The organism is Paraburkholderia hiiakae, assembly GCF_904848665.1.
Lineage (GTDB): Bacteria > Pseudomonadota > Gammaproteobacteria > Burkholderiales > Burkholderiaceae > Paraburkholderia > Paraburkholderia hiiakae.
The window spans coordinates 288,358-390,140 of sequence record NZ_CAJHCQ010000006.1 but is presented as its reverse complement, the minus strand read 5'-3'; the positions used below and the strand labels follow the sequence as shown (position 1 = coordinate 390,140).

The window sequence follows — 101,783 nt, the reverse complement described above, 5'->3', positions numbered from 1 at the left end:
CTTACCGCTGCCAAGGACGTCAACGTCGGCAGCGTCAACGGGAAGGTCAACCTCGCGGCGGCCAAGGAAATCATCCTCGAATGCGGCGGCGCGTTTGTGCATATCAAGGACGGCAGCATCACGCTTGGCGGTCCGGGTGATCTGTTCCTTAAAACTATTACCGTACAGAAGAAAGGCAAAGAGTCAAAACATACACTTTTGCCGGCACTCCCAGGATCTCCCAATCGGTTCGATGATCGTTTCAGACTGCTTGACGCAGTAACCGGGACGCCGCTTCAAAACATAGAATATGCGATTGTGCGTGCTGACGGCACTGTAGAACATCGCGTCACGGATAACGACGGACATACACATTTGCTAAGCCAAACTGCACAATCTGAAAACATCAGGATATACATATAGCCCGGTCTCACTTGGCATCCGGGCGAATTTCCTTTCCTTTATTTTCATGGAACTTGCGGATCTCTCATGAGCGAAGAAACGTTTCCGATTGACTGTGGCTACAACGTGGACGATTGGCTAATCAGCCCAACGGGGCGCAACCTCAACCTCCTCTGCAAGAAGAACACCACCTTATACACCGACGAAAGTGTAAAGGATATTCCTGCTCCCGAAAAATACGTAATGCTAAAAATTACACCGGACAAGAGCGGCTACACGCTTCAAAAGGTATACGGCCATCCAAACGACTCCACTACACTCCGCAAATCTGTAGATCCCCAACCCGCGGTTGTTGTCCCAACATTCCATGCGAAACTAATTTTATTTGATTCAACCAAGGGGGAATCTGGCTCTACGCAATATGATATCAACGTCACCCGTGACGCGTGGTACTACCTTGGTGTTGACCCGACAGGTGCTACCTGGTGCCGAAATATAGCTTTCGAGCCGGCGAATTCAGCCAAGAACAAATATTTGACGGAACAAATCCACTTCCCTCCTGGTGCAGACAACATTGTTCATGGTTTTTTCCTGATGCAGGATGAGTCACAGCGTGGCAAGGACCAGCGAAATCTGGACGCGAAGAATGTCAGTCTTGCTAACCCGTATGGTCAACGAATATCCTCCAGAAAAAGCGAATCCATTGCCTCCAATATTATGTTCCACATTGGAGGATTCTACGTAGCGAGGGCAAAGCTTGATCACGCAAAGTGGCTCGGTGGATCTGAAGGATGCTTTACTTTCATCCCCAAAAGAAGCGTTCACCCCACAGCTGAGGATGCATCAAAGGTCACATTAGAGACGGCTTTTTTTTCAAACAAGACGTGGGTCAATATGACAGCAATGATAGAAAAATTTCGAGATAGCGATCCACAAAGACGTTTCATTGTTCAAATCGAGCCAAGATCCGAGTATTCTCGGGATTCGATAAAAAATATTATAATATTATCCGGAGCCTTGGACAGACAGATTAAGCAATATATTTCTGGATTTCACTCCAATCCATTTGCATTCTGATCATCCCAGCATACACTAATCCATATGACCGAGAAACGCCAATGTCACTTTTCAGGACTGCAAACAGCGGCCTTATTTTTAATTCTAGTTCTGATAGCTGTTCTCTGCTATTTGTTCTACCCGACCGTCCGATGTGTATACGAGTGGGGGGAATTCTCTGATGCCTGCGCGGAAGAATTCATGCTGACGCTACTGATGCCGTTCGCGGCATTTATTGTAGTGTGGGGCACACTATTCACAATCGTGGCGCTTATTTTAAGAAAGACGAAATAACCCTCTACCTCGAGCATGCACGGACTTCGTATTTAAATGTTTTTTATTCTCACAACAGGCTCGGCAATATGAATGAAGATAACCAGACTCATGCGCGGCGCCCCAAAAAAACTCTGTTCTCAATGTACTACTACAGAAACGGCGACAAATTCCATTCGACCTACCAGGGGTATTTCAATGATCACCGAAAAAAGTCGTAATATATTATTTTGCGTAGGCGTTGCAAGCGTAACATTCGCACTTCTTATCGAATGGGAAGATTCGACTTATTCCGAACCACCGTTTATTGTAATTGGGCGCAAGGACGTCCTTAGTAAAACTCACGTCAATGTGTTCATGTCTCGATATGAATCCAACTCATCAATGAGAACAATTTATCTAAACGGGGATTCCTATCCATCGAACAACCAGAACGTTGATCGATTTGAATTTTATATCAACTACGACAATAAATTATTTAGTCGCTATGGATATGACAATGTGCCGAGAATGGTGAATGACGCAAGCATCGCACGCAACACCTTGCTAATTTGCAAAATTGGTTCTGATGTATTTTTTTCAAATCGATTCACGAAATGCGAAGAACCGAAAGATGAGAACCAGCTCCGCCCGCTCGATGAGCAACTTAATGCCGACCTGATTGACGAGAAAGAAAGTGGAAAAATAAAAACAAAATCCGATGAGCAGTCTTTTATTTACAAAATGAAGTCGGCATTTTTTGAAGTAACAAAATCCACAGACCAATCATTGGGCCTCTATTCAATTCGAAAATTGACGATAAAATACAAAAAAATCAACGCACCCTTACACTATGGCGAAAAATGGTTTCAAGAATTCCTCAATCAAAAGAAACGTAATTTTAATTTTTCGCGGCCATATTTATTACGATCTCACTCTATTTATTCCATCCGATCCTAGAATGTATACACGATTTCGGTGGCTACGCAAATGATTGCAGCGACACGCTTGGACTAACCCTCTTAATTCCCTACCCGATTTTCGTATTTATTTGGTTAGTTTCGTTAATTGTCTCGGCTCTAGTAGTGAAGGCTCGCCAAGAAAGCGGCCCTCCCCGTCTCGAATGAGGTTGGCGTGACGACCAACGGACCTATCGGCTATCGCTGCCTACCACCCTTCTTCTGTTTGCCGCATAAGCGAGATTGCACGATGGGCCTTGGTCACGTCCGCACGAACAAGAGATACCGCCAGCGCAGGGGCAACGCTGGCAGACCGGCAACACCACAAGGCAAAGCCAAACGCCCCGAACAACCACAAGCCCAAAAATCCAAAACACCCGCCTTACATCTCGATGCGCTTGATATCGCCCACGATAAAGATATACGAGGCCGCACCGACCAGCGCGATGACGCCGATGAACACCAGCGCCCAGACGAACGAGCCCGTTACGCTGACGATCAGCCCCACGACCAACGGCGTGATGATGCCCGCGAGATTGGCGGCAAGGTTGAAAATACCGCCAGTGAGCCCAAGCATGCCAGCCGGCGCGATATCCGAAACAAGCGTCCAGCCAAGCGCGGCCATCCCTTGCGCGAAGAACGCCACCGAGAGGATCGCGATCACGGCCACGTTGCTCTCCACGAAGTTCGCGAGAATGATGGTCGACGCGAGCAGCAGACCGGCGATGATCGGGAACTTGCGCGCCACGTTAGCCGAGATGCCGCGGCGCAGCATCCAGTCCGAGAACGTGCCGCCGAACATCACGCCAATGGACGCGGCAATGAACGGCATGATCGCGAAAAAGCCGATCTTGAGCCAGCCCATGTGGCGTTCGGTGGCGAGATAGGTCGGGAACCACGTGAGGAAGAACACGAGCGTGGAGTTGCCCGCGAACTGCCCGAGGCAGATGCCCGCGAGCTGACGGCGGCGCAACAGTTGGCCGGCCATGCGCCAGTCGAAGCCCTGCTTCTTCGGCTCCGCGGCAGCTTGCGCGTCGGCCTTGCGCTCGTGGCGAGCCAGACCGCCGCCCGCCTCGATGTAATCGAGCTCGGCGCGATTGGCCGCGGGATGCTCATGCGGCTCGCGATACAGGAACCACCACACGAGGCCGAACACAATGCCCACGGCGCCCACCACGTAGAAGAGCGAGCGCCAGCCATAGGCACCCATCAGCGCGAAGAGGAAGGGGCTAAAGAACGCGAGGCCGACGTACTCGCCCACCGTATAGGTGCCCGTGGCGAATGCGCGCTCGCTTTGCGGGAACCACGTCGCGACCACGCGGCTATTGGTTGGGAAGCACGGCGACTCCGCAGCGCCAAGGCCGAGGCGGCACGCGAACAGCGCGCCCACGCCGCTGATGAACCCCTGCGCGAGCGTGCACATCGACCAGAGCGTCATGGAGAGCCAGTAGGTGAACTTGCTGCCGAAGCGGTCGAGGAACAGGCCGCCCGGAATCTGAGCGACGACATAGCTCCAGGAGAACGCTGAGAACACGAGGCCCATGAGCGCCGCGCTGATGCCCAACTCCTTGGTGAGCTGCGGCGCTGCAATGCCGAGCACGGTGCGATCGAGGTAATTGATCATCGTGCCGACGGCCAGCAGGCCCAAGATGCGATAGCGCGCCTTCGAGCGGCGCATCGCGCCCTCGACGGGCGTCGCGGCGGAAAGGGCCGGCGCGTCGCCGCGCCCCGTGGATACGGGTGGTGCCATGTCTCTCTCCAAGTGTCGGGCGGAGTTGGCGCTTTAGCGCTTACTCCGGCCCCATGCAAAGCTCGTTTGTTATTCGCCGGCGTTGGCCGCCAACATTGATTGCAGATGCGCATACATGCGTTCCGCGTCGGGCTCGACACCCGTGAACAGCCGGAACGCATCCACTGCCTGGTACACCGCCATGCCGCCGCCGCTGAGCGTGCGGCAGCCGCGCGCCTCAGCCGCTTCGAGCAGCGCCGTGCGGATCGGGAAATAGACGATGTCAGCCACCCACAGCCGCTCGTGCAGATATTCCGCAGGCAACGGCATGCCCGGCAGCTTCGCCATACCGGTGGGCGTGGCGTGGATGAGGCCCGTAGCGTGCTGAAGCACGTCGCGCAAGTCGCCGCCCGCGCTCACCCGAGCCGCCGGGAAGCGCGCCTGCAACTCGCTGGCAAGCGACGCGGCGCGCGATGCATCCACGTCGAACAGCGTGAGCGCCTGGGCGCCCATCTGCAGCGCAGCATGTGCGACCGCCGCGCCCGCGCCTCCCGCGCCCAGTTGCACCACCGCATCGAGCGAGACGTCGGGCAGGCCGCGCTGGAACGCACGAGCAAACCCCGACCAGTCGGTGTTGTGGCCGATGCGCTTGCCGTCGCGGAACAACACCGTGTTCACGGCGCCGAGCGCGCGCGCGTCGTCGGAGAGTTCGTCGAGCAGTTCGATCACAGCTTGCTTGCACGGATACGTGATGTTCAGACCGTCGAAACCCATGCGCTCGGCGGCGAGCAACAACTCGGGTAGCGCGGCGGGCGTGAGCTTCAGCGCTTCGAGGTCGATGCGCCGGTACACATAGTTAAAGCCGAGTTCGCGGCCTTCCTGCTCCTGCATCGCGGGCGTGAGCGAGCCGCCGATGCCCGAGCCGATCAGTCCGCAGAGAAACGATTGGGCGGTTGCGCGCGCGCCCAGCGCGTTCATGCTGGCGTGGTTCTGGGCGCTCATTTCGCCTCCTTTTTAGCGAGCAGCGTGGCCATGCGCTCCAGCGCGAGCACATACCCTTGCGTGCCGCAGCCGACGATGATGGCTTCCGCAATCGGCGAAACGAAGGAATGGTGCCGGAACGCCTCGCGCTTGTGCACGTTCGAAATATGGACCTCGATCACGGGCTTCGCGATCGCGGAAAGCGCATCGGCAATGGCAACCGACGTATGCGTATAGGCGGCCGGATTGATGACGATGCCGTCCACGCGCGTACGCGCTTCATGAAGCCAGTCGATCAGCTGATGCTCGGCGTTCGACTGGCGAAAATCGATCTCGAGCCCAAGACGCCCCGCCGCCTCGCGGCACAGGTTGGCAACGTCATCTAACGTTTCAGCGCCGTAGATCGCGGGCTCCCGCGTTCCCAGCAGATTCAGGTTCGGCCCGTTCAGGACCAGCACCGAAGGCATTCCCATTGCACACACTCCAGAACAGCTTGACGACCGGTACGGCGCATACTGAGGAACCGACGCATGCTTCACCGCATGGTCGCAAGTGTGCCGCGAACCGGTCCAGCGGTCACCTGGGGTTTGCCAGAATTTGTACTAACTAGTTAGTTTGGCGTATCCTTCGGACACTCCAGCGGCAAGTGTGCCTGCGGTGCGCCAGTTAGTTAAGCGCCCGCCCCACGCTGCCGCGCCGGACCCTTGTTCAACACCGAAGTTGCAGTCAGCCCGCTCCCATGCCCATGTCCAAGCCGCTCCACACCCCCTCTCGCGCGCTGCGCCGCTCGATCGCCACGGTGTCGATCAGCGGCACGCTTGCCGAAAAGCTCGCCGCCATCCGTGCCGCGGGCTTCGATGCCGTCGAAATCTTCGAGAACGATCTGCTCTACTTCGAAGGTTCCCCCGCCGACGTGCGGCGCATGGCTGGCGATCTCGGCCTCGATATCGTGCTTTACCAGCCGTTCCGCGATTTCGAGGGCGTCGCGCCCGAACGCCTCGCGCGCAACATCGAACGTGTGAAACGCAAGTTCGACGTGATGCATCAACTGGGCACGGATCGTTTGCTGGTGTGCAGCAATGTCTCGCCCGAAACGATCTGCGACGACGGCCTCGCCGCCGAGCAGCTCGGCGCGCTTGCGCGAGCAGCGGTCGAAGCGGGCGTGACGATCTGTTATGAAGCGCTCGCCTGGGGACGCCACGTGCGCACCTATGGCCACGCGTGGCGGCTCGTCAACACGGTGAATCACGCGAACCTCACGCTCGCGCTGGACAGCTTCCACACGCTCTCTCTCGACGACGCGCCCGACGGTATCGCCGCGATTCCGGGCGAACGCATCGGCTTCGTGCAGATCGCCGACGCGCCGAGAATGCAGATGGACGTGCTCGAATGGAGCCGGCACTATCGTTGCTTCCCGGGCCAGGGCGACTTCGCGCTCGCGGATTTCACGGCGCAGGTGGTGAAAAGCGGCTACACGGGCCCGCTCTCGCTCGAAATCTTCAATGACGGCTTTCGTGGCGCGCCGCCCGCCGCTACGGCCGCCGACGGTCATCGCTCGCTGCTGCTGCTCGAATCACTCACGCGCGAGACCCTGCAAGCGGAGCATGTCGACGCGAGCGCGCTCTACCATCCGAGCGCCGCACCCGCGAACGCGCAGTGGCAGTTCCTCGAATTCGCCGTGGACGACACGGCGCGCGCGCACGTGGCGAACCGGCTCGAAAAGCTGCATTTCCGCCGCGCGGGCCAGCATCGTTCGAAGGATGTGACGCTCTATCAGCACGGCTCGGCTGCCATCGTCCTGAACGCCGAGCCCGACTCGTTCGCCGACGCGTTTTTCCAGCGCCACGGGCTCTCCCTGTGCGCCTCGGCGTTTCGCGTGGACGATGCGCGCCTTGCGCTCGAACGCGCCGCGGGCTTCGGCTACCAGCCGTTCTCGGGCCGCGTGGGTCCGAACGAGCGCGTGGTGCCAGCCGTCCAGGGGCCGGACGGCAGTCTTAACTATTTCGTTAACGAGGAGGCTGGCCAGCCCACGCTCTTCGAAGCCGATTTCGCGCTCACGGATATCGATGGTCCCGTCGAAGTGGGACCCATCTTGGGCATCGATCACGTGAGCCTTTCGCTGCCGGCCGGCTCGTTCGACTCGTGGGTACTGTTCCTGAAGTCGGCGTTCGGGCTCGACGCCACGCCCGCCGTACTGGTGCCCGATCCGTACGGGCTAGTGCGCAGCCGCGCGCTCATGAGCCGCGACCGCGGGTTGCGCGTCGTGCTCAACGCCTCGGTGGACCAGCATACCGCCGCGGCGGAAACCGTCCGTGCCTATCACGGTACGGGCCTGAACCATGTGGCGTTCAACACCGGCGACATCTTCCGCGCAGTGACCGAATTCGAGGCGGCCGGCGTGCCGCTCCTGCGCGTGCCCGCGAACTACTACGACGATCTCGACGCGCGCCACGCACTCGCCCCCGAGTTTCTCGACGCCCTGCGCGACCACAACCTGCTCTACGACCGCGACGAAAACGGCGGCGAGTTCCTGCACGCCTACACGGAAACGCTCGACCAGCGCTTCTTCCTGGAGATCGTGGAGCGGCGCGGCGGCTACGACGGCTACGGCGCGCCCAACGCAGCCGTGCGCCTCGCGGCGCAGGCACGTCAGCGCGCGCTCGCCGCCAAGGGGGCGAGCGAACCGCAAGATTGATGCACACGCAGTCAATGTAGTCACTTTAGTCACTTCCCGCCGCAGTACGTACGCCGCATCGACCTGAAAATCATGTGGCGTAGCAAAGACAAAACAATAAGCAGTCCAAATTTAAACGGAGACGCAACGATGAAGAAAGCAGGCCTTGGTCTTGGAACGTTTATCGCAACTGGCGCAGCCCTCGTGGCTAGTCCCGCGTTCGCGCAAAGCAGCGTTACGCTCTACGGCGCCGTCGACGACGCCATCACCTACGTGAACAACCAGAACGGTCACTCGAACGTCTATCTGCGCCAGGGCAACCTGTATGCGTCGAAGTTCGGCTTGCAGGGCAAGGAAGATCTCGGTGGCGGCACGTTCGCGATCTTCGATCTGCAAAACGGCTTCGACCTCAACAGCGGCGCGCTTTCGTCGAGCGGACTGATCTTCAATCGTCAGGCTTACGTGGGTCTGCAGAACCAGAACCTGGGCACGTTCACGGCTGGGCGCCAGTACACGCCGTATTACCTGTTCGTCGGCCCGCTCACAGGCAGCTCCTGGCTCACCGGCGCGACCGGTGCGCACCCCGGTGACATCGACGGTCTCGACACGACCGTACGCATCAACAATTCGGCCACCTACACCTCGCCGATCTTTTACGGCGTGCAGGCAAGCGCCATGTACGCACTCGGCGGGATTGCGGGCAGCACCGGCAAGGGTCAGACGTGGAGCGCCGCGCTGCGCTATTCCGCTGGCCCGGTGAGCCTCGCCGCGGCCATCCTGCGCATGGACAACGCACAGCTGACGAGCGGCTTCGACAGCTCGTCCACCGGCAGCTTCGGCAAGTCCTCGCTGAACACGGGCTATGTCTCGGCGAGCGCGGTCCAGCACATCGCGGCCGCCGGCAACTACACGATCGGCAATCTGATCGTCGGCGCCTCGTATTCGAACGTCCAGTACATCGCGGGCGGCAAGTCGATCTTCCACGACACGGCCATCTTCAACACCTGGGCGGCGCTCGCGGTGTACCGCTTCACGCCGGCCTTCGACGTGGGCGGCGGCTTCGCCTACACGCTGGCTTCGCAGGCCAATGGCATCACGAGCGGGGCGCGGTATCAGCAGTACTCGCTCAAGGAGTCGTACCACCTCTCGAAACGCACAACGCTTTACGCCCTGCAGGCCTACCAGCACGCGGGCGGCCAGACGCTCGGCGCGAACGGCGGGGGTGACATCGTCAACGCGAGCCCGGCCGTGGGCGACTCGCAGAACGTCACGCCCTCGTCCACGCGCTCGCAGTTCGTCGGCATGGCGGGTATCGCGCTGTTGTTCTGATGGGCTACCGACCGGGGGCCGTCTGGACGGCTCCTGGATCCGCATGAAGCCCCTCGACGCAGCGGCACGGCGCTGAGTACACTCGCGGGTATTGCCTAAACGAATCCGCGCGAATTTCGCGAACTCACCGTGCCGCCCCTCGTTCCCGCCATCAGCCCACGCCTGCGCAGCAAGCTGCGCACGCTCGCCAAAACCCAGCTCAAGGCTGTTCAGCGCACCTACGATACGCTGCTCTCGCTCGAAGGCTATAGCGCACTCTCGGCGGCGGCGCGCAAGGACATCTTCTCGTCGATCGCGTTTTCCGCGGACCTATGGTTCCAGTGCCTGCTCGACGGCACGCAGCCCACCTCCGAAGTCATGGACCAGACTGCGGCGTTCGCACGCCGCCGCGTGCACCAGAACGTGCCGCTGCGCTCGCTGCTGCGCGCGTTTCGTCTCGGCGCGCGCGAACTTTGGCGCACCTGCACGGAGCTTGCCGAGGCGGACCCGGCGCTCGCGCACGAGCTGCTGTTCGATGTTTCGCCTTATCTACTCGATTACTTCGATGCGATGGCCGAGCATATCGCCGAGGCTTATCTCGACGAGCAGCACCAGCAAGCGCGCTGGCGCGGCTCGCTGCTGCAGCAGCTCTACGACCTCGTGTTCCATGCCCCGGACGACACCGCGCGCTTTCGCGAGACCGTCGAGGCGCTCGGCCTCGACGCCACGCTGCCGCGTATCGCGCTCGCCGTCGATCTGGACTTGCGCGACCACGCGCCTTCGGTGCGCGAGGATGCACTCGATCGTTTTGCGCTCAGCGCCGCGCGTCATTTCGAAGTGAAACCCGATGCGCTCGTGCGAGTGTGGCACCGCGAGCGGCTGGTGTTCTGGCTGCCGTGCGTGCGCGGCGATTCGATGACGCGCAACGATCAGCGCGCGGCCGAGCATGCGGCCGCACTAGTGCGTGCCGAGCCGCGCGTGCGCAGCATCGGCATCGGTCTGATGAACGAAGGGGCGCGTGGCTGGGCGGCTTCCGTGGAAGAGTCGCTCAAGGCCGTGGACTTCGCGCCTCGCGGCAGCCGCGCGGACGACGACGAAAACGACAATGAACATGGCGATGAATCTGGCAACGAGTTTGGCAACTTCGTGCGCGTGCACCGCTTTTCGTCGATCGCCATCGAGGAAAGCGTGCGCAGCAGCGCCAATGTCCTGCGCTATCTCGTCTCGCTCGCCGAGCAACTGGCGACGGAAGCGGACCTGCTCGCCACGCTCGCAGCGTGGTTCGCCAGCGGGCAGCGGCGGCGTCAGACGGCTGAAACGTTAGGTGTGCATCCGAATACGCTCGACTACCGGCTCGAGCGTATTGAAACGCTGTTGGGCGCGAAGCTCGACGACGCCCAATGGATCGCAAGGCTCGATATTGCGCTCAAGCTGCGCTCAGCGACGCAGAGTTCGGAGCGCGATGGAAAAAAGAAGGAGAAGAAGGGCCGACTGGGGGTGAAGAAAGCGAAGCGCGCGGCACACTGAATGACGCCGCGCACTCCTCTCGCGTTTTACCCCGCGTCGCGCAGTTCCCGCCGCAAGATCTTCCCGACCGTCGACTTCGGCAGCGCCTCCACAAAGCTCACCACGCGCGGCACCTTGTACGCCGCGAGTTGCGCGCGGCAATGCGCGATCACCGCTTCCTCGCTCAGCGCCGCCTCGCGCGCGGGAACCACGAACACACGCACGGCCTCACCGCTTCGTTCGTCGGCCACGCCCACGCACGCGCATTCGGCCACACCCGGCAGCGCGGTCACGACCGCCTCGATTTCATTCGGATACACGTTGAAGCCCGAAACGAGGATCATGTCCTTCGAGCGATCGACGATGCGCAGGAAGCCGCGCGCGTCGAACACGCCCACGTCGCCGGTGCGAAAGTAGCCATCGTCCGTAAATGCGGCGCGCGTGGCCTCGGGCTGGTTCCAGTAGCCCTGCATCACCTGGGGGCCCTTCGCGCAGATCTCGCCCGGCTCGCCCGGCGCTGCCTCGACGCCGTCGTTCATCAGCTTGACGTCGGTGGAGGGCACCGGCAGCCCCGTCGTGCCCGTGAAGCGGTCGACGCTCCCCGGATTGAACGACAGCACGGGGCTCGTCTCCGAAAGCCCATAGCCTTCGCGGATGAACCCGCCGGTAATCGCCTGCCAGCGCTCGGACACCGTGGGAATGATCGCCGCGCCGCCACCGCCCGCGAGCCGCAGCCGCGAAAAATCGACCTCGCCGATCTGCGGATGCGCAACGAGCCCCGCATAGAGCGTATTCACGCCCATGAAGCTCGTGGGGCGCGCGGCCTTGAACACGTCGATCAGGCCGCCTAGATCGCGCGCGTTCGCGATGAGCCAGTTCTCGGCGCCAATCGAGAAGTAGACGATGAGATTCACCGTCAGCGCGAAGATGTGATAGAGCGGCAGCGCGGTCACGACGACTTCCTCGCCTGGGTTCATGAAACCCGGCATGAAAGTCTTGAATTGCTCGACATTGGCGACGAGGTTGCGATGCGTGAGCAGCGCGCCCTTGGAAAGCCCGGTTGTGCCGCCCGTGTATTGCAGGAAGAGCGCGTCGTCGCCGCACAACGTGGGGGCTTCGAACGGCAACGTCGCACCTTGCTCGAGCGCCGCGGCAAACGAGCCGGGCTGCGGATCGCGCTCGCTGCCCGCGCTTGTGCAATCGCTTGCGGCAACGCTCAACACGGTTTGCACCGCCGTATTCGCCTTGATCGCATCGAAAGTGGGCAGCGCGCCGTCGAACACCACGAGCGTTTGCGCGCCGGAATCCACAAGCTGATGCTGAAGCTCACGCGGCGTATAGAGCGGATTCACGTTCACCTGCACCGCCCCGGCTCGCACGATGCCGATCAGCGCAATGGGAAACGCAAGCAGGTTCGGCAACATCACGGCGACGCGGTCGCCCTTCTTCACGCCCGAGTGCTGCAAATACGCCGCGAAATTGCGCGACAGACGATCGACGTCGGCGTAGCTGAGCATGGTGTTGCCCGCGCGCAATGCCGGCCGGTGCGCATGTTCGCGCATCGCTTCGTCGAACATATGCGCGAGCGACGGATGCAGATCGGGATTGATGGTAGTGGGGATCTCGCCGTAGCTGGCGAGCCAGGGGGCTCTCGACACGTTCGTCTCCTAGAAGTCGGTCGCGGCTTGTTTGCAAGGTGCCGCGTTTCATGACCATGCTACGGACTTGCCCGCGCCCGGAGAACTGGGAAAGCGGATAACGTGATTGTGAATAGTCACAAAAGCGGTCACAAAAGCGGTCACAAAACCGCACCGGCGCTCAAGCGGGTGCGACGTCACTTCCGTGTCTGATTTTTGTCAACTGTGCGACACTGCACCGTCGTCCGAATCGCCATTCTGGCGTGCCGAAGCGGCATTGCGCCACGCACGTTTGCTAACCCGCATACGCTGCGCCGAGGCGCTTCCCAAAGCGGATTGACCAGAGCATCCATGCCGGACATACCCTTGTCCCCCTCCCGCGCGCCGAGCGCACGCCGCCGCGGCATTGGCATCGCCTTATTTCTCGCCATCATTGCGGCCGGGGCGATTTACGTAATCGATCATCTCGTCGTTGATCTGCGCGCCGTGCGCGAGAGTTCGGCGCTGCCCTTCATCCTGCTCGGGCTCGCGCTGATTATCGCGCTCGGCTTCGAGTTCGTGAACGGCTTTCACGACACCGCCAACGCCGTCGCCACCGTCATCTATACGAACTCACTCGACCCGCATCTCGCCGTGGTCTGGTCGGGTGCGTGGAATTTTATCGGCGTGCTCGTTTCGAGCGGCGCGGTCGCGTTCGGCATCCTGCAACTGCTGCCGGTCGAACTCATCCTTCAGGTGGGCAGCGGTGCGGGCTTCGCCATGGTGTTTGCACTCCTGATCGCCGCCATCGTCTGGAATCTCGGCACGTGGTATTTCGGGCTGCCGTCATCCAGTTCGCATGCGCTCGTGGGCTCGATCATCGGCGTGGGCATCATGAACCAGTTCATCAGCGGGCCGTCCGGCACGAGCGGCGTGGACTGGGACCAGGCGCTGGGCGTAGGCAAGGCGCTGCTGTTCTCGCCCGTGGTCGGCTTCGTCATGGCCGCGCTGCTGCTCCTCGTGCTCAAGCTGCTCGTGCGCGTGCCCGCGCTCTATGCCGAGCCCAAGCCCAACCAGGCGCCGCCGCTCTGGATCCGCACGCTGCTCATCCTCACCTGCACCGGCGTTTCGTTCGCCCACGGCTCGAACGACGGCCAGAAAGGCATGGGCCTCATCATGCTGATTCTGATCGGCGTCGTGCCTACCGCCTATGCACTCAACAAGGCCGTCACACCCGAGCAATCCACGGCATTCGTGGTCGTGGCGCGCGAGGCGTCCGCAACGCTGGCCCGATACGCGACCGGCGCGCCGCCTGAAAATGCCCGCGCCGAAGTCGAGGCATTCGTGCGCACACGCAAGCTCACGCCCGCCACGCTGCCCGCGCTGCGCAAGCTTACCGACACCATCGGCGACCAGGTGGCCCTTTCCGGTTCGATGGCAACGGTGCCCGACGCGATCGTCGACAACGTGCGCAACAACATGTATGTCGCGAGCGAGGCGATCCGGCTGATGCAGAAGGCGAAGTCGCCACCGATGTCACCCGCGGACGCCAAGGTGCTCGACACCTTCCGCCAACAGATGGACTACTCGACCAAGTTCATTCCAACCTGGGTGAAAGTCGCTGTGGCCGTGGCGCTCGGTCTCGGTACGATGGTGGGGTGGAAGCGCATTGTCGTGACAGTGGGCGAAAAGATCGGCAAGCAGCATCTCACCTACGGTCAGGGCGCCTCGGCCGAGGCCGTGGCCATGATCACCATCGGCATGGCCGATGTCTACGGATTGCCGGTGTCGACCACACACGTGCTCGCCTCGGGCGTGGCCGGCACGATGGCCGCGAACGGCTCGGGCCTGCAGTGGGGGACTGTGCGCAATCTCGTGCTTGCGTGGTTGCTCACGTTGCCTGCTTCGATCGCACTTGCTGCCACCCTTTACTGGATATTCCGGCAGGTGTTCTGAGCACGTGGAGGTTCGTCCATTTCGGCTACCTGTTTAGGAAACCTCTTTATCTGCTTCACGCAGCATGTCGCGCAAACGGAACTTCTGCACCTTGCCTGCAGGCGTGGTCGGCATGGCGTCGAGCAGCAATAGCCGTTCGGGCAAATACTGCACGGCAACCCTGTGCGACTTGAGGAATCCGACGAGCGAGGGCAGATCGACAGCTACGCCAGGCTTGGCCACCACCACGGCGCAGGCGCGCTCGCCTAGTCGCTCGTCCGCATACGCGACGATCGCCACTTGGGCAATCGCGGGGTGACGGTAGAGCAGCGACTCGATCTCGACCACGGGAATGTTCTCGCCGCCGCGAATGATTACGTCCTTGCTACGTCCGCTGATGCGGATGTAACCGCGCTCGTCGACGATCGCGAGGTCGCCGGTGTCGAACCAGCCTTGCGCGTCCGTGGCGTTGAGGTGGGCGCGCTTGAGATATCCGCCGAAACCCGAGCATGCGCGCACGAACAGCCGACCCGCTACGTTCGGCGGCAGCGCGAGGTCGTTCTCGTCCACTACCTTCACTTCCACGCCCGGAAGCGGCACACCATCGGTCGTCGAAGCGCGTTCGTCATCGTCATCCAGACGGGTGAGCGTCACCGCACCCAGCTCCGTCATGCCCCACGCGGAAACGATCTTCGCCCCCAGCGCCATCCGTGCGCGCTCGACCAGTGCGCCGTGAATTGGCGCGCCCGCACACAAAAACGTGCGCAGCGTCGGCACGCGCGTTCCCGCGGCGATGGCCCCGTTTGCAATATCTCCGAGGAAGGCCGTGGAAGCCATCGTGAACGTCGCGCGCTCCTGCGCGATCAGCGCGAGCGCTGCCTCGGGCTGCCATACGTCCTGCAACACAGCGCTCGCCCGCAATGCGATCGGCATCATAAGGCCATACATGAAGCCGGTTTGATGCGCCATGGGCGAAGCCATCAGCACGACGTCGTCGCGACCGAGACGCATGGCCTGCGCATAAGGAAGGATGTTCGAAAACAGTGTGTTCGCCGTGTGCATCACACCTTTGGGCTCGCCCGTCGTGCCGGAGGTGTAAAGCAGTTGCGTCACGTCGTCGGGGCCTGGGCGATTGCGCGTGAGGATCGCTTCCGCGTCGCTCGAGTCTTCCCAACGCGGGCCGCTCAGGAGCGCTTCGAAGCTGTGCTGCGCTGGCTTTCCTTGCTCCGTTGCGCCCACAACCACCACGTGCTGCAAGGCGGGCAGTTCAGGGTGCAGCGCGCGCAGCATGGCCTCGTAATCGAAGCCTCGATAGCGCTGCGGCACGATCATCACCCGACTCGCGCCATGGTTGAGCATGAACGACAACTCGCGCTCGCGAAAGATCGGCATGAGCGGATTGAACACCGCGCCGATGCGCGAGCACGCGAGATAGAGCAGCGTGAACTGCCAGCAATTGGGCAGTTGCATCGAGACCACGTCGCCCTTCGTGACTCCAAGCCGCGCCAGACCCACGGCAATGCGATCCGCCATGCGCGCCATCTGCGCGTAAGTGAAGCGCGTGCTCTCTCCCGCTTCGATTCGTACGGCAGTGAGCGCGACTTTGTCTGGACATTCGGCCACACAGGCGTCCAGTTCGTCGTTGATGGTGCGCCCGGGCCACCAGCGCCGTGCCGCCTCGCGCGCGCGGCGCGGCCCGATCAGTACTGCGTCGAACTCCATGTGCTGCCTCCCGTGGCGTTGAAGGGAACGTCGCAGGTGGCGCGTATCATGCCGGCACCGCGTCGCGGCCAGCGTTCGAGCGCGCGATGATGGTCTTCATGATCTGGGCCGTGCCGTCACCGATCTGGAAGCCCAGCACGTCGCGCAGGCGCTGTTCGAGCGGCCCGCGGTCGTAGCCACCGTGCCCGAACGAAAGCAGACATTGATGCACCACGTCGTAGGCGAGTTTGGGCCCCCACCACTTGCACATGGCGGCCTCGGCCGTATGGGGCAACCCGCGGTCCTTGAGCCACAGCGTTTGCAGGCACAACAGGCGTGCAGCCTCGACCTGGGTCGCGTATTCGGCAAGTGGATGCGAAACACCCTGGAACGCAGCAAGCGGCTTGCCGAAGGCTTCGCGCTGCGCTACGTACTCCCAGGTTTCCTCGAGGCTCACGTTCGCCACGGCGAGCACCTGCAGGCCAATGAGCGCGCGCGAAAAGTCGAAGCCCTGCATGACCTGAACGAAGCCCTTGCCCTCTTCGCCCAGCAGGTGATCCACTGGCACGCGCACGTTCTCGAAGAAGATCGAACCGCGTCCAATCGCGCGCTGCCCGTGGCAATCGAAGCGATTGCGCGTGACGCCCGGCAGATCCATCGGCACGAGAATGGCCGAAACGCCGCGCGCGCCGTCTTCCACGCTGCCGCTGCGCGCGAACACGACTGCGGCGTCGGCCTGGTCGGCGGCGGAAATCGAGGTTTTCTCGCCGTTGAGGACGTAATGGTCGCCCACGCGCTCCATTTTCAGGCGCAAGTTCGCGGCGTCCGAGCCGCCGCGCGGTTCCGTGAGCGCAATGGCGAGCAGCGCGCGGCCCTGCGTGAGCCGCTCGAGCCACGCTCGCGCAATCGCGGGCGCAGCGTGCTTCGCCAGAATCTGCCCGTTGAGCGAGGCAAGCAGGTTGATGTACGAGAGGCTCAGGTCGGCTCGCGCAATCTCTTCATGGATCACACCCGCGGCGAGGCAGCCCAGGCCCTGGCCGCCATATTGCTCAGGCAATTCCGGCGCGATGAAGCCCATCTCGCCCATTTCGCGCATGAGGTTGCGATCGAGCACGCGCGTGGTGTCGCGTTCGATGAAGCCAGGCGCCACACGTCCCTGCGCGAAGCGCCGCGCGTGTTCGCCGAGCGCGGCGAGGTCTTCGTCGAAATACGGATTCATGGTGTCTCCTTGAAGCATTTTTCTACTGATTCGCAATCCTTATCGTCGTGGAGACGCCTTTATTTGGCGTACTTGCGGAACTCGGGCTTGCGCTTTTCCTGGAACGCGCGCACGCCCTCGCGCGATTCTTCCGTGTCGTAGTAGAGCTTGAGTGCGTACATCCCCATGCCCGCGATGCCGGCCTGGTGCGCGGTGTCCATATTGAACGAGCGCTTGGCGATCGCAATGGCTGTGGGGCTCTTTTCCATGATCTCGTCGCACCACTTCTGCACTTCCACGTCGAGCTGATCGTGCGGCACGACCGCATTCACGAGGCCCATGGCCAGCGCTTCGGCGGCGGGATAGCGGCGGCACAGATACCAGATCTCGCGCGCCTTTTTCTCGCCCACCACGCGCGCGAGGAACGCCGTGCCGTAACCCGGATCGACCGAGCCGACCTTCGGGCCCGCCTGCGCGAACACCGCCTTCTCCGAAGCAATGGTGAAATCGCAGATCGTGCACAGCACGTTGCCGCCGCCCACCGCATAGCCCTGCACGCGGGCGATCACGGGTTTGGGCACGTCGCGAATCGCGGTGTGCAGTTCCTCCATCGGCAGGCCTATCGTGCCGCGTCCGTCGTACTGTCCCGCGTGCGCGGACTGATCGCCGCCCGTGCAGAACGCTTTGTCACCCGCACCAGCAAGGACGATCACGCCGATGTCGCGGTCATAGCCCGCCTTGTTGATCGCGTGAATCAGTTCGTCGCAGGTGCGACCGCGAAACGCGTTCATCTTGTCGGGCCGGTTGATGGTGATCCATGCCGCGCCGTTGCGCACCTCGTAGAGAATGTCTTCGTAGTTCATGATCGATGCCGTTCCTTTTTCGTAGTCGGGAGGGAAAGCGTTTGCCGGCATTAGCCCGCCATGGTCAGACCGCCCGATACGCTCAGCACCTGTCCCGTGATGTAGTTCGCGTCGTCGCTCGCGAAGAACACGATCGCGCCCGGCAAATCGTCGGGCTGGCCGATACGGCCAAGCGGAATGGCGCGCTGGAACGCTTCGAGCAGCTTGTCCGGGTTGCCCGCGCCGTCCTTGTATTCTGCGAAGAGCGCGGTGTCGGTCGGGCCCGGGCACACCACGTTTACGGTGATGCCGTGGCGCGCATGCTCACGCGCAATCGTCTTCGAAAACGCCACGAGACCGCCCTTGCACGCCGCATAGACCGCTTCGCCCGACGAACCCACACGCGCGGCGTCCGAGGCGATGTTGATGATGCGTCCGCGCTTGCGCTCGGCCATGCCAGGCAGCACCGCATGATGCATGTGCAGCGCGCCCGTGAGATTGATGGCGATGAGCTTCTCCCACTGCACCGGTTCGGTTTTCGTAAAAGGACGGAAAACGTCCCAGCCCGCGTTGTTCACGAGCACATCTACGGGGCCGAGCTGCGCTTGCACTTGCTGCAGCGCCGCTTCCACGTCTGCGCGGTTCGTGATGTCGCAACGCAGCGCCAGCGCCTGGCCGCCCTTTTCATGAATATCCTCAGCCACCTTCAGCGCCGCTTCGAGCGTCAGATCCAGCACCGCCACGCGCGCGCCCTCGGCTGCGAAGCGCCGGCAGGTCGCCCCGCCGATGCCGCCTGCGCCGCCCGTCACCACGACCGTCTTACCTTCGAGTTTTCGCACCGCGATCCTCCATTCCGTTGAGCAGTACCCTATACGCCTTCGACGCCAGACCCGCCTCTGATCTCCGCATCGAATTATGTCAATATGTTGACGTATACTAGGTAACACCCAGATCGAAGACAAGCGTATATACACCAGGAGAAACCCTTGCAAAAAACATCGAAAATTCGGGATTCGAGCCGCTTCGATCTTGCCAATCGACTGTTCTTCCGGCTCTATCAATGCGCAAACATGTTGCACAAAACCGGTACGCGCGCAGTGGAAGCCGAGGGATTGACCACGCAGCAATGGGCGGTTCTCGGCGCGCTCTCGCGCCCGGAAGCTCAACCAGGCATGAGCGTGGGCGATCTCGCGCGGTATCTGATGGTGAGCCGCCAGAATCTCTCGGGCCTGATCAGCCGGATGGAACGCGACGGCCACGTGACTGCCCAGGCGGATGCGCGCGATCGTCGCTCGCGTCTGGTTTGCATGACCAAGCCGGGCCGCAAGCTATGGGTTGCGCAAGCCACGCCGAAAATCGAGGCGTACTACGAAGCAGTGCTAGACAATTTTTCTTCCGACGACATGACGCACACGCTGCACTATCTGCTGAAGCTGCTCGATAACATGAAGCGTGTGGACGAACGAGAGCGCGTGGCAGATGACGATGCGTGAGCATCGCTCCGCTACAATCGGACGATACGCACAAGGAGAAAACCGCATGAAAATGGACGCATTTCGCTTCGGAACCACCGACTGGTCCGGCGTCGAGCCCACGCAACACAAAGGGGAAACGGGTATGGCCACCTGGCGCACGCGTTTTTTCGGCGACGAAGCCAACCCGATCCGCGTGCGCATGGTCGAGTACTCGCCCGGCTACCTCGCGGATCACTGGTGCAAGAAGGGGCACATTCTGTTCTGCCTCGAAGGCGAACTCGAAACAACGCTCGACGACGGGCGCAAGTTCGTCCTCACCCCCGGCATGAGCTATCAGGTGGGTGACAACGCCGAGGCGCACCAGTCGTACACGCGCACGGGCGCAAAGCTTTTCGTCGTCGATTGAAAGCGGCCGGCGCCGCCGCTTCAGCGCGGCGCGCCGAGATCGGCGTCGAGCCGCTTGCGCAGGTCGCGCACCACGCGTGCCGCAGGCACGAGCCACCACAGGGGAGCCGCCACGGAGAAGTCATACGCGAGCGCCGTCTGCGCCGCGCCAGTCGTGTGCGCCCGGCACCGGAACGCCACCACCTGGCGTCGCGTGCCGGTTTGCGAGCCAGGTGAGAAACGCATGACCGCACGCAGCGCGAATTGCGTATCGTCAGGCGCAACCTCGTACGATTCGACGCTCCACTCGGCACCGTAGTGCGCCTCGTGACGCAACGCCGCGCTCACGCGCCGACGCGTTTCGTCGCCGGGCAAGGCCACGGGGTGCTCGCGCCCGGCACGCCCGGCACGGTATAGCGTGCGCTGCGACCAGCCCCAGCCGAACGTGAGTACCACTCCGCCCGCCACGAGCGCCCACCGCAGGATGTGGGTGAGCCAGCGGCCAACCTCGAAGCGCGCGATGGGCGCGAGCAGCAAGCCCGCGATCCAATGCGCGATAACGTAAATCACAATGCACGCGAACACGCTCGCCGAGAGCGTCAGCAGCCAGCCCCGCGAAGGGTCGTCGAACTTCGCAAACAGAAAATCGCGCACGCCTGAACGCGCGTGCACGTCAACGGCTTGAGTCTCGGGGGCGTCCTGCCGCTCGCCTGGCGGCGCCGCATCCACTTCGTCGCGCAACCCCGTGAGTTCGCCGTGCAGCGAGTCGCGTTCGGTCCGCATGCGCTGGATCTCGTCGAGGGTGCGCGTGCGTTCGGCGCGCAGCCCGTCCAGTTCAGCGCGCACGCGTTCGCGCTGAACCAGCAGCGCCTGCATCTGCGCGTGCAACTCCTCGGCCTGCGCGACGCTCAGCGCGGAACGGCTCACCGGCGGCGCATGATGCACGGACCAGTACGCGTCGAGCAACTCACGCGCCTCCTTGACGCGCTTGAACTGGTCGTCGGCCCAGCGCATCGAGGCGGCCGTGGGGTGCCGCCATTTGTCGGGATGCAGGATCTGCGCGAGATGGCGATAGTGATGCTTGATGTCCGCCTCGCTCGCCCCCGGCTCCAGATCGAGCCGGTAGTAGAGGCGGTCGTAATCCACGGGTCGGTGATCGCGGCCTGGCATGACCTGTATGTATTCCTCAGTGGATGGATTGGCAGGCGGGGCAACGCCTGCTTGTTCAAGTTAGCGCAATGCGCCCAGTCCGGCAAGGAAAGCGCCGCTGCCCGCGCCCGCACAGTTTCAGTGCGGCCGGGCCGCCAGCAGGCGGCTCAACGTCGCGAACGCGGTGGCAGGCAGTTCGTACAGCTTGCGCACGACCACGGCGTTCGGATAGAACGCCTCGACCGCGTCGTCCAGTATGCCGATGCCGACTAACTCGATGCCCTGCTCCGCCACCGCCTGCACGCGCGCGCGCAGGTCGGTGCGCAACACGGCCGGGTCGCCGTCGCTTGTCGAAGGATAGCCGTCCGATAGCACGAAAAGCAGCCGCCGGCGCGCCTTGCGTTGCGCGAGCCGCCCCGCCGCCCAGGCAAGCGCTTCGCCGTCGGGGTTCTCGTTGCCGCACTCGATAGCCGCGAGCCCGCTCAGGTCGCGTGAGTCGAAACGCTTGAACACGCGCAGATCCAGCCGCTCAACGAAGCGGTTATAGGCCCGCAGATCGGCGCTGGCCGCGCGCTTGCGCTCATAGAGCGTGCGCATTTCCGGCGCTTCGATCGAGCTGTAGCCGAGCACTTCCGAATCGAAAGCGAGCTGTGTCAGTGCATCGGCGAGTGCCGCCGCGCACAGGCGCGCCAGATCGATCTTGCGGCCCGCCATCGAGCCGCTCAGGTCGAGCAGCAGCGTGACCACCGTGTCGCGACCACTCGCATGACGCGCCACGCGAAACGGCGTGCGGTAGCCGCGCGAGGCGGCCAGACGCGCGAGCGCGGCGCGATCGATCTCGCCGCGCTCCTGCTCGCGCTTCCAGTGCGTGAGTTCGTCGGCCTTGAGCACACGCTCGAGGTGGGCCTTGAGCGCGCCGGTTTCCGCGCGCGCCAATGCGCGCAGCTTGCGCCAGGCGGTGGCGTCGCCGCGGCCCGTGAGGTCGGTGACGACGTCGAATGCCGTGGTCAGCGGGATCGACAAGCGGGGCCGCATTTGCGCGGGGCTGCGGTTGTCGGCGGCGGCGTGCGGTGCATCCGCTTCGGAAAGCGCTGTGCCGGCGGCGGAATCGGACTGCGTGCTCGTGCGTGCCGAAGCGCCTCCGTCACGCTCGCGGGCGTCTTCTGATTGCGCGGTGCCCCCCGGCGGTTCGACCTCGTCTTGCGCGCCGAATTCGTCCAGCGCCTGGGCGAGCCGGGTTGCTTCGTCGTCGAGGCCTTCGACCGGGCCCGCTGTCTGCATCATATTGTTCGCGCCGCGCGATGCGAGCGAGCGCACGGCCGCCACGATCTCCGTGGCCGCGCGCAGGCTGGCGCGCGTCGACAGGCTCGCGCGCGCCGCGCCAAGTGGGACGTCGATCGCGCGTAGCGCGGCGGCAAGCGCCGCTGCATCACGCTCCAGCACGCCAGGCGCTTCGTCCCAGAGCGTGCGCTCGATCGCCCACGCAAGGCGCTCGCGCCACGCCAGTTTCGGCCAGCGTCGCGCGATGTCCTCGCTGCGCTGCGCACGCAAGCTTTGCGCGTAGCGTCGCGCGCCAGGGAACGTCCGCGCGAGCTGCGCGAGCACGCGACGATCTTCGATCGCCTGCGCAATGCGCCCTGTCACGCCGGCTTGCGGCGTGTCAAGACGCGGCGTTTCGCTGTAGCGACGCCGCGCAGCCAGCAAGTCGAGCGCGCCGAGCAGTGCGGCTTCATTCGCGCCATCGCTCGCGAGGCGCGCGGGCAGCACGAAGCGTTCGCCCTCCACGCGCGGCTCGCCAGCGCCGAACGTCACGCTCACGCGCGCGTCGCCGGTCAGAACGCGCGCGAGGCGCCCGAGGGCACCCTCGGGATCGGCGCTCGCCGTCAAACCTTCTGTTGCGTCATGCAAGCTGGACACAGGCGCCTCCGCACTCACGCGTCGAAGATCACGTGATGACGGATGATGCTGCGGATGAGCGCCGCCTCGTCCGCGCTTACCTTCGCATAGATCGCCGGCCCCGCCGCGCGCTCGACATCGCCCGTGCGTAGCATGAGTTCGGCCCAGTCGATCAAGCGCCGCGTCGAAAACGCGCTCGCGAGGTCCTCGCGGGCGAACGCCGCGCGGCAGTCGGCGGCGATGGCGGCGAGTGTCTGCGCGAGCGGCCGCGTTAGCACGGGCAGCGTGCGCAGCAATACTTCGGTTTCCTCTTCAAGTGAGAGATAGTCGAACAGGTACACGCGCCAGCGATCGAGGAACGCCTCGTTGAGCAGGTTCGCCCCCTGGTACAGATGGCGGTACGCGCTCATCGCGCCCGCGGCGTTCGCGGTGGCGAAGAGGCGGAACGACGGATGCGGCTCGACGATTTCGTTGCCGCGCTCCTTGAGCAGCAGGCGGCCGTTCGGTTCCAGCACGGCGGTGAGCACGGCAAGAATGGACGGCTCGGCAAAGTCGAGTTCGTCGATGATGAGCCAGTAGCCCTCTCGCATCGCCACGGGCAGGATGCCGTCCACCCAGATCGTCTCGCCGCCCTTCACGGTCCAGAAACCCACGAAGTCGCCAATCGTGGTCTGGCCGTTCATGTTCGCGCGCAGCACGCCATAGTCCGCGCGCGCGGCCACCTGCTCGATGAAGCTCGTCTTGCCCGAGCCCGTATGGCCGATCAGCATGACGCGGCGATTTTCTACGATGTCCTGAACGATATCGTCGCCGCGCCCGGTGAAAAGATAGGCCGCGTTCACGCGCGGCACCAGTGCGTTCGGCTTGCCGCGCGGCAGTTCAACGCTGCCGATGCGTACGGTGGGCGTGCTGGATTGCGGTTCGGCTTGGGCCGCTCCGGCCTCGCGCGCCGCTCGGACGGCTTGCTGCAAGGCTGCTGAAAACGTGCCGCCCGCTTGTGCGGCTCGCGCTTCATCGGCGCGCTGCGCTTCGGAAACGAAACCCTCGCGACGCCACTTGAGCAGCTTCGCTTCGAGATTGTCGAGATCGATTTCGGTGTCGATGTCGACTTTGTCGTCCTCGCCCTGCCCGTGCTCGATGCGGTACATATGCGCGCGTCCGGAAGGCGAGACTCGCCACCATTCGCTCGCCCGGCCGGCGCCGCGGGTGTAGATGCCCAGCGGGTCTTCGTCTTGCAGTGCGGGATAGGAGGCGTTCATGGGCGGGAAATACAGGGCGCTGGCGCGCGGTCCGGTCAATCGTCTCATATTACCGGTGCCTGGTCGAAGTGCGGCAATGCGCAAAAGCGTGACAATGAGCATCACGCGAGGATCACGCGAGGACCACGCCCGCACCACGGCCGTGCTTCCAGCACACGTCCAGCCATGCTAGCGTGACGATCGCCGTACGAGGCGCGCACGCCTCACCTGTCACCCGGAGACCCCCATGCCCCAAGCCGCGCCCCCCGAACTCGACGACGAGCCCGGGCGCGGCCGAACGCTTGCCCGCCGCTACCCGCGCGGCCTCCAGATCGAGCCGCACACGCATACCTGGGCGCAGGTGCTCTACGCCGTTTCGGGCGTGATGTGGGTCGAGGTGGAACGCGAAGCACTCGTCGTGCCGCCGCAGCGCGCCGTGTGGCTGCCGCCCGGCACGCAGCACGCCATTCACATGCTGAGCGCCGTCGAGATGCGCAATCTCTACCTGCACGAGCGCGATAGCCGGCACCTGAGCGAGCGGTGCGAAGTGTTCGAGATCAACGGCCTGCTGCGCGAACTCATCACGAGCCTCGCGGAACGCGCGCGCGAAGACGACGACGCCTGGCTCGACGCGGCCTATCGCCTCGCGTCGATCGAACTCGCCCACGCGCCGCGCTCCACGCTGCGCATTCCGCTGCCCGATGCATCCGACCGCCGCCTCGCCACGCTGTGCCGCGCGGTGATCGACAACCCGTCGGCCGATATCGGCTTCGAGCAGCACGCGGCATGGGTGGGCGCGAGCGTGCGCACGCTCTCGCGGCTCTTCACGCGCGAGCTTGGCATGGGGTTTGCGGAATGGCGCCGCCAGGTGCAGCTCGCACTCGCAGTCTCGCGCCTCGCGGAAGGCGAGCCCGTGAGTGCCGTGGCGCGCATGTTGGGCTATCTGCCCAGCAGTTTCAGCGACATGTTCCGCCGCGAACTGGGCGTGCCGCCCAGCGAGTTCCGGCCCACCGGCACACTTGGCGGCGTAGCTGGCTTCGCAGAGGAAAGCGCGGCAAAGTGACGCGCGCGCGGACTCATGCTGCAGATCAATGCGGCGGCAGATCGCCCACTAGCGGAAACATGTCGGGCGTATAGCCCATATTGAAGTAACCGGCCCGTGCATAGGTGGCGATTCGTTCGAGCTGCTCGGTTTCGCGCGACGTGTCGCGCAGTTCGGGCTCGTCGCCGTGAGGCACAGGCGCGCTGTTCGCACGGCCGCGCCGCGCAAACCACGTCGGCATCGATAACTTCGACATTGCGGACTCCTTGCAAGGCGTTGACCCCTTCCAATCTAGACAGTCATTGGCGCGCACGCAAACAAGCATTTCTACGATGCATTGCACACCGCGACCGGCGCTCTCAGATCACCCGATACGCCCGTTGTAAACCCCCGAAAACCTTACAAACAACTAACGTTTCGAAATTGGCGCACGAGTTGGTTAGACTGCGAGTCTTGGCCTTCGCTGTATGGCGAGGTCCGGCTTCGACGGCATAACAATGATGAGAATGCGTATGCAGCAACTCGACAGTCACCGGCAGCAATTCGCGGCGGACAACCCGTTTAGCGCGCCGACATGGTTTTTCCGCACCGCCTCTAGCGGTGGTCCGACCTCCTGGAGGCAGGCATGAGCGACGTCCCGCAGACGCAACCCGCGCCCCAGCCACCCCCGCCGCCGCCCTCGCCACCCCCGCAGGCGCCGAAGCGCCGCCGGCTCGGCCCGCTCATTCTCGCCATTGTCGTGGTCTTGCTGATCGTGCTCGTGATCGTGCACATCATGCGCAACAAGAAGACGGAGCATGGCCCGGCGCCGCAGGTCGTGACCGTGGCCGCCGCCACGCTCGGGCCCATGCCGGTGACGCTCAATGCGCTCGGCACTGTGACGCCTATTGCCACTGTCACGGTTCTACCGCAAATCAGCGGCTACCTCACCGAGGTGGGCTACAAGGAAGGCCAGGATGTCGTGAAGGGGCAGTTCCTCGCGCAGATCGACCCGCGCCAGTATGAGATCAGCAAGGAGCAGGCGCAGGCGCAACTCGCGAAGGACGAGGCCCTGCTCGCCCAGTCGCGCGCCGACCTCGTGCGCTTTACCCAGTTGCACGAACAGCGGTCTATCGCCGAACAGACCTTCACCGACCAGAAGTTCCTCGTCATGCAGAACGAGGCCGCCGTGAAGGCCGATATCGCCAACGTCAGGCTCTTCGAACTCGATCTCATCTACTGCCGCATCACCGCGCCGGTTTCGGGCCGCGTGGGCCTGCGGCTCGTCGACCCGGGCAACTACGTGACCTCGTCGAGTTCCACGGGCATTGCCGTCATCACGACGATGAAGCCCACCACCGTCCAGTTCGCGATCCCGCAGACCTCGCTCGGCAGCGTGCTCGAGCGTGTCAACGCCGGCGCGAAGCTGCCGATCACCGTCTTCAGCAGCGACAACACACGCCAGATCGCCACCGGCACGCTCTTCGCGCTCAGCAACCAGATGGCCACGGCCACCGGCACGGTCACGCTGCGCGCGAGCGTGCCCAACGACGACGAGGCGCTCTTTCCCAACGAGTTCGTCAACGTGAGGCTGCTCGTCGACACGCTGCAGAACGCCGTGCTCGTGCCCACGCCAGCCGTGCAGACCGGCGCGCCCGGCGACTACGTGTACCTCGTCAACGCCGACAACACCGTGTCGGTCCACAAGGTCACGCTCGGGCCGAGCGACGGCCGCTATACCGTGATCTCCGCAGGCCTGCAGCAGGGGCAGCGTGTCGTGACCGACGGCCTCGACCGCCTCAACGACGGCGCGAAGATCCAGCCCGCGGGGCCGAGGCCCGCCACGCACGCCGGCGCCGCGAGTGGTGCGAGCGGCGCGAGCGCCCCGCATCACGGCAGCGCACCCCGGGCGTCGAGCGCCCCCGGCGCCACGGCGCCGAACGCTTCCGACGCGAGCGCGGCAGCCTCGCAAGCTGGTTAAGCCCCGGACCCAGCGCCGATGAATATTTCGCGTCTCTTCATCCTGCGGCCGGTCGCGACTTCGCTTCTGATGATCGCGATGGTGCTGATCGGCCTCGTCGCGATGAAGTTCCTGCCGGTTTCCTCGCTGCCCGCGGTGGACTACCCCACCATCCAGGTGCAGACCTTCTATCCGGGCGCGAGCCCGAATGTGATGGCGACCACCGTCACGGCGCCGCTCGAAGTGCAGCTGGGTGAAATCCCCGGCCTGCAGCAGATGATCTCGTACAGCTCCGAGGGAGCCTCGGTCATCACGCTGCAGTTCGACCTCTCGCTGAGTCTGGATGTTGCAGAGCAGAACGTGCAGCAGGCCATCAATGCGGCGAACAGCTTCCTGCCGAGCGGTCTGCCCGCGCCGCCGACCTACGCCAAGGTGAACCCGGCCGACCAGCCCATCCTCACGCTCGCGATTACGTCGAAGTCGATGTCGCTCACGCAGTTGCAGGATGCGGCCAACAACCGGCTCGCCACCAAGATTTCCGAAGTGCCGGGCGTGGGCCTCGTCACCACCGCCGGCGGCAACGTGCCCGCCGTGCGCGTGGAGGCCGACCCGCAAAAGCTCGCCGCCTACGGCCTGAATCTCGACGACCTGCGCACGCTGCTCGCCAACGTCAACGTGAGCAACCCGAAGGGCAACTTCGACGGCCCCGAGCTCAACTACACGATCAATTCGAACGACCAGATATCGGACCCGAAGGACTACGAAGACACGGTCATCGCCTATCAGAACGGCTCGCCCGTGTTCATGCGCGACGTGGCGCGCGTGTCCACGGCCGCGCAGGACGTGGAGCGCGGCGCCTGGTACAACAAGGCGCCTGCCATCGTGCTGAACGTGCAGCGTCAGCCGGGTGCGAACGTGATCGCCACCGTCAACCAGATCATGCGGGAGTTGCCGCAGCTCGAAGCGTCGCTCCCCGCGGGCATGCAGGTCACGGTGGTGTCGAACAGCGTGGGCGTGATCCGTGCTTCGGTGAGCGATGCGGCCTTCGAACTCGTGCTCGCCGTGGCGCTCGTGGTCGCCGTGATCTTCGTGTTCCTGCGCAACTTGCCCGCCACCATCATTCCGAGCATCTCGGTGCCGGTCTCGCTGATCGGCACGCTCGCGATCATGTACGAGCTCGGCTACTCGATCGACAACCTCTCGCTCATGGCGCTTATCATCGCCACAGGCTTCGTGGTGGACGACTCGATCGTGATGATCGAGAACATCGTGCGCTACCTGGAGGAAGGCGACAAACCCTTGCAGGCGGCGCTAAAAGGCGCAGGGCAGATCGGCTTCACGATTCTTTCGCTGACCATTTCGCTCATTGCCGTGCTGATTCCGCTGCTCTTCATGGGCGGCGTGATCGGGCGTCTCTTCAGCGAATTCGCCGTGACGCTCGCGGTGACCATCGTGCTTTCCGCCGTCGTCTCGCTCACCGTCGTGCCGATGATGTGCGCGCGCATCCTGCGCGCTCAGGCCGAGCGGCACCCTAGCCGCTTCGAGCGCATCAGCGAGGGGCTCTTCAACAAGACGCTCAACGCGTATGAGCGCGGGCTGCGCTGGGTGCTCGATCACCAGGCGTTCACGCTCATCGTTTTCGTGGTGACCGTCGTGCTCACCGGCCTGCTTTATGTGGTCATTCCCAAGGGCCTGTTTCCCGTGCAGGACGTGGGCGTGCTCCAGGGCATCAGCGTGGCCGACAACTCCATCTCCTACCAGGCGATGGTGCAGCGCCAGTCGGCGCTCGCGGAGCAAATTCTCAAGGACCCCGATGTGGTTTCGCTCACCTCGTACGTGGGCATCGACGGCATTAACAGCACGCTCAACAACGGGCGCTTCCTCATCAACCTGAAACCGCACGACGACCGCTCCGAAACCGCCGACGAAATCGGGCGGCGCATTCAGCAGTCGGTGGCGAAGGTGCCGGGCGTGCGCCTTTATGTGCAGCCCGAGCAGGACCTCACGCTCGACACGACGGTCTCGCGCAACCAGTACAACTTCGTGCTGCGCGGGCCGAGCCAGGAGGCGTTCCTGCAGTACGTGCCCGATCTCGTTGCGCGCATGAAACAGATCCCGTCGATCCGCGACGTCACGAGCGATCTCAACACGGATGGCCTTTCCGTGAACGTCGAAGTGAACCGCCAGCTCGCGGCGCGCTACGGCATCACGGCGGCGACCATCGACAACGCGCTCTACGACGCGCTGGGCCAGCGCATTGTTTCGACCATCTTCCAGCAGTCGGACCAGTACCGCGTGATTCTGGTGGCGAAGCCCGAAGCGCTGCCCACGGTCGAATCGCTCGGCGACCTGTACCTGCCGAGCCAGACGAGCAGCGAGGGCCAGGTGCCGCTCAAGGGCATTGCGAAGATCAGCATCACGCGCTCGCCGCTCATGATCAGCCACCTCGCGCAGTTCCCGTCGGTGACGATCTCGTTCAACCTCGCCGATGGCGCCTCGCTCTCCTCAGCCGTGCGCGACGTACGCAAGGCCGAGGCCGCCGTGAAGCTGCCACCCTCGATCACCTCGTCGTTCCAGGGCGCGGCGCAGGCGTTCGAAGATTCGCTTTCCAGCGAGGTGTATCTGCTGATCGCGGCGCTCGTGGCCGTGTATATCGTGCTGGGCGTGCTCTACGAGAGCTATGTGCACCCGGTCACGATTCTTTCGACGCTGCCCTCGGCCGGCATTGGCGCGCTGCTCGCGCTGATGATCGCGGGCAAGGATCTGGACGTGATCGGCATTATCGGCATCGTGCTCTTGATCGGCATCGTCAAGAAGAACGCCATCATGATGGTGGACTTCGCGCTCGAAGCCGAACGCGTGCATGGCAAGCCGCCGCGCGAGGCCATTTTCGAAGCGTCGCTGCTGCGCTTCAGGCCCATTCTCATGACCACGCTGGCGGCCATGCTCGGCGCGCTGCCCATGCTGCTCGGCAGCGGCACGGGCTCGGAGCTGCGCCGCCCGCTGGGTCTTGCGATCATCGGCGGCCTCACGCTTTCACAGATGCTCACGCTCTTCACGACGCCCGTGATCTATCTGCTCTTCGACCGGCTCGCCGAACGCTTCGGGCGCAAGCGCAAGCCGGAAAGCCACACGGACGGTGACGCAGAAGGCGGTTCCGGCAGCGGCGCGCCACCCGCGCCCGAGGGCACGCCGTGAACCTCTCGGCGCTCTTCATCCGGCGGCCGGTCGCGACGTCACTTCTCGCGATCGCGATCCTCATTTCGGGGACGCTCGCCTTTTTCCGGCTGCCGGTCGCGCCGCTGCCCAACATCGCCTACCCGGTGATCGTGGTGCAGGCCAACATGGCGGGCGCGAGCCCGGACATCATGGCGTCGACCGTAGCCGAGCCGCTGGAGCGGCGCCTCGGCACCATCGCCGACGTGAGCCAGCTCACGTCGATCAGCAACACGGGCTCGGCGCTCATCGTGGTCGTGTTCGGCCTGAACCGCGACATCAATGGCGCGGCGCGCGACGTAGAGGCCGCCATCCAGGCCGCGCGCGCCGACCTGCCCACTACGCTGCGCAGCAACCCGACCTACCGCCAGTACAACCCTGCGAGCGCGCCGATCATGGTGCTCGCGCTCACCTCGGAAACGCTCACCAAGGCGCAGCTCTACGATTCCGCCGATTCGGTCATCCAGCAGCAGCTCTCGCAGGTGGACGGCGTGGGTCAGATCACGCTGGGCGGCGGCGCGCTGCCCTCGGTGCGCGTGGAGCTGGAACCGGGCAAGCTCAACAGCTACGGCATCGGGCTCGAAGACGTGCGCGCGTCCATTGGCGCGGCCAACGCCGACAGCGCGAAAGGCCACATCGATCAGGGCAACCAGCGCTACACGGTGATCTCGAACGACCAGATCAGCAACGCCGCGCCGTTCCGCGACGTCGTGATCGCGTATCGCAACGGCTCGCCCGTGTTCCTGCGCGACGTGGCCTCGGTCATCGATTCGAACGAAAACATCCGCAACGCAGGCCTCTACAACGGCAAGTCGTCCGTGCTCGTGATCGTCTACCCGATGCCGGGCAGTAACGTCGTGAAGACGGTGCAGCAGATCCGCGCGCGCCTGCCCGCCATCGAAGCCGCGCTGCCCGCCACGATCAAGGTGGACGTGGCAATCGACCGCTCCGAGTCCGTGCGCGCCTCCGTGGCCGACACCGAGCGCACACTCTTCATTGCCGTGCTGCTCGTGATCGGCGTGGTGTTCGTGTTCCTGCTCTCGCCGCGCGCCACGCTCATTCCCGCCGTGGCGCTGCCGCTTTCCATCGTGGGCACGTTCGGGCCCATGTACCTGCTCGGCTACAGCATCGACAATCTCTCGCTCATGGCGCTCACCATCGGCACCGGCTTCGTGGTGGACGACGCCGTGGTGGTGCTGGAGAACATCGTGCGCCACATCGAGGCCGGCATGGAGCCCAAGGATGCGGCGCTCAAAGGCGCGGGCGAAGTCGGCTTCACGGTGCTCTCCATGAGCCTCTCGCTCATCGCCGTGTTCCTGCCCATTCTGCTGATGCCCGGCATCGTGGGCCTGCTCTTTCACGAGTTCGCGATGACGCTCTCCATCGCGATCCTCATCTCGCTCGTGATCTCGCTTACCGTCACGCCCACCATGTGCGCCTACGTGCTCAAGCGCGAAGCGCTGCACCGCAAGCCCTCGCGCGCGGCCGTGTGGATCAACGCACAGTTCGAGCGCTTCAAGCAGTTCTATTCGCGTACGCTCGACGTCGCGCTCAATCACGCGCGGCTCACGATCTTCATCTTGTTCGCGCTGCTGGTCGGCAACGTGTTTCTTGCGCGGCTGCTTTCCGGCACGTTCTTCCCCGAGCAGGACACCGGCATTCTGATCGGGCAGATCATTGCGGACCAGAGCATTTCGTTCACGGCGATGGAGAAGAAGCTCGCGCAACTGCAGGCCATCGTGAAGGCCGACCCTGCCGTGCAGTCGGTGGCGGGCTTCACGGGCGGGCGGGCACTCAATACGGCCACCGTGTTCGTCGAGCTGAAGCCGCTTTCCGAGCGGCGCCTGACGGCCACCGAGGTCGTGAACCGCCTGCGCCCCAAGCTCAATGCCGTTTCGGGCGCACGGTTGTTCATGCAGGCGCAGCAGGATCTGCAGATCGGCGGACGGCAGTCGGCGGCCGAGTATCAATACACGCTCACGAGCGACGACGCCGACGCCCTCTTCACCTGGGTGCCGCGTCTCGTGGACGAGCTGAACAAGCACCGCGGCCAGATGTCGGACGTGAATTCGGACTTGCAGCAAAACGGTCTGGAGGCCTACATGACGGTGCAGCGCTCGACCGCCAAGCGCTATGGGTTCGATCCGAACCAGGTGGACAACGTGCTCTACGACGCCTTCGGCCAGCGCACCGTCTCGACCATCTACAACGCGATCAACCAATACTTCGTCGTGATGGAAGTCGCGCCGCAGTATTGGCAGTTTCCGCAGTCGTTCCAGGATATCTGGCTGAGCACCGCGGCGGGCAACGCGAGCGGCGCGGCGCAAACGCAGATGCCGTCGAGCGTCATCTCGGGCGTCACGCCTTTCACGGCTGTGACCACGACCACCGCAACGGGCACCGCAACCAACGAGCGCAACGCCAACGCGGTGGCCAACCAGCAAAACAACGCGATTGCCAACAGCAAGGGCGGCAGCTCGAGCGGCAGCGCGGACAGTACGGCCGCCGAAACCATGGTGCCGCTCATGGCGCTCATGGACTGGAAAACGCGCCATACGGCCACGCAGGTCAATCACCAGGGCACGGAAGTGGCGGGCACGATTTCGTTCAACTTGCCCAAGGGCGGCTCGCTTTCCGAGGCCGGCGATATCATCGCGCAAGCCGAGCGCGACATCGGCATGCCCGCCTCCATTCACGGCGCGTTCGCGGGCGCGGCTCAGGCCTACGCGCAGTCCATGGGCGTCGTCCCGCTGCTCATTCTCGCCGCGCTGGCCGTCGTCTATATCGTGCTCGGCGTACTGTACGAAAACACCATCCACCCGCTCACGATCCTCTCCACGCTGCCCTCGGCCGGCATTGGCGCGATCCTCGCCATGCTGATCTTCGGCACGCCGTTCTCGGTGATCGCGATGATCGGCATCATCCTGCTCATTGGTATCGTGAAGAAGAACGGCATCATGATGGTCGACGTCGCCATCCAGCTGCAGCGCAACGAAGGCATGGAAGCGCGCCGCGCGATTCACGAAGCCGCCGTGGTGCGGCTGCGCCCGATCATGATGACGACCTTCGCCGCCGTGCTCGGCGCGCTGCCGCTCGCCATCGGCATCGGCCAGGGCGCTTCGCTGCGCCAGCCGCTCGGCGTGACGGTCATGGGCGGCCTGCTCCTGAGCCAGGTCTTTACCCTCTACACCACGCCAGTGATTTACCTGTTCCTCGACCGCCTGCGCGCACGCCTCGCGCGCTGGGCCGCGCGCCTGCCGTGGAATCGTCAGGCCGATGAGAGCGCATCATGATGAAGACTCGCCTTAACCCATCGCTCATGCGAATGCTGATCTCCGCCGCCGGACGCGCGGCCACGCGCACGCTGCCGCTCGCGCCCCTCACCGCCGCGCTGCTGCTCTCGGGCTGCATGGTCGGGCCGGATTACCACCGGCCCCAGGTCGCCGTGCCCGCCACCTGGAAGGAGCTGCCCGGCTGGACCCAGGCCGATCCCGAAGCGGCCCAAGGCCCCAAAGGCGAATGGTGGACCGCCTTCCAGGACCCGCTGCTCGATGAACTGGAACCGCTCGTCGAGGTGTCGAACCAGACCGTGCGGCAGAGCTACGCCAACTACCAGGAAGCGCTCGCCGAAGTGCGCGTGGCGCGTGCGAGCCTCTTTCCGACCATCGGCATTACCGGCTCCCTTGCGCGCGAGCGCTCCTCCACGGGCACGCTCAGCAGCGTGAGCAGCATCACGTCCACGCCGAGCGGCGCGCGCATCGTCAACGGCGGCACGCTCGAAGGCAACGCGAGCTGGGACATCGACCTCTGGGGCCAGGTGCGTCGCCAGATCGAGGAACAGTCGGCCACGGCGCAGGCGAGTGAGGCCACGTTGGCCAACGCTACGTTATCCGAACAAATCGCGTTGGCGAACGCCGTGATCGATCTACGTATCACCGACGCCGATATCGACCTGCTCACGCATACCGTGCAGGCGTACACGGACTTCCTGCGCGTGGTAGCCAACCAGGACCAGGCGGGTACCGTCCCGCCGTCCGATCTGGTGTCCGCGCGCACGCAGCTCGAATCGGCCCGCGCGAGCCTGATCGCGCTGGGCGTGGCGCGTGCGCAAAACGAGCACGCCATTGCGGTGCTCGTGGGCCGCAACCCCGAAGAGGTCGATATCCCGCACAGCACGCAGCTTCCCGCGCTGCCCGCCATTCCCGCCGGCGTGCCCTCCACGCTGCTGCAGCGGCGGCCCGACATTGCGACCGCCGAACGCCAGATGGCGTCGGCCAACGCGGCGATCGGCGTGGCGGTGGCCGCGTACTATCCGTCGATCTCGCTCACCGCGCTCGATGGCTTCACGCAGTCGCCGCTTTCGGGTCTGCTGCACATGAGCAACTACGTGTGGTCGCTCGGCGCGAGCGCGACACAGACGATCTTCGACGGCGGCCAGCGCAGCGGCCAGGTGGCGGCCGCGCGCGCGGGCTATGACGCGGCGGTGGCGAACTACCGCGGCACGGTGCTGACGGCGTTTCAGGGTGTGGAGAACGATCTCTCCGGGCTGCGCATCCTCGCGCAGCAGGCCGAAGTGCTCGACGCCGCCGTACGCGACGCGACGCGCGGCGCGCAGATCGCGCAAAACGAATACGAGGCGGGAACGGTGGACTACACGACGGTCGCCACGGCGCTGGCCACGCAGGTGACCAATCAGCAGAGCGCGCTGAACGTGCAGCAGCAGCGGCTGCTCGATGCGGCTTCGCTGATCGGCGACCTGGGCGGCGGCTGGTCCGGGCAGCTGCACGATGCGCAGCATCCCACACGCGCGGTGACGCCGGCTTCCGGCGCTGCGGTTCCGGCGGCGAGTGTGAGCCGTCCGGCGAACGTGGAGGCGAGCCGGGCGCAGGGCGCGGCTCAAAGTCCTTGATCGAGAGAGCCCGCGCTACGCGCGCGGTTGCGTTTCCGAAGCGGTCGTCACGGGCATGGCGGAGGCCGGTAGCCCGAACACGGCATCGAAGATCAAGTTGTAGACGTAGTTGTAGACGAGAAAGAACACCGACAGCCCGATATCCATCACGAACGCCTCGATCAACGGGACTTGCAGCGTGAGCGCGATCATCGGCACGAGAAACACCACGAGGCCGCCCTCGAAGCCGACCGCATGCGCCAGGCGGCGCGCGACGCTGCGGCCGCGTTTCGTCTGGCGCGCTTCCCAGCGCTCGAACAGCAGGTTGTAGACGAAGTTCCAGCCCACCGCGATCAGCGAGGAAAACACCGCCGCGGCGCCCGCGCGGTTCATGCCGCTGCCCGAGAGCGAGGCGAAGCTCGAGCCGGTAATCAGGATCGCGATGCCTTCGAACAACGTGAGGTACACAACCCGGCGTTTGATACCCTGCATGGACGAATGCTCCTGATGCGGCTCCCGCGTGGCTTCGGGCGGTGTCAATCGCCGCGCTTTCTGCGAGCGCGGCGAAACCCTTCGCGAATCAACCCAGATCGGTAAATACCGAAGCCGCAGACAAGCGCGACTTCGGCAGCTTCGCGTTGAAGTCATCGGCACCACGGTAGCCAAGGCCAATCACCACGAGCGCGGTGAGGCCCTGCTCGCGCAGGCCCAGTTCCTCGTCGAGCGCACGGGCGTCGAAGCCTTCCATCGGGCAGGCGTCGATTTCGAGCGTCGATGCGCCGATCAGCAGCGTGCCGAGCGCGAGATACGCCTGCTTCTCCATCCACGCGGGCAGGTCATCGCGCTCGCGATGCAGGTTGACGTAGAACGAGCGCGTCTTTTCCTGACCCGCTTTCGCTTCGGCATTGGCGAAGCGGCCGTCCGCTTCTTCCTGCGCGAGCACGTCGGCGAGGTGGGCTTCGTCCATGTCGGTGCGCACGCACAGCACCACCACGTGCGAGGCGCGCGTGACCTTCGGTTCGTTGTATGCGAAACCTTCCATGCCCCGGGCGATACGCGCGCGTGCAGCGTCGCTTTGCGCCAGCACGAAATGCCACGGCTGCGAGTTCACCGACGAAGGGCTGAAGCGGATCAGCTCCTTGAGTTCATCGATGACAGCGGCGGGAATCTTGCGGGCGGGATCGAACGCCTTGGTGGCGTGGCGTGCTTTCGCGAAGCGGGTGAGGTTCAAGCGGTTTTCTCCTTCGTGTGCGCTCGGCCGGGGCAGTCGCCGGCCAGGCCGACATCGTACCAGCATCGTACGCTGGCCGCGGGAGCGTTCTGCGCGTCGGGCGCACCTGCGCTATGCTTGAAGGTTCAAATTGCCGTGACGGCCCGCCAGCCACGCGCCGCGGCCACGCACACGCAGCTCTCGATTCCGGTCGAGCACGGCAGTCCCGTGCTGGGCACGTGGCAGGGCATCTATGTGTTCGAACATCGGCGCGCGGCGCACACGCGCGATATCGTGCTGCATCTGATCGGCGAATGAGCGCCTCAGGTGCACACACACAAATCCCGTACGCAAGCGCTATGCTTGCGTCTTTCGTTCAACCGACTCACCGAGGGTTGCCCCAAATGAAACAGTCCGCCGGTTCCATGATTTCCTTTACCCGCCCTGACGGCCAGTCGCTCCAGGGTTATCTCGCCAGGCCGGAAAAGACCGAAGGCGCGCCCGCCATCGTCGTGATCCAGGAGTGGTGGGGTTTGAACGACCAGATCCGCGGCGTGGCCGACCGGCTCGCGCAGGCGGGCTACCTCGCGCTCGTGCCCGACCTGTATCGCGGCAAGAGCACGGTCGAACAGGAAGAGGCCCACCATCTGATGACGGGTCTCGACTTCGCCGACGCGGCCTCGCAGGACGTGTTCGGCGCGGTCAATTATCTGAAGACGCTCACGGACCGCGTGGGCGTGACGGGCTACTGCATGGGCGGCGCGCTCACGCTGCTCGCGGCAACCATGATCCCGGGCCTTTCGGGCGCCGTGGTGTGGTACGGCTTCCCGCCGCTCGACTACATCGATGCGAGCAAGATCACCGCACCCGTCCTCGGCCACTTCGCGACCCAGGACCAGGCGTTCAACATCGAAACCGTGGCGGAGCTCGAAACGAAGCTCAAGAACGCCAACGTCGATGTCGAATTCCATCGCTATCTTGCCCATCACGCGTTCGCGAACGAGACCGCCGTGGGCCCGACCCGCATCGCCATCACGCAGTACGACCCGGTCTGGGCACAGCTCGCGTGGGACCGCTCGCTGACGTTCTGGGGCCGCACGCTGTGGCCGCAACGCGCGGCGCGCTGAAGCGCTGACAGCGTCCCGCGCCGGCGCGCGGATGTGTCGTAGAATCGGCGTCGCCCCGCCTCACGCGGGCGACGCCGATTTGCATTGCAGCGCCTTCGTCCCTCTCACGCGCCTCGCGGAGACTTTATGACGCCGCTCATCCTCCAGCGCCCTGCGCTTCTGTTCATCGTGCTGATCGTGGTACTGCCGCTTGCCGCCGGGCTGGGCACGAGCGTACTGCACCGACACTTCCCGCTCGCCGAGGAGGCGCGCGAGAACTACAGGATCGTGCAGGGCGCGACGCTCACGCTGCTCGCGCTCTTGATCGGGTTCGCGCTCTCGATGGCCGTGAGCCGCTACGACCAGCGCAAGAACCTGGAGGAAGATGAAGCCAATGCGATCGGCACGGAATACCTGCGCGCCGATCTGCTTGGCGCCGAGACGGCTGCCCAGACCAAGGCACTGCTCGCGCGCTACCTTCAGGCGCGCATCCAGTTCTATGTTGTGCACGACGCTGCCAGACTCGATCAGCTCAACCGCAACACCAGCGAGCTCCAGACGCAGCTCTGGGCGAACGTGCGCGACGCCGCGAAGGCGCAGCCAAATCCGGTGATGGCGCTCGTGGTCGGCGGCATGAACGACGTCATCAACGCCCAGGGCTACACGCAGGCCGCGTGGATCAATCGCATTCCCGTCGCCGCGTGGTCGCTGATGATCGTCATCGCCATCTTCAGCAACCTGATGCAGGGCTACGGCGCGCACGGCGAGGTCGGCAGGCGCGTACTGCTGCTTGTCCTGCCCATTACGGTCACGCTGTCACTCACGCTCATCGCCGATATCGACAGCCCGCGCGGCGGCCTCATTCGCGTCGCGCCGCTCAATCTGATGAGTCTCGCGCAATCCATCCCTGCGAATCCTTGAGCGCCACTTCGCGGCGCCGCATGATCGCGTCCAAGCCCGTACAGCCATGAAAGTCATCCGCTCCAGAACCTTCACTGCCAGCCGCCCCTGGGGCGCGCTCGACATCGCCAACATGAGCGGCACCACCGTGCGCCTGCACTGGACCGACCAGCCGTACAAATGGCACGTCAACGATGGCGAGGAAGTGTTCGCCGTGCTCGACGGCGTGGTCGACATGCATTACCGCGAAGACGGTGTGGAAGAGGTCGCGGTGCTCGAAGCCGGCGACGTGTTCTTCGCGGGCGTGGGCTGCGAGCATGTCGCGCATCCGCGGGCGAGGCGCGCATTCTCGTGGTCGAGCGTGAAGGCAGCGTGTAAGCCGCGTCTTGCGGCGAAAAGACGGCGCGCGCCATTTCCACTAAACTTGGCGGCCTGAATCCACTCCCGCCTCTCAATCAGGCCGTGGCGGGCCTTGCTCGGCTCGCGCCCTGGCGCTGAACGACTCTCTGGACTGCAAGGACATCGCATGAACGACCTTTCCGCATTTCCCATCACCCGCAAGTGGCCGGCGCTTCATCCCGAGCGCATCCAGCTGTACTCGCTGCCCACGCCCAACGGCGTCAAGGTCTCGATCATGCTGGAGGAAAGCGGCCTGCCCTACGAGCCGCATCTGGTGCGCTTCGACTCGAACGACCAGATGTCGCCGGAATTCCTCTCGCTGAACCCCAACAACAAGATTCCCGCGATCCTCGATCCGAACGGTCCAAGCGGCGAGCCGCTCGCGCTCTTCGAGTCGGGCGCGATCCTCATCTATCTCGCCGACAAGTGCGGCCGCTTCCTCGCCCGCGAAGGCGCGGCGCGCTACGAAACGATCCAGTGGGTCATGTTCCAGATGGGCGGCATTGGCCCGATGTTCGGCCAGGTGGGCTTCTTCCACAAATTCGCGGGCAAGGAGTACGAGGACAAGCGTCCGCGCGACCGCTACGTCGCCGAATCGCGGCGTCTGCTCGCCGTGCTCGACCAGCGCCTTGAGGGGCGCAAGTGGATCATGGGCGACGAGTACACCATTGCCGACATCGCCACGTTTGGTTGGGTGCGCAACCTTGTTGGCTTCTACGAGGCCGGCGACCTTGTGGGTTACGCCGATTTCAGGAACGTCGCACGCGTGCTCGAGGCGTACCTCGCGCGGCCGGCGGTCGAGCGCGGGCTCAACATTCCGCCGCGCGGCTGAGGCCAGGGCGTCGTCATTGCGGCGCTGCTCTCACGCGCGCCGCGACCGAATCGGCCACTTCGGCCGCCGCCCGGTCCACGTTCTTGCGGTCATCGGCGCGCGCCAGCACGAATTTGGCCGCGGCCACATAGGGATTGAGTGCGATAGCCGCGCCGGCGCCCGGCTTCGCGTGGCTCGACTCGCTGTCGATCACCTGATAAAGCGGCTGCGGCGCCTGGGTGGCGAGGTCGTCCACGGCCACCGCCAGCTCGATCTGGCTTGCGCCCGAACCGAAGCCCACCACCGCGCGCCGCAAGCTGTTGCCTTCGTCCACGCTCAAGAATACGCCGCGCACCAGCCAGCCCTGTGCGGGCAGCGGCGCGCCACTGTGCAGGCGGCGTGCGTCGAGGCCTTTCGCGCGCAGGTCATTCACCAGCGCATCGGCCATTTTCGTGACGACTTGATCGGCCTGCTGCTGCGGGTCGCGGTGGCGCAACAGCGGCCTTGGCAGCAGGCCGCCCATGTGCTCGCGCGCATTCTCCACAGGATTCGAATCCTGTTTGACGTTGCCCGCGTCGAGTTCGAAATCCGTCACGTAGACGAGCGGCGCGCCAGGCGCAGGTCCTGGCGCCGCGGGCGCGCCCAGTACTTGCCCCGAGGCAAGCGGCGCGAACGCGCACAGCCAGAGCGTCGCGACCAGGTTCCAGTGCCATTGCATCTTCATCGCATGCTCCCGTATGTTCGCCATCAACCGTCGATCAACCTTCGATCAACCCGAGCCGCGCAAGGTCACGCGCGAGCGAATCGGCTTCGACGAAGTGACACGCCTGCAAACCCGCGTCGAGCGCGCCCGTCACATTTGCTTCGCTGTCGTCGATGAAAAGCGTTTCCTGTGGCTGGGCGCCGAGCTCTGCCACGCAGCCAAGATAGGTCTGCGCAGCCGGCTTGACCGCGCCGAATGTCGCCGACGAATAGATCTGCGAACCGAAAAGCCGCGCAACGGGCGGATTCAGATAATCGAGGTGATGCGTGACGAGCGAGCAATTGTTGGTGAGCACAGCAATGCGGCACCGCACGGCCACGCGCTGCGCCAAAGCGAGCGCCGCCTCGTTCGGCGTGATCGAGGCGCGCCGCGAAGCGAGCCACACGTCGCGGCCCACTTCGCAGCCGAGCATGACGCCGAGCGCGCGCAGATAAGCATCCGGGTCGATCTCACCCGCGTCGGCGCGCGCCTCGAGGCCCGAGCCCCAGATTGCGTGGCGCACGGTTGCAGGCGGCGCGCCAGTGGAGGCCGCGAGGCTCGCCACACGCGCCTCGCGATCGTAGTGGGACAGCACGCCTTCCATGTCGAACAGGACTACGCCGATCGCCGTCATCTGCCGCTCCCGCCACGAAATGTCCAACTGCGGTCCCACCCAGTCCGCTGCCGATCATACCGCCGGCCCGCGGTAAGCGGCACACAAGCAGGCACGGCAGGCACAAGCACGGCGCGCGATGATCGCGCCCCGAAACCCTCATTGGATTTTGGGTAAACTGGGACGCATGGACACCTGCCGTTACTGCGGAAAATTGCGCGACGAATGGGATTGCCACGGGCCAGCGTGCCGTCAGGCGATCGCGCAGGCGCTGCGCCGCCAGCGCAAGGGGCTGCCGTTGGTGGCGAACGTGATCCGCAATGAAATTCCTGCCGACGCCACCACCGGCCAGATCATCACCGTGCTTTCGCGCCAGCGGCAGCGCGCGCGGCGCGGCAACGAGGAACGGCGCGAGCGCAAAGCGCTCGATATCCCCGAAGGCGAGTAAGGTAGCCGCTCACGCTCGCTAGCGCCCGCCCTCGTCCTCGTCCTCGTTCGCAGGTGCGGAAATGCCGATGCGCGCGAACGTTTCCTCCAGATGATTCACGCACACGCGCACTTTCGCAGACTGCGCGAGCCGCGCCGGGTACACGGCCCAGACATTGGCCGGCTGCGTGACGCCGGGCAGCACGCGCTGCAGGCGCCCGCTTTCCAGCAAGGGCGCCACGTCCCACATCGAGCGCAGCACGACGCCGCGCCCCGCCAGCGCCCACTGCACAGCCACCTCGCCGTGATTGGTGGAGAGCGGTCCAGCCACCTTGACTGAAACCGGTTCGCCATGCGCGTCCAAGCGCCATACGCCAAACGGATGATCACGCTCCTTGATCGCGAGACACGCATGCTCCGCGAGATCGGCGACCTCCTGGGGCGCGCCGCGCCGCGCGAGATACGCGGGCGCCGCGCATAGCACGCGATAGTTCGTGGCGAGACGCCGCGCGATCAGATGGCCGGCGATCTCGTCGCCGATACGCACGTCGAGGTCGAAGCCCTCGCCTGCCACGTCGACGAGCCGGTCGAACAGTTCGAGCCGCACGCTCAGTTGGGCATACCGCTCGGAAAGGCTCGCGAGCGCAGGCGCGACGAAATTGCGGCCAAAGCCGAAGCTGCTCGACACGCGCAGCGTGCCGCGCGGAATGCGCCGCGTGGTGGAGACGTCATCCACGAGCCGCTCGACGTCGTCGAGGATCTTGCCGGCCGACGCATAGACGCGCTCGCCCGCCTCGGTCATCGCGACACGCCGCGTCGAGCGGTGCAACAGGCGCGTGCCGAGACGCGCCTCGAGCACGCCCACGCGCTTGCTCACATAGGCCGGCGACGCCGCAAGCGCTTCTGCCGCCGCGCTGAAACTCGCCTTGCGCGCGACCATGCAGAACACGCGCAAGTCATCGAGCTCGGGCGACGCTACGGCTTTCGGTGCTTTCGGTGCGTCGGGCATGTGCGTCACAGCGCGGCGGCTACCGCTTCGCCCAGCGCGGTCGTGTTCGCCGTGCCGCCCATGTCGGGCGTGCGCGGGCCTTCCACCAGCACCTTCTCGATGGCCTGCATGATCGCGTCGTGCGCGGCCTTGTATTGCGCGTCGCCGTTGCCGAGGAAGTCGAGCATCATGGCGCCCGACCAGATCATCGCGATGGGGTTGGCGATCTGCTTGCCGAAGATGTCGGGCGCGGAACCGTGCACCGGCTCGAACAGCGACGGGAACTTGCGCTCGGGGTTCAGGTTCGCCGACGCCGCCAGACCGATCGTACCCGTGCAGGCGGGGCCGAGGTCCGAAAGAATATCGCCGAAGAGGTTCGATGCGACGACCACGTCGAAGCGATCGGGCTGCAGCACGAAGCGCGCGCACAGAATATCGATGTGCTGCTTGTCCCACTTCACTTCCGGGTACGTCTGCGCCATGGCCGCCACGCGCTCGTCCCAATACGGCATGCTGATCGAAATGCCGTTCGATTTCGTCGCGGCCGTGAGCTTTTTGCGGCCTCGATTGTTCGCCAGTTCGAACGCGTACTTGAGAATGCGGTCCACGCCCTGACGCGTGAACACCGACTCCTGCAGCACGAATTCGCGCTCGGTGCCTTCGAACATCTTGCCGCCCACCGAGCTGTACTCGCCCTCGGTGTTTTCGCGCACCACGTAAAAGTCGATGTCGCCAGGCTTGCGATTGGCGAGCGGGCACGGCACGCCGGGCAACAGACGCACCGGGCGCAGGTTCACGTACTGGTCGAATTCGCGGCGGAACTTCAGCAGCGAGCCCCACAGCGAAATGTGATCGGGCACCTTGTCCGGCCAACCCACCGCGCCGAAATAGATCGCGTCGAACCCCTTGAGCGTGGCGAACCAGTCGTCGGGCATCATCTTGCCGTGCTCGAGGTAGTAGTCGCAGCTTGCCCAGTCGAAATGCGTGAATTCGAGCTTCAGGCCGAACTTCGCGGCCGCCGCCTCGACGACGCGTACGCCCTCGGGCATCACTTCCTGGCCGATACCGTCACCGGCAATAGCGGCGATTCTGAATGTCTTGCTCATGTCGCGTTCTCCGTTTCTGTCTGTCCTGACGGGCCAGCATGCCTGAAAACCCGCCAGCGACCAGCCCCGCAGGCGTGGACAGATTCAACACAAAACGTGAATAATCGCACGAGTGCGCGCCACGGTCCATGCACGAGCAAGTATTGAACGCCCGGCGATTTCCTGCCAATGCCCGATCTCGCCTAAACTCTCGGTTGGCTCCACCGCGCCTTTCGCTGGACCGGCGCATATCCTGATCGATCGACTTATGTTCTCGCTTTCCGACACCCTTCCTTCCGACAAACCCGCCCTCTACGCATCGCTCGCCGCACAGGCGCGCTCGCTGATCGAAGACGAAACCGACGTCATCGCGAACGCGGCGAACTTCGCTTCACTCGTGTTTCATTCGCTCGAAGGTCTGAACTGGGCGGGCTTCTATTCGTTCGACGGCACCGAGCTCGTGGTCGGTCCGTTCCAGGGCAAACCGGCGTGCGTGCGCATTCCCATCGGCAAGGGCGTATGCGGCACGGCAGCGGCTACGCGGCAAACGCAGGTGGTCCCCGACGTGCACGCGTTTGCGGGGCATATTGCGTGCGATTCGGCTTCGCAGTCGGAAATCGTCGTGCCCCTCGTCACGCCGGACGGCGAGCTGATCGGCGTATGGGACGTGGACAGCCCGCATCTCGCGCGCTTCGACGAAGAGGACGCGAAAGGCATGGAATTGCTGTGCCGCACGTTCATCGAGTACGGTATGAAGCGCCGTTAAGCGCGGCTAAAAACCACGCTCAAGCGCGTTGCCCGATGTCTGCGGCAGCGCCCCGTCGCTGGACCAGTGCACCATTGCCAGCAGGGCGAGCACACCGAGAAAAGTCCAGGAGCCGCCCAGCCAGTGTCCCGTCAAAAGGAACGATACGCTCAGGATAGTCAGCCCGAGCGCGCGCTCGTTCGGCGCCTTTCGGGCCAGCAACGTGAACAGCGTCGCGACATAGACCACGGGCAGCAGACCGAAGTGATGCTCCCACGCAATCGGCGAGGCGAGCGTAAACGTCAGCCCTGCGCGCAGGAAATCCTGGAGGCTCGAGGCCTCGCTGCGTCGCGGCCTCACGAGCGCAGCCGCGATCAGGATGATCGACGTGGCAAGGGTGCCCAGGTAGACGGCCGGTTGATACGGCGGGAACCCGTGAGCATCGAACACGGCCACGTTGCCGTGCGCGAACATCCGGTTGAGCAGACCATTGAAAGACTGGTTGGCGATATACGACTCACCGGTGCGTGAAAGCTCGTGCAACACCCTCAGATAGTCGAGGTGGTTCTGCCAGCCGAAGGTGGCAACTGCCAGGAGGTTGCCCGCCACCGCGACGACACCCCATGCGAGCACGAAGCGCCACTCACGCCGCCAAGCGCCCCATACGAGGAACAGCGCGAGTTGCGGTTTGATCAGGCAAGCGAGGCCAATCAGCACGCCCGCCGCGCCTTTGCGCCCCGAGAGCCACGCAAGCGCGGCCACCGAAAATAGTGCATTGATCCAGACTTGGATCTGGCCCAGTTCAAACGCCTTGCCTACCGGGTAGTACAACAAGGTCGCGAGCGCCACCATGATCCCGAGATGGACCCGGAACGGGGCATAGCAATCCTCGCGAGCGGCGAGCTTCGTGGCGATCAGTGCATTGACAACGCAATTGAACGCAATCACCCACCCGTTGATGTCGTTCAGCATGAGGTTGTTCAGCTTCACACCCATGCGCGCGAGCCAGTCGAACAGCAGCAGGCTGCTCGGCGGGTATTGAAACTTGATGTGGTCGACGAAGAAAAGTTGTTCGTAGAGCCGACCGCCGGGATGCTGCGCAAACCAGTTCAACGCCGCCAGCATGGCGTTCCACGAATCGCCGTATTCACCGCCACGCACAAAATGGCTCAACCACCGAAACGCGTGGCCAAGCGCACCGGGGGTCTGCAAATCGTGCCAACGCCCGTTGCCGAGCCGGATGATCTCATCGAAGACTGGCGAGACGACTAGCACGAAGAAACAGAGGTAAATGATCTGGCGGCGCACGCGCGCATGATTGCCGGAGACTCCGTACTGCGGTCGCAGACGCGTATTCGAAATGATGTCCATGGCGGCTTTAGCGGTCGGATAACCAGCCAACAATAGACTTTCCAGACGATTACAAATGTGCGACACCTAACTTGCCGGTAAGGGTCGCCGTTGCCTCGCTCCCTACGTCCGCGCGCGCGGTCCCGCCAGCGCGGCGAGCGCCTCCTCCACACGCTGCAGGACCTCGCCCCACGCACCGTTCTCGCTCTGACGGAAAAGCCGCGCCGTTGGATACCATGGCGAATCGACCCGGTCCCCGAGCCAGCGCCAGCACGCCGCGTAGCGCGACAGCACCCACACCGGCTTGCCGAGCGCACCGGCCAGGTGCGCCATCGACGTGTCCACGGTAATCACGAGATCGAGATTCGCGACGATCGCCGCGGTATCGGCGAAATCGCGCACATCGTCCATTGGGTCGAACGGGCGCAAGCCGGCGGGAATGACGGCGAGCTGCGGCCGCGTCGTCGCACCGAGTTGCAGGCTCACGAAGGTCACGCCCGGCGTGCGCAGCAGCGGGATGAACGCGCTGGCGTCGAGCGAGCGGCGCTGGTCGATGGCGTTTGCACTCGCCGTGTCCTCGCCCGCATTGCCGGCCCACACGAGGCCAACCTTCAGGGCGCCCGCGGGCAGCCGGCTGCGCCAGGCCTCGGCGTGCGACGCGTCCGCGTGCAGATACGGCACGCGCGCCGGAATCGACGCGACCGTGGTGCCAAAGCGCAGCGGCAGGCTCATGCTCAGGCACCAGAAGTCGTGGCGCTCGATGCGACCCTGGCCGTTCAGCGAAATCACGCAGTCGGCCCCCGCGAGCGTTTCGAACAACCGCGCGAGCGCCGGCGCGCAGGCGATGCTCACCTGCGCCGCGCCCAGCGCCTTGAGCATCGGCACGTAGCGACAGAATTGCAGGCAGTCGCCGAGGCCCTGTTCGGGCCACACGAGAATCGACTTGCCTGCAAGCGCTTCGCCTTGCCACTGCGGATACGGCACGGGCGGGCGCGCGACGCCGCCCTCGCCTAGCGACGGTTCGTGGCGCGCTTCGTACAGCGGCCACGCCGCCTCGTACGCGCCCAGACGCAGCAGCGGCAACGCCAGGTTCACGCGCGCCGCCGCGTAGTCGGGACGCAGCGCGAGCGCGCGCTGATACGGCTCGATCGACGCCTCGACCCGACCGAGTTGCCAAAGCGCGTTGCCAAGGTTGTTGTGGACTTCGGCATGGCGGTCGTCGAGCGCCAGGGCGCGGCGGCATGCCGCCTCCGAGTCAGGCAGGCGGTTCATCTCCTTGTACAGCAGGCCCAGGTTGTTCCATGCCGCGACGTGATCCGGATGCCGCGCGAGCACCGTAAGATACGCGGCTTCGGCTTGCTTCAGACGGCCTAGACGCCGCATCAGCAAGCCCTGATTGAGCAGCGCTGCGGCGTGATGCGGGTCGATCTCCAGCGCGCGTGAAAGCTCGGCTTCGGCTTCGTCAGCGCGGGCGTCATTCATCAGCGCGAGGGCGAGGTTGGCGCGCGCGGGCACGTCGTCGGGGCGGATCGACAGCACGCGCCGGTACGCGTGGACGGCGGCCGCGAAGCGTCCGCGGCGGTACAACCACGCGCCGAGTGTGTAGTACGCGTCGGCCCGCGCCTCGGGCGTGGCGAACGGCGGCGACGCGCGGTGCCGAGCGCCGCCGGCGAGCGTGCGAGCGGCCAACTCCAAAGCCCTTGCGTCGGCAGGCTGGGCATCCAGCACGCGTTCGAGCGCGTCGAGCGCCGCGTCGTGCCGGCCCGCCGTGTGCGCCGACAACGCGCCATGCCAGGCGGCGTCTATGGACGATGGTTGAGCGAGGGACGTGTTCATCGGCGTTCTCATAAGAGGCAAAGCGCTTGCGGCGCGAAGTCTCCCAATCTACGGGCGTCTCATAGTCGTGAACATTGGCAGAGTCCGAAAACGCGATACCGGCTCTTTACGCGCCCACACGCGCCCTTATACTGGCCGCTCGCGTCGCAGCCGGTCCGCGCGACGCCCTATCCGCTCATGTTCGCGAGGTTGTCATGCCACTCAAGGGAAGCTGCCTGTGTGGGGCCGTCCGCTACGAAGCCAACCGGCTTGCATCGCCGATTGCGCATTGCCATTGCGTGACCTGCCGCAAGGCGCAGGGCAGCGCCTACGCGAGCACGGCGCGCGTGATGCGCGAAGACTTCCGCTGGCTCGCGGGCGAGGCGCGGCTCACACGCTATGAGTCGTCCGAAGGCAAGTACCGCTATTTCTGCTCGACCTGCGGCAGCCATCTCATGGCCGAGCGTCCCGCGCAGCCGCATGTGATCCTGCGCGTCGCCACGCTCGACGACAATCCCGGCGCGCGCCCCGAGTTCCATATCTGGACGTCGCACGACGTCCCGTGGCTCACTGATGAAGGCGCAACGCCGCATCACCCTGAATGGGCGACGTGAACGATTCGACACAACTCAGGAGGCCGAATCGTCTTGCGCATTTTCCCTGACGAAGTCGACGAACGCGCGCAACGGCGCCGGCAGGTGCCGCCGTCCCGGATAGTAGAGAAACGGCCCCGGAAACGAGACGTCCCAGTCGTCGAGCAAGCGCACGAGCGCGCCGCTTCGAATATGCGGCAGCAACATCTCCTCAAACAGATACACAATGCCCACGCCGTCGAGCGCCATGTTGATCAGCAAGTCGAGCGCGGCGCCCGGGCGCACGACGAGCGGCGTAGGCGGATCGAGGCGCAACACTTCGCCATCGCGCTCGAAATGCCAGAGCGGCAGCGCGCCGCCCGCGAACTGCACGCGCAGGCAGGCGTGCCCGAGCAACTCGCGCGGATGTTCAGGCCGCCCGCGCGCCGCGAGATAAGCGGGCGAAGCGACCGTCGCGAAGCGCTCCACGCGCGGGCCGATGGGAATCGCGATCATGTCCTGCTCCAGCCGCTCGTCGTAGCGAATACCGGCGTCGCAGCCGAGCTGCAGCACGTCGACGAAGCCGTCCTCCACCACCACTTCCACACGGATCTCGGGATACGCGCGATGAAACGGCGCGAGCACGCCGGGCAGAATGGTGCGCGCCGCGCTCGCGGGCACGTTGAGCTTGAGCGTGCCCGCCGGCTTTTCGCGGTAGCCGTTGAGCACATCGAGCGCCGCTTCCATCTCGCTGAAGAGCGGCGTGATCGATTCGAGCAGGCGCCGCCCCGCTTCGGTCGGCGCGACGCTGCGCGTGGTGCGGTTCAAAAGGCGCAGCCCGAGCTTCGCCTCCAGCCTGCGCACCGCCGCACTCAGGCTGGAGGCTGAAACACCGCCCACGCGCGCCGCATCGCGAAAACCACCCGCGCGCGCCACTGAAACGAAAGCGGCCAGATCGTTCATTTCCATCGGCATCGTTCACCCCGCGCTGTTCGAACGTATTGAATTGTGCGAAATCATGCACAGCCTGTTCTGATCAGACGGGATTATCGGACAATTCGAACGCGCCCATACTGCGGACATTCGTCAACCGAGGAGTACGCAATGCCGAACCGCAAACCCGCGAGCACGTATGAGCTGGCCGGCCGTCAGGTGAACCGCATGGGCTACGGCGCCATGCAACTGGCCGGCCCCGGCGTGTTCGGGCCCCCGAAGGACCGCGCGCAGGCCGTCGCGGTGCTGCGCGAGGCCCTCGCGCTGGGCGTCGATCACATCGACACGAGCGACTTCTATGGCCCGCACGTGACGAACGAGATCATCCGTGAAGCGCTGCACCCGTATGCGCAGAACCTCACGATCGTCACCAAGGTGGGCGCCGTGCGCGACGACAAGGGCGCGTGGTTGCCGGCACTGGAACCCGTCGATATCGAGCGCGCCGTGCACGACAACCTGCGCAATCTGGGCCTCGAAGCACTCGACGTGGTCAACCTGCGCATCATGGGCGATGTCCACAAGCCCTCCGAAGGGCCCGTCGAAAAGCAGGTCGAAGCGCTTGCCCGGCTGCGAGAGCGCGGCCTCGTGCGCAACGTGGGCATGTCCAACGCCACCGCTGCGCAAATCGCGGCGGCGCAGCGCGTCGTGCCGATTGTCTGCGTGCAGAATCACTACAACCTCGTGCACCGCGACGACGACGCGCTCATCGACGCACTGGCCGCGCAGGGCATTGCCTACGTGCCGTTCTTTCCGCTCGGCGGCTTTACGCCGATTCAGTCTGCGACGCTTTCGTCGATCGCCGCTCGACTCGAAGTCACGCCGATGGCGCTCGCGCTGGCGTGGCTCCTGCGGCGTTCGCCCAACATCCTGCTGATCCCGGGCACGTCCACGCTTGCGCACCTGCGTGAGAACGTAGCGGCAGCCCAGCTCGATCTGGTCGACGAGGTGGTCGCCGAACTCGATGCCATCTGCAGCAGTGGCAATGGCGGCGGCGCAGCCGCGCACGCCTGAGCGCCGCGCCGTCACGCCATTTCGGCCATCTCCAGCTTGTTAGCCAGCGCGTCGCGAATGAGCGCGACCGGCCGCACGAGGCGTCCCGGCAACGCCCCGTGCACGAGCCATACGTTCAGTCCCGAGCGGAAGTCGGTCGCGTCGATGATCTGCAGCTGGTCGCGAAGGGGGCTGCGCGCGAGCGCCTGCGGCGCGGCAAGCCCGACGCCCATGCCGCGCGCGATCAGCGAAAGCTGCAACTCCGAGCCGAACGCCTCGACCGCCACATTGAACGGCAGGCCCGCCGTGCCCATGGCGCGGCTCAGCGCCGAGCGCATTCCGCAACCGTCCTGGTTCAGCACCCACGGGTGATGCGCGAGCGCGGCGAGCGTGGTGGGCTCGTCAGGCAAGCCGAACGAGCGCGCCGCGACGACGAGGGTCGGCGTGTAGCCGAGCTGGGTCGCGACAACGCTCGCCGGCGGCGCAACGGCGGCGGGCAGCAGGATGACCGCCACATCGAGCCGAGCGCGCTCAACCTCGTCGAGTAGCCCTGGCGACCAGCCCGCCCTCACACGCAGCGTCAGCTTGGGAAACTCGCCACGCAATTGATCGACGGGCTGCTCGAGCGCCAGCTCCGAGAGAAACGGCGGCACGCCGAGCTTGAGTTCGCCCGCGGGTTCGGTTTCCGGCGAGGCGACCGACATCAAGTCGTCGACCGCGCGCAGGACCGAGCGCGCGAGGCTGTACACCTCGTTGCCGGCGGCCGTGGGTTTGAGAGGCTTGCTCTGGCGGTCCAAAAGCTCGATGCCGAGCGTCGTTTCCAGGTTCTGCACGCGGCGCGTGAGGCCCGGCTGCGTGAGAAACAGTCTCTCTGACGCCCGCACGAGCGAGCCGCTTTCGACCACCGCCACGAAGGCTTCCAGATCTCGCGTGTTCACAACGACTCCGCATAAAGATTATCGAGATAATTCAATTGTCGCATAACGTGGGACTCCCTACGATACCTGGACTTCCCACGTTGCGGAGCGAATCGATGGAGCACCCTGCTGAAACCTGTACGCGCGTGATGGCGCGCGAAGCCACCCCCGTCAGCCATGCCACTCACGCCACGCTCACGCTGCCGATGACGCTGTTCTTCGCCGCCGCCGTCGGCGTAATCGTCGTCAATCTCTCGGCGGCCCAGCCGCTTGCGGGGCTCGTGAGCCAGTCGTTGCATCTGCGCCCGGAGTTCGTCGGCGCGGTCGCCATGCTGCCGCAGCTTGGGTACGCGGCCGGCCTGCTGCTGCTCGTGCCGCTTTGCGATCTGCTCGAAAACCGGCGCCTGATTTTCCGCACGCTCCTCACCTGCGCCGCCTTCCTCGCCCTCGCGGCACTGGCGCACTCGGGCCCACTCTTTCTCGCCGCCGCGTTCCTCGCGGGAGCGACCTCCAGCGTGATCCAGATGCTCGTGCCGATGGCCGCCTCGATGGCGCCCGAAAGCCAGCGTGGGCGGGCGGTAGGCAACGTGATGAGCGGCCTGATGCTGGGCATTCTGCTGTCGCGGCCGCTTGCGAGCCTGATTGCGGGAACGCTGGGTTGGCGTGCGTTCTACGGAATCGAAGCGGCAGCGGATGCCCTGCTCGCCGTGGTCCTCTTCCTGCGCACGCCACACCGGATACCAGCCGTGACTGCGCGCTACGGCGATCTGCTGTATTCGCTCTGGACGTTGCTACGCACCGAGCGCGTTCTGCGGCGTAGCGCCTTCCTCGCGGCGCTCGCGTTGGGCGCCTTCTCTGCGTTCTGGACCGCGGTCGCCCTGCTGCTGTCGCAGCCGCCGTTTTCGCTGGGCATGAACGGCATTGCCGCGTTCGCGCTGGCCGGCGCGAGCGGCGCGATCGTCACGCCGCTCGCGGGCCGGCTGGGCGATCGCGGCGCGGGGCGCGCGGTTCAATACGCCGCGCACGCGACGATGCTCGGCGCGGTCGTGCTGCTGGGCATAGCGGGCGCAGGCTGGGGCGGCTTTTCGGCCGCCGCGCATCCCGCGTTGGCGCTGGGTCTGCTCGTTGCGGGCGCAGCCTTGCTCGACGCGGGCGTCATCGCCGACCAGACGCTCGGGCGGCGCGCCATCAACCTGCTCAATCCCGCCGCGCGCGGGCGGCTCAACGCGATCTTCGTGGGGATGTTCTTCATCGGCGGCGCGGCCGGCGCACTCATGGCCGGCGCGGCATGGGCCTCGGCGCGCTGGAGCGGCGTGTGTTTCGTCGCCCTCGGCTTCACCGTAGCGGTCATCGCGCTCGGCTTCGTTTATCGCGCGTCGCCGGCCTCTGCCCGCTAGTGCCCTGCCCGGCGCACCAATGAAAAAGCCGCGGCTGTTCTGCCGCGGCTTTCCTGTATCTGAACTGCCACTCACGTATCCAATGACATGAAGCGAAGCGCGCCCGACTCCCCGGTCAATCCGTCACGCGCGCGGCGAGGCGCTCACGTCTGCTGATCCGACCCGTCCGCGGGCTGCGCGGTGTTGTCGTCGGCGGGCTTTTCGTCTTCCTTCTTCTCGACTAGCTGCTCGACTTCCTTGGCTCCCTCGAAACCGGCAACTGCCGCAGCGGCCTTGGTCAGAAAGCCTGCGTTCGGATCGAGCTTCTCGGCGCCTTCCACTGCGGCCACCGCACCGGCAATTTCACCCACTTTGTCCAGAATGCCCATATCACCCCTCCAGTTGAAACCCGCTCCGGGCTGACGAGGCGATGTCTCGCCCCCCGTGCGCCGCACCTTCCCATCCAGCGAGCGCGCCGCTTCATTGTGTGCCTGCCCGATGGACGCATCAATCACTAACTCATTAATCTGACAATGGTTAACGATTCAATATACGAACGTATATTGCGATGCGTCAATGCCTTGACTATAGTGAGGTTGTCTCCTCGATGTCTCCATTGGCATGGTTCAAGCCCGCACTCGCTGCGGGCTTTTCTTTTTCGTGGCCGCACTTTGGCCCGATGGGGCGTTGCACCCGGCCTGCGGGCCGCCGCCAGGCGCGCGCCGTCCGCTGGCATAATTCACCCTTCGCCGTTTTTCCAGCCCTCTTTCTTTTCGCCGCTGCAATGAATCTGCATACCTGGTGGCTGTTCCTCGTCACCGTCTTCGTCGTCTGCGCCATCCCCGGTCCCAACATGTTGCTCATCATGTCGCACGGCGCGCAGTACGGACTGCGCCGCACGAGCGCAACCATGGCCGGCTGCCTTTCCGCCCTTGTCCTGATGCTGGCCGTCTCCGCAGCCGGGCTCGGCGTATTCCTGCAGGCATGGCCGACCATGTTCAACGCGCTGCGTTTCATCGGCGCGGCGTACCTCGTGTACCTGGGCATCAAGGCGTGGGGCGCCCCCGCGCCGGAGGCCGCCGCCGACGTTGCCGAGCGCGTGGCCGCGCGCCCCGTGCGCTCGCCGCTTGCGCTCTATCGCAACGGCTTTTTCGTTGGCGGCAGCAACCCGAAGGCGATCCTTTTCGCGGCGGCGCTGCTGCCGCAGTTCATCGACGCGACCCGCCCGGTGCTTCCCCAGTTCGGCGTGCTCGTAACGACCTTCGCCGTGTGCGAAGTGAGCTGGTATCTCGTCTACGCGGGTTTCGGCACGCGCATCGGCGCGACGCTCAAGAGCCGGCGCGTGGCGAAAGCGTTCAATCGCGTGACGGGCGGCGTGTTCGTCGGCTTCGGCGCGATGATGGCGTTGTTGCGCCAGTAAGACTGGGCGAGCGGCGCGGGAACTGGTGCGGGAACCATAAAACTTTAACTTTGGACTTTAATGCTTCCTTCTTGCGGCCCAAGCGCGGAGTCGCACCACGTTAGTGCGTAAGGCATTACTGAAAATATTTCATTTTACTTTCTTGAATGCATTCCTTACTCCCCGGGGTGCTCAAAGTCTCTTCTTCGCCCACGGTAGGTGAATGCCACACGACGCGTCGTTTTTTGCCAGTCCGAGCGAAAACAAAGTTATTAAGACTGCCTGAGGCAAGTTGCTTCGTCGCGGCACATCAACACCGAGATCACGCGCATTTCTCGTGCGCAGCCGCCGACCCAACGACGGACAGATTCGCGACGCGTTCAGGGTTTCGTTTCTTCAATATCATCGTGATCTCGATCTCGTCGTCTGACGCATGATTAGTTTTGCAACGCATCAATTCACCAAGCGAAATATCAAAAACAGCAGGTAGCCGGATTAGTTACGGCAACAAAAATCCCGAGAAAGACTCGATAGCCGTTTTCATCGATTTTTTTCCGGAAACGCCGCACTGCGACGTATTTCGCCTCAATCCAGTATGTTGATGTCCATCGCGGTTGACGATGTCTGCATTGAAGGCAGGAGCATTCCGCTGACTTTGGCAAATGCCACGCATGAGCACATCCAGCCAACGTACCCGTTTCAAATACCTGAAACACGTACCCCATAGTCGCGAGGGCAGCTCACATAAATCTATTCACAGCCTCTGCTTGCGCGTCACGCTGCTTTATTCGAGGACTGACATGACTTCCCATTTCCGCATCGGCCAAATTGTGCCTAGCTCAAACACTACGATGGAAACCGAAATACCGGCGATGCTTCGAGCCCGCGAAGGAATCAGGCCCGAACGATTCACCTTCCATTCGAGCCGGATGAGAATGCATAAGGTGACGAAAGAAGAGCTGATCGAAATGAACAAGCAGGGCCTTCGCTGCGCAGCGGAGCTGGCGGACGCGCGTGTGGACGTGATGAGCACTGCCTGTCTGGTCGCCATCATGTCTATGGGACACGGGTACCACCGGCAAACCGAGCGCGAACTCACCGAAGTCGCACGCGCGAATGATTGCCTTGCGCCGGTCATGACTTCGGCCGGCGCGCTGATCGAAGGCCTGAAAATCCTCGGCGCCCGACGAATTTCCCTCATGGCTCCTTACATGCGGCCGCTAACCGACCTCGTCGTTTCATACATCGAAAACGAAGGTATCGAAGTGATCGACTCTATCTGCTTCGAGATTCCTGACAATCTTGAAGTCGGATTGCGCGATCCTTTGAAGCTGGTCGATGATGTCCGCCGACTGAATACGGATGGTGCGGATGTCGTCGTGGCGTCTGCGTGCGTGCAAATGCCGTCGCTGCCAGCGATCCAGCGTATCGAAGACATGCTTGGAATCCGAACGGTCTCGACGGCGGTTTGCACCGCCCGCGGAATGCTCGATCGTCTCAAGCTTGAACCCGTCGTCCCACAGGCGGGGGCATTACTTTCTGGCACGTAATGGGCGCCGACGAGGCAAGAAAGCGGCGCGGCCCATTATGCCGTTTCTTTGCATACGGCATTTGGATTTCGCCTCTTTTTGAGTAACAGCCTAACTCCTAGACTTCGATCCCTGGTTGGAGACGATCGCTCACCGAAATCAAGACGGCGGTGCCGCCGCGCCGAGTCCTGCCGCGGGGTGCGACCATCCATCGTCAATCGCTCGAAACGGCGATTTCACTCCGGCTACGCTGGCTGGAGTTCAACTTGAGGAAAGGAATGATGATGAAAGCAGCGCGTTTGCACGAGTTCGGCAAACCATTGGTCCTGGAAGACATCCCCATCCCCGACATCCAGGCCGATGAAATCCTCGTCAAGGTGACGGCCTGCGGCGTGTGCCGCACCGACGCGGAACTGATCGATGGGTACTTCCTGAAGTACTTCGACATTCCGACACCCATCACGCCCGGCCATGAGATCACCGGCGTCGTATCTCGCATCGGACAGCAGGCTTCTGGCGCGGGCTTGCAGGAAGGCGATCACGTGGTCGTCGTTCCGGGCTGGGGTGACGGCACCTGCCGTCATTGCCAGGTCGGCAATACCCAGCTGTGCCCCAACGTGCGCTTCCCTGGCTTCGGGCCGCATGGTGGCTACGCCGAATACATACCCGTGCCCGCTCGCTATCTGATCAAGGTGCCACGTGAGCTTTCGTTCGAACACCTCGCACCGCTCACGGACGCGGGCCTGACACCCTATCGCGGAGTCAAGAAGCTGCTCAACGCCGATGCGCTCGGCCCGGAGCGCGTGCTCGGCGTATTCGGCATGGGCGGCCTCGGCGGCTACGGCGTGCAATACGCAAAACTGCTCGGCGGCGGGGTCAAGATCGTCGCATTCGATCAGGACGCGGAAAAGCTTGCCCGGGCCGAGGGCTACGGCGCGGATTTCGCCATCAATTTCAAGGACGCGTCCAAGGCCGATATCGAAGCCGAGTTGTTGAGGCTCACGGGACAGCCGGTGCTGGACGGCATTCTCGATTGCGTCGGCGCGCCCGATCTGATGCAGCTCGGTTTCAGCCTCCTCGGCACGAGCGGCCACTATGTCGATGTGGGACTGATGGGCGATCGTGTCGACATCCCGCTGTTTCCCCGCATCAATCGGGAGCAGACCTTCTACGGCTCGAACTGGGGGAATTACATCGATCTGAGCGAGGTCATGGCGTTGGCCGCGGCGGGCAAGATCCAGCACACGACCACCCCGATTCGCCTCGAGCAGCTCAATGAAACGCTTGATCGCCTGCGCGAAGGCACGCTGGTCGGCCGGGCTGTCGTCATCTTCTAGCGGGTGCTGCGCCCAGGCATGCCTGGTACACGCCGCACCGGCGACGCCTCACGTGGAGCGTCGGTGCGGCCTGTGCATTTTGCTTTCGCGATAGACGACGATCGATACGACGGGTTCGGTAGTTGACTAGTCCTGGTCAGGCCAAGCGAATCGTGCGTTTCGAAAAAAAGGATCTCATTTCCGACACCGTCATTTTTTCGATCCAGATAGAATTAAACGATCAAATAACGAATTAAAAAATTCTATCGATTCAATCGCAATATCGATTTTTATCCAGCCAACCAGGAACATGCTAAATCAGCGCTGGTTTTCGACCTCGCCTTCAAATGGAGCAGGTGGTAAATATGGCCACGCAGAATCTGACGTTTCTTCTGAACAAGAATCTGGACTTCCCCGTCACCGACGAACCCTGGACAAGTCTTCTATCCGGGACAGGCATGACCGCCGAGGCGACGACGGACATTCCAGAGATGAACCGGCTACTCGAGGAGGGCGGCCCGAATATGGCATATGTCCCGGGGGCGGGATTCTGCGTGATGATGAGAAAGGGTAATCCGCACTATCGCGGCCTTGTCATTGCAACGTCGAAGTTCTCCGGCCAACCCGCTCAACGCACGCTTCTTGTGGTGCGCCATGACGATCAGGCAAGCAATATCGACGACCTTGAAGGATCGACATATGGTTATCTGAACAGGTCCTGTTCTTCCAGCTTTTTCCCTCCTGCAATCATGTTGAACGAGAAAGGAAAGAAGCTTGAGACTTTCTTTGAACTCAAACAGGTTGCTGGATGGCAGGACCGGGTCGATGCTGTTGTCGCGAAGTCCATTCGCGCAACGATGATTCTGGAAGACGTGTGGAAGATGACGCCCGGGAACGCGCAGGTGACGAAGGTCGTCGGCGAATATGACACTTGCGTCCCAGCCGTCCTGATCGTACGCAAAGATCTTGATCCAGACGTCGTGACGACGTTTCAAGAACATCTCTTGAGCTACATGCCGGACTGGAAAAACGTCTACGGTGCGTTTCGCCCATTTTACTTCGCCGATATCCAAACCTTTTACCACCAGCTTTGCCAGCTACCGGTAGACGAGGTTTAACTGGCGAGTCAGCGATTATCCGTTGGAAACGTAGGCATTGAACGCGCTTACGAAGTTACGTATTGCCTGTCCGAGGTCGCCTTCAGCGCCTTCGTCCGGGAGTGCCTTCGGCAATTGCCAGCGGGTCCGGGAAGCCAGCGCTTGCAGCACTTGGGCTGTCATCTCGTCATAGCCGTCCGCCCTTTGGCGATTGAATGCGTCCGGATCTCCCTCCCGCAGGACTTCAAGCACGGCAGCCGCACCGCAAACAGAACGCAAAGCCACGATGACGTCGCGCAGGTGTTCAAGCGATGCCGATCGCCAACGACCTTCCAGGAGCATGCGCTCGCGTGCGGCTTCCAGGCGAGTGCTTGCCAGCCCCGCATCTCGTTGCAAGTGATCGAGCTTCGCTGCCGAGCCGCCGTCCAGGCGCAGCGTGGCGGACACAAAGCGCATATTGGCGGAAATCGCCGCCGATATTGCCGCGTTAAGCACGTCACTACCCCGATCGGGCCACAAGACGAAGCTGGCCGCCACACCCACGATCGCGCCAATGACTTCGTTGATAAAGCGTGCCGCAATCAAACCGCCAGTTGGATGGATGAAATCGGAAACCAGCATGAACATGGGACAGAGAAATACCACGAACAAGCCGTAGCTCACCAGCCTCGCGGCAATGGCCGCAGCGGCAAGCGGCAGGATAGCGAGGAGCATGGCGCCCGGCCCCGGGAGCGTCGCCAGAAGTATGGCGGCAATCAGTCCTCCGACGAGGCTGCCACTTGCTCTCTCCAGAACGCGCAGCCAGGCGTTGGCGGAAATCGGTTGCGTCACGATGATCGCCGCGAGCGCGCCCCAATAGGCAAGCGTGACATTTAGCCAGGTACCCATGGCAAAGGCGACGACAGTTGCCGTCGCAACTCTTAGCGCGTGGCGCCAGACGACGGGGTCGATGGCATAGCTGCTTCGCGCGGCGGCCGCCGGGGGTTCCTTGCTACCGGCGTCCGGCACGGCGCCACCCTCAGCGAGCCGGACGATGGCGCTTGCCGCAAAAGTCACAGAACGCGCCTCCGCCTCTTCGTGACCGGCACTTTGGCGCAAAAGCGCGTTCGCCTGCTCGACCACCGCGTCGGGAAGCGGACGATCCAGGAGGGCGTGATTGCCAAGCGCTTCCAATACCTGCTGTAGTCCTTGCAACAAGTCCCGGGATCCCGCGTCGAGGGCCACCCGGGATAACCGCCGGGAGTGACCGAAGGCAATCAAGGCGGAAAATATTCTGCCGGCGGTATCGATATACGCACCGAGCCGCGATCCGTTGCAGGTGTCGAGCGCCACCAACGCCCTTCCCCGTTCGATGGACATGCGGACACCCCGCCGGTGAACGGTGTCGAACACATCCCAACCGGCGACGTCAGTCCCAGGGAGCGAATCGAGCGCCTGTAAAAAGCCAGCCATGATCTCCAGTCTTCCGAAGATCGTCGATAGCATGAGATTGCCGGATTGTCGAAACGGAATGGGACAGAGAAAGACACAGAACAGTATCGTCCAGGCGGAACCAAGCAAAAAATATCCGCCTAGTTCGAGCGCGCCGGCCAAAGGCCTGGCTAATGCAATCCCTATGACGACGGCGAGTGAGGCAATCAAGCCCGCCTGCGTCGGCATCGGCCCAAGAGAGGCGCTATACGATCGTGTTAGTCCACATAGAAAGACCAGGACGAACAATGTGGCGAGGCTCGCGATATAGCCCCAACTCGCCGCGTAGGCAGAGAGCGGCATGACGATCGCGCCCAGGACCGTGAACATGCCCATCGCTTTGAGGCGGGCGGTTGTTTCCCCTTGGGGATCGCACAGGCAATTCCAGAAAGCCGCCACGGCGCCCAGCGCAATCTCGGGCCGTGCCAGCAATAGCGCCGCAACGAGCATCGGCGCCATCGCCACAGCAGCACGTACGCCCTCCGCAATCGCTATACGCTCGGGCGTGACGGCAAAGACATGACCTTCCGCCCTGAAGGTCCGGCGACTGACCATCGATACAAGCTTGGCAAGGTTGTACATGGCACCTTCGCTTGACGCAAACGTTGATATGGACGGCACGCGCCGCCCAGACGAAACGTCGTCTTCGCGCCCACCGTTGCCCACATTGATGCTTACGCCCCGTCGCAACGTTCGAGCATTGCCGGGAATCCTCATCAAGGCGCGTTTGACCGTTCTCGAAGGCGGCTGGCGTAGCACGAAATATGAGCGTCACTGGCCCTCCCTGCGGACCAGCTGGCCCGCGTAAGCCCGATGATCACCCGCTCGACGTCGTGCCGCCACGGATCCCTCAATGTACCGGATCCGTGGCAGCCAGCCATCAACAATGCTGCGTTACCTGGCGTCAAAGTCCGCCGACAAGCTCAAATCGCGAAGGCTTTCAATATCCTTAGTGAGCTTTTGCAGATAGTCCACGACCGTGTTGAAGCCCCACGCGCCCAGCACCAGGTGGCGCGGCGCTTCTGCGTTGCGCGCAATCGCGATCATCGCTTCGCCCGCCCGCACCGGGTCGCCCGGTTGCGTGCCGCTCCCCTGCTTCGTTCCTGTGTGGCGCTTACCGGCGGTCTGCGCATAGTCCTCGATCTGCGTCAGCGTCTGACGCAGTGAGCGGCCCGCCCAATCCGTGCGGAACGGACCGGGCTCAACACACGTCACGCCAATGCCCAGCGGCTCCAGTTCGGCGCGCAGCGAGTCCGACCAGCCCTCTACGGCGTGCTTGGAGGCAGCATAGTAGCCCGAGCCCGGAAAGCCGATGAAACCGGCCACGGAACTGATGTTGATGATGTTGCCGCTGCGTTGTGCGCGCATGAGCGGCAGTACGGCGCGCGTCATCGCGAAGAGGCCGAATACGTTGGCGTCGAATTGTGCGCGGATCTCGGCTTCCACGCCCTCCTCGCCCGTGCTTTGATAGCCGTAGCCGGCATTGTTCACGAGCACGTCGATACGTCCGAATTTCTCGCGCGCCGTCGCCACTGCGGCCTCGATCTCGGCTGGCTTCGTAACATCGAGAGCAAGCGCCACGGCGCGGTCTTCTGCACCGCTCACGATATCGGCGACGCTCGAAACGTCACGCGCCGTGACAACGGCTCGCCAGCCGCGCTTGATGATCAGCGTGGCGAGCGCGCGACCAAGACCGGTTGAACAACCGGTAATAAACCAGACGGGAGTGTTAGATGTTGACATGGTATATCCCTGATAAAGACGTGCGATTGCGCGGTTAAAGCGGGACTTCGCAAGCCCATCCACCGCGGAGTCCTCACACCGGATACGGCGTCGCTCCGGCATGGCGTTGCAGTATAGGAGTCCGTTTGTTTGTGAAAAAGCCGCACAATGCGAATACGCCATGTGACGAATCCACATAATGCACGGATCAGAACGCGATCGACGGGCACCGTCTGCGCATGACCCTATTTCAGGCGCTCACGCACGAAATCGATGAAAACGCGCAGCTTGCGCGGCATGCCGCTCGGGTTGTAGTAGTAGAGATAGAGCGCGCCGCGCGCGATCCAGTCGTCGAGCGCGTTCACGAGGCGGCCGGCCTCGAGATGCGGCTGCGCCAAACGATGCTGCAAATAGCCGAATCCAAGGCCGTCGAGCGCAGCCTGCAGAAGCAGATCATTGTCGTTCGTCGCCACGCGTCCCGCTACGGCAATGCTGATCTTCTCGCCACCCTTCTCGAACTCCCAGCGATACAGCGCCTTGGTGTCAGCGCTCCGATAATTGATGCAGTCGTGCTTGAGCAGATCGCGCGGATGCGTGGGGACCGTCTTGCCGCGCAGGTATTCGGGTGAAGCCACAATGCAAAAGCGCATATCGTCGACGATCTGCACCGCCACCATGTCCTGCGCCAGAACGTGATCGTAGCGAATACCGGCGTCGTACCCCTTGCTCGCGATATCAACGAGACTGTTATCGGATATCACTTCAATCTTGATATCCGGGTAGGCATTCATGAAATCCTTGAGTACCGGCAAAACGACCAGTGCGATTGCCGAACGCAGCACGTTCAGACGTAACGTGCCCATCGTCGCGCTGGACGCCCGGCCAACCTCGCTGAAAGCGAGATCGAGCTGCTCCATCAACGGCTGGATTCGCTTAAGGAAGTCGCTGCCGGCCTCGGTCAGGCTGACGCTTCGCGTGGTCCGGTTAAAGAGTTTCGCGCCCAGTTGATCCTCGAGACGCCGGATCGTGTAGCTCGCGACGGAGTTGGAGATCCCGAGCGCCTGCGCGGCCGCGCTAAAGCTTTGTTCCTCGGCAATCCGGGAAAACAATGAGAGCGCGGAGAGATCGGAACCGTTCATTGCAGCAGTTGCGGGATTTCGAGGCCGCCCTTTCCGAACCAATGTGATCTCATGCGATTTTCCCTTTGATGGAGTCGGACCGCGCTTCTGAGCGCTTCGCTCGCGCCGGAGTATAGAAGCGCGTCCGTCCACCAAAAAGCCGCGCATTGCGAATGGGCCATTCGACGAATTCGCATAATGCATGCGGGCGCGGCCGCCACTTCCCGATGCGCGCTCGCAGCTACACGCCATTCAAGCTTGCAAGAATTCGAGCAGGTCGGCATTGACCTTGTCGGCTTCCGTCGTACACATGCCATGGGGCGCGCCGGGATACACTTTCAAAGTCGAGTTCTTGATGATCTTCGCCGACATCCGGCCTGCCACGTTGACAGGAACGAACTGGTCGTCGTCACCATGGAGGATCAGCGTCGGCACATCGAACTTCTTCAGGTCGCCGGTGTAGTCGACCTCGAACTGCTTGACGCATTGATATTGTGCGAGGATGGAACCGCCCATGGCTTCGCGCCAGAATTCATCAATGGTGCCTTGTTCGACCTTTGCATTGGGACGATTGAACCCGTAGAACGGCAACGCCAGGTTTTTGTAGAACACCGACCGGTTGCCCGTGAGGTTCTTGCGAATGCCATCGAATGCGGATTCAGGCAAGCCGTCCGGATTATTTTCGCTCTTGAGCATAAGCGGCACGACCGCGCTGATCAGTACCGCCCTGGCAACACGTGACGTTCCGTGGCGCCCGATATAGCGAGCGACTTCGCCGCCGCCCATCGAGTGTCCAACGAGCGTGGCTCCCTTGAGATCGAGCGCGTTGATCACGGTTGCGAGGTCGTCCGCGTACGTGTCCACGTCGTTACCCGACGAAGACTGGCCGGAGCGGCCATGCCCGCGGCGATCGTGCGCGATCACGCGGTAGCCGTTCTGCACGAGAAACAGCATCTGCGCATCCCACGCGTCCGCATCGAGCGGCCAGCCGTGTGACAGCACCACCGGCTTGCCGCTGCCCCAATCCTTGAAGAAGATCCGTGTTCCGTCTTTGGCCAGAACCGAATCAGCCATGTAACGCTCTCCGTTTGCGGGACGCGACGCCGCGTGCGTATGCCCGTTGCGCACGGTCGCCTCAGCCATTGCAACGGCAGGAGCCGCGAATGCGGCGACCGCCACCCCCGCTCCGGCCGTCAGCACATAGCGACGATCGGATGAATGATTTGCACTTGATGTAGCCACGATTTCCCCTTTATTCAGGACGTTGGTTGAAGCAATCACCACGACACCATGTTATCGGGGGGCACGCTATCGTTCTTTCGGCAACGCACGCGTTTTATCGCGACGCTATCGAGAAAGCAGATTCTCTTTGGCGAGATCGACCACGGCGTCGCCGCGACCATTGATAATGGCCTGCAAAACCCAAAGGCTGAAACCCTTGATCTCTTTCAATCCGATTGTCGGCGGCAAGACCAGTTCCTGCTTCGCCGTCACCACGTCGAGGAGCGCCGGTCCATCATGAGCGAATAATTCAGACGCCGCTTCGGCCAGCTCTGCCGGGTCTTCGACTCGCCGGGCGCGAATGCCCAGGGACTCCGCCATTGCAGCAAAATCCGGATTCTCCAGATCGACGCCTGTTTCAAGAAATCCTGCGGCCTTCATTTCGAGAGCGACAAATCCAAGAACGCCATTGTTGAATACCACGACCTTCACCGGGAGATTGTGTTGCTTCAGGGTAATCAAGTCCCCCATTAGCATCGTCAGGCCGCCGTCGCCCGAGAACGTGACGACCTGCCTCATCGGCGCTTCATATTGCACCCCTATGGCCTGCGGTAGCGCATTCGCCATGGAACCGTGACAAAACGAACCGATCAGACGGCGTTGACCGTTCATTCGCAAGTAGCGTGCGGCCCAGACCGTCGTGGTGCCGACGTCGGCGGTGAATACGGCGTCATCGGTAGCGGTTTCGCTGATAACACGCGCCAGATATTGCGGATGAATCGGCTTGCTTCCCGGCGTGCCGACTGCAAGCTCGTCGAGTTCCTTGCGAACTCGCGCATAGTGCGCGAGCGCATCGCTCAGGAACCGCCGATCGGCTTTCCGGTTCAGCGCCGGCAAGAGCTGCAGAATCGTTCTGCGTACATCGCCAACAATGCCCAGTTCGATGGGAACTCGCCGCCCCAGGTTCTCGGCTCTCGTGTCGACTTGTGCGACACTGCACTGCGCGGGGAGAAACTGCTTGTATGGGAAATCGGTGCCGAGCATCAAGAGCGCGTCGCACGATTGCATTGCTGCATAGCCCGACGAAAATCCAATAAAACCCGTCATGCCAATGTCGAAGGGATTATCGTGTTCGACATACTCCTTGCCGCCGAGCGCATGAATGATGGGCGCACCGAGCACGTCGGCCAGTTTCATCAATTCCGCGTGGGCAGCCTTGCACCCTCGCCCGGCAAAAATCGCTACCCGTCGTGAAGCGTTCAGCAAGTCTGCCAGTTCGGTGATCGATGCGCTATCCGGCGAAATGTCGGGCGTGCCCAGCTTGATCCCTCCCGCTGAAATGACGCGCCTTTGCGGCGCATCCCGAAGCGCGACGTCGCCCGGAAGCACGATAACCGAAACGCCCTGACCGCCCACAGCGGCCCTGATTGCACTCTCCAGCACATACGGCGCCTGCTCGACCTCGCTGATGAGTTCGCAGTAGTGACTGCACTCCTGAAAGAGCGACTGCGGATGCGTTTCCTGAAAGTAGCCGCCACCAACCTCGATGGACGGAATATGCGCGGCAATCGCGAGAACCGGGGTTCTCGTTCTATGCGCGTCGAAAAGGCCGTTGATCAGATGGAGGTTTCCGGGGCCGCACGATCCGGCGCATACGGCCAGCTTGCCGGTCAATTGCGACTCGCCCGACGCCGCGAACGCGGCGCTTTCCTCGTGACGCACGCCGATCCACTCCATGTCCTCGTGTTGCCTGACCGCCTCCGTAATGCCATTGAGACTGTCTCCGACCACGCCGTATAGATGGTTGACGCCAGTGCGCGAAAGCGTCTCGACGAGATAGTCGGCTACATTTCTAACTTTCATATGGCCTCCGAAATGAAGGGAAGGACAAGGGAGGTTGGCGAACCCAGCTGGTCACGCTCCGGCCAGACCGTCGCCGATCATGTCTCGCGGAACGATGATCTTGTCGTACTGTTCTTCGGTCACCTTGCCCGACCTCAGCGCGGCCTCTCTGAGCGTGGCGCCCGTAGCCTGTGCGTCCTCCGCAATATGCGCAGCGTTCTGATAGCCGATCACGGGCGAAAGCGCCGTCACCAGCATCAGCGTACTGTTCACGTGCGCCGCTATTTTCTCTGCGTCGATTTCCGCCCCCTCGACAGAGTAAGTCCGGAACTTCTCGCAGCCATCGGCGAGAATGGTGGCGCAATGAAGGAAATTGTTGATGATCACCGGGCGCATGGCGTTCAGTTCGAAGTTGCCCTGACTTCCGGCGAACGCAATCGCGGTGTCCTCTCCAATCACCTGAATTGCGATCATGACGATCGCCTCACACTGCGTGGGATTCACCTTGCCGGGCATGATCGAGGAACCGGGCTCGTTGGCTGGCAGCCTCAGTTCTCCGAAGCCGCAGCGCGGGCCAGACGCGAGCCAGCGCATGTCGTTTGCGATTTTCAGCAGCGCCACCGCCTCGCCGCGCAGCGCCGCGGAAGCACGCACCATGGCGTCGAGCGATCCCTGTGCCATGAACTTGTTCGGCGCCGTAACGAATGGCTTGCTCGTCAGCTCGGCGATCTTTGCCGCGACTTTGCGTGAAAAGCCTTTCGGCGCATTGAGGCCAGTGCCCACGGCGGTACCGCCCAGCGCCAGTTCATAAAGACCCTCCCGCGCCTGTTCGATCTGCGCGACGCACGCACGTAGCTGCGCAGCCCACCCCGACCATTCCTGCCCAACGGAAAGCGGCGTCGCGTCCTCGAGATGCGTGCGGCCAACTTTCACCACATTCATCCAGCCTTGCGCTTTCCTGTCGATCGTTTCAGCGAGCTTCCCGAGTTCGGGCACGAGCCTCTCATCGATGATCGACAGCGCCGCGATATGCATCGCCGTTGGAAAGCTGTCGTTGGACGACTGCCCCATATTGACGTCGTCATTCGGGCCCACGGGTTGCTGAGTGCCGGGCGTGCCGCCAAGCAATTGAATTGCCCGGTTGGCGAGCACCTCGTTCATGTTCATGTTCGACTGGGTGCCCGAGCCGGTTTGCCAGACGTAGAGCGGAAAATGGTCATCCAGCTTTCCCGCGATTGCCTCGTCCGCGGCGCGCACGATGGCTTCGGCCTTCCATTGGGGCAAACGGCCCGCCTCTGCGTTCACGAGCGCCGACGCTTTTTTGACAACGCCATAGGCATGGTAGACCGCCTTGGGCATGCGGTCCCCGCCTATCGAAAAATGCTGGAGCGAGCGCTGGGTTTGCGCACCCCAGTACCGGTCGGCGGGTACTTCAACATCGCCCATGCTGTCGAACTCTCGGCGCGTGCCGGTCGCTTCAAGACCGATATCGACATTATTTAATGCCGGATGTTCGCTGGTTTGGTCTGGCATCATCTGGAACCTCTCAGCAGAGCGCCGTCGTTCATCATCGTCGGAATGACCGGTTTCCCGCAAAATCAGGATTCGGGAGCATATTGCGCGACGCCGTTACCGAACGACCAGTTCTCTCGCGGAACCTCGAGCAGACTGATAAAGACATCCTCTTTCCGAACGGCCGCGCGCTCGTTGAGCCCCGCCGCGATCTGCGCAACCAGTTTCTTCTTTTGATCGAGCGAGCGGCCCGTATTCATGGTGATCTGAATCGCAATGAACCCATCGGTACGTTTAATACCCAGATACTCGTCATTGAAAACGAGTTCGTGCGGCGAGTGCTCGGAAAAGACCTGAAAACGATCGTTCTGCAACGCGCCTATACCGAGGACTGCCTCATAAAGCACGTCGCTGATAGCGCCGCGTTGCGTGCCGTCATAATGTCCTGCAATGGTGTCGATTCTCACGAATGGCATGATAGGTTCCTTCCCGGATCGGTTGTGTGGGCGCTGTTAAACCGTACGCAGGCCAAGCACCGCGGCGGTGTCGGCGCGTGTTGCCCTGCATGCGGCCGCATCGCGCCTTAGATCGACGCCATAGGTCGGGATAATCTCTTTGAGCTTCGGCAGCCAACTGTCTTCGGTCAGCTTGTGCGCAAAGCACTTCTGCAGCAGTTCCAATGCAATGAACGCGGCCGTCGATGCCCCCGGTGAAGCGCCCAGCAATGCAACGATCGAATTATCCGTGGCGCCGAGCAGTGCGGTGCCGAACTGGAGCGTGCCCCCGCCTTCGTCGTCGGGCTTGATGATCTGAACGCGCTGGCCGGCAACGGCTTCGCGCCAGTCCTCGCGCCTCGCCTCCGGGTAAAACGCCTGGAGCGTCTCGAACTGCTCATGCGGCGTCTGCACGACCTGACCGACCAGATATTCCTCGAGCTTGAAGTTGCTGGCCGCGACGTCGAGCAGCGGCACGATATTCGACAGCCGCAGCGTCTCGAAGAAGTCGAGATACGACCCCTCCTTCAGGAACTTGCTGGAAAATCCGGCGTAGGGCCCAAACAGCAAGGAATGCTGACCATCCACCACGCGCATGTCGAGGTGAGGCACGGACATCGGCGGAGAACCGTGCGCGGCCTTGCCATAGACCTTGACGTGATGGCGTTGCGCGACGCCAGGCGCGTCGCAACGCAGCCAACGCCCGCTTACCGGGAAGCCGGCGTATCCATGTGCCTCGGGAATGCCCGACTTTTGAATGAGCGGCAGTGCCGCGCCTCCCGCCCCGATGAACACGAATTTCGCCACAGTACTGACTGTCTCGCCCGTTTCCTGGTCCTTCGCCAGAACAAGCCATCGGCCGTCGTCCTGGCGCTGGATATCGTCGACTTCGTGCTGGTAGTGAACGGTTGCGTATTGTTGCTTCTGCAACTTGTTGATCAGCAAATGGGTGAGCACCCCGTAGTCGACGTCGGCACCCGTCACCATGCGTGTGGCCGCGACGGGGTGATCGGCCGGGCGACCCTCCATGACGATAGGCGCCCATTGGCCAATCACCTCGCCGTCCTCACTGTGCTCCATGCCTTGCCAGCAATGATGCGCGGCCATCGCTTCGAAACGCTTGCGCAGAAACGCCACGTTCTCCTCTCCGACGACGAAGCTCATGTGCGGGCAGGCGCGGATGAAGGCCGACGGTTCGGCAATCGTCCCCGCGCGCACGAGATACGTCCATAATTGCCGCGAGAGATCGAACTCGACGTTGACCTCGAGCGCCTTCGAAATGTCGATGGAACCGTCCGGCTGCTCGGTGGTGTAATTCAACTCGCAATTCGCGGCATGTCCCGTGCCGGCGTTATTCCATCCGTATGAGCTTTCCAGCGCGCAGTCTTCGAGGCGCTCGAAAACTCCAATGGAAAGCGCGGGATCGAGATGGTTGAGCACGGTCCCAACGGTGGCGCCCATGATACCGGCACCGATAATCGCGACATCGACCTGACTGGGGACGGTCGTCTGACTCATTGAAGCGTCTCCTTTCAAAAACGCGTTCATTGACGCGGCGTGAATCCGGCCTCGAGTCCAGCAGGCAAGATAACGTAAGCGCGGCGCCACGGTTCGTTGCCGATCAGCCGCCAGCGGTGCCCGCTGCCGGTGGTGTCCTCGGCGAGCAGGACATCGCCGGGGCGAATCACAAAGGTCTCGCCGTGACGCGTTTCGAACTCCAGCGTTCCGCCCAGCGTGAGAACGAGCTGATGTGTGGGCGCGTTATGCCAGTCCAGCGTGCCGCTCGGCGTCGTCTCGCGAAACGACACCGAGGCGGCCTCGAATGCCTTTCCAATGGCATCGCCTTCGTGCCCGCCGGGAAGCGCAAGAAAGCCCTCCTCATAACTTGAGGAATCCTCTTTATTGGTGAGAAGCCTGATACAGCGAATCATGGGAACACTCCTTCATGACGCGACGGGGCAAAGACGCGCCCGGCGAACCAGGCGCGGGCCGTTACGAAACCTTCTTGACCCAGACGCCCTGCGCGTTGACGAACTCGCGCAAGCCGAAATGCGACAGTTCACGGCCATACCCGCTCTGCTTCACGCCGCCCACCGGCAGACGGGGATTCGATGCGCTGAATCCATTGACGAAAACGCCGCCGGTTTCGAGCCGTCTGGCGATCTCGCTCGCCTTCGCGGTGTCCGAGGTCCACAAGTTGCCGCTCAACCCGTAGTCGCTCAGGTTGGCCAGACGAATCGCGTCCTCCAGGTCGTTGGCAATCGTGAGCGCGGCGACGGGCCCAAACACTTCCTCGTCGAACGCCGCCATTCCCGGTTCAACATCGCCCAGCACCGTCGGTTCGTAGAAGAATCCCGGCCCTTCGACAGGCTTGCCGCCAAGTAGCACCTTCGCTCCGCCCGCAATCGTTCTGACCACCTGGTCATGCACGCCGTCGCGCAGGTCCCCGCGAGCAATCGGGCCGATCGTGGTCGCGGCGTCAAGCGGATTGCCTGCCTTGACTTTCGAGGCTGCGGCGACGTACTTGCGGGTGAACGCCTCGGCGATCGGCCGCTCGATAATGAATCGCTTCGCGGCGAGGCACACCTGCCCGGCGTTCTGGAAGCGCGCCTCGATCCCCACTTCCACTGCACGGTCGAGATCGGCGTCCGCGAGCACGATGAACGCGTCGGCGCCGCCTAACTCAAGCAGGCTCTTCTTGAGCGCCTTGCCCGCGATCGACGCCACTGCGGAGCCCGCCCGCATGCTGCCCGTTACCGTCACGGCGGCAGTACGCGGGTCTTCGATCACACGCGCCACCGCATCGTTGCCGACATGCAAAATGCCGAACACCCCCTTCGGAAAGCCGCTCGCATCAAAGGCTTCCTGCAGCGCATACGCGCAACCCATGACATTCGGCGCGTGCTTGAGGATAAACCCGTTGCCCGAAAGCATGATGGGCCCAGCCGCGCGCATCACTTGCCAGAATGGGAAGTTCCAAGGCATGACGCCGAGCACCGTGCCAATCGGCAGAAAGGACACATACACGCGGTCACCGTTATCCACGGGCGCCGGTTCGTCGGCCAGGATCGCCGGGCCGTGTTCGGCGAACCAGTCCACCGCAGCGGCACACTTCTCGACCTCGGCGCATGCAGCGCCAATCGTCTTGCCCATCTCGCTCGTCGCCAGCATGGCCAGCGCTTCCAGCCTTTCGCGCAGCGTCGAAGCGAGCCGGCGGTAGCAGGCGACCCGCTCCGTCATCGGCGTGGCGCGCCAACTTCTGGCCGCAGCCGCATTTTGCGCGAGCATTTGCTCGACTTCGTCGGGTCTCTGAAACGGGTACGTCATGATGACCTCGCCCGTTGCAGGGTTGCGTGATACCGATGCATCGTCCAAACCCGCCACGTCACTCTTCATTGCTTGCTCCAGAACGTTGATGGGGCAACCTTCGCGCGTACCGATTCGAATTCACGCCTGTGCGTGCACCTCAATGTGCCCGCGCTCGCGGTCGGAATCATGTTACGTCGAACACCATCTGCGCTCTTTCCAAAGCGCACGGGGAAGTTCGCAAGCGCCCGAGGAAGGCTTGCGACGGCGCCAGGAACAATTGAGGAACGTGCGGGACGCGTCCCGCCGGTCGCGCGCTAAGCCGCTTTCGAGGCAGGGAGCACGAATTCGAATGCGGCACCCGGCGCTTCGCCGTTCAGCAAAACCAGCGACCCGTTGTGCGCCTGAATGATCGACCGGCAAATCGAGAGTCCCATGCCGAGGCCCTCGTCCTTGGTCGAAAAGAACGGCTCGAATAATCGTTCTCTTGCGTCGGCAGCCACGCCCGGACCGTTGTCTCGCACGACGACGCGCACTTGATCGAGGTTGACCGTTTCGGCCAGCACGGTAATCACCCGGCTCCCGGATTGAACTGCCTCGAGTGCCTCGATGGCATTGAGGATAAGGTTGATGAGAACCTGCTGAATCTGCACGCGGTCGCCCGACACGTCTGGTAAGGCGTGCTCAATGTCGGACTCGACCGCGATAAGCCGCGTATGGAGGTCCCGGGCGAGCAGGGTCAGGGTCTCCTCGATCACCTCGCCCATGGAAAATTGAGCCTTCTGCGGCAAGCCATTTTTCGACAAACGGCGGACTCGCGCCGTGACTTCCTTGGCACGCGTGGCGTCGCGAATAATGCGTTTCAGCGCAATGCTGGCCTCTTCGAGATCGGGTTCACCGCGATGCAGCCAGTGCAGTGCCGCGGTGCTGTAAGTCACGATGGCGGAAAGCGGCTGGTTGACTTCATGAACGATGGACGACGCGAATTTGCCCACTGTGTGCACTCTGGACAAATGCGCAATTTCGGCGTCGGCTCGGTGCAGCGCCTCCTCGCGCTGTGCCTGCCCGGTTACGTCCATGCCGCTGCACAGGTAGACCACACCGATCTTCGTACGATTTCGCCGCTCCCCGACGGCTCGAAGGTATTTGATCGCATCGTCTTCGACGATTCTGAAGCGCAGGTCGAAATTCTCCTCTCGCTCGACCGCTGCTGAAAGTGCCGCCGAGACGTGTCGTCTATCATCCGGATGGATCGCATCGAGCAAGTCGTTGATCGTGTGCCTTTTCTGTCCTTGCGCGAGAGGTCGAAAAATTTTCGCCATGCCGTTCACAAGGCTGATCTCTCCGGTATCGACATTCCACCGCCAGCTTTGCGTCTCGCTCATTCTTTGCACCTGGGCGAGCATGATCTCGCTCTCCTCTAACTGCGCTTGCATAGCGCCAGGCGCGTTACCGCCGCGCGGTGGCCCGATCAATACATCCAGCCAGGCAAGCAGTTCCGCGAACTGCGCCTGATCGTCGCGATCATTGCCGCCTGCGTGGAGATCGCTTTTGCGCTCGCGAGCCGACCCAAGCTCGCTGATCAACAAAATGGGCAATTCATTACACGACCCGCGAAGCGTCGAGACAACACCGATGCCGGCGATCCTGCCGGGCAAATTCCGGTTCCAGATGATCGCATCGTAAGTTTCGATGGCTGCCAGATATATTCGCTGACGCCCGGTTTCAGCAAATTCGACGCAATGCCCTGCCTTGAGCAAGCCCGCTTCGAGATGGTGTGCAAGTTGAGCATTGTCCACCGCAAGCAACACTTTCATTTCCACCCCAGCTACCCGTCACATGTTAATGCGCAACAGCAAATCTCACCGTTACCTGAGTATTCAGGCTATGACCAGGACGTCATTCCTGGTGTGAAATATGCTGCAGAGTTGCGAGAAGAGCGCAGATGTTATTTGTCTATCAGAGAGCCTGGCTGGTGCTAATACTGACCGATGGGAAACAGGCAGCGGAACCCAGCAATGTCCGCAGTGGTGGCCAAAGCCGTACCCGCCGTGCGCAGACTTGCATATCGGCCGGCCACGCGGTCAAGCTCGCCGGCTTCAGCGAGCTTTCGCCGCGCGTAGTCCCGAGTCGTTGCCAGAAGCCGGTAGCGCATGCCATCGCCGGCCATTTCGGCGCTCACCATTGACTTTGCAACCAGGCTCGACAAGGCGTCGGTGATTCGCGTCGAGCGAAGCTCCCCTTCCGTGGCCACCGCGATGGCCGAATCGAGGCAAAACGCGTCTGCGAATACGCCGAGGCGGCGCAGGACGACCCGTTCGACCTGGCGCAGCAGTTGATGGCTCCAGTCGAGCGTCGCGAGCAGATTCCTGTGCCGCAGCGGCCCTGTGCGCTGCCCGCGCCCGAGCGCGATAAAGCGGTCGTCGAACTGGGCGAGGAGTTCGCTCACACAGAATGCGTCGAGACGCGCGGCCGCCAACCCGATCGCCAGCGGAATGCCATCGAGGCGCCGGCAGATCTCAGCGACCACAGGGACGTTGCCGTCATGCAGCTCGAATTCGCTGCATCGAGCCGCCGCGCGCTCCGCGAAAAGCTGGATCGCCGGGTAGCGCAACGCTTCACGCGCGCTCAACTGCGCCGACTCGACGGGACTTGCGAGCGGTTCGAGCCGGAATACAGTTTCGCCCGTCACCTGCAGCGGCTCACGGCTCGTAGCGAGAACCCGCACATGGGATGTCGCGCAGACGATGCGTTCAATAAAGGCTGCCGCCGCTTCCACGACATGTTCGCAGTTGTCGATCACCAGCAGTTGCGGCCTGCTCTGGACGCCAAAATGCGCGGCCAGCGCCGTGGCAATATCGCCGCAACGCACGCTCACGCCAACGGCTTTGGCCACGGCACACGGCACGAGCCGCGCGGCGCAGAGCGTGGACAGATCGACGAACCACACGTCGCAGCGGGACTGCTCGACGATCGATCGCGCAACGGCCAGTGCGATGCTCGTCTTGCCCACCCCGCCCGTGCCCGTGACGGTCACGATACGCGCGCAAGACAGACGCTCCAGAATCGAGTCGATGTCCGCCGAGCGTCCGATCAGCCGCATGAGACCGGCTGGCACGTTGTGCATCACGCGGGGTCCGTCGTGCGTCAACGCGTTATCCACCACCGGCGTTGCCGATTTGACGGGCGCGATGAACCGATAGCCCTGTCCCGCGACCGTCGCCAGAAAGCGCGGATCGAGATGCGTCTCGCCAAGCGCCTTGCGCAACGCAGCGATCTGAACCTTCAGGTTGCTTTCTTCCACAACCGATCCCGGCCAGCCGCGGTCCATCAACTCCTTTCGCGTCACCACCTTTCCCGGACATTCGACCAGCGCGGCCAGTAGTTCGATCGCACGGCTTCCCAGCCGCACCCGCGTGTCGCCGTCCAGCAGCAAACGCTGAGCGGGCATGAAACGGAATCGTCCAAATTCGTAAACTGCGTCGCACACCACGCGCGCGGGCCGATGGACGCCTTCATGGCGTGCAAAGGCCTCTTGAATCGCCATGTGCTGTGTCGCCCTTTCCATAATCGTCAGGATACCGAAAGGATATTGACAAGAAGGCGCGTTCGCCCGTTTCCCTCGCAACGCCAGGCGTCAAAGTTCCGGCTCATAAGGACGATCTTGCTCACGACGGGTCCGTAACCAGATTGCGCGGCTTCGCTATGCGGGAGATCTCACGTTGCCATGTTAGGCCAGGGCAGCTATGCAGAACGTGACCGTAGCGTTAACCTTATTTAAGGCGCCGCACCCCGCCCGCGAATGCGAATAATCACGGGCCCAGCCGCGCAGGAAAGGCCCTCAGGTTAAAAAAATTTAATCTACGGTTGCGGCCCCGCCCGCTTCGAGCGCGCGATAATGTGTGGTCGAAGCGCTAGCGTTGTGGGCGCCCGCGAGGCATGCTTCGAAGGCCCTCACGACCGCGCCTGTCTGGCGCTGGTGGTATTGACCGCGAGTGATAGAAATGAAAATTCTCCTGGTCGAAGACAATCAGCAGGTGGCAGGGTTTCTGAAGAAGGGCCTGCACGAAGCCGGCCACGTCGTCGACTGGGCGGACAATGGCCGTGACGGCATGGCTTTGGCGATCGGGGAAGCGTACGACGCAATCATTCTCGACCGCATGCTCCCGGGAGGAATCGACGGCCTCGGCATCGTTGCCGCTCTGCGCGCCTCGGGCAACAAAGTGCCGGTACTGATCCTGAGCGCGCTCGACGAAGTGGACGAACGCATTCGCGGCCTGAAAGCCGGTGGCGACGACTACGTGGTCAAGCCTTTCTCGTTTGGCGAAGTCGTCGCAAGACTGGAGGCATTGGCGCGCCGCAGCCAGGATAATCACTATGATACGACCCTGAAAGTCGGCGAACTCAGCATGGACCTTCTCTCGCGCAAGGTCACGCGCGACGGCAAGGCGCTTTTGCTGAAGCCTCGCGAGTTCAAGCTGCTCGAATACCTGATGCGCCACGCCGAGCAGGTCGTCACGCGCACCATGCTGCTCGAAAACATCTGGGAATATCACTTCGATCCACAGACCAACGTCATCGACGTGCATGTGAGCAAGCTGCGGCAGAAGATCGATACCGGGTTTGAGCGGTCCATGCTCCGCACGGTCCGTAATGCGGGTTACATGCTGACAGCTGGTCCTTGAATCAAGGTGCCTGCGCGAGGGCAGAACCATGAGGTTGACGGACTACGATCGAACGACTTTGAGCGACGACGGCCAGTTCGTGCTGTCGCGGCTGAGAAGCCATGGGGAAAGCCAGAGCTGGCTGACCGTCACGTTGTCCGCATATCGGCCGTTGCCCGAAAGCCAGGAGCGTCTCGAGCGCGCTTACCAGATGCGCGCGGCGCTCGCAGGCGCGCGCGTCACCCTGCCGCATGCACTGCAGCAGGAACATGGCAACGCAACGCTCGTGCTCGAAGATCCAGGCGGCATGCCCTTGCGCAACGCGCTGAAAGGTCCATTTCCTCTCGAGCGCTTGCTCCCCATCGCAACCAGTCTCGCAGCGGCGCTGTGCACGCTGCATTGCCGCGGGCTCACACACAACGACATCCGGCCGGGCAACATTCTGCTCGCGGGCGAAACGCATGAGGTCGCCCTTACGGGCCTCGGACTTGTCTCTTCCGAGCCACGCGAGCGCCCCGTCCGGAACCTGCCGATGCTGGCCGAGGAAGCGCTTGCGTATCTCTCACCCGAGCGCACGGGTTTAATGAACCGATGGGCCGACTCGCGCGCCGATCTGTATTCCCTCGGTGTCGTCCTGTATGAAATGCTCACCGGTCAATTGCCCTACCGCGCCAGTTCGCCGGCCGAATGGCTGCATTGCCATACCGCGCAAATGCCCATTCCCATTGCCGAATGCATGGGCGCCGCTGTGCCGGAGCCGTTGAGCAGCATGATTGCGCGCTTGCTGGCCAAGGATGTGGCGCAGCGTTATCAAACGGCGGAAGGTGTTGAGCACGATCTGCGATGCTGCCTTGAAGCCTGGCGCCAGTCGGGCCGCATAGATTCATTCGCCCTGGGTACCGCCGATTCACCCGATCAGCTGCAATATCCGTATCGACTCTACGGCCGCGAAAAGCAGGTCGAAATGCTGGAGGCCGCGTTGAGCCGCGTCGTTCGGCACAAGGATGTGGTGCTTGCGCTCGTCTCCGGCTATTCCGGCATTGGCAAATCGACCCTGGTCAACGGGCTGCGCGAAACGTCGAGCGCTACGTCGCGAGGCTGGTTCGCGTCCGGCAAGTTCGACCGCTACAAGCGCGATATTCCGTACACCACTCTCGCGCAAGCGTTTCAGGATCTGATCCGTCAGGTGATCGATGGCAGTCCGGCGGCGCGAGAAGGTTTGCGCGCGCGCCTTGTCGACGCGCTTGGCGCAAACGGCGTTCTCATCACGGACCTGATTCCCGAACTGGAACAGATCATCGGGCCGCAAGCGCCTGCGCCGGAGCTTCCGCCCCAGGACGCGCGTACCCGTTTTCTCGCTGTCTTCACCCGTTTTATCGGCGCGTTTCCGCATGAAGGGCGACCGCTCGTACTGTTTCTCGACGACCTGCAATGGAGCGATGCCGGCACGCTCGCCGTGCTCGAGCGGCTATGCCAGTCCAACGTGCCGAACGTGCTTCTGGTCGGCGCGTATCGCGACAACGAAGTGGGCATCACGCATCCGTTGCGACAGACGATCGACTCCATCCGCCAGACGGGCACACACATCGACGAGATCATGCTCGCGCCGCTGCAGTTCGACGATGTCGCGCACCTGATTGGCGACGCGCTCAAAACCACGCGCGAGGAACTGCACGACCTGAGCAGGCTGGTGTTCGAGCGCACTGGCGGCAACCCATTCTATGTCGTGCAGTTCCTGAAGTTCCTGACCGATGAACACCATCTCGCCTTTGACCGCGAACACCGTGTATGGCGTTGGGATAGCGAGCGTATGCGCGAGGCAAGCTTTGCGCAAAGCATCGTCGATCTCATGGTGGAAAAGATTGAGCGGTTGCCTGGACCCACGCAGGCGTTGCTCAGGCAATTCGCGTGCCTCGGCGGCCGCGCCAGTTCGCCGCTGCTCGCGCGCATTAGCGGCATGACCGAGCCTGCTGTCGATGCGACTCTCGCCGATGGCGTCGAAGCGGGATTGCTCTATCGCAGCCGCGATGGCTTCGCTTTCGTGCACGACCGCGTGCACGAAGCGACGTACGACCTGATTCACGAGGACGAACGTGCGCGAGCGCATTTGCGCATTGGCCGCATACTTGCCGCACAGGCTCCGACCGAAGAAGAACGCGACATCTTCGAAATCGTCAACCAGTACAACCGCGTCATCACGCTCATCGACGTACCGCAGGAACGCGAACGCGTCGTGGATTTCAATCTGGAAGCGGGCCGGCGCGCGCGCGCATCGTCGGCCTATGCCTCTGCTCTCACCTATCTTTCCGTGGGTAGCGAACTGCTTGGCGAGGACGAATGGGACCATCACTATGCGCGCAAGTTTCTGCTGGAAACCCAGCGCGCAGAGTGCGAATTTCTGACCGGCGATACGCAAAGCAGCAAAGCGCGCCTGTCGATGCTCGAGCGGCGCGCGCGCACCTTATGTGACCGGGCGGCGATTACGTTCTTGCGCATCACGCTGTATACGGCACTCGATCAGGTCAATCTCGCGGTCGAAACCTGCCTGACCTATTTGCGTCATGTGGGAATAGACTGGACTGCTCACCCCGAGCGCAGCGCAGCGCGCGAGGAATACGACCGGTTGCTCGACGGCATCGCCAACGCGCCGATCGAAGCGCTCGTCGATCTTCCGTTGCTCGGCGACGCGGAATTGACCGCGACGATGAACGTGCTGACCGCCGTGCTGCCACCGGCATTTTTCAGCGACGAAAACCTCGTGTGCCTCGTACTGTGCCGCATGGCGAACCTTAGCCTCGCGCACGGCAACAGCGACGCCTCGTCGCTCGGCTACGCCTACCTCGGCATGGTTGCGGGACCGCTATTCGACGATTACGACGGCGGCTACCGGTTCGGCCAGCTTGGACTCGCGCTCGTCGACAAGCGCGGACTCGACCGCTTCAAGGCGCGCGTGTATATGTGCTTCGCGTATCACGTGACGCCGTGGACCAAGCCCATTCGCACAGGCATTCCGCTGCTGCGCCTCGCGTTCGAGGCCGCAAGCGAAGCCGGGGACCTGACCTACATCGGCTTTAGCAGTTGCTGCACCGTGACCACGCTGCTCGCCGCCGGCGAATCATTAGGTGAGGTCGAGCAGGAGGCCACACGGCGTCTGCAGATCGTACAGGCCGCGAAATTCGGCTTGATCGTGGATATCATCACCGCGCAGCTCGCGTTGATCCGCTCGTTGCGCGCCGGTACAACCGATCTTGCCGAAGGACCCGGCCCGTTTGCCGACGACGCGTTCGAACAGCGCCTCGAGAGCGACCCGAGTCTCGCCATCGCTGCCTGCTGGTACTGGATACGCAAACAGCAGGCGCGCTATCTCGCGGACGACGTCAGGAGTGCGATGGATGCCGGCAACAAGGCGACGCCGCTTCTGTGGACGTCTTCCGGTCATTTCGAAATGGCCGAATACCAGTTCTTTTCCGCGCTCACGCGCGCACGCTGGCACGCCGAAGCGCAGGACGACGAAAGAACATCGAATCTCGACAAACTCGCTGCGCATCACCATCAACTCGAACTCTGGGCCACGCATTGCCCAAGCAATTTCGGCAGCCGGGCCGCACTCGTGCGCGGCGAAATTGCGCGCCTTGCGGGCCGCGACTTCGATGCGATGACCGACTATGAGGAGGCGATCCGGCTCGCGCGCGAATATGGTTTCGTGCAGATTGAAGCACTCGCTCAGGATATCGCGGCGATGTTCTATCTGCAGCGAGGCTTTACGACCATCGCCGGCGTGTATCTGCGCAACGCGCGGCTTGCGTGGCTGCGCTGGGGCGCCATCGGGCGCGTGAAGGACCTCGACAGACGGTACCCCGATCTGCTTCGGGAGCAGGCCGCATACGGACCGACCCAAAGCGCCCTTGTCGGCCAGATCGATGTCGATACGGTGATGAAGGCGTCTCAGGCAATTTCTGCCGAGCTCGTTCCCGGGCGTCTGATCCATACGCTCATGACTATCATGCTCGAACACGCCGGCGCACGGCGCGCCCTGCTCGTTTTGCCGCGTGAAGAGAAACTGCGGATCGAAGCCGTGGCCGTGGCGACACGCCAGGGAACGGACGTGAGCATCGAGAGTAAGCCGGTTTCACCTCACGATCTGGCAGAAGCCGTGCTGCACGAGAGCATACGCACTCGTCGCCCGGTGCTGCTCGACGATGCATCGGCCAACGAAGCATTCCATGACGATGAATATTTCATCGCCAACCATTCACGGTCCGTGCTCTCGCTGCCGCTCGTGAAACAGTCGAAGCTGATCGGCGTGCTGTATCTCGAGAACGAACTCGCGCCTGGCATCTTCACGCCGGCACGGCTGGCCGTACTCAGGCTTCTCGCGTCTCAAGCCGCCATATCGCTCGAAAACGCTTCGCTCGAGGAGAAGCAAACATTGCTCGTGGAAAAGGAAGCGCTGTTGCACGAGGTTCACCACCGGGTGAAGAATAATCTGCAGCTCATCAGCAGCCTGCTCAATCTGCAAGCGGAACGCGTGGAAGACAAAGCTGTTGCCGAGCTGTTTGCGGATAGCCGCAATCGCGTCCGCTCGATGGCCATGGTTCACGAAAATTTGTACCGCGCCGGCAATTTCGCGCGCATTCCCATGACGGTCCATGTCAAAACGCTGTGCGGTCATCTCGCGCGTGTCTACGACATGGGGCGGCTGGGAGTCGATATGCAGATCGCCGTGGACGACATTCAACTCGACATGAATCGCGCGGTGTCGTGCGGCCTCATCATCAACGAACTCGTCTCCAACGCGCTCAAACATGCGTTCCCCAATCAACGCGGCGGCGTGCTGCGCATCGACCTGCGCGCGCTCGACACGCAGCGCTGCGAATTGCGCGTTTCCGACGACGGCGTTGGCCTTGCGCCCGACTTCTCGCTCGAACGCGACGAGACACTGGGTCTGCGGCTCGTCCACGATCTCGTGCTGCAACTGCGGGGCAGTGTCGACGTGAGCCAGCAAGAAGGAACCACATTCACCATCTTTTTCGACGCCGCCGAACACTGATCGACACTCGCCATGACCGCACGTATCTTGATCGTCGAGGATGACCGCATCGTTGCGCGAGATATCGCGCAACAGTTGAGCCGCAGCGGCTACCGTGTGGTCGGCAGCACGGTGAGCGGCGAGGAGGCGCTCGCGGTCGTTTCGCAATTGCAGGGCGACGCCCCTCCCGATCTCGTGCTCATGGACGTGCGGCTCGAAGGCAAGCTGGACGGCATCGACACCGCGCGTCGGATCCGCGAAGCGTGTGACGTGCCGATCGTCTTTCTCACTGCTTATGCCGACGACGAAACCGTTCAGCGCGCAACTGCGGCGGAGCCGTTCGGCTACGTTCTCAAGCCGTTCGACGACGTCCAGCTCCGAACCGTAGTGGAAATGGCGCTGTACAAGCACGGCGCGGAACGGCGCCTGCGCGAGAGCGAACAACGCTACGCCGTCACGCTCTCCAGCATTGGCGACGGCGTAATCGCAACGGACTCCACGGGGTGCGTGACGTTCGTGAATCCCGCGGGCGAAGCGCTGATCGGACTACCCTTCGATGAGGCCGCCGGGCGGCCGCTCGCCAGCGCGTTTCGCCTGCTCGACGAAGTCACGCGCGCGCCCATTGCGGAGCCGATGACGGCCGTATTACGCAAGGACAACGAAAGCGGCCTTCCCGCGCGAGCCATTCTGCTCACGCCCGGCGGCAACGAAATTCCCGTGGAATGCACGGGCACGCCGATGACCGACGAACGCAGCGACACGCTTGGCGTCGTCATCGTGTTTCGCGACGTGACGCAAAAGCGCCGCGCCGAGGAAGCGGAGATACTGCGCGAAACCAATGCGCGGCTCGAAATGGCCATGTATGGCTCGAACGTAGGCGTCTGGGAAATCGATATGCCCGAAGGCGACTACAAACGCGGCTTTGCGCGCTTCTCGAATATTTACGAATGGCTGGGCTTCGACGCGCCGCAGGCGCGTCTCGACTACGAAGCGTACATGAGCGTGCTGCATCCCGATCATCGCGCGAGCACCGACCGCGCCATGGCGTCATTTCTGGCGAACGGTGAGGGCATTTTCGAACTCGAGAACCGGCTACGGCATCGCGACGGCAGCGATCGATGGGTGCTGGTGCGCGGAACGGCGCGGCACGATGCGACTGGCAAGCCGGTTCGCTTCGTGGGCAGCATCGTGGACATTACGCAGCTCAAGCAGACCGAACAGGCCCTGCGCGCCAGCGAGGAGCGTTTTCGCGGCACGTTCGAGAACGCTGCGGTCGGCGTCGCGCACTGCGATCTCGACGGCCGATTTCTGCGCGTGAACCAACGTTCGTGTGAAATCGCGGGCCGCGAGCGAGACGCGCTGCAGCAAATGCGCCTGCACGATCTCATGCGGGCGGATCATCGGGAGGCGGGCCGCGAACGATTTCGTCTGTTGACCGAGGGGAAAATCCCTCACTACTCGGAAGAAGTGCCCTTTGTCAGCGCGAACAACACGCCGATCTGGGTGAGCCTTTCGGTTGCGCTTCAACACGGCGCATCCGGGCAGGCGAGTCACGTCATTACGATCATCGAGGATATCTCGGCGCGCAAGGCGCTCGAAGAAACGGTGCGCGTGGCCAAGGAAGTGGCGGAATCCGCCAACCGCGCGAAGGATCAATTCCTCGCCAATATCAGCCACGAATTGCGCACGCCGCTCAACGGCATTCTGGGCTACGCGCAAATGCTCCTGCGCGATTCAAGCCTCGATGCGCGGCAACTGGCCGGCGTGGGCGTGATCGAACAAAGCGGACAGCATTTGCTTACGCTCATCAACGATATTCTGGACTTCACCCGTCTTGGCGCCGGCAAGCTCGAACTTCAGGTGACCGAAGTCTCGCTGGCCGCATTCCTCGAAACGATTGCCGAGATCGTCGGCGTTCGTGCCCAGCAGAAGAATCTCATGCTCAACTATGAGGCGGCGCCGAACCTGCCCGCCGTGATTTTCGCCGACGAACGCCGCTTGCGGCAAGTGCTCCTCAATCTACTCGCCAATGCGGTGAAGTTCACCGACCGTGGCGAAATTCGCCTGTCCGTGAGCCGCGGCGAGGGGAGCCGGTTGCGATTCGATGTGTATGACACGGGAATCGGTATCAGCCCCGACCGGCTGGAGGCCATCTTTCAACCGTTCGAGCAGGCAGGCGACCATGTGCGGCGCACGGGCGGCGCCGGCCTCGGTCTCGCGATCAGCCGTCAGCTCGTGCGGATGATGGGCGGCGAGATCTATGTCTCGAGCGCCGTGGGCGAAGGCAGCCGATTCTGGTTCGAACTGGTCGCGCCCGCTTCCGCGCTGGAGCGTGGCGCGCGGCCACCGAGGCTCGAAAGAGGCTATCTGGACGGCGTTGGCCGGCACATTCTGCTCGTGGACGACGTTGCCGCCAACCGGCGCTTGCTCGCTGACGTCCTGGCGCGCACCGGCTTTGACGTCACCGAAAGCGCTGATGGTCGCGATGCACTCGAACAGATCGCATCGGCGCGACCCGATCTGGTCATTCTGGACACGGTCATGCCTTTGATGGGCGGCATTGAAGTGCTGCGCGCGTTGCGTCAGTCGAAGGCGTTCGCAGCGCTGCCCGTGATCGTCGTGTCTGCCGATGCATCCGAACAAAACGCGCGCGCCAACATGGAGGCTGGGGCCAGCATTTTCCTCGACAAACCCATCGATCTCGACGCGTTGCTGGGCTCGATCGCCAGTTTGCTCGGCATGAAGCTCGAGCGTGCCGCTTCGCAGCCGGACCAGACGGCACAATCTGCACAAGCGGGGCAACCGATCGTCGTGCCGCCGCGAGATGAACTGGCGCAGTTGCACCGCTACGCATTGCTGGGTTCGATGCGCGACGTGAGTCGCCACGCCGATCATCTCGTGGCATTGAACCAGCGCTACGAGCCTTTCGCCGCGCGTTTGCGGCAGCTCGCCATGACCTATGAATCGCAGGCATTGCTTACCTTGATCGAAAAATATCTCAACAACGAAGGAAATGGATAATGGGAGAGACAAGAAACGATGACGCTCCCGTGGTGCTCGTCGTCGACGACACGGCGGCCAACCTCGGTCTCGTCGTAGAAACGCTCGAAGCCGAAGGCCTGCGTGCCGCCGTAGCGCGTGACGGCCAGGAGGCGCTGCGCCGCGCCGAAATCGTGAAACCCGATCTCATCCTGCTCGATGTCATCATGCCTGGCCTCGACGGATTTCAGACCTGCCGCGCACTCAAGGACAATCCGGCGACACGCGATATTCCCGTCATTTTCATGACGTCTTTGACGCAGACTGAGGACAAGATCAACGGATTTCGCGCTGGCGCGATGGACTTCGTCACCAAGCCGCTGCAAATGGAAGAAGTTGCGGTGCGCGTTCAGACCCATCTCAAGCTGCGCGCGCTGCAACGCTCGCAGCAAGAGCAAAACCTGCGGCTCGAAGAGGAAGTCAAGACAAGGATCCGGGCGCAGGATGCGCTGCTCGAAGTGCTGGACGCGGTGAAGAACGTTTCGAACGCCATTGCGCATGACCTGCGCACGCCGCTTGCCGAACTGCGCTCCAGACTGGAAATGCTGATGCTTGGCCTCAGAAAAAGCGGCGACGACGACACCCTGAATCAACTGGAGGTTGCCGTTGCCGACGTCGATCGCGTGATCGGCATCTTCAATGCACTGCTGCGTCTCGCGGAAATCGATGCGGGCGTGCGCCGTTCAGGGTTTGTCGAAACCGATCTCACGAGCATCGTTTCCGATGCAGTCGAGTTCTATCAACCTGTTGCGGAGTTGCGCGGCATTTCTGTCAAACTCGATCTGCACGTACAGGGGAAATTGCCTGCTCTCGTCGATCCTTTGCTGATTGCGCAAGCCATTGGAAATCTCATCGACAACGCGCTCAAGTTTGCGCAGGAAGGCGGCGTGGTGACGGTTTCACTCGGTGAGTCGGCCGACCGGATCGAGATTACCGTTTCCGACGACGGCCCCGGCATTCCCGTTGCCGAACGCTCCAAAGTTACTGAGCGATTTTATCGCGGCGATCTTAGCCGAGGCACGCCCGGGGTGGGGCTCGGGCTCGCTCTCGTCAAGGCTGTGGCTACGCTCCATCAAGGCGAGCTCACGTTTGCCGATAACGATCCCGGGCTGACCGCAATGATGACGATTGGCAAGACTGACTGATTCTGGCTTTAGCGCGCATCCACCAAACCAGGTCAAACCAGATCAAACCTATCGAGATTCATCACCTTCACCCACGCTGAAACGAAGTCACGCAAGAACTTATCTTGCGCATCTGCGCTTGCATAGACTTCGCACAACGCACGCAATTGCGCATGCGACCCGAAAACGAGATCGACCCGCGTACCCGTCCATTTCAGCTCGCCCGTCTTCCTGTCGCGCCCTTCGAATATGTCGCCAGAAGGCGAGCGTGGCGTCCACTCCGTGCGCATGTCGAGCAAATTGCGAAAGAAGTCGTTGGTAAGCGTCTCCGGCCGTTCGGTCAACACGCCGAGTGCTTCATCCCCCGAATGTACGTTCAGCACCCGTAAGCCGCCAATCAGCACCGTCATTTCCGGCGCGCTCAACGTGAGTAATTGCGCCTTGTCGATCAGCAGATGCTCGGCCGGCACGCTACACGTTCCCTTGAGAAAATTACGAAACCCGTCGGCGAACGGCTCAAGCGCGCCGAATGCGTGTGCGTCTGTCTGTGCCTGAGTGGCATCCATGCGACCCGGTGCGAAGGGCACGGCCAGGTCGTAGCCCGCCTTTCGCGCCGCCTGCTCTATGCCCGCGCCACCCGCCAGCACGATCAGGTCTGCCAACGATATTCTCTTGCCCCCGGACTGACTGTCGTTGAACACACGATGGATTGTCTCGAGCGATTCGAGCACCTGCGCGAGCTGTTCGGGTTGATTCGCCTTCCAGTCCTTCTGCGGCGCGAGACGAATACGCGCACCATTGGCGCCGCCTCGCTTGTCCGAGCCGCGAAACACGGAAGCCGAGGCCCAGGCCGTAGACACCAGTTGCGAAATAGAAAGTCCCGATTCCGCTATGCGCTGCTTGAGCGCCGCGATGTCGTCTTCATCGACCAGCGCATGATCGACGGCGGGAATCGGATCCTGCCAGATCAGCTCCTCGGCCGGAACCTCAGGACCGAGATAGCGTGCGCGCGGTCCCATGTCACGATGGGTAAGCTTGAACCAGGCGCGCGCGAAAGCATCCGCCAATTGCTCCGGGTTCTCCATGAAGTGACGCGAGATCTTTTCGTAGGCGGGATCGTAACGCAGCGACAAATCCGTGGTGAGCAAGGTCGGCAACAACTTCTTCGAAGGATCATGTGCATGCGGAATCATCGCGCTCGCATCCTTCGCGACCCACTGGTGCGCGCCCGCGGGACTCTTCGTCAACTCCCACTCGAAGCCGAACAGGTTCATGAGGAAGCCCACGCCCCATTGCGTTGGCGTGCTCGTCCATGTGACTTCGAGACCGCTCGTGATCGTATCCGCGCCGCAACCTGTGCCGAAGCTGTTCTTCCAGCCAAGCCCCTGATTCTCGAGATTCGCAGCCTCTGGCTCCGGGCCGACGTGACTGGCCGGCGCCGCTCCATGCGTCTTGCCGAATGCGTGGCCACCGGCGATCAGTGCGACTGTCTCCTCGTCGTTCATGGCCATGCGCGCAAAAGTCTCGCGAACGTCGTATGCCGCGGCCACGGGGTCGGGATTGCCATCCGGACCTTCCGGATTCACGTAGATTAGCCCCATTTGCACGGCGGCGAGCGGCTCTTCAAGATGACGTCCACCGCCCTTGCCGTAGCGCACGTCGCCGCCTAGCCATGTCGTTTCGCTTCCCCAGTAGACGTCGTTGTCGGGCTCCCACGTGTCCTCGCGGCCACCACCGTAGCCGAAAGTCTTGAAGCCCATGGTTTCGAGCGCCACGTTGCCGGTCAGGATCAACAAATCGGCCCAGGAGACGTTCTGCCCATATTTTTGCTTGATCGGCCAGAGCAAGCGTCGGGCTTTGTCGAGGTTCGCGTTGTCCGGCCAGCTGTTGACCGGTGCAAAACGCTGTTGTCCGCGCCCCGCGCCACCGCGCCCGTCCCCCACGCGGTAGGTTCCTGCGCCATGCCACGCCATACGGATGAAAAACGGTCCGTAGTGGCCGAAATCGGCTGGCCACCAGTCCTGCGAATCGGTCATGAGCGCCGCAAGGTCTTTTTTCAGCGCGGTGAAGTCAAGTTTGCTGAAGGCGTCCGCGTATTTGAAGTCGCTCCCCAATGGGTTCGATCGACTCGAGTGCTGGCTCAGCAGATCCAGACGAAGCCGCTGCGGCCACCAGTCGAAATTGCTCGTCCCACCTCCCGCGGCATGAGTGAACGGACACGTTGCTTCGGTTGACATGCGTTGCCTCCTTGCGGGTATCGGTTGAATCGCCGTATCTCGGGCGATGAATGCTAATTGACATGAATGGCCTGAACGAGGCATCGCCATGCACCGGAAACCTTCGGGTCATCTTCCCGGCTGCATTGGCACGCGCCTACGCTCTTCAATCGCCCGTGTGTGCGCTCATCCGTTGCAGACTCGGCATTTTTCGTCGCCGTTGAACACGCCTCGATGCGGCTCGCGCCGCGTGCCTCATAGGTCTTCACGGAATAAGCGTGAGCGCATTGCGCGGCGCATATCAGCGTCACGCTCATACCCGCTGCGAGACGTCGCATCATGTTGGCTCCTCAGCCTGGGCTTTAAGAAAGCGCGGGCTTTGCCGTGGAATGTACGGCAAGCTCACGCGCGCTCATGGCGTGCAGTTCAAATCTGAAAAGCCTGCAATTCGATAATGCTGCGACGCTCGCTCAACAGTGAGTCGGCAAACAGACTAGACTAGCGGCAATGAACCCTGCATGAACCATGTTCAATTGCTGTCGAGGTCCAGGAGAGCGTCATGAACGTTTTGTTAATCGGCGCGAGCGGTCGTACAGGCCATGCCGTTGCGCAGAAATTGCACGTTGCAGGTATTCCTTTTCGCGCGTTGATACGCAACGCGGCAAAAGCCGGGGAATTTCGTGGGCTCGGCGCAGAAACCGCAATCGCGGACCTTTCGAGCGACTTCTCGCACGCTTTCGAGGGAATCCATGCCGTTGTCTATGCCGCGGGTTCCGCGGAGACCGAAGGCGCGGATCAGGAGCGCCTGATAGACCGCGATGCTGTCATTCACGCCGCGAACTACGCGAAGCAAAGCGGCGTGAATCGCTTTCTTGTCGTCAGCGCCTTACTCGCTTTCGCTCCCGATCGCGCGCCGGCTGCGCTGCGTCACTACGCGCAGATGAAGCAGGAGTCGGATGACTATGTGATCGCGAGCGGCCTGGAGTACGTCGTATTGCGCCCAGGCGCGTTGACCGTGGAGCCGGGCGTCGGAACGATCCAGATCGTATCGGACGTGACGCCTTCGCACGCTCCGGTCGCGCGTGAAGATGTCGCGGAAGTCGTCGTCGAAGCGCTTCGCGCTGGACTGTCGCGCAAAATCATCGGCTTCGCGGGGGGCAAGGATCCTGTCGCCAAAGCGTTGGCCACGGTATGACGTATTCGGCGCTTTCAGTGCAGAAGGGAAATAGCGTTGTGTTTCTGGAAAGCCAGTATCGCCATTCGTGAGCCACAATGACTTTCCCCTTATCCACTCGACGCTCATTACCGGGCACGGAGAGAGTCATGAAGATTCTGGTAGTCCTGACATCGCACGACCAGCTTGGCGACACCGGCCGCAAGACGGGTTTCTGGCTGGAGGAGTTGGCGGCGCCCTACTACGTATTTACCGATGCGGGAGTGGAGTTGACGCTGGCGTCGCCTAAGGGCGGTGCTGCGCCGCTGGACCCCAAGAGCAACGAGCCCGAAAACCAGACGGACAAGACCCGCCGCTTCGAAGCCGACGCTACCGCGAAAGCCGCGCTCGCCACCACGGCAAAGCTCAAGGACATTGCCCACGACGCGTTCGACGCCGTCTTTTATCCCGGCGGACATGGCCCCATGTGGGATCTCGCCGAAGACCCGGAATCCATCGCGCTCATCGAGCGCACGATAGGCGCAGGAAAACCCGTCGCGCTCGTTTGCCACGCGCCGGGCGTGCTGCGTCACGTGAAAAGGGCCGATGGCGAGCCCTTGGTGAAAGGCAAGTCGGTGACAGGCTTTTCCAATTCAGAGGAAGCCGCCGTTGGCCTCACGAAGGTCGTGCCATTTCTTGTGGAGGACGAGCTCAAGGCCAAAGGCGGCAATTATTCGAGTGTCGCCGACTGGTTGCCTTACGTGCTCGAAGACGGGCTTCTCATCACGGGGCAGAATCCGGCGTCTTCGGCGCCAGGTGCGCAAGCCTTGCTGAAGAAGCTAAGCACCTTGAACAAATAGGAGAACGCGAGCGCGCGGCGGCACCCATGAGCCCGCCGCTCGCGATTCCATGATCGATCACGTTGATGCGCTGGGCTCGTCCTGCTCGACCAGCGTGCTTCCTCTCATGGGTTCTGTCACGAAGTCGAGAAATATCGCAATACGCGCTGCAAGGCGCGTGTTGCGATAGTAGACCGCGTGGATCGGCCGAAAGCGCTCAACGGTATGCTCGACGAGCAGTTCCACCAGCCTGCCATGGCGCCTTGCATCGGTCGTCATATAGTCGCCGAGGCCGGCAATTCCAGCGCCGTCCGTGACCAGCGCCAGCACTGTTTCGCCGCTCGAAGCGCGCAGCTTCGGCTGAACCCTGTACGATTCGTGGCCCGCGTAGTGTAGCGGCCACGCATTCAGCGAGTCGAGTTGCGAATAACCGTTCCTGTGAAACTCGGGAATCATCGGCACGATCACGTGCTGCATGAAGGGCGTTGCCGCGTTGATGCGCAATTGTCCCGCGAGTTGTTCACGGTGCGCCACGATCTGTTCTTCCGCGAGTTCGACCGACGCAATGATCGAGCGCGCATGATCGAGAAAAATCTGTCCCTCCCCGGTCAGTTCGAGCACTCGGGTCGTACGGCGGATCACCGTGGTATCGAGCTTTTGTTCGAGACGGCGCAAGACGCTGCTCATTGCCGACGTCGGTCGATACAGTTTCTCGGCGGCACGCGTTAGCGACCCCAGTTCAGCGATGGTGACGAACACGAACATTTCGTCGAGCGTGGTCTTCATGATACTGGGTGAGCGCGCAGTGCCGGTTTTTACGCAGCGCGGGCTACGCCATGAAAAACACCCCAAAGGTTGGCAACCGCTCCAACGTTTTGGGGTGTGGTTCAAAAAACGGGCGCCGGGCCACGCTATGACCGGCCGCCAGCAACGCGCACTGCGCGCGTAACATCCTCATCCAGCGCCTTGTAGTCGGTATAGCCTTCCGCGCCTCCGCCATAAAAAGTCGCGTGATTGGCTTCGGTAAGCGGGGCTTCAAGGCGCAAGCGCTCGACAAGATCTGGATTGCTGATGAATGGCCTGCCAAATGCAACCATGTCGGCGTTTCCAGAAGCCACGGCGTCAACCGCCATCTGTCGGTCGTAGCTGTTGTTGGCGATGTATTTGCCACCGAAGGCCGCGTGCAGCGCCTTGAAATCGAAGGCGTCCGCCGCGTTATCGCCGCGCGTTTGCCCTTCGATGCAATGCAGGTAAGCGAGCCCCAGCTTGCCGAGTTGCTCCGCATAGTACCCGTAGGTACCCTGAGTATCGCTGTCCAGAGGCGTAGCGCCCGCCGATTGCGTGATCGGCGAGAGCCGGACGCCGACGCGGTCTGGGCCCCAAACCTTCGATACGGCGGTAATCACCTCGACGGGAAAGCGCGTTCGATTCTCCACCGAGCCGCCGTATTGATCGGTACGGTGGTTCGTGCTGTCCCGCACGAACTGCTCAAGCAGATAGCAGTTTGCCGAGTGCACCTCGACGCCGTCGAAACCGGCGTCCTGCGCGCGCCGGGCGGCATTGATGTAGTCCTCGACAATGCCTGGAATCTCGGCGGTTTCCAGCGCACGCGGCATGGAAGGTGGCGCCTGTTTGCCCGTTTCGAGAAAAACGAGCTCGCCGGCCTGTATCGCAGACGGCGCCACCGGGGCCGCGCCGTTTTCCTGTAGATCGACGTGAGACATGCGCCCGACATGCCACAACTGGCACACGATCTTGCCGCCCGCTTCGTGCACGGCTTGCGTCACGTGGCGCCAGGCTTCTACTTGCACATCGGTGTAGATACCGGGTGTGAAAGCGTAACCGCGTCCTTGACGGGAGATGTTCGTCGCTTCCGTAATGATGAGCCCGGCCGATGCGCGCTGGCGGTAGTATTCTGCGGCCAGCGGCGTATGCACGCCGTCCTTTCGCGCGCGCGAACGCGTGAGGGGGGCCATGGCAACATGATTGGCCACCTCGATGGCGCCTATCGTCGTCGGAGAAAAGAGAGCGATTTCATGGGGCGTCGACATGTCAACGGCTCCTACACGTGAATTGAAAGAACGGGCGGCCTGATTTCGGCCCGCCACGCGAACGCCTCAGTTGCCCTCCTCGTGCAACGTGAGTTTGCTCGTGACTGCCGTGACCCCCGAGACCTGACGCGCCGCCGCGATCGCAGTCTGTTCCTGGGTCGGATCGGAAATCAGCCCGACCAGGATCACGCTGCCCGTTCCCGCGTTGGCGAAAACGATGATGTCGGCCTCGCCGACATTGTGGTCGCGATAGATCGCGCGCTGGACAGTGAGCGCAAATTTGCGATTCGCTGCGCGCGTGGCTGACTTGCTCGTCCCTTGCTGAGCGGCATGGCCATTCGCCTCGGCTCCAACCATTCCCGAAGAGTCGACCGTGTTCTGCGCAAACACGAGCGACGAAAACAGCAGTGCAATGCAGCCCGTCATCACCTTTTCAATCTTCATCATGACACCACCCTTTTTATCCTGGTTAGATTCGAAACGGCATCAAAACCGGTCAGTGGAACTCGTTCAAGGAATTTCCCTGATCTATTTCCTTCATGTTGCCAATCCGCTTGCATACTAAGTCACGCGCCTTCCGTGATCTTTCGAAAAGAAAGGGAGAATTGTGTGGATCAACGAGTGGTTTCAGAATTTACCGATTTGCACGTTTTTCACAGGCACACGCAGATCTGCACCGTTGCGCAGAATTGCCTAAGCTGAGGGGAAGAATCGCCAGGCTCGAGCCGATTCACCGAATTTCCACCTGTCCGTCGATCGGGAGAGTCAGATGGATAACACCCCAGGTTCCCCACGCTCAACCATCAGATCGATGATTGCTATCGCTCTGGTCGTGGTGGCAATCGTCCTCGCGTTCAGCTACGCGGCGGGCTGGCTCTCTCCCACGCGACTGACGCCGGCAAAGCTCGTCGACAGTCTCGCGCCGCCCGGCGGGCCGGCATTGGGATACCGGCGCAACCACGCCAAGGGCATTTGCTTTACGGGTGTTTTCGAATCCAATGGAGCGGCCGCGGCGCTTTCGAAGGCGCCGATGTTCGCTGCGGGCATCTACCCCGCAGTCGGGCGATTCAACCTTGGCACGCCTGATCCCAAGGCTGCGGACACAACGGTTCGCGTGCGCGGCCTCGGCCTGCGCATCATCGCGCCCGATGGGAGCGAATGGCGTACGGCGATGATCGATGCGCCCTTCTTTGCGGTCTCGACGCCGGAGGCGTTCTACGCACTGCTGCAGGCAGCGGGACGCAAGGACGACCCTGATGCGATGAAGCGCTTCGTTGCCGCTCACCCGGAGTTTGCCGCTTTCGGCACGTGGGCGAAAACGACGCCCATGACCGCGTCCTACGCCGAAGAGCAGTACAACAGCCTCGACAGCTTCATTTTCACCAATACGGCAGGACAAACCAGTACGGTGCGCTGGTCTTTCCTGCCCGAGGCAAAGCCGGAATCGCTGACTGCCGAGCAGGTAAAACAGCTTGGGCCCAATTTCCTCGACGCGGATATCACCCAGCGCGTGGCCTCGGCTCCGCAACGATGGACAATGATCGTGACGGTTGCCGATCCCGGCGACCCCAGCGCCGATCCGAGCAAATCATGGCCGCAGGATCGCCGTAAAGTGTCTGCAGGGACGTTGGTAGTACAAACCATTTACCCCGAGGCCAATGGACCGTGTCGGGATCTCAACTTCGACCCTACGGTCCTGCCGTCCGGCATGCACGTTTCGGATGATCCGTTCCCCGCGGCGCGCTCGGCGGCCTATTCCGTGTCGTTCAACAGAAGGACTGCTGAGAACAGCGACTATCCCCACCTCGCCGCGGGAGGACTGGCACAATGAACGCGACCGACCTGCGCTTCTCTGCGATACAGCGCCTGCTTCACTGGCTCATGGCGATCGGCATTCTTGTCATGCTGTTCATCGGCGTGGGTATGGTGTCCACCATTCGCCCCGCTCACCTCTGGCTGGTTTCGATACACAAGCCACTCGGCATCCTGATTCTGGTGCTCGCCCTGGTCCGCCTCGCGGTTCGATTCGTGAAGGGTGCCCCGCCGTTGCCCGTCACCATGCCGCCGCTCATGAAGTTTGCCGCGCGCCTCTCGCATCTCGCCTTCTATCTGCTGATGATCGGGTTGCCGCTGCTCGGCTGGAGCATGCTGTCCGCCGCGGATTATCCGGTTGTGGTGGCTGGCGTGCGCTTGCCTTCCATCGCCCCGCACAGCAACGTCTTGCACTCGTCACTCTGGAATGCGCACAGGTTCCTTGCACTCCTTTTCTTTGCTCTTATCGTGGTTCATCTTGCGGCCGCGCTCTTTCACGCGCTGATCCGGCGCGACGGCGTATTCGAAGCGATGGCGCCCTGGCGAGACCGCGTACCGAGCGTGCCCGCAGACCGCGGGCTCGTGCCTGAGAAGACCGCTGGCCGCCACTAGCGCCCGTTCCCAGGACCTCTTGCCAGCCCCTATTGCCAGGGGATATCGGAACTGGGCAATTCAAACTCGAATACGGCTCCGACTGGCGCATTCGCATGAACCCGCAACGCGCCGCCATGTGCTTCGACAATGGACCGGCATATCGAAAGGCCCATACCCATTCCCGACGCCTTGGTGGTGAAGAAAGGTTCGAACAACCGCTCGGCATCGGGCTCGCTGATGCCTGGCCCCGTATCGCTTACCGCAATCCTCACCGCGTTGGCTTCGTCAACAGAGGTCGTGATCGTGAGTAGCCTCACGCTGTCGACGGAATCACTCATCGCCTCCAGCGCGTTGATGATCAGGTTCATGACGACCTGCTGTATCTGGACGCGGTCTCCATCCACCGTCGGCAGATCGGCACCGAGGTCCTCTCGCAACGACGCATGATGTTTCGACGCCTCGCCGCGCGTCAGCGCGATCACTTCGCGAATGGCGTCGTTCACGCCGAATGGCTCCAGCTTTGCCGGCTGCTTTTTGACGAGCGCTCGAATTCTTCGAATCACGTCGTTTGCGCGCGTGCCGTTCTTCACGACACGCCCGAGCGCCGAGCGCACTTCGCCGAGATTGGGCGGCGCGGCATCCAGCCAGTGCGTGGCAGCTTGCGCGTTGAACACCGCCGAAGCGATTGGCTGCGTAATCTCGTGGCTGATCGATGCGGTGAGATGGCCGAGAGAGGCCACGCGGTTCGCGTGCGTGAGTTCCATTTCGATTTCGTGGAATCGCTGCTCGCTGCTCCTCGCGCTCGCTTCGGCCCGTTTGCGCTCGGTGAGATCGACAACGAACGCCACGACCTGTTCGGGCACACTGCTGAACATCGCCGCACCCAGCAAGACCGCGACCCGGCTGCCGTCGGCACGGATATATTCTTTTTCAATCGGTTGAAGCACACCGTTCTTTCTCAAATCGGCGATCGCGGCAAGGTCCTGATCGTGCCATTCTGCAGGGGTGAGCGTGGTGCAATTCACGCGACCGGCAGCGAGATCGTCCCGGCTGTATCCGATCATGCGCAGAAAGGCATCGTTCGCTTCGTAGATCGGACCAACGAAATCCCATATGAAAACGCCCACGATATTGGCATCGACAAGACGGCGAATCCTCGCTTCGCGCTCGGCAAGGTCGCGATACAAGCGGGAGTTCTCGAACGAGATCGCGGCCTGGGAAGCCAGGAGCTTCAGCACCGCGACTCGACTGGCGGTAAAGACGTGGGAGGCCAGCTTGTTCTCGAGGTAGAGCAAGGCAATGGGCTTACCCTGGTGGAGCAAGGGCATGCACGCGACCGACTGCGTGCGGCGCTCGAGGAAATAGCGGTCGGTGGAAAAGTCGTGACGGCTGTTCGCGTCGTGAATGATGACGTTCTCGTGCGTCCTCATCACGTATTGAAACATCGACACCGGCAAAGCGCCGCTGTGCACCGTCGATTTTTCCAGGTTCACGGAGATGACGCCCGCGTCTGTTGCCGCTTCCGCCTCGGTTTGAAAGGCGGACTCAGTCGCCACAATCAACAACCCGCGGTCCGCACCGGCATGTTCGATGGCTGTGCGCATGACAGTCTGAATCAGATCGTCGAGCACGATTTCACTCGAAATGGCCTGCGACACCTTGATGACCGTGGCCAGATCGAGATGGTCAACCGGCGCCTCCATGCTGTTCACCACGGAGTAAGGCTGACTCGGCCGCACGATCTGTGGATTGAGCGCCTCGAGTTGACGAACCTTGCCTTGCGCGCCCCATCGCATAAACGCATTGCGGGCGTTCCTCAGGTACATGTCGGTAATATCGGCCAGTCCGCGCGCGCCGTAGAAGCGTGCGGCCGCCTGGCAGGCCACCGCTTCGTTGTGAACAAAACCATTCTGGCGCGCGGAGCGGATCGCAAGATCATAGAGCCGTTCCGCCTGCGCGATCTCCCCGTGAATTCTCGACAGTTCTGCGCCCACGAGCGCCGCGCGGTTTTCGAAATTCTGCGGGCAATGCGTGGCCCATTCATTGAGCTGTGCGAGATGTTCCGAGATTGAATCCACATGCGCCTGCCGGTCGCCGATGTCCGCGTCCTGGCAACAAGCGGCATGGCTGAGCGCCCCGTAGAAGTGATATTCCGCCGTTTCGAACTGGGACGTCCCGACCCACAAAACGCTCGCGGCATGGCTGCGCGCTTCGAGGGCCTCGACAAATTCGTCGGCGATATATCTTGCCTGCAGCTTGCGCGTCCAGTAATCGAATTGCGGGAGCGCCAGCGCCGGGGAGCTGCGCAAATGGCGTTCGAACGCGGCCTCGTCGAATTGCGCATCATCGAACGCGCCAAGGCGCCGGGTCAGCCCGCGGAGCGATTTGACGAAACCTCGATACGTCACGAGCATGTCGGTGACCAGTTGAAACCGGGCGCGCTCCGAAATTTCCACCGCCCCCTCGACCTCGACTTGCACGTCCTCGAGATTGTCTCCCACCGAGACGAGATTTTGCGTAAGGTCACACAGGATATACAGCGTATAAGTCAGGTCCGCACTTTCTTTCGCCATCTCCAGGGCTTGCCGTATCGGCTCGCGCCCTTCGAGAACGTGCCGCGCCCACGGCACGACGATATTGCCAAACGACGTGTACGTGCGAGCCCGAAACCTCGTGAGCTGCTTTTTCTCGACCAGGTCGAGGCCGAGGCGCCCAAAGCGATAGCCCGCCTCGTATTGACCGAATACCGGCCCGGCATAGGTCGCGAACCAGACGTACGCATAGCACGACGCGTCGCTATTGCCGTATTCGAGACTCAGGTTGACCATCCGGCACAGCACCAGCGCGCAGAGATGCTGGTCCGTAAAGAAAGCTGGCGTGACGATTTCCGTCAACACGTCGAGCGTATCCTGGACATCGGGATCGTCGAGCAACGGCAAATCAATCAGCGTTTCAATTTCGCGTTCGCCAAGCAGCGACATGGTCCGTTCGAACTCGCAGCGGACCGACTTCTCCGCGGGATGGGCCGACCATTCTGTCCCGCCTTCGCGCAGGTATTGAAGGCATATTTCGACGCTACGCTCGCTCTGCCCCAACGTCGTGTAAAGCGTGATGCGCAGGCGCGTCATCATGGCAATGTGCCGCCTGGTGTTTGCGCGCTCGAGAAGCTGCAAAAGCCGCAATTCCGCCGATCGCACACTTGTGCTCAGCAGCTCACACTCGGCTAGCAGATACTCAATGTTGAAAATCAGATCGTAGTTTTCGATCCAGTCGGATTCCGTCAGTAGCGAGCGGCCAACCGAAAGATAGCTCAGCGCCGAGGCAAACGCAGTCGCCGCCTTTGCGCGTTTGCCGGCTATGAGGTTGAGTTGCGCCACCTGCTCGCGTTCCGCACGGTCCTCGAGTCGGCGTGTTGCGCGATTGAACTGGCTGACGATTTCAAAAATGCCGTCGTCGCGGTTAGCGGCCGGCGTAGTCGCGAGAAGTCGTCTGCCTATGCGCAGGTGCATGGCTGTCCGGTCGTTCTCGGGAATGAGCAGGTACGCAGCTTCCTGCACCCTGTCGTGAAGAAAGCGGTATGCGTTGTCCGCACGAAGCACCAACCCCGCCTGAACGGCATGTGACAGCGCCTCGCGTATTGCCGCTTCGGACTGCTCACAAATCGTCTCGATAAGCGCCAGTTTTGCGGAATTGCCGATACACGCGAACGGCTTCAAAACAAGCTGGGTGCGCTCGGGTAGCCGGCTCAGCTTGTCTATCATCAGCGCGACGACATTCTCCGTGTAGCCTTTCGCGTGAATCTCGGCGAGATCCCACGACCATCGGCTGGCGACGTGATCGAACGCCAGTAGTCCTTCGTCCGCGAGGGCCGAGAGAAATTGGAGCGTAAAAAAAGGATTGCCCCCGGTTTTTTTATGCAGCAAGCGCGCAAGCGGAACGGCGCGCGTCGTGGGGCAATGCAGCGCATGACATACCAATTGTTCGAGGTGGAGATTGGCGAGCGGCCCCAACACAATCTCCCGGATCGGTGCGCCCGACGCGCGGATCGCGTCCATCTTTTGCGCGAGCGGGTGTGTCGCGGGAACCTCGTTGTTTCGGTATGCGCCGACCACCAGTAAGTGTTGCGTGTCGCCCAGGATGAGCAGATCTTCGAGAAAATCGAGGGTCGCACTATCGAGCCATTGCAGATCGTCGATAAAAAGCGCGAGCGGGTGCTCAGGACGAGCGAACACCGACATGAAACGACGAAAGACGAAATGGAACCGCCTACGCGCGTCCTGCGCAGCCAACGCCGGTACGGGCAACTGCTCGCCAATGATCATGGCGAGTTCGGGCACCAGATCGATAATCAACTGACCGTTCGGCCCCAAGGCGCGTTGAAACTCATCTCGCCATGCCGCGAGTTCGTTTTCGTTCTTACCCAGCAGCAATCGAACCCCCGACCGAAACGCCATGGCGAGCGAAGCGTAGGGAATATCGCGTGCAAACTGGTCGAACTTTCCGGCAAGGAAAAAACCTCGTCTGGGCACGAGCGCTTTGTGCAATTCGTTGACGACCGCCGATTTGCCAATGCCCGAATAGCCGGCCACGAGCACGAGTTCGCTACGGCCGTCTCGCGCGACCCTTTCAAACGCAGCGAGGAGCGCGGCCACTTCCGGGCTGCGGCCGTAGAGCGTTTCCGGTATCAGCAACTGGTCGGGGATATCGAATTGCGCGAGCGGGAAGCTGGCAATCACTCCATGCGTTTCCCAGTGCGCAAGGCATCGCCGAAGATCATGAACGATCCCGACGGCCGTTTGATATCTATCCTCGGCCGTCTTGGCAAGCAGCTTCATGACGACAGCGGACAATGGCTCCGGAAGCGACGGCACGAGTTCGACGGGGGACGGCGGCTGCCGGGCGATATGGCAATGCACCAGTTCCATGGGATCGGTTGCGCTAAACGGCAACTGCCCCGTCAACATCCAGTAGAAAATCACACCCAGCGAATACAGATCGCTGCGTGAGTCGATCGACCGGTTCATGCGCCCGGTTTGCTCCGGCGCCATGTAAGCAAGCGTACCTGCAATGAGTTCGGGCGGCAGCGGCAATTGACGCTCGCGCTGTACCAGTGAAGCGATGCCAAAACCCGTGAAGCGCACCGCCCCGTTCGCTTTGTTCAGCAGGATATGCCGCGGATTGATATCCCGGTGGACGAGCCCCCTCGCATGCAGCTTGCCCAGCGCAGAGGCCATGTTCACGGCAATGCGAAGGAAAGCAATAGGCGTCGTGGGGACGCAAAGCGATTCGAGCGGTTCGTCGCCGGTGTCTTCGAGCACCAGCATCGTCTGGCCCTGCTCGCATAACAGTTGCAGCGGGCGCGCAGCCGAGGGGCAATTCAGCGTGTCGGCGAGCGCGTATTCGTGCGCGAGGCGCTCGACTACCTCACGGTCCGGCTGTTTGCGCACCGGCCGCACGACGAGCACGGGTTCGCAAGTGTCATCATCCATTCGCCTCATGCCGTGGCAGACGACATAGGCGCCATCGTCCCATGCAACTTGAAGCGATTCGACCGACTTGACGTCGGGCCGGGGGGCCAGGCGCATCCGCACATTCTCCCTGGAAGCCGGCGAGACGCATTGGCAATGAAAACCGGCGACAGCGCCTGAAGTTCAGCGCTTGCTGAAAGTGCGCCCCGCTGGCCTTCTGACTGCCTTTCGCTTCGCTTGCCGTGATAACACGATGCCCTGCCTCAGTCTATGCCAATAGCATCTTTCGAGCTACCTCGCTAGCAAACGAGGGGCAATGGAGGGCAAGGATATACCTCTGGGAGTCCTTACAGTGCGCAAGGAGATTGGCCAACAACTGGCGCGCCTTGCCCCATCACCGCATCAAAATGGGGCGTCAAGCATGAGGGCATGGAGGAGACCAGCGCCTGAAAGCGCATCAAATCATAGGGACTGGCCCGGAGGTCTCGTGAGTTATACATGACAACGTAAAGGCGCGCCTTCCAAGCGTTCCGAGCCGGGGTCAAAAAGGGAAAGGCCGCTTCTATTGCGCCGCCGCTTTCCCGGTTGATTGTCGAAGTTTCTCGACCTCGCGTGCAGAAACGGGCGGTGCGCCGTTGTTCCATCCACCGCGTACAAACGTCAGAACATCTGCGATCTGCTGGTCGTCGAGGACGTCCGCAAAACTGGGCATCGGGTACGGCGCTGGAATACCGCCGATCACGAGGTCGTCGGTGCCATTCAACGTCACGTTGATCAGCGAGAGCGGCTGCTTTTCCAATACGTTTGGATTGCCGGCAAGCGGGGCGAGGAGCGGTGCGAATCCGCGTCCGTCCGCACCGTGGCAATGCATGCAGAACGCCGTATAAACGCGCGCGCCGGCGTCGTTCGCGGGACGCGCCAGCGATACCTTCGTCGCTTTCGGGTCGTAAGCGTAGACCGCTGCGCCCGAACCGCCCGCGGCGGGAAACGATTTCAGATAATGCGATATTGCCGCGATATCCGTGTCGGACATCGCCTGGGTACTATGGTTGATCACGCTCGTCATTGAACCGAAAGCGGCGGCATGGAGATTCGCCCCCGTTTTCAGGAACTGGGCGATGTCGGCCTCCGACCACCGCCCCAAACCCGAATTGTGGTCGCCAGTGAGATTCGAGGCGAACCAGTTATCGACCGGCGCCCCCGTCAGATAAACTTCGCCGCTTTCGTCGAGCGCTTTTTCCTGAAACCCGATCCCGCGCGGCGTATGGCACGAACCGCAGTGCCCCAGTCCCTGCACCAGATACGCCCCGCGATTCCATGCAACGTCCTTCCCCTCTTTGTCCTCATAAGCGCCTTTGTGGAGGAACACCATGTTCCAGAATACAAGCGGCCACCTCATGTTGAGCGGCCATTTGATATCCGACTCGCGGTTGGGCTGCCGCACCGGCGCGACACCCTTCATGAAGTACGCGTAAAGCGCGCGCACGTCGCCGTCGCTGACTTTCGCATAGGACGGGTAAGGCATGGCCGGATACAGATTGCGGCCGTCTTTCGCGACACCCTCGCGCAAGGCGCGTGCGAAGTCCGCCTCGCTGTACCGTCCAATGCCGGTTTCGGCGTCGGGTGTGATGTTGGTTGAATAGATCGCCCCCATTGGCGTCATCATTTTCAACCCGCCGACGAATGGCTTGTCATTTTGCGTCAAATGGCAGGCCACGCAGTCACCCACTTTCGCCAGGTACTCGCCACGCTGAATGAGTGCCGCGTCGTCCGCTTCGGCAAAATTCGAAACCATCTGCAAGGCGAACCCGCAAGCGAGGACGAATGCCTTGAATGTCGTATTCATCGTCGGCCTCCGCCTAGACAGTGCGCAACTGCTCGCCCACAGGCAGATGGCGCAAACGCTTTCCCGTTGCCGCATAGATTGCGTTCGCGAGCGCGGGCATTGTCGCCGACGTACCGGGCTCGCCAATCCCGCCAGGCGCTTCGCCGCTCTTGACGATATGAACGAGAATCTCGGGCGCTTCGTGAATACGCAGTATCCGGTAGTCGGTGAAATTGCTTTGCAGGACGCGCCCGTGTTCGATCGTGATCTCGCTGTAAAGCGCACCTGTGATCGCGAAGATCACGCCGCCCTGAATCTGCGCCTCCACCGTGTTGGGGTTGACGACCATTCCGCAGTCCACGGCGCACACGACGCGATTCACCCGCACTTCGCCCTGGTCGACCGTCACGTCCGCGACCATCGAAAAATAGCTGCCAAAGGCGTGCATGACACAAACGCCTCGTCCTTGCCCCTTCCGCAGCGCGCTTCCCCACCCAGAAAGCTGCGCGGCGAGATTGAGCACATTCAACGCGCGCGGCGCCTTGTCGAGCAGATTGCGCCGATACTGCACAGGGTCTGTTTTGGCCAGCACGGCGAGTTCGTCGATGAAGCTCTCCACGACGAACGTGCCGCGCGTGGGGCCCACACCGCGCCAGAATGCGGTTGGTATGGCGTCGGGCTCCTGCCGCACGTAATCGACAAGTTGATTCGGCAGATCGTAGGGAAGCGCAGCAGCGACCTCCACCGCATCGGGATCGACGCCGTTCTTGATCGTAGAAGGCGCGAACCGCGAAAGAATCGACGAACCGACAATGCGATGGCGCCACGCAACCGGTTTGCCGTTCTCGTCGAGCCCCGCGGAAATCCGGTCGTAATAGTATGGGCGGTACATGTCGTGCTGAATGTCCTCTTCGCGCGTCCATGTCACCTTCACGGGCACATCGAGCTGCTTCGCGACTTTCACCGCTTGTGTGACGCCGTCTATCTCCAGCCGCCGGCCAAAGCCGCCGCCAAGCAGGAAATTATGCACTGCGACGTTTTCGGCGGGCAACCCGGTGACTTTCGCGCCCGCGTCCCTTGCGCGTGTCGGCACTTGCGTGCCGACCCATATCTCGCAGCTGTCCTTTTGCACATGCACGGTGCAATTCATCGGCTCCATCGTTGCGTGCGCAAGGAATGGCTGCCGGTAGACGGCGTCCACGCGCGTCTTTGCCTTCGTGAATGCGCTGCCCACGTCTCCTTCCTTGCGCGCGACGGCGCCGGTGCCCCGCGAGGCCTGTTCCAGATCGGCCACGATCGTCCTGGTCGATACAGACGCGCCCGCCCCTTCGTCCCACGTGATCTTCAACGCCGACGCGCCGCGTTTCGCGGCCCACGTATGATCGCCGACCACAGCAACGCCGTTGTCGATCTTCACAACCTGGCGCACGCCTAGAATTTTCTTTGCCGCGCTATCGTCGACCGTCGCGAGCTTGCCGCCAAACACCGGACAGTTGACGATCACCGCATACACCATGCCGGGCAGTCGAACGTCGAGTCC

The 101,783-nt window shown here is 62.6% G+C and carries 76 protein-coding genes and 2 pseudogenes (1 of these 78 running past the window's edge); 36 read left to right on the top strand and 42 right to left on the bottom strand.

Going from position 1 to position 101,783, the window contains the following annotated elements; all coding sequences use genetic code 11:
* The 3 genes from JMY28_RS38935 to JMY28_RS14760 form a co-directional block, all read left to right on the top strand.
* A partial coding sequence (locus JMY28_RS38935) for a DUF2345 domain-containing protein (protein WP_236596867.1) occupies positions 1–402 on the top strand: 402 nt, incomplete at its 5' end.
* A gap of 66 nt (positions 403–468) precedes the next feature.
* The gene (locus JMY28_RS14765) at positions 469–1,458 is read left to right on the top strand and encodes a hypothetical protein (RefSeq protein ID WP_201696659.1); all 990 of its coding nucleotides are present in this window, start codon (positions 469–471) and stop codon (positions 1,456–1,458) included.
* 450 nt (positions 1,459–1,908) lie between these two features.
* Positions 1,909–2,649 (top strand): hypothetical protein, encoded by a 741-nt coding sequence (locus JMY28_RS14760; protein WP_201696658.1) that lies wholly within the window; start codon positions 1,909–1,911, stop codon positions 2,647–2,649.
* A 381-nt stretch (positions 2,650–3,030) separates the two neighbouring features.
* On the opposite strand, the gene JMY28_RS14755 is transcribed toward JMY28_RS14760, so the two are convergent.
* The 3 genes from JMY28_RS14755 to aroQ form a co-directional block, all read right to left on the bottom strand.
* Complete coding sequence (locus JMY28_RS14755) at positions 3,031–4,326, bottom strand: MFS transporter (protein ID WP_236596875.1); 1,296 nt, start codon at positions 4,324–4,326, stop codon at positions 3,031–3,033.
* A gap of 141 nt (positions 4,327–4,467) precedes the next feature.
* On the bottom strand, positions 4,468–5,379 hold the full coding sequence (locus tag JMY28_RS14750; RefSeq protein WP_201696656.1) for a shikimate dehydrogenase: 912 nt from the start codon (positions 5,377–5,379) through the stop codon (positions 4,468–4,470).
* Positions 5,376–5,831, bottom strand: coding sequence for a type II 3-dehydroquinate dehydratase (aroQ, locus tag JMY28_RS14745; RefSeq protein ID WP_201696655.1), 456 nt, complete (start codon positions 5,829–5,831; stop codon positions 5,376–5,378). Before aroQ ends, JMY28_RS14750 begins: the two co-directional genes overlap by 4 nt.
* A 305-nt stretch (positions 5,832–6,136) precedes the next feature.
* Here aroQ and JMY28_RS14740 point away from each other — a divergent pair, with 305 nt between their 5' ends.
* The 3 genes from JMY28_RS14740 to JMY28_RS14730 all read left to right on the top strand — a co-directional run bounded on the left by JMY28_RS14740 (position 6,137) and on the right by JMY28_RS14730 (position 10,867).
* Entirely contained in the window at positions 6,137–8,053 is a 1,917-nt protein-coding gene (locus JMY28_RS14740) for a bifunctional sugar phosphate isomerase/epimerase/4-hydroxyphenylpyruvate dioxygenase family protein (protein WP_201696693.1), read from the top strand.
* Between the two features lie 129 nt (positions 8,054–8,182).
* The gene (locus JMY28_RS14735; protein WP_201696654.1) at positions 8,183–9,361 is read left to right on the top strand and encodes a porin; all 1,179 of its coding nucleotides are present in this window, start codon (positions 8,183–8,185) and stop codon (positions 9,359–9,361) included.
* A gap of 129 nt (positions 9,362–9,490) precedes the next feature.
* Positions 9,491–10,867 (top strand): PucR family transcriptional regulator, encoded by a 1,377-nt coding sequence (locus tag JMY28_RS14730; protein ID WP_236596866.1) that lies wholly within the window; start codon positions 9,491–9,493, stop codon positions 10,865–10,867.
* Positions 10,868–10,893: 26 nt separating this feature from the next.
* Here JMY28_RS14730 and JMY28_RS14725 read toward each other — a convergent pair whose 3' ends face one another.
* On the bottom strand, positions 10,894–12,504 hold the full coding sequence (locus JMY28_RS14725; protein ID WP_201696653.1) for an AMP-binding protein: 1,611 nt from the start codon (positions 12,502–12,504) through the stop codon (positions 10,894–10,896).
* Positions 12,505–12,834: 330 nt separating this feature from the next.
* On the opposite strand from JMY28_RS14725, the gene JMY28_RS14720 reads away from it, so the two are divergent.
* Positions 12,835–14,418: an inorganic phosphate transporter gene (locus JMY28_RS14720; RefSeq protein ID WP_201696652.1), complete on the top strand. Its 1,584-nt coding sequence runs from the start codon at positions 12,835–12,837 to the stop codon at positions 14,416–14,418.
* A gap of 33 nt (positions 14,419–14,451) precedes the next feature.
* On the opposite strand, the gene aliA is transcribed toward JMY28_RS14720, so the two are convergent.
* The 4 genes from aliA to badH are packed head-to-tail and all read right to left on the bottom strand — an operon-like array spanning position 14,452 to position 18,977.
* On the bottom strand, positions 14,452–16,119 hold the full coding sequence (aliA, locus tag JMY28_RS14715) for a cyclohexanecarboxylate-CoA ligase (RefSeq protein WP_201696651.1): 1,668 nt from the start codon (positions 16,117–16,119) through the stop codon (positions 14,452–14,454).
* 46 nt (positions 16,120–16,165) lie between these two features.
* Positions 16,166–17,317 carry a cyclohexanecarboxyl-CoA dehydrogenase gene (gene aliB / locus JMY28_RS14710; protein WP_201696650.1) on the bottom strand — a complete coding sequence of 384 codons (1,152 nt, stop codon included), beginning with the start codon at positions 17,315–17,317 and terminating at the stop codon, positions 16,166–16,168.
* Between the two features lie 59 nt (positions 17,318–17,376).
* Positions 17,377–18,159 carry a 2-ketocyclohexanecarboxyl-CoA hydrolase gene (badI, locus tag JMY28_RS14705; RefSeq protein WP_201696649.1) on the bottom strand — a complete coding sequence of 261 codons (783 nt, stop codon included), beginning with the start codon at positions 18,157–18,159 and terminating at the stop codon, positions 17,377–17,379.
* Positions 18,160–18,209: 50 nt separating this feature from the next.
* On the bottom strand, positions 18,210–18,977 hold the full coding sequence (gene badH / locus JMY28_RS14700) for a 2-hydroxycyclohexanecarboxyl-CoA dehydrogenase (RefSeq protein ID WP_201696648.1): 768 nt from the start codon (positions 18,975–18,977) through the stop codon (positions 18,210–18,212).
* 231 nt (positions 18,978–19,208) lie between these two features.
* Between badH and JMY28_RS14695 the strand changes: the two genes are divergently transcribed.
* The gene (locus JMY28_RS14695) at positions 19,209–19,631 is read left to right on the top strand and encodes a MarR family transcriptional regulator (RefSeq protein WP_201696647.1); all 423 of its coding nucleotides are present in this window, start codon (positions 19,209–19,211) and stop codon (positions 19,629–19,631) included.
* A gap of 46 nt (positions 19,632–19,677) precedes the next feature.
* The gene (locus JMY28_RS14690; protein ID WP_201696646.1) at positions 19,678–20,019 is read left to right on the top strand and encodes a DHCW motif cupin fold protein; all 342 of its coding nucleotides are present in this window, start codon (positions 19,678–19,680) and stop codon (positions 20,017–20,019) included.
* A gap of 20 nt (positions 20,020–20,039) precedes the next feature.
* Here JMY28_RS14690 and JMY28_RS14685 read toward each other — a convergent pair whose 3' ends face one another.
* The 3 genes from JMY28_RS14685 to JMY28_RS14675 all read right to left on the bottom strand — a co-directional run bounded on the left by JMY28_RS14685 (position 20,040) and on the right by JMY28_RS14675 (position 24,301).
* Positions 20,040–21,167, bottom strand: coding sequence for a J domain-containing protein (locus JMY28_RS14685; protein WP_201696645.1), 1,128 nt, complete (start codon positions 21,165–21,167; stop codon positions 20,040–20,042).
* A 117-nt stretch (positions 21,168–21,284) separates the two neighbouring features.
* Positions 21,285–23,063 carry a cobaltochelatase CobT-related protein gene (locus JMY28_RS14680; protein WP_236596865.1) on the bottom strand — a complete coding sequence of 593 codons (1,779 nt, stop codon included), beginning with the start codon at positions 23,061–23,063 and terminating at the stop codon, positions 21,285–21,287.
* 14 nt (positions 23,064–23,077) lie between these two features.
* The gene (locus JMY28_RS14675; RefSeq protein WP_201696690.1) at positions 23,078–24,301 is read right to left on the bottom strand and encodes an AAA family ATPase; all 1,224 of its coding nucleotides are present in this window, start codon (positions 24,299–24,301) and stop codon (positions 23,078–23,080) included.
* Positions 24,302–24,527: 226 nt separating this feature from the next.
* Between JMY28_RS14675 and JMY28_RS14670 the strand changes: the two genes are divergently transcribed.
* Entirely contained in the window at positions 24,528–25,343 is an 816-nt protein-coding gene (locus JMY28_RS14670; protein WP_201696644.1) for an AraC family transcriptional regulator, read from the top strand.
* Between the two features lie 25 nt (positions 25,344–25,368).
* Here JMY28_RS14670 and JMY28_RS14665 read toward each other — a convergent pair whose 3' ends face one another.
* Entirely contained in the window at positions 25,369–25,578 is a 210-nt protein-coding gene (locus JMY28_RS14665; RefSeq protein ID WP_201696643.1) for a hypothetical protein, read from the bottom strand.
* A gap of 369 nt (positions 25,579–25,947) precedes the next feature.
* Here JMY28_RS14665 and JMY28_RS14660 point away from each other — a divergent pair, with 369 nt between their 5' ends.
* Genes JMY28_RS14660 through JMY28_RS14645 form a run of 4 tightly spaced genes read left to right on the top strand, consistent with a single transcriptional unit; the run spans position 25,948 to position 35,386 of the window.
* Positions 25,948–27,282, top strand: coding sequence for an efflux RND transporter periplasmic adaptor subunit (locus JMY28_RS14660; protein WP_201696642.1), 1,335 nt, complete (start codon positions 25,948–25,950; stop codon positions 27,280–27,282).
* 18 nt (positions 27,283–27,300) lie between these two features.
* Positions 27,301–30,459 carry an efflux RND transporter permease subunit gene (locus tag JMY28_RS14655; protein WP_201696641.1) on the top strand — a complete coding sequence of 1,053 codons (3,159 nt, stop codon included), beginning with the start codon at positions 27,301–27,303 and terminating at the stop codon, positions 30,457–30,459.
* Positions 30,456–33,770 carry an efflux RND transporter permease subunit gene (locus JMY28_RS14650; RefSeq protein WP_201696640.1) on the top strand — a complete coding sequence of 1,105 codons (3,315 nt, stop codon included), beginning with the start codon at positions 30,456–30,458 and terminating at the stop codon, positions 33,768–33,770. Before JMY28_RS14655 ends, JMY28_RS14650 begins: the two co-directional genes overlap by 4 nt.
* Before the next feature lie 32 nt (positions 33,771–33,802).
* Positions 33,803–35,386, top strand: coding sequence for an efflux transporter outer membrane subunit (locus tag JMY28_RS14645; protein ID WP_201696689.1), 1,584 nt, complete (start codon positions 33,803–33,805; stop codon positions 35,384–35,386).
* A 15-nt stretch (positions 35,387–35,401) separates the two neighbouring features.
* Here JMY28_RS14645 and JMY28_RS14640 read toward each other — a convergent pair whose 3' ends face one another.
* Positions 35,402–35,857, bottom strand: coding sequence for a PACE efflux transporter (locus tag JMY28_RS14640; RefSeq protein WP_201696639.1), 456 nt, complete (start codon positions 35,855–35,857; stop codon positions 35,402–35,404).
* A gap of 88 nt (positions 35,858–35,945) precedes the next feature.
* Complete coding sequence (gene nfsB / locus JMY28_RS14635; protein ID WP_201696638.1) at positions 35,946–36,596, bottom strand: oxygen-insensitive NAD(P)H nitroreductase; 651 nt, start codon at positions 36,594–36,596, stop codon at positions 35,946–35,948.
* A gap of 153 nt (positions 36,597–36,749) precedes the next feature.
* Here nfsB and JMY28_RS14630 point away from each other — a divergent pair.
* The 5 genes and pseudogenes from JMY28_RS14630 to JMY28_RS14610 form a co-directional block, all read left to right on the top strand.
* Positions 36,750–36,893 (top strand): annotated as a pseudogene (locus JMY28_RS14630) (YjbQ family protein); the annotation flags it as partial.
* A gap of 86 nt (positions 36,894–36,979) precedes the next feature.
* Positions 36,980–37,702, top strand: a complete 723-nt coding sequence (locus tag JMY28_RS14625; RefSeq protein WP_201696637.1) for a dienelactone hydrolase family protein — start codon at positions 36,980–36,982, stop codon at positions 37,700–37,702.
* A gap of 126 nt (positions 37,703–37,828) precedes the next feature.
* Entirely contained in the window at positions 37,829–38,602 is a 774-nt protein-coding gene (locus tag JMY28_RS14620) for a bestrophin-like domain (protein ID WP_201696636.1), read from the top strand.
* 46 nt (positions 38,603–38,648) lie between these two features.
* Positions 38,649–38,959, top strand: a pseudogene (locus JMY28_RS14615) (cupin).
* 148 nt (positions 38,960–39,107) lie between these two features.
* A complete protein-coding gene (locus tag JMY28_RS14610; RefSeq protein WP_201696635.1) occupies positions 39,108–39,812 on the top strand; it encodes a glutathione S-transferase N-terminal domain-containing protein in 705 nt (234 codons plus the stop codon).
* Positions 39,813–39,825: 13 nt separating this feature from the next.
* On the opposite strand, the gene JMY28_RS14605 is transcribed toward JMY28_RS14610, so the two are convergent.
* Both JMY28_RS14605 and JMY28_RS14600 read right to left on the bottom strand, forming a co-directional pair.
* A complete protein-coding gene (locus JMY28_RS14605; RefSeq protein WP_201696634.1) occupies positions 39,826–40,515 on the bottom strand; it encodes a DUF4410 domain-containing protein in 690 nt (229 codons plus the stop codon).
* Positions 40,516–40,549: 34 nt separating this feature from the next.
* Positions 40,550–41,167 carry an HAD family hydrolase gene (locus JMY28_RS14600; protein ID WP_201696633.1) on the bottom strand — a complete coding sequence of 206 codons (618 nt, stop codon included), beginning with the start codon at positions 41,165–41,167 and terminating at the stop codon, positions 40,550–40,552.
* A gap of 166 nt (positions 41,168–41,333) precedes the next feature.
* Here JMY28_RS14600 and JMY28_RS14595 point away from each other — a divergent pair, with 166 nt between their 5' ends.
* Positions 41,334–41,594: a hypothetical protein gene (locus JMY28_RS14595; protein ID WP_201696688.1), complete on the top strand. Its 261-nt coding sequence runs from the start codon at positions 41,334–41,336 to the stop codon at positions 41,592–41,594.
* Positions 41,595–41,612: 18 nt separating this feature from the next.
* Here JMY28_RS14595 and JMY28_RS14590 read toward each other — a convergent pair whose 3' ends face one another.
* On the bottom strand, positions 41,613–42,581 hold the full coding sequence (locus JMY28_RS14590) for a LysR substrate-binding domain-containing protein (protein ID WP_201696632.1): 969 nt from the start codon (positions 42,579–42,581) through the stop codon (positions 41,613–41,615).
* A 5-nt stretch (positions 42,582–42,586) separates the two neighbouring features.
* Positions 42,587–43,666 (bottom strand): tartrate dehydrogenase, encoded by a 1,080-nt coding sequence (locus JMY28_RS14585; protein ID WP_201696631.1) that lies wholly within the window; start codon positions 43,664–43,666, stop codon positions 42,587–42,589.
* A 247-nt stretch (positions 43,667–43,913) separates the two neighbouring features.
* Between JMY28_RS14585 and JMY28_RS14580 the strand changes: the two genes are divergently transcribed.
* Entirely contained in the window at positions 43,914–44,411 is a 498-nt protein-coding gene (locus JMY28_RS14580; protein ID WP_201696630.1) for a GAF domain-containing protein, read from the top strand.
* A 6-nt stretch (positions 44,412–44,417) separates the two neighbouring features.
* On the opposite strand, the gene JMY28_RS14575 is transcribed toward JMY28_RS14580, so the two are convergent.
* Together JMY28_RS14575 and JMY28_RS14570 are read right to left on the bottom strand one after the other, a co-directional pair.
* Positions 44,418–45,761: a glycosyltransferase family 87 protein gene (locus JMY28_RS14575; protein WP_201696629.1), complete on the bottom strand. Its 1,344-nt coding sequence runs from the start codon at positions 45,759–45,761 to the stop codon at positions 44,418–44,420.
* 102 nt (positions 45,762–45,863) lie between these two features.
* A complete protein-coding gene (locus JMY28_RS14570) occupies positions 45,864–47,576 on the bottom strand; it encodes a tetratricopeptide repeat protein (protein ID WP_201696628.1) in 1,713 nt (570 codons plus the stop codon).
* A 194-nt stretch (positions 47,577–47,770) separates the two neighbouring features.
* On the opposite strand from JMY28_RS14570, the gene JMY28_RS14565 reads away from it, so the two are divergent.
* The gene (locus tag JMY28_RS14565) at positions 47,771–48,169 is read left to right on the top strand and encodes a GFA family protein (protein WP_201696627.1); all 399 of its coding nucleotides are present in this window, start codon (positions 47,771–47,773) and stop codon (positions 48,167–48,169) included.
* 15 nt (positions 48,170–48,184) lie between these two features.
* On the opposite strand, the gene JMY28_RS14560 is transcribed toward JMY28_RS14565, so the two are convergent.
* The gene (locus JMY28_RS14560) at positions 48,185–49,096 is read right to left on the bottom strand and encodes a LysR family transcriptional regulator (RefSeq protein ID WP_201696626.1); all 912 of its coding nucleotides are present in this window, start codon (positions 49,094–49,096) and stop codon (positions 48,185–48,187) included.
* Between the two features lie 135 nt (positions 49,097–49,231).
* On the opposite strand from JMY28_RS14560, the gene JMY28_RS14555 reads away from it, so the two are divergent.
* Positions 49,232–50,131 (top strand): aldo/keto reductase family oxidoreductase, encoded by a 900-nt coding sequence (locus tag JMY28_RS14555; RefSeq protein ID WP_201696625.1) that lies wholly within the window; start codon positions 49,232–49,234, stop codon positions 50,129–50,131.
* Positions 50,132–50,142: 11 nt separating this feature from the next.
* Here the strand turns inward: JMY28_RS14555 and JMY28_RS14550 are convergent, their stop codons facing one another.
* The gene (locus JMY28_RS14550; RefSeq protein WP_201696624.1) at positions 50,143–51,048 is read right to left on the bottom strand and encodes a LysR family transcriptional regulator; all 906 of its coding nucleotides are present in this window, start codon (positions 51,046–51,048) and stop codon (positions 50,143–50,145) included.
* 95 nt (positions 51,049–51,143) lie between these two features.
* On the opposite strand from JMY28_RS14550, the gene JMY28_RS14545 reads away from it, so the two are divergent.
* The gene (locus JMY28_RS14545) at positions 51,144–52,424 is read left to right on the top strand and encodes an MFS transporter (RefSeq protein WP_201696623.1); all 1,281 of its coding nucleotides are present in this window, start codon (positions 51,144–51,146) and stop codon (positions 52,422–52,424) included.
* A 143-nt stretch (positions 52,425–52,567) separates the two neighbouring features.
* Here the strand turns inward: JMY28_RS14545 and JMY28_RS14540 are convergent, their stop codons facing one another.
* Entirely contained in the window at positions 52,568–52,792 is a 225-nt protein-coding gene (locus JMY28_RS14540) for a hypothetical protein (protein WP_028205419.1), read from the bottom strand.
* Positions 52,793–53,187: 395 nt separating this feature from the next.
* Here JMY28_RS14540 and JMY28_RS14535 point away from each other — a divergent pair, with 395 nt between their 5' ends.
* From JMY28_RS14535 to JMY28_RS14520, 4 genes are all read left to right on the top strand, one after another.
* Entirely contained in the window at positions 53,188–53,823 is a 636-nt protein-coding gene (locus JMY28_RS14535; RefSeq protein ID WP_201696622.1) for a LysE family translocator, read from the top strand.
* A gap of 779 nt (positions 53,824–54,602) precedes the next feature.
* The gene (locus JMY28_RS14530; protein WP_328809404.1) at positions 54,603–55,352 is read left to right on the top strand and encodes a maleate cis-trans isomerase family protein; all 750 of its coding nucleotides are present in this window, start codon (positions 54,603–54,605) and stop codon (positions 55,350–55,352) included.
* A gap of 257 nt (positions 55,353–55,609) precedes the next feature.
* Complete coding sequence (locus JMY28_RS14525) at positions 55,610–56,668, top strand: NAD(P)-dependent alcohol dehydrogenase (RefSeq protein WP_201696621.1); 1,059 nt, start codon at positions 55,610–55,612, stop codon at positions 56,666–56,668.
* Between the two features lie 344 nt (positions 56,669–57,012).
* Complete coding sequence (locus tag JMY28_RS14520; protein WP_201696620.1) at positions 57,013–57,765, top strand: phosphate/phosphite/phosphonate ABC transporter substrate-binding protein; 753 nt, start codon at positions 57,013–57,015, stop codon at positions 57,763–57,765.
* 15 nt (positions 57,766–57,780) lie between these two features.
* Here JMY28_RS14520 and JMY28_RS14515 read toward each other — a convergent pair whose 3' ends face one another.
* The 12 genes from JMY28_RS14515 to JMY28_RS14460 form a co-directional block, all read right to left on the bottom strand.
* Complete coding sequence (locus tag JMY28_RS14515) at positions 57,781–59,796, bottom strand: FUSC family protein (RefSeq protein ID WP_201696619.1); 2,016 nt, start codon at positions 59,794–59,796, stop codon at positions 57,781–57,783.
* Between the two features lie 312 nt (positions 59,797–60,108).
* Positions 60,109–60,957, bottom strand: coding sequence for an oxidoreductase (locus JMY28_RS14510; protein WP_201696618.1), 849 nt, complete (start codon positions 60,955–60,957; stop codon positions 60,109–60,111).
* A 224-nt stretch (positions 60,958–61,181) separates the two neighbouring features.
* Positions 61,182–62,075, bottom strand: coding sequence for a LysR family transcriptional regulator (locus tag JMY28_RS14505; RefSeq protein WP_201696617.1), 894 nt, complete (start codon positions 62,073–62,075; stop codon positions 61,182–61,184).
* A 231-nt stretch (positions 62,076–62,306) separates the two neighbouring features.
* Positions 62,307–63,128 (bottom strand): alpha/beta fold hydrolase, encoded by an 822-nt coding sequence (locus tag JMY28_RS14500; RefSeq protein ID WP_236596872.1) that lies wholly within the window; start codon positions 63,126–63,128, stop codon positions 62,307–62,309.
* Between the two features lie 273 nt (positions 63,129–63,401).
* On the bottom strand, positions 63,402–65,138 hold the full coding sequence (gene poxB, locus JMY28_RS14495) for a ubiquinone-dependent pyruvate dehydrogenase (protein WP_201696616.1): 1,737 nt from the start codon (positions 65,136–65,138) through the stop codon (positions 63,402–63,404).
* Positions 65,139–65,189: 51 nt separating this feature from the next.
* A complete protein-coding gene (fumC, locus tag JMY28_RS14490; RefSeq protein WP_201696685.1) occupies positions 65,190–66,650 on the bottom strand; it encodes a class II fumarate hydratase in 1,461 nt (486 codons plus the stop codon).
* 65 nt (positions 66,651–66,715) lie between these two features.
* Complete coding sequence (locus JMY28_RS14485) at positions 66,716–67,105, bottom strand: tautomerase family protein (RefSeq protein ID WP_201696615.1); 390 nt, start codon at positions 67,103–67,105, stop codon at positions 66,716–66,718.
* A gap of 36 nt (positions 67,106–67,141) precedes the next feature.
* Complete coding sequence (gene mqo, locus JMY28_RS14480) at positions 67,142–68,641, bottom strand: malate dehydrogenase (quinone) (RefSeq protein ID WP_201696614.1); 1,500 nt, start codon at positions 68,639–68,641, stop codon at positions 67,142–67,144.
* Between the two features lie 26 nt (positions 68,642–68,667).
* On the bottom strand, positions 68,668–69,054 hold the full coding sequence (locus JMY28_RS14475; protein ID WP_201696613.1) for a cupin domain-containing protein: 387 nt from the start codon (positions 69,052–69,054) through the stop codon (positions 68,668–68,670).
* Between the two features lie 61 nt (positions 69,055–69,115).
* Complete coding sequence (locus tag JMY28_RS14470) at positions 69,116–70,519, bottom strand: NAD-dependent succinate-semialdehyde dehydrogenase (RefSeq protein WP_201696612.1); 1,404 nt, start codon at positions 70,517–70,519, stop codon at positions 69,116–69,118.
* A gap of 227 nt (positions 70,520–70,746) precedes the next feature.
* A complete protein-coding gene (locus JMY28_RS14465) occupies positions 70,747–72,246 on the bottom strand; it encodes a hybrid sensor histidine kinase/response regulator (protein ID WP_201696611.1) in 1,500 nt (499 codons plus the stop codon).
* A gap of 161 nt (positions 72,247–72,407) precedes the next feature.
* Complete coding sequence (locus JMY28_RS14460) at positions 72,408–73,880, bottom strand: ATP-binding protein (RefSeq protein ID WP_201696610.1); 1,473 nt, start codon at positions 73,878–73,880, stop codon at positions 72,408–72,410.
* Between the two features lie 553 nt (positions 73,881–74,433).
* Here JMY28_RS14460 and JMY28_RS14455 point away from each other — a divergent pair.
* Genes JMY28_RS14455 through JMY28_RS14440 form a run of 4 tightly spaced genes read left to right on the top strand, consistent with a single transcriptional unit; the run spans position 74,434 to position 84,306 of the window.
* Positions 74,434–75,114 carry a response regulator transcription factor gene (locus JMY28_RS14455; RefSeq protein ID WP_201696609.1) on the top strand — a complete coding sequence of 227 codons (681 nt, stop codon included), beginning with the start codon at positions 74,434–74,436 and terminating at the stop codon, positions 75,112–75,114.
* A 28-nt stretch (positions 75,115–75,142) separates the two neighbouring features.
* A complete protein-coding gene (locus JMY28_RS14450; protein WP_201696608.1) occupies positions 75,143–80,143 on the top strand; it encodes an AAA family ATPase in 5,001 nt (1,666 codons plus the stop codon).
* Between the two features lie 12 nt (positions 80,144–80,155).
* Entirely contained in the window at positions 80,156–83,143 is a 2,988-nt protein-coding gene (locus tag JMY28_RS14445; protein ID WP_201696607.1) for a hybrid sensor histidine kinase/response regulator, read from the top strand.
* The gene (locus JMY28_RS14440; protein ID WP_201696606.1) at positions 83,143–84,306 is read left to right on the top strand and encodes a hybrid sensor histidine kinase/response regulator; all 1,164 of its coding nucleotides are present in this window, start codon (positions 83,143–83,145) and stop codon (positions 84,304–84,306) included. Before JMY28_RS14445 ends, JMY28_RS14440 begins: the two co-directional genes overlap by 1 nt.
* A 32-nt stretch (positions 84,307–84,338) precedes the next feature.
* Here JMY28_RS14440 and katG read toward each other — a convergent pair whose 3' ends face one another.
* The gene (gene katG, locus JMY28_RS14435) at positions 84,339–86,522 is read right to left on the bottom strand and encodes a catalase/peroxidase HPI (RefSeq protein WP_201696605.1); all 2,184 of its coding nucleotides are present in this window, start codon (positions 86,520–86,522) and stop codon (positions 84,339–84,341) included.
* 538 nt (positions 86,523–87,060) lie between these two features.
* Between katG and JMY28_RS14430 the strand changes: the two genes are divergently transcribed.
* On the top strand, positions 87,061–87,696 hold the full coding sequence (locus JMY28_RS14430; protein ID WP_201696604.1) for an SDR family oxidoreductase: 636 nt from the start codon (positions 87,061–87,063) through the stop codon (positions 87,694–87,696).
* A 128-nt stretch (positions 87,697–87,824) separates the two neighbouring features.
* Complete coding sequence (locus JMY28_RS14425; protein WP_201696603.1) at positions 87,825–88,514, top strand: type 1 glutamine amidotransferase domain-containing protein; 690 nt, start codon at positions 87,825–87,827, stop codon at positions 88,512–88,514.
* 57 nt (positions 88,515–88,571) lie between these two features.
* On the opposite strand, the gene JMY28_RS14420 is transcribed toward JMY28_RS14425, so the two are convergent.
* From JMY28_RS14420 to JMY28_RS14410, 3 genes are all read right to left on the bottom strand, one after another.
* On the bottom strand, positions 88,572–89,279 hold the full coding sequence (locus tag JMY28_RS14420) for a LysR family transcriptional regulator (RefSeq protein ID WP_201696602.1): 708 nt from the start codon (positions 89,277–89,279) through the stop codon (positions 88,572–88,574).
* Positions 89,280–89,404: 125 nt separating this feature from the next.
* Entirely contained in the window at positions 89,405–90,544 is a 1,140-nt protein-coding gene (locus JMY28_RS14415) for an alkene reductase (RefSeq protein ID WP_201696684.1), read from the bottom strand.
* 66 nt (positions 90,545–90,610) lie between these two features.
* A complete protein-coding gene (locus JMY28_RS14410) occupies positions 90,611–90,991 on the bottom strand; it encodes a BON domain-containing protein (RefSeq protein ID WP_201696601.1) in 381 nt (126 codons plus the stop codon).
* Positions 90,992–91,313: 322 nt separating this feature from the next.
* Here JMY28_RS14410 and JMY28_RS14405 point away from each other — a divergent pair, with 322 nt between their 5' ends.
* Together JMY28_RS14405 and JMY28_RS14400 are read left to right on the top strand one after the other, a co-directional pair.
* A complete protein-coding gene (locus tag JMY28_RS14405) occupies positions 91,314–92,375 on the top strand; it encodes a catalase family peroxidase (protein WP_201696600.1) in 1,062 nt (353 codons plus the stop codon).
* On the top strand, positions 92,372–92,968 hold the full coding sequence (locus tag JMY28_RS14400) for a cytochrome b (RefSeq protein WP_201696599.1): 597 nt from the start codon (positions 92,372–92,374) through the stop codon (positions 92,966–92,968). Before JMY28_RS14405 ends, JMY28_RS14400 begins: the two co-directional genes overlap by 4 nt.
* A gap of 29 nt (positions 92,969–92,997) precedes the next feature.
* Here JMY28_RS14400 and JMY28_RS14395 read toward each other — a convergent pair whose 3' ends face one another.
* The 3 genes from JMY28_RS14395 to JMY28_RS14385 all read right to left on the bottom strand — a co-directional run.
* Positions 92,998–98,535: a trifunctional serine/threonine-protein kinase/ATP-binding protein/sensor histidine kinase gene (locus JMY28_RS14395; protein WP_407945503.1), complete on the bottom strand. Its 5,538-nt coding sequence runs from the start codon at positions 98,533–98,535 to the stop codon at positions 92,998–93,000.
* 445 nt (positions 98,536–98,980) lie between these two features.
* Positions 98,981–100,264, bottom strand: coding sequence for a c-type cytochrome (locus JMY28_RS14390; protein ID WP_201696683.1), 1,284 nt, complete (start codon positions 100,262–100,264; stop codon positions 98,981–98,983).
* A 13-nt stretch (positions 100,265–100,277) separates the two neighbouring features.
* Positions 100,278–101,783, bottom strand: partial view of a xanthine dehydrogenase family protein molybdopterin-binding subunit gene (locus JMY28_RS14385; protein WP_201696682.1) — the 3' portion only. 732 nt of this gene lie beyond the right edge of the window; only the last 1,506 of its 2,238 coding nucleotides appear in the window; the start codon falls outside the window, past its right edge; its stop codon occupies positions 100,278–100,280.

Coding starts and splice junctions, on each gene's coding strand:
- JMY28_RS14510 (WP_201696618.1), bottom strand. CDS start 60,957: ATGTCAACATCTAACACTCCCGTCTGGTTTATTACCGGTTGTTCAACC.
- JMY28_RS14535 (WP_201696622.1), top strand. CDS start 53,188: ATGAATCTGCATACCTGGTGGCTGTTCCTCGTCACCGTCTTCGTCGTC.
- JMY28_RS14520 (WP_201696620.1), top strand. CDS start 57,013: ATGGCCACGCAGAATCTGACGTTTCTTCTGAACAAGAATCTGGACTTC.
- JMY28_RS14545 (WP_201696623.1), top strand. CDS start 51,144: ATGGAGCACCCTGCTGAAACCTGTACGCGCGTGATGGCGCGCGAAGCC.
- aroQ (WP_201696655.1), bottom strand. CDS start 5,831: ATGGGAATGCCTTCGGTGCTGGTCCTGAACGGGCCGAACCTGAATCTG.
- JMY28_RS14565 (WP_201696627.1), top strand. CDS start 47,771: ATGCCACTCAAGGGAAGCTGCCTGTGTGGGGCCGTCCGCTACGAAGCC.
- JMY28_RS14735 (WP_201696654.1), top strand. CDS start 8,183: ATGAAGAAAGCAGGCCTTGGTCTTGGAACGTTTATCGCAACTGGCGCA.
- JMY28_RS14395 (WP_407945503.1), bottom strand. CDS start 98,535: ATGCGCCTGGCCCCCCGGCCCGACGTCAAGTCGGTCGAATCGCTTCAA.
- JMY28_RS14620 (WP_201696636.1), top strand. CDS start 37,829: ATGACGCCGCTCATCCTCCAGCGCCCTGCGCTTCTGTTCATCGTGCTG.
- JMY28_RS14465 (WP_201696611.1), bottom strand. CDS start 72,246: ATGAAAGTGTTGCTTGCGGTGGACAATGCTCAACTTGCACACCATCTC.
- JMY28_RS14690 (WP_201696646.1), top strand. CDS start 19,678: ATGAAAATGGACGCATTTCGCTTCGGAACCACCGACTGGTCCGGCGTC.
- JMY28_RS14595 (WP_201696688.1), top strand. CDS start 41,334: ATGGACACCTGCCGTTACTGCGGAAAATTGCGCGACGAATGGGATTGC.
- JMY28_RS14555 (WP_201696625.1), top strand. CDS start 49,232: ATGCCGAACCGCAAACCCGCGAGCACGTATGAGCTGGCCGGCCGTCAG.
- JMY28_RS14625 (WP_201696637.1), top strand. CDS start 36,980: ATGAAACAGTCCGCCGGTTCCATGATTTCCTTTACCCGCCCTGACGGC.
- JMY28_RS14405 (WP_201696600.1), top strand. CDS start 91,314: ATGGATAACACCCCAGGTTCCCCACGCTCAACCATCAGATCGATGATT.
- poxB (WP_201696616.1), bottom strand. CDS start 65,138: ATGAAAGTTAGAAATGTAGCCGACTATCTCGTCGAGACGCTTTCGCGC.
- JMY28_RS14410 (WP_201696601.1), bottom strand. CDS start 90,991: ATGATGAAGATTGAAAAGGTGATGACGGGCTGCATTGCACTGCTGTTT.
- JMY28_RS14610 (WP_201696635.1), top strand. CDS start 39,108: ATGAACGACCTTTCCGCATTTCCCATCACCCGCAAGTGGCCGGCGCTT.
- badI (WP_201696649.1), bottom strand. CDS start 18,159: ATGAACTACGAAGACATTCTCTACGAGGTGCGCAACGGCGCGGCATGG.
- JMY28_RS14600 (WP_201696633.1), bottom strand. CDS start 41,167: ATGACGGCGATCGGCGTAGTCCTGTTCGACATGGAAGGCGTGCTGTCC.
- JMY28_RS14530 (WP_328809404.1), top strand. CDS start 54,603: ATGACTTCCCATTTCCGCATCGGCCAAATTGTGCCTAGCTCAAACACT.
- JMY28_RS14720 (WP_201696652.1), top strand. CDS start 12,835: ATGCCGGACATACCCTTGTCCCCCTCCCGCGCGCCGAGCGCACGCCGC.
- JMY28_RS14575 (WP_201696629.1), bottom strand. CDS start 45,761: ATGGACATCATTTCGAATACGCGTCTGCGACCGCAGTACGGAGTCTCC.
- JMY28_RS14475 (WP_201696613.1), bottom strand. CDS start 69,054: ATGATTCGCTGTATCAGGCTTCTCACCAATAAAGAGGATTCCTCAAGT.
- JMY28_RS14440 (WP_201696606.1), top strand. CDS start 83,143: ATGGGAGAGACAAGAAACGATGACGCTCCCGTGGTGCTCGTCGTCGAC.
- mqo (WP_201696614.1), bottom strand. CDS start 68,641: ATGAGTCAGACGACCGTCCCCAGTCAGGTCGATGTCGCGATTATCGGT.
- JMY28_RS14515 (WP_201696619.1), bottom strand. CDS start 59,796: ATGTACAACCTTGCCAAGCTTGTATCGATGGTCAGTCGCCGGACCTTC.
- aliB (WP_201696650.1), bottom strand. CDS start 17,317: ATGAATCCGTATTTCGACGAAGACCTCGCCGCGCTCGGCGAACACGCG.
- JMY28_RS14645 (WP_201696689.1), top strand. CDS start 33,803: ATGCTGATCTCCGCCGCCGGACGCGCGGCCACGCGCACGCTGCCGCTC.
- JMY28_RS14750 (WP_201696656.1), bottom strand. CDS start 5,379: ATGAGCGCCCAGAACCACGCCAGCATGAACGCGCTGGGCGCGCGCGCA.
- JMY28_RS14430 (WP_201696604.1), top strand. CDS start 87,061: ATGAACGTTTTGTTAATCGGCGCGAGCGGTCGTACAGGCCATGCCGTT.
- JMY28_RS14450 (WP_201696608.1), top strand. CDS start 75,143: ATGAGGTTGACGGACTACGATCGAACGACTTTGAGCGACGACGGCCAG.
- JMY28_RS14560 (WP_201696626.1), bottom strand. CDS start 49,096: ATGGAAATGAACGATCTGGCCGCTTTCGTTTCAGTGGCGCGCGCGGGT.
- JMY28_RS14460 (WP_201696610.1), bottom strand. CDS start 73,880: ATGCCCGCTCAGCGTTTGCTGCTGGACGGCGACACGCGGGTGCGGCTG.
- JMY28_RS14665 (WP_201696643.1), bottom strand. CDS start 25,578: ATGTCGAAGTTATCGATGCCGACGTGGTTTGCGCGGCGCGGCCGTGCG.
- JMY28_RS14485 (WP_201696615.1), bottom strand. CDS start 67,105: ATGCCATTCGTGAGAATCGACACCATTGCAGGACATTATGACGGCACG.
- JMY28_RS14400 (WP_201696599.1), top strand. CDS start 92,372: ATGAACGCGACCGACCTGCGCTTCTCTGCGATACAGCGCCTGCTTCAC.
- katG (WP_201696605.1), bottom strand. CDS start 86,522: ATGTCAACCGAAGCAACGTGTCCGTTCACTCATGCCGCGGGAGGTGGG.
- JMY28_RS14525 (WP_201696621.1), top strand. CDS start 55,610: ATGATGATGAAAGCAGCGCGTTTGCACGAGTTCGGCAAACCATTGGTC.
- JMY28_RS14670 (WP_201696644.1), top strand. CDS start 24,528: ATGCCCCAAGCCGCGCCCCCCGAACTCGACGACGAGCCCGGGCGCGGC.
- JMY28_RS14760 (WP_201696658.1), top strand. CDS start 1,909: ATGATCACCGAAAAAAGTCGTAATATATTATTTTGCGTAGGCGTTGCA.
- JMY28_RS14660 (WP_201696642.1), top strand. CDS start 25,948: ATGAGCGACGTCCCGCAGACGCAACCCGCGCCCCAGCCACCCCCGCCG.
- JMY28_RS14445 (WP_201696607.1), top strand. CDS start 80,156: ATGACCGCACGTATCTTGATCGTCGAGGATGACCGCATCGTTGCGCGA.
- JMY28_RS14540 (WP_028205419.1), bottom strand. CDS start 52,792: ATGGGCATTCTGGACAAAGTGGGTGAAATTGCCGGTGCGGTGGCCGCA.
- JMY28_RS14570 (WP_201696628.1), bottom strand. CDS start 47,576: ATGAACACGTCCCTCGCTCAACCATCGTCCATAGACGCCGCCTGGCAT.
- JMY28_RS14755 (WP_236596875.1), bottom strand. CDS start 4,326: ATGCGCCGCTCGAAGGCGCGCTATCGCATCTTGGGCCTGCTGGCCGTC.
- JMY28_RS14415 (WP_201696684.1), bottom strand. CDS start 90,544: ATGTCGACGCCCCATGAAATCGCTCTCTTTTCTCCGACGACGATAGGC.
- JMY28_RS14500 (WP_236596872.1), bottom strand. CDS start 63,128: ATGGCTGATTCGGTTCTGGCCAAAGACGGAACACGGATCTTCTTCAAG.
- JMY28_RS14425 (WP_201696603.1), top strand. CDS start 87,825: ATGAAGATTCTGGTAGTCCTGACATCGCACGACCAGCTTGGCGACACC.
- JMY28_RS14675 (WP_201696690.1), bottom strand. CDS start 24,301: ATGAACGCCTCCTATCCCGCACTGCAAGACGAAGACCCGCTGGGCATC.
- JMY28_RS14605 (WP_201696634.1), bottom strand. CDS start 40,515: ATGAAGATGCAATGGCACTGGAACCTGGTCGCGACGCTCTGGCTGTGC.
- JMY28_RS14455 (WP_201696609.1), top strand. CDS start 74,434: ATGAAAATTCTCCTGGTCGAAGACAATCAGCAGGTGGCAGGGTTTCTG.
- JMY28_RS14695 (WP_201696647.1), top strand. CDS start 19,209: ATGTTGCACAAAACCGGTACGCGCGCAGTGGAAGCCGAGGGATTGACC.
- fumC (WP_201696685.1), bottom strand. CDS start 66,650: ATGCCAGACCAAACCAGCGAACATCCGGCATTAAATAATGTCGATATC.
- JMY28_RS14590 (WP_201696632.1), bottom strand. CDS start 42,581: ATGCCCGACGCACCGAAAGCACCGAAAGCCGTAGCGTCGCCCGAGCTC.
- JMY28_RS14390 (WP_201696683.1), bottom strand. CDS start 100,264: ATGAATACGACATTCAAGGCATTCGTCCTCGCTTGCGGGTTCGCCTTG.
- JMY28_RS14655 (WP_201696641.1), top strand. CDS start 27,301: ATGAATATTTCGCGTCTCTTCATCCTGCGGCCGGTCGCGACTTCGCTT.
- aliA (WP_201696651.1), bottom strand. CDS start 16,119: ATGGAGTTCGACGCAGTACTGATCGGGCCGCGCCGCGCGCGCGAGGCG.
- JMY28_RS14505 (WP_201696617.1), bottom strand. CDS start 62,075: ATGAACGGTTCCGATCTCTCCGCGCTCTCATTGTTTTCCCGGATTGCC.
- JMY28_RS14470 (WP_201696612.1), bottom strand. CDS start 70,519: ATGAAGAGTGACGTGGCGGGTTTGGACGATGCATCGGTATCACGCAAC.
- JMY28_RS14420 (WP_201696602.1), bottom strand. CDS start 89,279: ATGAAGACCACGCTCGACGAAATGTTCGTGTTCGTCACCATCGCTGAA.
- JMY28_RS14580 (WP_201696630.1), top strand. CDS start 43,914: ATGTTCTCGCTTTCCGACACCCTTCCTTCCGACAAACCCGCCCTCTAC.
- JMY28_RS14585 (WP_201696631.1), bottom strand. CDS start 43,666: ATGAGCAAGACATTCAGAATCGCCGCTATTGCCGGTGACGGTATCGGC.
- JMY28_RS14765 (WP_201696659.1), top strand. CDS start 469: ATGAGCGAAGAAACGTTTCCGATTGACTGTGGCTACAACGTGGACGAT.
- JMY28_RS14685 (WP_201696645.1), bottom strand. CDS start 21,167: ATGCCAGGCCGCGATCACCGACCCGTGGATTACGACCGCCTCTACTAC.
- JMY28_RS14640 (WP_201696639.1), bottom strand. CDS start 35,857: ATGCAGGGTATCAAACGCCGGGTTGTGTACCTCACGTTGTTCGAAGGC.